The following is a 115343-nucleotide window of genomic DNA, read 5'->3' as shown; positions in this document are numbered from 1 at the left end:
ATACTGCAAATAGGGACGTTCACGACGTTTTTCTGGAGTAAATGTAAGCGGGATTACTTTCTCAATAGCTTCTACATTCTCTTTATATACTTCGCGCTTGATCTCAACATTCCTTTTAATTACAGGAGATGCAAAAGAGTGTAAACCAAAAGCTTCTGTAAGATAGTTTACCTCTTGTAAAGGTTCAAATTGTAATGTGTTTTCTACAGAAGTATAGAAAGAACCAATTTTCTCTAATTCTATACGTTGTCCGTTTGCCATCTTTTCATTAAGAGACAAAACATAACGTTGGATTTTGGCAACAGCATCTGTATATGAGATGTTTTCTGCAGATGAAATATAATTAGCTAACAAGCCGTCATTGTTTTTCAATTGACTATTAAAAGAAATTAATTTTTGAGGAGGATAAAATGCATTAGTACCATCTTGGATTGTAGCAGGTTGACGTCTGGTCAAAAATGCTCCAAAACCTGGTAAGATTATGCATTCATATCTATATAATAATTCGCTTATGTAGTTAGCTGTGTTATTCATTACCCCTTTTAAAATATGCTTTCTTTGTTAGTGAAAATTAATTATCCCAAAGGTATAAAAAAATGGAGGTCATTTAAACTCTAGCTGCTGAATTTATTAACAGTTTCGTTTTTTTTTGTTTCTTGCACTGACTTACAATTTATTACATGACCATCGAAAAACTTCTGGCTTTACTCACCCTTAAAAAAGTAACCAATCTTGGGGATAGTTCTATCAAAAAATTAATACGTGAAGTAGGTGATGCAGAAGCAGTACTTACCGAAAAAACAAATAATCTGCTCAAAATTGACGGAATAGGAAAAATGAAAATCAAAGATTTGCATAATCCTGAATATCGAAAAACTGCAGAAAACGAACTACGATTTGTACAGGAAAATAATATCAATTGCCTGGTGTATGATCAACAAGATTATCCAGAAAGGTTGAAACATTGTGTTGATAGTCCGGTGGTATTGTTTAGTTCGGGAAATATTGATCTTCGACACAAGAAAATCATAAGCATTGTAGGTACTCGTCAGGTGACTCGTTATGGAGTACAGTTTTGTGAAGAATTGATAGAAACACTGGCTCCTGTAAACCCAGTTATTGTATCTGGTTTTGCCTATGGTGTAGATATCACAGCACAACGCGCAGCGGTCAAGCATAATTTGCAAACTGTAGGTTGTCTGGCGCATGGTTTAAATCAAATTTATCCTAAAGCTCATAAGAAGTATGTTGCTCAGATCGAGGAAAATGGTGGGTTTTTCACAGATTTTTGGAGCACAGACACTTTTGATCGCAAAAATTTTCTTGGCCGTAATCGGATTATTGCAGGACTTAGTGAGGCAACTGTTGTTATCGAGAGTGCTGATAAAGGTGGCTCTTTAGTAACTGCAGATATTGCTAATTCCTATAATCGGGATGTATTTGCAGTACCAGGTAGAGCACATGATCCTTTAAGCAAGGGATGTAATATGTTGATAAAGACCCAGCGTGCCCATATGCTTACCAGTGCTGCTGATCTAATGTATATGCTTAATTGGAAACTTGATGAAAATGAACAACCTGCCGTACAGAAAAAACTATTTGTAGAGTTAGATGAGCAAGAAAAGAAAATCTATAATTTTTTAACCAATAACGGAAAAGAGCTGTTAGACGTCATAGCCTTACAATGCCAAATCCCTACATTTAAAACGGCTTCTGTCTTACTTAATATGGAGCTAAAAGGAGTTGTGAAACCTCTGCCAGGAAAATTATTTGAGGCAGTCTGATCAATCTATGGTATAACATCTAATAACTCTTTTATGATTTTTTCACTTGTGTTGGGAATGTAACCATGTTTTGTGACGAGAAATGATTATCAAATAAACGATTTGGAGTTATATCTTAAAATAATAAATATTAGTTTATAGGTATTCAGAAATATGGCTATATTTATTAGATAAAAAGTATATAGAATAATGCTCTGTACTCAATTCCCGGATCCAAATGCTAGTACAGGTTCTTTTTATAATAATTTGTGGGAGCAAAATATTTTATTACAAGCAAAAAGTAAATCTATTGCTTATATAGATAAAAAAGGACCACTATCTTTAAAAGCAACCTTAAAAGGATCAGAAAGATATATTATAGATAAAGTTCCAATAGAAGTTAATCCAGGATCAATTTTAATTATAAACGAAAACCATTCTTACTCTAGTATAATTGATTCTGATTGTGAAGTAGATTCTCTGTCCATATATTTTAAGAAAGATTTGGATAAACAAGTATTTGCGGGTTTAATTAAAGAAGAAAGTTTTCTCCTCTCTAATCCTGACTATACTCTGGTAAATATGAGTTTTTTTGAATTTAGGCAAAATAGAAGTAACCTACTTCTTCTTTTAAATCTGTAGAACTGCAATTTGTTAAAATCACCGCAAATAAAAATACACAAATAGCTTTAAAAAAAAATGATACATTTCTCATAATGTTATTTTTTTAGGGTTATAATATATGATGAATTCAATTTGTTAAATGTAACGTATTGATTTACAAGTAAAAATATAGATAAGTTTCTACAAACCGACTATGGGATTTCTGCTAATTTAGGTGTAATTTCGCCTCTTTTTTTCCTTAAAAATGGGCTTTTTCTCGATTTTTTAACAAAAAATTAAGAAGGGAAACGTCAGATTTGGATTTTATTTCAACAAATAATAACATAAAACACTATTAATCAATTATTTAAAATAGATAAAAACCACGTTTTTTATACGGTAAAACCATAATTTTACCAATTAGATAATTATCTACAAAATACTCTGGATATATTAAATTAATTAATGTGTAAATTTTGAAAAGATCTCAAGAAAAAAATAAAAAAAACACCTATAAGTAAAACAGGAATTATTCCACATACAGGCGAATTATTTCATCCCGTACAATCTCATTGCTATATATATTTGAGTTTCTACGGGATGAAATATTTTGCATTTCAACAATTTCCTTTTCTGAACCTTTCTGTCTCTTCTAGTTTTTATTTTTTCCATAAGGAGGTTATTTTGTCTGTTGGAAGGAAGTTTTTCTCTCTCGATTCAGAAAGAATGATAATAAAAACAACAACACCTTTATTGTTTTTGACAAATAATAAAGGTGCTAAAATTTTGATTTATTAGTTGAATTATCAGGTAAATTTTGATCCGTTTTTGTGCTTTAAAAGATTATTTAGCTGATTATCCGTATCAATTATTTTCTTTTCCAAAAATTCTATTCTCGTCAATTAAGTTATCTAATTGATAATTCAACAAATCAGTTTTTACTCCTCTGTTAATTTCAAATAATTACACCTGCTCTATATAGTCAAGAGGAGATATTTTTTTTGTAATAATACTCCTTTTAAATTACAAAGCTCTGCATCTTTGGTTTCATTAAATTTATCATTATAAGTACAACAAAATAATTATGAAAAATTCTTTAAAAGAAAAATATGGTTTCGAAACACGAATAGCTTCTGATAAAGAAATTGAAGAACTTGCGGAGTTTTTAGTGAAAAATGATAGTATTTCAAGCAGAGTAAAAAACAAAACACGAATTATTGGGTTAATTGAAAATACAGTTATAATACAGGATTATAAAAAATTTGATGTATCTATTTATCTATATAACTATATTAAACAATATAAGCGAAATGAAATTATGTCAATTCCTTTTAGGGTTTTAAAAACAAAATTCGGAATGGAATCACTAACACAGGATGATGTGATTTTTAAATTAAAAGAGCTTCAAAAAGAAAAATATAATAATCAAATAAAAACAAAAGGGAGACCGAAAAGACCTATGAATAAATCGATAGAAAAAACAATTCAGGTCAAAAAGTATTTAGAAAACCATCCTTTAGAAAATATAGAAGGAATCTGTAGTCAATTTGGATTTTCAAAAACAACATTTTACCGTGTGTGTAAATGGATTGACGCGCACAAACTAAAAGTTCAATAAAGCGGTTCATTTTCTAAGTTTACCAAATAACACTTAAATGAACTATTATGTTGTTTGGATATGCTCCCTTTAGCATTCCTTCTCAAAATTTAATATGCGAAAGGCAGATTACAAAAAACACATCAAGATTTAGACAAAGCGTATTGCAAAAAGTACAGAAAAACAGAAATGAAAAGCTAAGGGAGATTAAATAAAAATTTCTATCTTAGAACCAACGTAAAAAACTAATTACCCCCATACCTGGATCAGCTCCGGGTATGGGTTTTTTATTTTTTATAGAAATTAAAGCATAGAATGAAAATCCTACAAGCAATAAAAAGCATTCCTGTGGAAAACCGCAATAATTCTATAAATAGTTTGTAGATATTGTAGACTGAAAAATTCAGTAAAATATTATAAAAAAAGAGTAAAATTATGGCACTTAAACCAGGACCTAAAAGAAAAGCAATATCTACAGGAAAACCAGATAGACGACAAAGAGATAATAAAAATACTCCAGGAAACACACCAAGTTTAAAACCTTCAAAATCAACAAAAAAGTAGTCTAACGAAAAGTCTAATCAAATAATGATATAATCCTTATTTCATCTATAAAGTATATTATGATAAACTACTCACAACAATATTTTGGAAAATATCTAAACGATTTAGTTTATCAAGATATTGTTAACTTCTTCGTTCAAGAAAAAGAAGAATCTGATAAGATCGAATTTAAAGCATTCCATTCAACATTTGGGAACTTAAAAAAAAATCAGGAAGGAGTTATTCGTGGAATTTGTGCTTTTCTGAATTCTAATGGTGGAATTCTCATTTGGGGAGCTCCTCTTGGAAAAAAGGCAGATGATAGAACAATTTTTCAAGGAGCATTGTCACCTGTAACAGTATTAATTGAAAAGGATATATTAATTAGTAGAATTTCAGATTCTATTACACCTCTTCCTATTAATATAAATGTCCAAATAATTGAACATTCTGGTAGTTACTTATATATATTTGAGACACAAATTAGTAATTATAGCCCTCATCAATTTAAAAACACTTATTGGGCTCGTTTGGATGGTCAAACCAAACCAGCTCCTCACTATCTAGTTGAAGCTCTATTTAAAAAAATAAGCTACCCTAATATTGAAGGGTATATTAATTTAGATAGATTTGGTTTACTTCCTACAGGTCAAAGTTATTTGGATATATCAATCTACATGTTCAATTTTTCAGAATTGCAAAATGCACATAATTTAACCTACAGATTAATGTGTGGACAATCAATCTTTGCAGGAAGTTTAGACCAAGATACAAGTCAACATTACATTCTTGATGGACATATGTACGTTCATAAAGACTTCAATGATATTCTTCATTTTGGAGCTCCAGATAGAAACACACAAAGATTAATTTTCGATTTGGAACAACTAGGCGATAATCATAATTACGAAATGGATTTGATATTGACTTTTGGAGGAAAGAGGTCTCCATTAAAATTATCTGAATATAAATTAGACTTCAGTGGTCCAATAGCTTCTGTTAATCCTGTAGGGTTATTTAGTAGTCGAAAGGAAAATATTTTGATGTCGGACCATCAAAAAGAGATTGGTTCAACCAGAGAAAATCAATTAGATAGTATACTTAAAAGATGGATTTGAAAACTCTAAAAATAGGAGAACTTAATAAAATGGAAATTGATGCGCGAAAAGAATACCGCATGGCATTTAATAATCATCGACAGAACCCGACAGAAAAAAACAAAAGATTTATGGATGATTTGGAACAAAATCGTCAAAGGATTGTTAGAGAAATTGATGATAGAAAATTTGACGAAGAACAACCAGAATTTTATTAAAGTTTAATAAAACGATATAGATATATTAAAAATACTTATATGAATAAGTTTAGGGGGAATTAAAATATTTATTACTTATGAGAAAAATACTAATTTTTATAATTACTAATTTCATTGGCCTTTTTATTGCGTATGTTTTAGCTCCTAGCTGTGGTCAATGTAGAGGTGACGATTATTGTCCTCCTTGTATAGGAAATGAAGAAGGTATATTTCTCATTGCTTTACTCCTATTTGATATTTTCTATATCTATAAATATTTCATTAAACCAAAATTGGAGAGTAAGAGTAAATAAAAGAAATCTATAAACTTCTTTTTGATTAGGAACGCAATACAAAAATCTGTATAAGTTCAATTTAGAAAGCTATACAATTGAGGAAAACAATCTGTTTTTAATGCTACTATTTATGCTGTTGAGAATCTTTCTGTAAAACAACAACAGTTGATTAAATTAATTCCCCGGAAGTAATGTCATACCTCCAGGGAATTTTTATTTAAAAAAGCTATTCTCGATACAATTTTTCTTCGTTTCACTATGAAAAATTACTCGAATTGACGCTTTTTTATATTATTAGTTTTAAAATGCACAACGAGTTTTACAATAGTTATGGTTTCTATAAGTGAGTTAGGAATATTGAGAAATTAAAATTCCTCACCGCCACCGCCGCCATTCGAGCAATCTACAAACTCGACTTCGGTGCCAAACCATTCTGCAATACCACAAGAGTTCGTTCTTTTTACCTCAAAAAGATACCAGCCAGGAGTTGGAGTATAATTTAATGTTCCAGAATCTCCTGAGTAATTAGTTGATGGGCTGTATACAATAGATAAGTTAGGATATCTACGTAACCTTATTTGATGTGTTGTACCTGATAATCTTGGAAAAATACTATAGGTATTACCAGTGTGACTAGAACAATAATAACCGATCTCACCTATACCATTTTCGAATTCGATCATATCTACGACAGCTTCTCCTACCCAAATATTTCTACGTACCGTATGTGACGGTAAAGCGGCTTGAATAAATCCTGTCCCATTAAACGAACTATTTACAGGCCTTACCGTAATACTGCTATTTGATGAGGATAAGATTTGAAGATTTGATGAGGTTGTCCAGTTTATAGGAATAGTCGAACTACCCACATTATAAGTCACTGTAGAAGTGTTACATATTAGCGATGATCCGGCTAAAGTGAGAGGAGGGAATAAGTATTTTATTGCTAAAAAATCTCCAGCACTAAAGTTGTTAATTGAGCATGCTTTACCGCCGTTCATTACAGATTGAGCATCTGAACTTGGTGTGCCTGGGATCAGGATCGCCGAAGATTGATTGGTGTGCATGATACCTAAATTATGACCTAGTTCATGTTGTACGTTAGAAATTCTCATATTCTGTGTGATAGCCCCACTACATGCATTAAAATCTGGATTCACCCAGATTCTTACTCCAGGCAAACCGTTGGTTGTTGGAAATGTTCCTCTTCCAAAAACATTGGAAGCTAAATTAACACTTGGGTCTTGTGAGTCGTACATGATCTGGATATGAGCATTGGCAGTTGTTGTAGTTATATTAAGAAACAAACCTGAACTAACAGCATTCCACCGGCCAATTGCACTTATAGAAGCATTTCTCCAATTTAAATTCATATTGGGATTTATAAACACATTGATATTGTTAATCGACACAGAATTAGGATGTTCTCTTTGTTTGGTGTTGGATTTTTTAGGAGCATGGTATTTTTTATTTTTATAAAAAACCATATCTCCATCTACCAAATAATAGGTTCCTTTATCTTCGATTTGATCATCTGAAAACCCCCAGTTCTTCAAGGTTTTGAGCACAGAATCATTTTGTGATAAACTTTCGTTTTCTACCAGATAATCCTCTTCAGAGCATCCAATGAGAATAGTGAACAACAGACTTAAAATAAATAGTTTTTTCATTTTGTGTGAGTTTTAGTTTTTGCCTTACTTTGTTATGGAGTGTTCGGGTCAAATTTTTCTCCTTGTGATTAATAGCTCTAGGGGTAGTGAAGTGTTTTTTGTTATTGCGAAGCCTATTTTGTTCTTTAAATTTGGTTAAAGAAAATCAAGTTCTCTTTAGTAATATATGCTGTGTACCACCACTTGTAATAGGATCAATATATTTCCTCTTGTTTAATAGGGTATTTGAGCTTTTGGAGTACATAGCTAATGAGACTTAAGAGTCGTAAAATAGCTTGGATACCGACTAGAATTTGTTATCGCGAAATTGAGAATTGTATACTTACGGTGTGAGTAACAATAAGGTTCTCTGTGTGAGTGTTTTCATAATTTTCTGTTGGTTAATATTGATAATTGTTAAGTTTCACAAGGTTATTACTTTTACCGTGCTCACTTTGATACCTTAAATTTAGGGTTTTTTGTGTAAACCCTTCTGGTTTTACCTTAAAAATAGTTGGATCTAATTTAGGAGAAGACTAGTATAATAGAATGCTATGTTTTTATCTGTTTTTTCTTAATATATCAATCATTAGATCTACACGTTCTAAAATTTTTGATGGCTCAAAAACTCTATTAAAGATACGCTCTCCCTTTTTAAGTTCTTTTATGAGTCTGGAGTTATTAAAATAGTAGCGACCTTCGAATATGGTTTCTGGTGGCAAAGAAGTATCAAAAGACATCCATTCACCAGATTCGTCATAAACACTTTTAAACTTATTTTCTTGTTCATAGGCAAAAAACAGTTTGCCTTCCTTTAGGTAATACTCTGTTACTATGAATCCATGATGGAGACCAATCCATTCTGTACATTTTACCAATTGATCATTCTCAAAATACCCAGTAAGTTGAGCACCATCATCTCTCGTTTGAACCATAAATTCCAGATTGTACAGGTCTACTTTTTCGAGTTGATGATTTGAATTAATACGTTGAAATTCAGTTCTTATTTTTTGGATTAGCTCTTCTGTATTCTGAGAAATCCCTATAAAAGGAATGGTTAGTATTCCTATAAACAGTAAAATGATTCTCATAGTAATGGCGTATAAAAACTAGTATTTATGATAGTATAATTCTTTCTTTTTTGTTCTTCCCCCAAGCAATTACGTTTACTCCTTTTGAATATTGGATTTTGTCGGGCTTACCTTTGATTAGTTTATCAAATCTTGTGTAGTTTACCTTTAGGTTAGTAACCTCAATTTTTCGTATTGGCCACTCCAGGTGATGAATCTCAAATTCATTAATTGACTTCTCTGTATCTTGAAACAAAGCATACCTTTCTGTAAGCCATTTGTCGAGAGCGCTTTTATCTGTAATTTCTTCTCCAATAGAAAATTGGATATCTAGTTCATCTTTAAACTCTGGATTTGTGGATAGATATTGATTTTCGCTTCGTTTTATTTTTGAATACCGATATGGCAATTCAGAAATTTTCTTCGCTATTTTACAGGATAAATTTGTTCCTCCTTCTATACTTAGAAAATAAACTCCCGTTTTTGTATTAGACTTGACATATGTTCTGATGTTAATTTCATCAAAATTAGAGATTGGAGGAAATGCCGGCAGGTTTTTAGGTCTAATTTTTTCCATGGTAAAAGCTACCAAAGAAATCCAGGGTTTTCCTTCAAAAAGATCGATTTCAAGCTCTTTTGGAACAAATTTTTGTAATTCTGATAATTCGACTTGCCAATGAATAAATATTGTATTGTTCCATTCCTGGTAGAATTTCCAATCTTTATTTGGGATTTTCCAGGGTCGATGCTCGGTCGTATTTAGTAGTTCTTTGATTGACACAATTAATAAAATGATATGTTTATTTCTATAATTTGGTTACTACAATTTCAATTATAGTTGAGAATTTTTTCTTTTCCAGATCCCATTAGGATACATGATGGTTACTAGTACACAAATTAGTAAAAAATTATATTCTATTCCATTTCTTCCATCTCCTACCACATACCAGCCTTCTTGGAGATGAACTAAAAAAATACCGGCAATGAGTATTAAAATAGTTATTAATGAAGACCATTTCAGATATTTATTCAATATAAAAAGGACAGCACATACAACATGTGATAATTTGATAGTCCAGGCTATGTATACTCCAAAAGGAGAAAACCCAATCTCATTTAAAAACAAATTACCAAAGTTATTAATACCATTGTCGAACATGCCTGGTATACTATGTGTTAAAAGAATAATTGCTACTGCTAAACGAAGAATAAATGTGGGATTCATTGTTTTTGTTTAATATTCACTAATAAATAGTCCAAAGTAATATATGGTTTGCTAATCAATAATGATCGGCGTATACTTTCTATTAACAATAAATCACTAACTATCTAATGACTCCGCCACATACTTTTAATCGTAAGATTTTCTTTACCGACTGCATTACCTGTTTTTTATAGGCTGGATTGGTTTTCATTTCGGCCAAGATAGCATTTATTGTTTTTATTTCGTTTTGTGGCATCAGGATCAGGTCACAACCAGCTTTAGAAGCGAGTAGGGGAGCATTGTCTAAAATCGTAACGGCTTTCATGATATTAAGTGCATCAGATATAATAATACCTCTAAATCCCATTTTTTCTTTTAATAGCCCAGTAACAATTTTTCGAGAACAACTAGAGGGTAATCCATCAGTATCATACTCCTTATTATTTTTAATAGTGATGTGGGCAACCATGATAGAGAGCACACCATCTTCGATAATTTTTTTATAATTATCTACTTCCTGTAAAGGACCATCTATGTATACACTTTGTTTGTGGGTATCTCCTTTTACAAGACCATGACCTGGAAAATGTTTTGCTGTTGCTATGATCCCACTTTCTTGAGAACATTTTATAAACTGATTCGCGAGGCGAACTACATCTTCTTTATTATTTCCATAACTTCTGGATTTAATAGCTTCATTACTAGAACTTACATCCAGTACAGGAGCATAATTATGGTGTACACCAATATCTCTAAGTTCCTGATTGATAATGTTGACTACAGAGTCTGATTGCGCCTCATTTTTGATATCAATAGTTTTACCTACTTTACGGGCTCCTTTAATTCTACTAGAGAATAAACTAGGTTCGGCATCCATGCTAAACAGAAGCGGGATGGTCTTGTTTTTTGCAGTAATAGCATTAAGTGCAGCAATGTCTTCGGTATGTTTTTGCTTATGTCCTTTTAAATAAACTACACCTCCAATAGCATTTTGCATAGCTAATTTTCGAACTGTAGCTGCTGGCTTTCCTATTTCTCCACCAGAAGTGATGATCATTTGGGCGACCTTTTGTCGATCGCTTAATGTATTAAAAATAGAATCTACTGTATATTCTAATTCAGAAGTATAGGTATAAAAATCTTGTAAGCTAAATTTTGGTGCTTTTTGAGCATAACAATTAGCCGATAACAAAGCAATGCAAAAAATCAATCGAAAAAAACAATTCATATAATATAATTAAGCAGATATTTTAATTTGTATTTAACATTGAATAGGAACTCCATCCAACTGCCCCCATTCACTCCATGATCCATCATATACGGATACATTATGATATCCTGCCAGCTCTGCGGCAAGCATAATAATACATGCAGTAATGCCGGACCCACATGTAAAGATCAGTTTTTTGTCTTCAATATTAAAATACTGTAGAATTTTTTGCAATTCTGTCGTAGATCGCATTTTACCATCATCCAGTACTTCTGTATAATGTAAATTCATTGAATTTGGAATATGCCCTCCTTTAAGGCTTTCTCTGGGTTCGGGTTCTGATGCAGTAAATCTACCTGGTGAACGGGCATCCAGTATTAGAGAACTTTCAGAATTCATTTCTATACGTACCGTTTTAGCATTGGTAACCAATTGGGGAGTGTAATTGGCTTCAAAATTTCCACGGTTGTATTCTTGTGGGCTGGTATCCTCAGTTTCACAAGGTTGTTCAGCTTTTTGCCAGGCCGGGAAACCACCATCTAATATGGCAACGTTTTGGTGCCCCATGGTTTTAAACATCCATCGTACTCTTGGGCTAGAGTAGATTCCTAATGTATCATAGATTCCTATGGTATGATGAGAACTAATACCAAGTGCTTTGCAAGCTTCTGAGAAAGCTTCTGGAGAAGGAAGCATATTAGGAATATCGGTGGTTGCATCAGAAAAAACATTTTTAATATCAAAAAATCGAGCTCCTTTAATCTTTAGATTCGAATTTTTTGATTTGTCTTGAGAAGTTACTTTTTTAATTGTAGCATCCAGAATCACCAAATCTGGATGATCTAAATACTTAGAAAGCCAGTCTATTGATACAATGGGTTGTGTGATTTGTAATGTGTTCATATTAGGTTAAGGTATCAAAATCAAGAGGCCATAAATTTATCGAGCATTTTATTGGTTTGCAGTATTAGTTTTTTCTTAAAAAAACCAGTTCCACCAAGCAAAGCACCTTTCCATCCGATAGCTTGAGAAGCCCATCGATGCAAGTTAAAATCATCTGTGTGTTTTATGATTTTACCATCTTTAAATTCGAATTGAGCATCGATCTTATTATGAACTGATCTTCCTGTTTTACTAAAAGAATACCATGCTTCCCAATGAGCTGATCCCTTTTGATCATTAGCTTCAACTTGTGAAAATTCGACCTTAAAATTTCTTGCGTTTTTACATAGCATACGCCACATACCTTTTGCACGATTACCTTTTAGTTTTCCAAAACCGGGATCTTCAAAAACCACATCATCGTGATAACATGATATCATGGTTTCGGCATCGAGATTGCTTAATCCGGTATAAAACGTTTCGATAAGCTTCTTCATAAGATGTATAGTAAAAAATCAGAGGCATGAAGATAAGAATAATTAATCTAGCTTATCTGTTAGTTTCTTAAATACTTTTTTTGGATTTTTATTTTCATACAATACAGCATGTACTGCATCAATGATAGGCGTTCGAGCAGCTTTTGTAGCATCGAGTTCATATGCAGTCTTTGCAGCATAATATCCTTCGGCAATCATACTCATTTCCATCTGGGCACTTTTTACTGTGTATCCCTTACCGATCATATTACCAAACATTCGATTACGAGAGAAAATAGAATATCCGGTCACCAATAAATCACCCAAATAAGCAGAATCGTTAATGTTACGTTTCATTTTATGTACTTTTTTAATAAAACGTTTCATTTCACGAATTGCATTACTCATAAGAACACTCTGAAAATTATCACCATACCCAAGACCATGTGCAATACCTGCAGCTACAGAATAGATATTCTTGAGCACTGCAGCATATTCGGTACCAATAATATCATCACTGGTTTTACATTTAATATAATCGCTACTTAAATGATTAGCCATTATTTTGGCTTTTTCTTCATCATTAGAAGCTATAGTAAGATACGATAGTCGTTCTAGTGCAACCTCTTCTGCATGACATGGCCCGGTAATTACTCCAATATTATTAAAAGGGATGTCATACTGATCATGAAAATGCTCTCCTACAATAAGTCCTGTCTCTGGAACAATACCTTTTATAGCCGAAAAAATAATCTTGTCTTTTAAAGATGTTGTTAGTTTTTTGAGTTCGCTATTTAGAAAAGCAGAAGGAATAGCAAAAATCAGATAATCTGCATGCTCAACAGCTTCATTTATATCATTGGTAAGTTTAAGTTGTTTAACTTTAAATTCGACCGAACTTAAATAATTAGGATTGTGTTGTTGTCTTTTAATATGCTCTAAAGCATAGGTACTTCGCATATACCATCCAACTTCATTTAGGTTTTCGGTAAGCATTTTTACAATGGCAGTTGCCCAACTACCACCTCCTAGTACTGCAAATTTTGCATTTTTTTCCATAAAAAATATTGTGGGTTCAAAAATAGGAAAAATACAACTCAAAATAAAGACTTGATAATCAGTTTATTATAATTTTGGCACGTGTTTTGGTTCTCAGTTAATGAAATTGAAAACACACAGCATATGAAAACGCTAAAATTACTTTCGGTTATTTTTTTAAGTTCAATACTATTAACTTCTTGTGTAGCAGAGGTTGTTATCGAAGAAGATGTTTATGTAGAAGAACCAACAATTACTTTAAACGAATTATTAAATACCTATGAGATCTGGTATGTAGATATCGAACGCACAAAGGGTAATGGTGAGATTCCGTTTTTACAAAAAGCGTTTACAGTTTCTTTCCGAAACGGAACGTTTTATGCCAATAATAATTTAGTCGATATGGGAAGCAATGGAAATGGCTATGGATTAGATGTTGGTTTCTATAATACTTTTAGAATGGATCTGGATATCAGCCATGATATCGACGGTGCATATAAATTAGTAATCACTCAATTGTCAGATAATCAGATAGAAGTGTATGATCAGGTGACGAATACTAGTTATTTCTTGATTGGATATCAACGTAATAATTTTGATTATGATCAGGTATTTTATGATAATATTCATTATTTCTTGCAAGAGTATGAAACCTGGGAAAAAGTCTTTACTAGTGAGTTTGGAGTATTGAATGAATTTGATAACGAAAACTATTTGAAATTCTCATATTTCGGATCTGGAGAAAATTTTAAAAGCTCTCAGGATGAAAATGGAATTCATATTGACGATATCTTTTATGATTATACAGGACATTATGAGGTTAATGATATCGTTAACATTTTTGATAGGAAAACTTTAACACTTGATTACGATTATCTGGGCAATGAATTCTTTGAGTTGTCCGTTATAAATGATAGTAAAATAGAATTGTTTCATCCAACCTCTGAAACGGTGTACCAATTCGTAGGTAGAGGACATATACAATTTAAGAGTTCTGAGAAAGGAAAACCGACTCAGAATGAAAAGAAAAGAATAAAAAAAGCTGATTTTTTGAAGCTTTCAAAATAAAAGTAAGGTAGCACTTAACAATATTAACTTTTTGGTTGGTTATTTAGTTGGGAATCGCTCTACAAGAGAAATCTTGTTTGAGCGATTTCTTTTTTGACCTAGTTTTTAAGAACTAAAAAGAGATTCAAAATATCTTGAATATAAAAGCAATCCCGCTCTAGAGCGGGATTGACTTAATAATTTTTAACTTAGAGTTTAGTCTTTTTTCTAAGCCAACGGTAGATAATTAAATGTAAATTATCTTTTGAAAATTTTCTTCACAATAGTTTTTCCATCCATAGTAAGTCTCAAAAAGTAAATTCCTTTTTTTAGAGATTCTATATTTACTTGTTTTATGTGGCTCCCTTTATCATAAAGATTTTTATGATTCGAAATGAGTATGTTCCCTTCAAAATCTCGTATTGAAACAGAAACATCAGTATTTGATTTTGTTGCTGTAAAGCTAATGTTTAAGAATTTATTTGATGGGTTAGGAAATATAGATAATGAAATATCATCAGTAATTATATCTTGTCTTGGATTTTTCTTTTTATCCTGGTATACGATATCAAAACGTTCTCCTCCTATAACTCCTCTTTCATTCTTTTGGACTACATCAAATATGAAAGGTCTTCTAAAAGGTTTGTTATCATTTAACTTAAACTGCATCTGCATAGAAAAAGATTCTCCTGGTTTTAGATGAATTCCTTTCATAACTGCTTTAGAATCATAAATCTGTACGGTGTTTTTATCAATAATTTTAATTCCTTCTCCTTCTTTTTGCCATCTTTCGAATAGTTCTGGGTCCATAGTTGCAATTACGGTTCCATTTCTCAGGAAAGGATTTTCGGTTGAAGTACCATAATTTCCATCCATAAAATATAAGTCAATAACATCTTCTTTTTTCCTAAAAATATTTCTGATATAGACATTTGTATAGTTAATATTATTAGAAGGGTTTACATCATATACAGAGATGTTTTTCCAGGCGATATTATTATTGTTTTTGGTATTACTGTTAACCGAAGCTGTTTCTAGACCTATAGGATCTATCTGAGATTCTACTCTGGCAATTAAACAAAAATGGTGTATGTCGTAATCAAAATCATTTGGATTAGGAGGATACCAAGGAATTTCAATAATGGTTTCATCTCCAGGATTGAGTGTAGGGATGCTTAAAGGTATGTTGGTAATTTCATCTCCATGTAAGACATAGGAACCACTTGGTGTAAAATCGTAATAATTAGACCAATGTGTTGGCCAGGATAATCCTGTAGAAGCTTTAGAAAAATATACTCTTAATTTGCCATCAGAGATTGGAGCACATCCTCTGTTTTTAACCCGTACATATACTCCATTAGGACTTGTTGTTTTGTACTCCGGGTTTTCATGAGTTGTACCTCCATCCACATCTTGTCTTACCCAAATATCTCTACTTGTCCACATAGGTCCACTAAAAGTATTAGGCTCTATACCAGAATCGGTTACACTATGATAAGGAGCGCGATTGTCTTTAATATAAAGGTCACCTGTTCCGTTTAATGTGAGTTGATCTCCTAGGTTGATAGGCATTTCATTAAATTGCGGAGTTTCGGATTTAGTATCATTAGCTTCTGCATAATCAAATGCTTCACGTTTACTAATTACACTATCAGAGTTTGTATCGGGATTTACGACAGTACCAGAAGGCAACGCTTCATTCATTGCCGAGGTCCAATAGTAAACAAATTCATCGGTATTAATAGTTGGTCCTGCCCATGACAATTCATCATGTCTTGCGGCAGTTGCAATTACTCTATTTGGACCAGATAGATCATCAATAAACCCACCACTATTACATTGCTCCATAACGATAGAGATTTTACCGGCATTTACCTTATTTACTTCTATTGCAAATTGATCATCTGTAATTGTTTCTCCCCATAAATATAATAATGTATCCCATGCCGATGCTCCAGAACTATCTACGCCTCCGTGATCTGTAGTGAAAATAAATAATTCATCATCTTCATCTAAAATTCCTGAAAGCGTGTTAAAAACAGAAGTGATATTAGCTGTTGTTGCAGAAAACTGAATATCATTGTCCCCATCACCATCTAGGTCAGGATTAGAATTTGTTCCATTAGAAATATCAACTGCAGCGTTGGTTCCGTCGGACATTAATGTATAAATATTTGCTTCATCATATCCATACTTGTTGATTAAAGTACTATATACAAAAGAACAATCATTCCAATACCGAATATGATTATTTCCTTGATTCCATCCTCCACTAATAATAACTGCATATTTGTTATTCGATGTTCCACAGGCTATAGTATTTGTTTTTGCAAAATCTAAAAAACGCTCTCTGGTTTCGATGTACTTTTTAAAAATCTTCATCTCATGAATTATATCAGGAGGTGTGGTTGCTCTTTTGATCTCAAACTCACCAGAGCGGATATCAAAAAATATGTATTTTGCTGGATGCTCCCAGTTTGCATAAGGATCCTCATCAATAAAAAACAACCACGATTCAAATTTCGAAGATATTATGGTTTTATTGAAACTTCGGATTTTGTAATTAGGAGGAATAGGTTTTTGTAGTCCATATACCCATTGGTTTCGTCCTTCGGGAATAATTTGTTTTTCTACTAGAATTTTGTAGGCTTCTTCTTGCGAAATCTGGGACCAAGCCAGAGTTGAGCTTAAGAAAATAAAGGTTAAAAGAAATAATTTTTTCATGATGTTATATTTAAAAGTTAGTAGCTATAAAATTTAGATTTTAACATATAAAATGTAAGAGGTATTTAACGGTAAAATCATAGGTTATCACCTATAAAGAAGTGTGGTAATACCGCAGGATGAGGAAACGAGAAAATCAATTATTTCTTTTTTGAAAACTAAAAGGGAAAATTTGATTAAATTTAGTCTCATAAATAAAAAAATAACTAAAAATAGTAGTGTCGGAAGAGTAAATAATATTTTCATTATAAAAACACAGTATCTTTACGTTTTCAAAAAGTAACTTATACATGGCAACAGCAATATTAGATTTCGGAATTGAGGAAGCACTACAGCAACTGGGGGTTTCTGAACACAATAAAGGGACTTCTACTGGAGCAAACTGGCTCTCTTCAAAAGAAATGATTTCGTCTTATTCACCTGTAGATGGAGAATTGATAGGTAAAGTAGAAATCACTACAGCAGAAGATTATGAAAAAGTAATACAAACTGCAACTAAGGCATTCAAAACCTGGAAAATAATGCCGGCTCCACAACGTGGAGAAATTGTAAGACAGTTCGGAGAAGCATTACGTGAATTAAAAGAGCCTTTAGGAAAATTAGTTTCTTATGAGATGGGAAAATCCTATCAAGAAGGTTTAGGAGAAGTGCAGGAGATGATCGATATCTGTGATTTTGCAGTAGGGCTATCTAGACAGTTACATGGTTTAACAATGCATTCTGAGCGTCCTGGTCATAGAATGTACGAGCAGTATCATCCGCTTGGGATTGTAGGAATTATCTCTGCATTTAATTTTCCTGTAGCAGTATGGGCTTGGAACACTGCATTAGCATGGATTTCTGGAGACGTATGTGTATGGAAACCTAGTGAAAAAACACCACTTTGCGGAATAGCATGTCAAAATATTATTGCCAAAGTTTTAAAAGATAATAGCCTACCAGAAGGGATTTCTTGCTTGATTAATGGAGATTATAAAGTAGGAGAGATGATGACAACAGATAAAAGAGTTCCTTTAATTTCTGCTACAGGTTCTACCAGAATGGGTAAAATTGTAGGAGCAACTGTGGGACAGCGTTTGGGAAAATCACTTTTAGAACTGGGAGGAAACAATGCAATTATTGTTACACCTGATGCAGATATTAAAATGACTGTGATTGGAGCTGTGTTTGGTGCAGTAGGAACTGCAGGTCAACGTTGTACCTCGACACGCCGATTGATTATACACGAATCTATTTATGATAAAGTAAAAAATGCAGTAGTAGCCGCTTATGGACAGTTGAGAATCGGTAACCCTCTTGATGAAAATAATCATGTGGGACCATTAATAGATACTGATGCAGTGAAAGGTTACCAAAATGCGTTACAGAAAGTAGTAGAAGAAGGAGGAAATATTGTGGTAGATGGAGCTGTGCTTTCTGGAGAAGGTTATGAAAGCGGATGTTATGTAAAACCTGCTATCGCAGAAGCTGATAATTCGTTTGAAATTGTACAACACGAAACATTTGCACCAGTATTATATCTATTAAAGTATAGTGGTGATGTAGAAAATGCTATCGAAACTCAAAATGGAGTAGCACAAGGGTTATCCTCTGCTATTATGACAAATAATTTACGCGAAGCAGAACGTTTTCTATCACATGCAGGATCAGATTGTGGGATTGCCAATGTAAATATAGGAACCTCTGGTGCCGAGATTGGTGGTGCTTTTGGTGGTGAAAAAGAAACCGGTGGTGGTCGTGAATCAGGATCAGATGCTTGGAAAATTTACATGCGACGTCAAACCAATACAATAAATTATACTACAGAATTGCCATTGGCTCAAGGAATTAAATTCGATTTATAGCCAGATAATTTTGTGATAAATAATAAAAAATGCATCCCACATGGGATGCATTTTTTATTAAATGTTGTACTAATATGTAACTTTTGTGGTTTATGTATGTAATAAATACTGTATAGAGCATGTTAAAAAAACGCAACCATAGCTTTTTAAAAGCATCTTATGTACAAGTAATAACTTATAAAGTTAAAATAAATGAAAAAAGTTTTTTTACTTTTATTAATACTCTGTGTAGCTTGTAATGATGACGATAGGACAGAAGATCCTGTTTTATGTACCCTAGAGGCTAGACCAGGTTTAGAAGTAACAATTAAAGATACTATGGATGCCACGTTTTTGGTAGATGGTATTACAGTAGTAGCTATAGATAGTGAATATAAAGAAACCCTAGAGAATATATCGGGAACTAATATTTTTGTTGGAGCCCATGAACGAACTGGTAATTACGTAGTTATGGTGAGTAAAACGGGGTATACAACAATTACCAGTGATCCTATTATTGTAGCAGAAGATATATGCCATGTAATTACCGAGAGTTTAGAGATTTTATTAGAGAAAAAGTAAAAAAATCGTAAAATTCCCTAGGATTTAAGAAAAAAATTCAAAAATTTAAGCTAGTTTTGAAGAATCACTCACAAATCAGCTTAAAAATGAAAACATTATTATTCTACCTCAAACGTTCCGTTTGGGCGGTTTCTCTTGTGGGAACCATTACTTCAGTAAACGCACAACAGCTTAAAACACAGGCAGATCAACAAGAGAAACCTGGAGGTCATTCACTTTACAAACAATCTAAAATTTACGATAGTAAATATGGATCTAAATCGGATGTAAAAAAAGTTGGTGATAAAGCGTTAGAAAGAATGAAGTGGGAATTTGAAAGACTCAAAGACCCGAACACTAATGAAATCCCTTTTGGAATTAGAGACAAAGAAGTAAATTTCTCTAGTAAGATTTCTGAAGGAAATGATTCAAAACAATCAATTAGCAATGCTGCGAAATCTTCAAAAGCAGGTCGTTTTTCATATTGGAAAAACAGAGGCCCTTACAATGTAGGAGGAAGAACAAGAGCACTCGCTATTGATCGTACAAACGAGAATGTAATTCTTGCCGGAGGAGTTTCGGGAGGATTATGGCGCTCTACCAATGGTGGGGAGTCCTGGAGAAAGGTAACATCTCGTAGACAATCACCAAGTATTACTTGTATTGTACAAGATCCTAGACCTGGTAAACATAATACTTGGTATTATGGATCAGGAGAACGTTTTGGTAATTCTGCTGGAGCAGGAGGAGCCTTTTTTCAAGGAACCGGAGTTTATAAATCTACCAATGGTGGAAGAACCTGGAGACTTCTTGAAGCTACCAATGATAATGACGTAAGAACATTTTCTCCTTTTGATTTGATTAACTCTATTGTGGTTAACCCAGCTAACGGAGATATTTTTGTAGGTACTTTTAATGGTGTACACAAATCTAAAGATGGAGGAAAGTCATTTGAAGAAGTATTAGCAGGTGATTTTGACAATACTGCAGAAGTTGCAGTTACAAGTACAGGTCAGATTTATGCAACTATCGATTCTGGAGGAAATCCTAATAATGGTTATTTCACATCTACAAACGGAGATGTTGATACATGGACAGAAATATCACCAGAGCTTTTACCAGCAAGTTACGGAAGAACTGTTATGGGGATAGATCCTTCTAATGAAAACATTGTATATTTCTTTACTCAAAATCTAGGTGATGGTGGACCAGCATTTTTATTTAAGTACGATGCTACTGCAGCTACACCAGAAGAAACCTGGACAGATCTAAGTGCTAATCTACCTATCGGAATTGGAGGATCAGTAGGAAACTTAAATCTTCAGGGTGGATATAATATGATCGTTAAGGTTAGTCCGGCAGATCCTAATCTAATGTTTGTAGGAGGAACTAATATATACAGATCTACAACTGGATTTACTACTTCTGCAGGGCAAGAAAGCTGGATTGCAGGATATTCTCCTTTAAACAATATAAGTGTATATCCTGATCAACATCCTGATCAGCATGCATTACTTTTTTATCCATCTAACCCTAATAAAGTGTTATCTGGTAATGATGGAGGTGTATTTGTAACCGAAGATGTTACTACTTCTACATCTGCAGCAGAACCTGTAGATTGGATTTCTTTAAATAATGGATATGTAACTACACAGCCATATCATGTATCTTTTGATCCAGAACCAAATAGTGATGATTTACTAGCTGGTTTTCAGGATAACGGTACTTGGTTTACATCTTCTGCGAGTTCTATAGAACCATGGATAGAAGATTTTGGAGGTGACGGAGCTTATAGTGCAATTGCAGATAACGGAAGAACAAGATATGTGTCTTCACAAAGAGGAAATGTATATAGATTTAATTTTGATGAAGCTGGAGAATTTCAATCATTCACCAGAGTAAGACCTGCAGGAGCTAATAATCTTGCTTTTATTACGCCATTTATTCTGGATTCAAATAATGATAACATTATGTATTTACCTGCGGGTAATAGAATTTGGAGAAATAATAATCTGGATGAAATCCCTCTTTTCTCAAATGCATTCGCAACAGTAAACTGGGTAGATCTTCCAAATACAGACACTCCAGCAGGAACTTCAATATCTTCTTTAGATGTTTCTAAGTATCCAGTTGCAAATAGACTATATTATGGTACTAATACAGGAGGTATCTATAGAATGGATAATGCTAATCTTGATGATCAAGAAGTAGTAGATATTTTTACAGGAAAAGGATTACCAGAAGGTTTTGTAAACGATATCAATGTAGATCCATCTAATTCTGATAGAGTTATTGCTACATTCTCTAATTATAGAGTAATAAGTGTATTCTTAACGACAGATGGAGGAGATACCTGGACAAATATTAGTGGTAATTTAGAAGAAAATGCTGATGGATCAGGAAATGGGCCATCTGTAAGAAGTACTGCATTCTTAGGAAGCAGCCAAGGATTCTTTGGTTCTAGATTACAAAAAGTATATGCAGCAACAAGTACTGGATTATACTATACAAATAGATTAAATGGAGAAAGAACCCGTTGGATCAAAGAACCTTTTGCTATTGGTAATGCCGTAACAGATGAGGTAAAAACTCGTAAAGATGGATTTATCGCTGTAGCTGCACATGGTAGTGGAGTGTATAGTGCAAAATTCCCAGTATTTAATGAATTACCAGAATCTTCATTAAGTGTAGCTTACCTATTAGATGATCTTCTTGTAGCAGAAAATAGCGAGGATGTAGAAGTAGACGTAACAGACTTATTTGTTCACTCTAACGGAAATGCAATAGATATAGAATTTACTAATTCTAATCCAGAATTAGTAACAGCAACATTAGAAGGAAATACAATCACTCTTTCTTTTGCACCTGATAGCTTAGGTAAGGCAACAATTGGTCTTATAGCTACTTCTGGAGATGAGCAAGTTGCAGAAGGATTCACAGTATCTGTAACCGAGCTTGCAATTTATGAGCAAATAGAAGGAGCTACATCATCATTAGCATCTCAATTCTTTGTTGATTTTGGTGGTCTGGCACAATCTGCAGATGATTTCATTATTCCTGCAGGAAATACATGGACGTTAGAGAGAATTGTAGCTTTTGGAGGAGCTAATAACTCACCAGCATTAACCAATGCAACTGTTGTAATATATAGTGATAATGCAGGGGTCCCTGGTGATGAGGTTTATAATAGTGGAGAGATTACTCCAATCTCTAATCCAACAGATACAAACTTAAATCTAGTGCTTCCAGCAACGGTAACATTAGAAAGTGGCAACTATTGGTTATCGGTTTATGCTAACTTAGCTTTTGGTGCTGGGCAAGAACAATGGTTCTGGTCTTCACAAAATGGAGGAATTGGTCAGGAACCACATTTTAAAGATAATTTAAACTTATTTGGTACTGGAGCGACAGATTGGACACCAGCTTCAGTTGCATTTGGTAGAGATCCTCTTGATCAGGTATTCCAGATTTATGGAATGGTAGATGATGGTGATGCAGGTGAGCCTAAACCTTCTGTAGATCCTTTGGCTGTAATAGAAGTGTCAAAAAACACTACAGCTTCACCAAATCCATCGAATGGGATGTTCTCATTTAATTTTAAAGACACAGCATTAAAATCTAATGGAAATACTTCTAGATCTATCGAGATCTTTGATTCTATGGGTAATAAGTTGTATTCAAATAGTAATGTTAGTGATAATACGATCTGGGATGCTTCAAATGCAAGATCTGGATTGTATTTTGCAAGAATTACTGAAGATGGAAATCAAAGTACTCTAAAACTTATTAAGAAATAAGTTGCAATAATGATAAACTTAAAAGGAGTTGAAAATTTCAACTCCTTTTTTTATTTTTATAGAATGGATAAAATACTGTATATATTAATAGTAGTTGGTTTATTTTCTTGCAAATCAAATAGTATTGCACAGGAAAAGGAAGCCGAAAAAACTAAACCTAAAGTGGAAAAACCAAAGTTTAGTGATCTTCAGAATAATACGATTGATCCTAATACAGTGCATTTGATTGCTGTAATACAAGGTGTAACTAAGAATATATCTATCTGTGAAAAGAGCTTTAAAACGGCTACTACAGTAAAAGTAAAACAAATTATAAATTCTGGATCGGGTATTACAAATATGATTTCTCCCGGACAAGAGATTACTTTTGGTTTTATGAACTCACCAGCAAATGATTTTGATACTCTAAAACAACGTATGCCTAAGGATAAGGAAGTTTCTTTTAAAATAAGAGAAAATCTATGTCCCGATATGAGTAAGACAGTGTATGAGGTTATTGGATTTAAAACTAAGGATTAGAAGCTTGAGCTTTGCAGTAGCATTATTTTAGAAAAAAAATACTAAAAAAGATACTGGTTTTTGATCAGTATCTTTTTTTTATGAATTAAATTTTGTGACTGCCAATTACCTTTCACGGGTAAAATTATTTCTCAGCAAACCAGACAATTATTGCAATAATAATGAGTATAAACAATACAAAGAAGAATATTTTCCAGAAGGAATAAGGTCTGCTTCCAGAAATAGCTCCTGTTTGGCCATTGATAAAGAAATTATACTTTTTACTACTAAAGCGATATGCACTAATATATACCGGAAGCAGAATATGCTTAAAGGTCTCTTCACTTAAACTCATATCTATATGGTGTACTCTTTGAGTATCTCCTCCTATATCACGTCTGGCCCAGGATGTTGCAATACGTTCTGCTTCTTTGGTAGATGATAGGTGACCATCCTTTAATGGAATCGTATATTTTTCGGTAACAAACCCTGCCAAAAAATTGGTGTTAAATGGTGAAAGAGCATCCAGATTCCAATTTGATATCTTCCTTGGTACTGGATTTTTATTTTGGTGTGATGCTTTAATTAAAGTATCATCGACAAAACCACTTACATTTCCGCTTGCGGGAGACCATCTTGTTCTACGTTCTTGTCGGGTTCTGGTAACAGATTTACCATTTACCGTTGTTGTATACGGAACACTAACATAATAATAATCTCCACGTTGTCCTGTATAATTTGCATACAATTGAGCATCAAAGGTCCAGTATGGTAAGTAGAGGCCTTTGGTATTTTGAGGATCTAATGCTGCTTTTTTAAGATTATTAGGGGCGAACCATAATCCTTTTACCCATTTTGAAAATATCTGATGTGATTTTTTCTGATCAAATTGAAAAGGAAGAACTGCTCCGGGTAATATCCAATCCTCTTTATATGCATCTTCTATAATCAAAGGCATAGTGCAATACACGCAATGCAAAGATTTATAGTTTTCTTCGATATGTTGATTTGCGCCACAATTTTTGCAATGCAGCATCATGATTTCTTCAGAATGCGATTGAGAACCCATTTCTTCGAGATAGAGTTTAAGTTCTAATTCCTGAAACCCATTTTGATCATTTATAATCGTTTCATGATGCCCACAATATTCGCAAGTAATCTCAGTTGTTCCAGGTTTATATTTTAATTCTGCACCACAATTAGTACAGGATTTTTTACGTTCTGAAACTGCTTTTTTTTCTTCTTCCATTTAGGAACTAATAATACTGGATGTTATATAGAATAGCCCCTTCTCCCATAGGAGAGAAGGTTAAGTTTCGCCCCAAAATTAATTTTAGGACGAGTTTTTATTTTTTAATTCCCAGGTAATGGAGGAGGAGTGCTTCCACCTAGAAATGATTTTAGCTCTTCTACATCTTTTAGTGCAACCCAGCTATCCATTCCTTGTTTCCATACCAAAGAATCTTTATTTATGGTTCTATTGGCAAATAGTGCTTTTAATTGTTCAAAGGATGCAGGCCCTGCCTGTTGTCCGTTTTGAGCATAAAAATACTGTACTTGCACTGGCATTGGTGGTGGAGCTACCGGAGCGGTTTGTTGAGGTTGTATTTGTTGTTGTCCTCCCATTGGATTCATCATGCCTCCCATTTGTTGAGCCAGAACAAATCCCATTCCCATTCCCATTCCAGCTCCTGCTGTACCTCCCTCATTGGCCGCTGCAGCTTCAATAGCTTTTGCAGTCTTAAATTTGGTTAATTTGTCCAGATCAAGCTTATCAATTCTACTATATTCAAAGATCTCTTTTTTCAACTCCTCTGGCATAGAAACATTCTCGATAAAGAATTTTTCCAGAGAAATACCCACAGAGTTAAATTCGGGTTGCATTACATCAAGACAAGTCTCAGATAATTCTGTAGTATTAGCGGCATATAGCTCGATAGGTAGATTAGCTTCGCCAACAGTATCGGTAAATCGTGTAGAGATTAAGCTTTTAAGATGTTCATTGATCTCGAAATTAGTGAAATTAGCATCTGTTCCTACAATGTCAATTATAAATTTACCGGCATCATTAATCTTAAACGCATAGGTTCCAAAAGCACGAATTTCTACTAGCCCAAAACGATCATCGTTTAAGGTAATTGGATTTTTGGTTCCCCATTTTTCATCAGTAAATAAATGTGTATTTACAAAATATACTTCGGCTTTAAAAGGACTATTAAATCCATATTTCCAGCCTTTTAGCGTCGTTAAAATAGGTAGATTTTGTGTATTTAAGGTGTATGTTCCGGGAGTGAATACATCTGCCAGTTGTCCTTCATTAATAAAAACTGCGGTTTGTCCTTCTCTTACGATAAGCTTCGCTTCATTTTTAATTTCATTTTGATATCGTTCAAACCGATGCACAATAGTATCATCGGTATAGTCTAACCATTCTATGATATCTATAAATTCGTGGCTAAGTTTTTTCTTTATTTCGTCAAAAATTCCCATTGATGAGTTGATTTTAAATTTGTGTTCTAAAGCTACAAAATTGAACGGTTGATGAAAAATTAATTTTGGATAAATGAAGAGAAAGTAAAGGATGAAAAAATAAGCTTCAAAGAAAATACATCCTTTTGAAGCTTATTGACTTCACAAATTTTAACATAATTTATGTATGCTAGTATCTGGTATATAACAAGTATCCGCCAAATCGATGATTGTTTAAATTTCCTGATGAAGAAATTGAAGTACGTCGATATCTTTTTGATAGAAACGTTTTTCTATACGTCGAAGATGTATGTGGAGCGACATTAATAGTTTTCTTTATTTTATAATTTCCAAATATTTTATAGTAAGTTCTCACCTTTAGAGAATTGTTGGCATTACAATTCGTTATTTCCAATTCTAATCTTTTGCATTTACTTGCCCCTTGTTTTCCTGAACTATAAAAAGTGGTTCCTGCTGCACCGGCATTATAGTTATTATATATACGATAATATTTTCCAGATTGATCGTATGTGTTATAGTTGGAAGATCCAACACAATAACTCCCTTCAAATTTTTGGAGTATTTGAGAATCTTTTGCGACAAGTATTTTATTATGTTTTTCAGTGATACTTCTTTTTTGAGCCTTGGTTTTAACTTTTTGATTTTCTTCGATAAGCAGAAGATCACTTGGTACTTCTACATCATTATCGGTTAATGCAAGAAAGATTTCTAATGAGCTTAATGTTTTTAGATCTCCCAAACCATTATAATTATCTGTGCTTCCTTTAGCTTCCAGAACTACACCATCAGATTCACTTCTAAATACTAAATCCACATTGTTGGATAATTTAATAGTGGCTAGTGTTTTTGGTACTAGAATTATTTCTTCATTTGTATTCTCTAATTCAGGTGCTGATATAGATTCTTCTTCTTTATTACAGGAATAAAGGAAAAACAAGGCAATGACTAACATGAATATAGAAGTGTCTGTTATCCTGTGCGTTGATATGATTTTATTTTTCATGATTCTGTTTTATTATGTTTTTTATAGATTAATAATCTGTAAATAGTAAATATCCTCCAAATCGATGTCCCGCTTGACCAGTTGCCGCTACAGACGTTTTTCTATATCTACGAGACAAATAGGTTTTAGACCAAAACTTGGCAGTGTTTGGAGAAATATTAACTGTATTACGAAGCTTATAATTTCCAAATATATTTTTGTAATATGTTCGAGCCTTTAAAGTTTTACTTGTACTACAATTTGAAAGCCATAATTTTACATCTTTACACTTATTACCATTATTTTTCCAAGAGCTATAAATTATTGTTCCAGCACCTCCGGCCAGATAATTTTTATAAGAACGGGAAAACTTACCAAAAGCATCGGTGTCGTAATATCCTGGTGTTCCAGAACAATGATTAGAATTTGCAGGACCCTTGGTATACAACAATGTAAGTTGAGAATCTAATTTGGCTGCATGTTGTTTAATGGTACCTCTCTTTAAAGCTTCGTTTTTTAATTCTTGATTTTCTTCTGTTTCTATCAAATCTTCAGGAACAGGAACGTTTTCTTTGGTTAATACCAAAAAGCGATTCAATATACTTTTATTCTCTAATGCTCCTAATCCGTCAAAATTGCTAACATTTCCTGTGGCTTCAAATACAACTCCATCCTCTTCAGTTTTAAAAATTACTTCTACATTATTGGTGAGCTGTATTGTTGCTAAAGTTTTGGGTGTTAATGCGATTTCTTCTGTATCTAATCCAACTTCATTTTCTGGTTCGATTTCTTCTTCTACATTACATGAAAAGAATGTGATAAATGTAAATAACATAACTGCTTTTATGTTGACTTTTAATTTCAATAAATTTTTCATTTGTTTTAGTTTTTTAATGTTAATTAGTCTATTGTTTTAATTTGTGATTGGGACAAATATAGACTGGGTATCTATTTGAAAACAAATTGATTATATCGAAATTCCTGAAATCAATATCGAAATTCCACGAATTTCGATATTGATTTTTTTAGATATTTTTTTCAGAGTTTCACAGATATATCTTCAATTAATAAATGGCAAAATGTAAGTTTTTTCTGACGCTGATTAGGGGTTTTTAAGAAGTAAATGTTTTGATCAAAAGATTATATTTACTATAAGATTTTATAAAGTAAATAAGTGCTCTTGATACCAAAAAAAATAAACTACGTTTTTGACTCATGTAGTCTAATAAGGCTTTTAATTTGGATAATTCTTGGCGTGCAGATGGCATTAGGACAAGAACAAACAGATGCTTCTTCAGATTCGTTACGAAAACTTAGTTATAATCGTTTATATGCTTCCTATCGAAATGTTAGTCGTGATACTATAAAATCCAAATTATATCTATTGGCATATTTGGATAAAGCAATTGCAGAAAAGGATACTATAAAAATGGCTAAAGCTTACAGTCATTTATCATATTATGAGGTAATGGAATCTAAAAAAATTGCATTATTAGACCTGGCTATAAATATAAGTAAGAAACAGAATCATGATAAATATCCCGTTAAAGCGTACTCTTTTAAGGGAGGGTATTACTTTATGAAAGGTGATTATCAACTTGCTCTAGATAATTATATACAAGCACTATCACTCGCAGAAAAGGTTAATAACAAAGAATATATGCAATATACAAATCATAATATTGCATGCATTAAAACAAAGATTGATAAGCATCAGGAAGCTTTGTTGCTTTTTAAAGAAAATTTTATTTATGAAAGGAACAGGGATGAGTTAAATATGGTTTCTTATTTACAGTCGTTAATTCCCATGGCAGAATCTTTTCGCTATAATAGACAAATCGATTCGGCATCTTTTTATAATGATATAGGGATATCGAGATCTCTGAAAACAGAAAAACTAAAGCGTAAGTTTTATGGTAAATTGGTTTTGAATGAAGGGGTCAATCTGTTTTTTGAAAAACAATATAATCAAGCATATGATAGTATTGTTAAAGGGATTGCTTTGCTAAACAAGTATAATTCAAAAGATAAGGAAAGTTATGTGCTGGGATCTTTCTATTTAGGCCAACTTCATCTCAAAAGAAAAGATACCGTAAAAACTGAAAAAGAGTTTTTAAGTATGGATTCTATTGTTCAAAAAGAAAGAATTACCCTTTCTGAAACGAGAAAAGGATATGAGTTTTTAATCGGCTTATACAAATCCAGAGCAGAAAAAGAGAAACAATTGGTGTACATTAATAAGTTACTTCAGTTTGATAGTATTGTAAATAGTCAGAGAACATCTGTCTCTACAAAATTGTTTAAAGAATTCGACACTCCACTACTCCTTAAAGAAAAGAAAGTATTAATCGAGAAATTAGAAAAAAATACCAACACACTAAGTTTTTGGGTAGGATTTCTGATTGTATTGTTTTTAATGGCTATTACTTTTATGTATTATCAATATATAAAAAGAAAGAAGTATGAGCGCAAATTCAAAGAATTACTTGATAAAGGTAAGAGGACTAAAGAATTACCTAAAAAGTCATTAGGGGATATCGGTATTGCTGACGATATAGTTAGTGATATTCTTGAAAAACTAACTCTTTTTGAGGAGAGGCATGAATTCTTGAAAAAAAATATAAGTATTTCTTCTTTGGCTAAAGAAATTAATACAAATACCAAGTATTTATCGAAGATAATTAATCACCATAAACATAAGAGTTTTACAAATTATGTAAATGAGTTAAGAGTACAATATAGTGTTGATCAATTAAAAGAAAACAGTTCTCTTAAAAATTATACGATTCAGGGTATAGCAGAGGAAATGGGTTTTAATAGTGCTGAATCTTTTTCATCAGCCTTTAAAAGAAATACAGGGATGAAACCTTCATATTTTATGAGAAAACTAACTGCTTTAAGTATAGAATAATTTCTCGAAATTCATGAAATCCTTGAAATGAGGCTGCACTATAGGATTTATTTTAAAATGCTTATTCTAGATTTGAAGAAAATTACACAAACATTTATAAAGTAAGGAACATGAAAAAACAGAAAACAAAAAAATTGGAGCTTAAAAAATTTGAAATTGCAAAATTTGATCGTTTGGAAACCGTGAGAGGAGGAGGTATTATCTCTATCTCATTTATAAAAAGTTATGATCCCGATGATTGCGCAAACACAACGGGGTGTCCTTCTTATGGTTGTATTGGACCAACTGTTATTCGAAATTAGCAGAATATCAAAATGAAAAGAGACCGTCTAGAAAGTATTCTGGGCGGTTTTTTTTATGTTTATGAAATAAGAGAGCCCTTAACCACGAATTCGTGATTAAGGAGAACTCCAACCCTTACTTAACTCAACTTAAATAACAAAAGTTGTAAATGTAAATCTGCACTGCAGAATTGTATGAAAATACTATAAATAACACTCTCTAACTCTTGATCGAATTAGAGAGTGAGGGGGTATTCAGTAACCCAGGCAGGGAATTAGAAGATTGGAAAACATTTAAAACGGCATAGTGATATTGAATTCAAAAAATATACTATACAAACTACTTCTGGGTTACTTATAAAACTCTAAATTATCAATCATAATCGCACCAGTTTCATGACCTGGAACATCAAATACCAGAAATACTTCTTTTATATTTGAAAGGTTAATATTGTTACCAAATGCACTTAATGGGATTAGTGTACTGGTCATGGCACTTTTTGTAAGTTTAGAAATGGGTGTTTGTAAGGGGAGTATGGTACTACCGCTGTGTTTTATTGGATAGGGTATTATACCAAAATCACTGATCTTCACTTTTTTTGAGTATATGCCTTGTTTATCCTTGAGTCTAATGTAGAAATCCTGCTCTTTATCTGTGGTGTTATAAATGTTCTTATAAATTTGGGATGCTCTAATACTTAGAAATGAATATGACGACAAATTACGAGATGACGGGTATTTAAATTTCACAAACGAACTTCCTACATTTCTTTTGGTCCACGTTATCCTCATTGCCTTAGTATGATGAGGTGAGTAAGAATGAAGTTTCCAACTGTTTCCTACCTTCATTGTAATAATCCCACTAGAAGATTTAACGATATCTCCTCCAGCATAATTTTGGGTAGACGAATTGTTTTCGAAGTTGGCAAGTACACTTTTTTTGGCATCTGTATGTTGTTGATAAAACTCAGATACATCATTTTGGGGCATATTAGAAGGCCTTCTCTGGTATTTAAAAAATTGGTTGTATTCTGGGTGATTTTGAAGATATAATTTCAGATGTGCCAATATGTAGGCATTGATTACTTTATTTTGATTAACACCACTGTATTGATAATTAAGAGGTTGCTGAGCCCTATCGGTATACATAGTATGACGTCCATCTTTAAAAAAGATCATATCTTTTGCAGGAAATAGGTTGCTAAAAGTTGATCCTTCAGCAGAGCACTCATCATAAAATTTAAAACCGCTTTGCTCTCTTCCGTCAAAACTTTTTGCCCCATATCTATCCTCATCGTTTCCAGAGTATATGATCAGTAGCCCTTTTATGGTACTAATAAGGTTATGTTTAACATTCATATCATGTTGAAGTGCGGGAGCAAGCGATACTACAGATTTTACATTTTTACCTGTTGTGGTTTCCAGATCATCGGCAAATCTTACTACTGCTCCGCCTCCCATACTATGGCCTATAAGTGCTATCGAATTAATTAATTGTGGATATTGATTAAATAACCAGTTAATATGCTTTGTCATTTCTGTATTTACACTCAGATCATGTTTGCCAGAATCCCATTGTATACTAGCACTGGCAATACCGTGTTTGGCAAGATGTTTTTGTAAAATATCATATTCGTTGTATGCAAATCCATTTCCGTGCATGATTAATGCTAAAGGGTAATTAGAAAAGCCACCGACAGGCATGTAATATTTACCTTTATGCTCTTCTTGGTTTTGTGTAAAAAAAGAATAATTTTTAGCTTTATAGTTGTAAGGGCCATCAGATATAATCGGAGGAAGTGGAGCTTCAAAAACTAACTCTTTATTTTCGACTAAGGTTTCATTTTCTAATACCATATCCTCTTCGTAGCTACACGAATAGAATAAGAAAATAGCGAATACTACTATAGCTTTTGCTAAACTTGATTTGATTAGGTGTTTCATGTTGATTTTAAGATTGATTAGTTTTTTTAACCCCTAACCATGAGTTTATGACTAGGAGTTAATTGCTTATGGGGCATAAAAAACTTATTTTTTAGTGTCTATAATTAGAGCAATAGCAATCTCCATTATGAAGAGCTCCTGTGTCATGTCCATTACTTCTACAGTACTGGCAACACGATCCGCAATAGTTAGAAAAGACTCCTCCTGCAATTCCTTTTTGCTGTTTTTTCTCAATTTTTTTGACGTTTTCTAAGTTTAAAATGTTGTTTAACATGATGTGAAATATTAAGATTTTTTAAATAACTATACTGATTTATATCAGAGATTTAAGCGTTATGCTTTAATTCTGTATATCACCATTTTGGTAAATTTAGAGTAGTTAATTAAGAGTGGTAAGAAGCAATTGACAAGAGGTGTGTTTCAATTGATAGATGTATGTTTTCAATAGATGAGCATAGCTTTTTAATTGATCATCGAACAAATTGGTTGTTGTTAAAACATGAAGAACTCCCTAATCACGAATTCGTGATTAGGGAGAACTCTCTCCTTACTTAATTCAACATTTACTAACAAACATTATAGATGCTAAGGGGTTTTGTTGGGGTGAATTTTTATAAAAGACAGGTTTTGATATTTTATTAAAGTCCTAGCCCTCCTACTGAACTATTTTTGTATTTAGAGAAAATTACATATCCAACAAATCGTTTATTTTGCGCACCAGCAATTTGTACCTCCTTTTTTGAACTTGTAAAATATGTTTTAGAATAGTATTTATGTTTTCGTTTTGGAATATTAACCAATGAATAAAGTTTTTTTGGGCCTGTTTTGGGATAATTATAATAAGAGACGTATAAGGAATTAGTATACGAGCAATTACTTACAGAATATTGAACTTTTCTGCATTTGCCATTATAACCCGATTTGCCTAAACTGCTGGTAGTAACTATGGTATTGTAATTTATGTACGTTTGTTTATAATGATCATTTCCTGTAAAATTATTATTTACTTTTGGATCACCACAATGGTCTAACCAATCTTTTCTGGCATTATTTAAAAAAGATTTGGCAACAGATAGATTTACACTGTGTTTTTCTATTGTAGCTCTTTGCAATGCTTTTTCTTTGATTTTTTGATCTTCTTCTAATTTGATAAGATCTGTAGGTACGGCAATACTTTCGTCGGTTAAGGTTAAAAAACGATCTAACAGACTTAAATCATCTAACCCATCTAATTCGCCAAAGTTATCAGAGTCTCCAGAAGCTTCAAAGACAATACCGTCGGTTTCTGTTTTAAAAGTAATCGTAGTGTTACTAGGCAATTCTATAGTTACCAAAGTTTTAGGTGTTAGAACGGGTATTTCTATCGATTCTTCATTTTTATGGATAGTATCTTCTTCAGAACTACAAGAATAGCATAAGAAAAGAGTGAAAATTACAATGATCCTCACTAAATTAAATTTGATTTTGTTTTTCATGGTTTTAAGTTTTAAAATTAAGTTCAAACTTAAATACACCTGAAAACAATGATGGGTAGAAATTAATAACCATATGGTTTCAATTGATAGATATAGCTTATCAATTGATAAGACAACACATTAATCGAGATATGGATTCATTTTGGATATGTAAATGACAAGAATACGGTTTGTTGTATTATTATTGCAGATGACTCATAGAAACAAGAAACTTCTCTTTTTTGTTTTTTGAGATATTTATACTGTCGTTATTGTTCATTATAATATAACCTCCATCTGACTTCACAAATTTTTTCACTTCTTTTAAATTGATCAAAAAACTATTATGTATTCTCATAAATTGTTGTTCGATCAATAAGTTTTCATATTCTTTAAGATGTTTGCTTACTAATAGAGATATATTATCTTTAAGAATAAATGAAGTATAGGCACCATTAGCCTTGCAGTATATAATATCCTCTACATTAATAAACTCTACACTATCTGCTGTAGAGAGACATATTTTATTAAACTTTGGCTGTTGTAGATTATCTATTAAGGTTTCTAATTGTTTTTTATAAATCTCTTGATCTTTCTTTTTCTTTGCTTTTTCTATGGCATTTTTGAGTTCTTCGATACTTAAAGGTTTAAGTAAATAATCTAAAGATGAAAATTTTATGGCTTGTATAGCATATTGCTCGTAAGCAGTGGTAAAAATCACTTCAAAATTTATGGTGTCGATTTGGGTTAGTATATCAAAACCTATTCCTGATTGTAGTTCGATATCCAAAAAGACAACATCAGGGTTATAGTTTTTAATTTTATCGACAGCTTCTGTTACAGAATTTGCAGTGGTCAAAACAGTTGTTTCCAGGCAAAACTCTTCTATCAATTTTGTTAAGGTTTCTCTACTGTGTTTTTCATCATCTACAATTATTGCTGTTAAGCTCATAATTAGAAAATTTTATTCTGTTTGAATTTTGATAATCACCCTTGTTCCTATAGACATACCATGGTTATCTATTTTGTCTATAATTTCTATATTTTTTTCTTCAGATTTATGAAATCTTTGTAATCTTTTTTCAGTTAATTCTAAACCTCTGGATTTTGTGGTTTTTTTAAGAGACGAATTTATGTTTTTAGCTGCATTTCTTCCTATACCATTATCATCTATTTTACAGATAATTTGATTTTTTTCTTTTCTGAAACTAATATTCAACTTTTTGCTATCTCCTTTTTTATTCAATAAACCGTACAGGATTGCATTTTCGACAAATGGTTGAATGATCAACATAGGTACTTCTTCGGCATCTGCATCTAGAGTATCATCTACATGAATAGTGTACTCAAAAGAGGTGTCAAAACGTAAAGCTTCTAATTCTAGATATTGCCGTAGTAAGTTGATTTCATCAGATAATACGATATTTGTTTCTATAGAGTTTTCAAGAAGGGTTCGTGTTAAATGACTAAACTTAACCAGATATTTTAAAGCAGCTTCTTTTTTTTCGAGTACAATTAAATGTTGAATTGACCCTAAAGAATTAAAAATAAAATGAGGGTTTATCTGAGCTCTTAGCGCTTTACAATTGTTAATAAATGATTCTTTTTCGAAGAGGAGTTTTTCTTTATGCTCCTGATGTATTTTATAGGCTAAGCCTAATGCAAAAATTATGATTTCGAGAGTTGCTCCAACCATCATATAATCGCATGCCTTGGTAAAAAAGAAACCCAGGGTGCCTATCATGAATAAGAATGATCCAGCAACTATAAAATAAGCTAAACGGTTTTTGGCAGTTAGAAGTAAATAAATCATCCCGCCAATACCAAAAAAAGTCATTATTAAACGTTGAATATTCATAGTATAAATAGCTCCTTCAAAATAGTTAAAATACAAAAAGAAACTGTCTGCAATTATGATAATACCAAGTGTGTAGATGATGTATTTTATGGTACGATTAAGTGCAGGATAGTCCTTTTTTGTGACTAAATAAAGCGAAACAAAATAAACATAACATAAATTAATTAATACTTGTATGATCTGAAAAAACCAGTAAATGATGATGTTATAGTTATCAAAAATGATGTTGTTTGCTATAAGTAAAGGACCACTTAGATAAATAGATAACGATAAAATATATAAAGAGTAAAATAAGAATTCAAAATTTCTTGAAGTAATAAAGAACGCAAGAGTAAGAATAAACATAACCAGACAGACTCCTGTAAAAATGTATTTGCGTACTGGAGTTTTAATATTTTTTTGGAGGTAATAATTTTGTGATGAATGGTTTATGGTTTGTGAAGCATAATGAAATTTCCAATTAGTAACGCGATCCGAAAATCTTAAACGTCTTATTTTTAAATATATAAATTGATTTTTGATAAGTGAGCTGTATTTAAGAGGTATTCTATTAATATTGGATATAGAATTCATTTTTTCTGAACCATCAAATAAACCAAATTTCTTTTCTACCAGTGTATTGTTCTCAAGACAAAACATAGATGCGTGTGCATAATTACTGGATTTTAGAAACCAAAGACTATCAGTTTTTAATTCTTTATTGAGGTCGATTTTTATCCAGTAAATATCTTTAGGCCTGGTTTTTTTGGTAAAATATTTAGACGATCGAAAAAGAGTGTCAGATTTTATAATATCATGTATCGATATGGTACCATTGGTAGTTTTATATACTTCAAAAGGAATTTGAGTTGTATTTCTATCTTGGTTGTTTTGAGCATTAAGACTACAATAATATACACTTGATAAAATAAGAACAGAAATTACATATAGTAAATTTTTTGACATGCGTCCTTTTGCTATTTTTCGTTGAGAATGAGTTTATAATATAACGTTTATAGAAGACAAGACCCCAGTCCTTCATATGGATCTTGTCTGAAATATTTTCCGTTTTTAGATTAGTACTTATTCTGTAATGGTAAAATAGAATGTTACCTCCTATGTTGATTTGTTATTCTTTAAGTCATGCGCTGATCTGTTTTTTGATCATTGAATATATTTTTTAAGAAAAGAAGAAATTAAAAAATAAATCAATTGATTTTGAAATGCTCTAATAGAACAACCCCTACTCATCAAGAAATTGGGTAAGGGTTGCTTATCATTTATTATATAGTCAATTTTTTCTTTAAATACTCATGTTTGACTACTACATGTTGAAGTTAATCTGTTAGATTATAAAATGACTGTACTTCTAGATAGTTCTCAAAATTAATACCGCTGGCATCATTGCCTTCTATCAACACAAACCGAAGTCTAAGATTAGATTGAGTAAAAGTAGCACGTAATGTGGCTTTTCCAACCTCAATCTTATCGATCTCTAGGATGATTTGCTGGCCTAGACTAAGTGGTAAAGTTTCCCAATAGGTATTACCCGTGACCGTAACATAGGCATAAACAATACCGGTGTCAAATATTTCCTGTGTTAATTCGGGAATGTCAAAAACATTATCTCCGTTAGATATCGTTTGGTTTTCGAATAAAACAGAGACTACATTAGCGTTCCCATCTTGTCCATTTGTTCCATCAGCTCCTGCTGGTCCCTGTGGTCCTATTTGACCATCGACCCCATCTTCTGTAGAGCAAGAACCTAAAAATAAGATTAGTACCAAAATACCATACTTAAATTTTTTCATTATTGTTTCCATACTTTTCATGTTATTAATTATTAATTGTGTGAATATTCAATTGTTTATTTGCGAAGTGTTTTAATAATAGATCCCACAATTACAACTACATGCTACAAAGATGCAACGAGCTTAAAAAGTTATCAAGAGGCTAAAACCTTAATTTATATAGGGTAAAACCATATGTCTATAAGGGGTTATTTCCCGAATTTGTATTGTTTTAAACTCATGTTTAAAAAACACTATCAATTCTGTAGTCTATTTCATTTTGAAGAATAGAACAAAAAAATGAGTTGTAATTGAATCTAATATCTATCTAGCTAGGTTCTGCTTTGAGGATTGATTTTTCTATTAGATTGATCTTTTCCTTTATAATTATAAAAATTAAAGAAAAAGCTATTAGTAAGTATGCTAAAAATTTTATCGTTGTTTTCATGATATGTGATTTTTTATCATTTACAACCTTAGATCAATAACTTTAAATTTTTGTTACCCTTGGGTAGTAATTTTTACTATAAATTTTTAGTTTCTACCATTCTCATGTGGGTATAATTGGTATACGGGATCACTTTGCCAAAATTCCTTGGTATTAATATCCATTATAGTAAGTGGTCCTTTAAATGCAGCTCCTGTATCCATATTCCATACACAAATAGCTTGTGTTGGGGTGGTTTGATTGATTCGTGTAACGGGAGTATGGCCAATATAAACCTCATCAAAAAGCAATAGTCGTTTAGGGTATTTTAGATCTGTTTTTTTTAGATTGGGATCCGTTGCCAATGCAGTTTCCCATAAAGTCCTGTCCCAATAAAATGATTCACTAAAATATTCTCGATGAGGTCCGCGAAGATTAGTGAACCCAGCATGAAGAAACAAACGATTATGAGTATCTATGTGATAATTATTGAGGGTTTCATAAAAATGGAGATGAGTATTAATTTCTTTTGGTGATAATTTTGCATAGGAATCTATAGTCGCTTGACCACCATGTTGTATCCATTCAGAATTGTGGGTATGTTGTGTGAGCCAGGTATAACAAAGATCATCATGATTTCCTTTAATAAAAATGCAATTATGTGATGTTTTGAGGGTAATCAGGAACGAAACTAATTCGGCACTATGACTCCATCCATCTACATAATCTCCCAAAAATATAAGAGTGTCATCTTTAGTTACTTTTGCTCTTTCAAGTATTTGTTCTAATGCGATTAGCGCACCGTGAATATCTCCAATTACTAAAATTCTTCCCATAGTTGATTAACCGTTGATCTTTTTTGTCCCATTAACTATATCTAACTTTTCTCAAAATTCGAATACTTTCTTTACAGAGAGAATATATAGTATCGTTATAGAGTTTTAAATATGGTTTTGCTTCTTCTAATTTTTCTTTTGCTTCACTAAGATCATTAAAATAACATATCAAATAAGTAGCAGGAAGATTTATAATATCTTTTTCTTCGTTTTTTGATAGAGGAATTTTGTTTTTTAATTTCTCGATTAATGCATTGTTACTATTATATAAATGATATAATGTTTTAAGGTCAAATTTTGGTGGATCAAAAAGAAGTTTACTTTCGATATCATAACTGGCATTATCCTTAAAGGTGATCACCACTTCTTCTAAAGGATAATAACTAAAAGTATCCTTTAAACCTAACTGTACATATTCTATAATCTTAAATTGGTCATCGGTTAAGGATATACTTACTTCATCTAATTCTGAGTAAAATAACTTTACATGCTCATTGATTAATTCAATATCTACTCGGGAGTAATATATTTCTCCATTTTGCCGTTTTTCTTTGGCTGCCCAGCAAACCACAAAATATTCTTTAAAAACCTTATATGTAGGATTGTAATCGATTCTAGAATTCATAAAATCAAACACTCCATCCAAAGTAAGTTCAATATTATTCTGGGCATGACTTTCGATAGCGTCTACAATTTCTGAATTGACATCTTTGATTTCGATATCAAAAACTTTAGGCATACTCATGCTACCATCCCTAAAAAAGACACTACCTCCATAATATTTCCAGATATTTTTACGAAGAGAGCAGAGTTGTCCCCCTTGAGGTCGGATTGTTACTAAACCTACTACTTTATCCGATGATAGATGAGGAAAAGGAATATTTTCATAAGACACGATAGGAGGGTTGTCTAAATATGCATTCACCAGATTTTGGATTTTACTATCGTCAAAAAAATCAACCCCTATAATTTGATTGTCTTCATCCTCAACTCCTATTACAATATATGAATTGTTTTTGGGGTTAGAATTGGCCAAGGCACAAATATGCTTTAAGAATTTGGCTTTTCCTTCTTTCTCTCCAATATTAAGTTTACGCTTCTTATCATAAAAACTATTTTCGTCATTATGTGCCAGTAAGTTCTTAATAAGGAGGCGTTTGTTAATCATTCCGTTTACAAATAGCAATTGAAACTTTTCCCAATATAAACTTAGCCATTTTTATTGGGTCAACAATGCGATAAGAATAAAGAAATTATAAACTTTTATTAACTATTGTACTGTCTGCTTGTGCAGTTGGGAATACAATAAGATCTGCAATATTAACATGATATGGTCGTGTAACCACAAAAGCTATAATATCTGCAATATCTCCTGGAGTTAATGGGTCAAAACCTTTATACACAGTATCTGCCTTTTGATCATCGCCTTTAAACCTAACATTGCTAAACTCGGTTTCTACTAGTCCCGGATGAATAGCACCTACTCTAATACCGTATGAGTTAAGATCCATACGCATTCCCTTATTGATTGCATCTACAGCGTGTTTACTTGCACAATAGATGTTTCCGTTTGGATAGACTTCTTTTCCTGCAATTGAGCCAATATTGATAATATGACCAGATTGTCGTGTAATCATTTTTGGTATAACTGCTTTAGAGACATACAGTAATCCTTTAACATTAATATCTATCATAGCATCCCAATCATCAAGATTTCCGGTTTGAATAGGGTCAAGTCCATGGGCATTTCCTGCATTATTGATAAGAATATCAATTGTACTAAATCCCGAAGGAAGATTATCAATAGAAGAAAAAACCTTGTCTTTATCTCTAACATCAAAACAAAGTGTGTGTACTTGCACTTTTTTACTTAGTTCATCTTGTAGTGTATCTAATCGATCTTGTCTTCTCCCACAAAGAATAAGGTTTATATTATGTTTTGCTAATTCTATAGCGGTAGATTTTCCAATTCCACTAGTGGCCCCTGTGATTAATGCTGTCTTCATAAGTAAGTTTAGTATGTAAAAAATGCAACACCTTTACATCAGATCCGTCTTTTGATAAGATCATCGTAAAAACGATGAAAATCTTTATGTCCAATTTTTTGTAAAAGTGGTTTAAATATACTGTAAAATTTGTGCCTAAAACAGGTTTTGCAGTGCACATTTAACCAAGAATTAACAAGAGCATGAAAATTAATTCGACAATTTGCAATGTTGGATTATGAGTGTTAAATTCACGCCTTAAAAAAAATAAAATAGATGGAAGAGAATAATGCTATTGATATTGCTTCAATCAATCAGAAAATAGAGAAAGAATCTGCATTTGTAGATTTACTAACTCTAGAAATAAACAAAGTAATTGTAGGTCAAAAACATATGGTCGAACGATTGCTCATCGGGTTATTGGGTCAAGGTCATATTTTGCTGGAAGGAGTTCCTGGTTTGGCAAAAACATTAGCGATTAATACGTTGTCTAAAGCTGTTCATGGTAGTTTTAGCCGTATTCAATTTACACCAGATTTATTACCAGCCGATGTAGTGGGAACTCTTATTTTTAATATGAAAGAGAATGATTTTTCGATTAAAAAAGGCCCAATTTTTGCCAATTTTGTTTTAGCAGATGAGATTAACCGTGCTCCGGCAAAAGTGCAAAGTGCATTACTAGAAGCAATGCAGGAGAAACAAGTAACTATTGGTGATGAGACTTTTATATTGGATAAGCCATTTTTGGTAATGGCAACGCAGAACCCGGTTGAGCAAGAAGGAACATATCCTTTACCAGAAGCTCAAGTTGACCGTTTTATGCTTAAAACAGTAATTGATTATCCAAAATTAGACGAAGAACAACTTATTGTTCGTGCTAATCTCAAAGGATCCTTTGAGCAGGTAAATCCTGTTGTTTCGGTAGAGCAGATTATTAATGCTCAGAAAGCGGTTAGAGAAGTATATATGGATGAAAAAATCGAAAAGTATATCCTTGATATCATTTTTGCAACACGTTATCCAGAAAAATATGGTTTAGAAGAACTTAAACCTTTAATCAATTTTGGAGCATCGCCTCGTGGAAGTATCAATTTGGCTACTGCAGCAAAATGTTATGCCTTTATTAAACGAAGAGGATATGTGATTCCAGAAGATGTTCGAGCAGTAATTCTTGATGTGCTTCGCCATCGTATAGGGATTACCTATGAGGCCGAAGCAGAGAATGTAACTTCAGAGGATATCATCAATAAGATTGTAAACGAAATTGAAGTACCATAGTAGTTTATTGTTTTGAAGTTGTTTGGTTTCAAGTTTAAAACATTGAAGCCTGAAAGATTCACAAAGTGAATAAACCTGAAGCAAAATTATGGATACTAAAGAGTTACTGAAAAAAGTTCGAAAAATTGAAATCAAGACACGTCGCTTAAGCGACCACATCTTTGGAGGAGAGTATCACTCTACTTTTAAAGGACGTGGTATGACGTTTAGCGAAGTGAGACAATATCAATTTGGTGATGATGTGCGTAATATAGATTGGAATGTAACAGCTCGGTATAATGAACCTTATATAAAAGTATTTGAAGAAGAGCGAGAACTTACTATGATGCTGATGGTAGATGTTTCGGGATCACAACTTTTTGGTACTCAAGAACAATTTAAAAAAGGGATCATTACTGAAATTGCAGCAACTTTAGCATTTTCGGCAACCCAAAATAATGACAAGATCGGATTGATTTTATTTACCGATGGAATAGAGTTATATATTCCGCCAAAAAAAGGAAGATCCCATGTGCTAAGAATTATACGAGAATTATTAGAGTTCGAGCCTAAAAGTAAGAAAACTAATATTACAGAAGCATTGAAGTTTTTATCCAATGTAATGAAAAAGAAAGCTATAGTTTTTATACTTTCTGATTTTATTGCAGATGATTATCAACATACATTAAAAATTGTAGGAGGAAAACACGATGTTACCGGGATAAGAGTTTATGATAGAAGAGAAGAAGAAATTCCTAATCTGGGAATGGTGCAAATGGAAGATGAGGAGACAGGAGAACTTTTACTGGTGAATACTGGTTCTAAAAAAACACGAACCAATTACAGTGCATATTATCATGAAAGAGTAGATTACTTTAAAGATAGTTTTACTCGAAGTGGAGCAGGCTCTTTAAGTAGTAGAATTGATGAGAGCTATGTGAAGAAATTATTAGGCTATTTTAAAAGAAGAGGATAAGGAAGATTTAAGAATGACGAATTACAAATTACGATTTGAAAAAAGAACTATACAACCAGGAGCTCTTAAGCTTTTTATCTGGATGATATTCTTTGCCTTTAGTGGATTTGGCGCTTTTGCACAGGTTTCAGGAACAATCGACTCGACTACAATAGAAATAGGCAATGAGATTCGATATAAAATGCAAGTCGAAGCAGATTCGACCCAAATTGTTGTTTTCCCAGAAGGACAAACGTTTACTCCCTTAGAAGTAATCGAATCACAAAAAATAGATACCTCTAGAAACGGAAAACGTTTTAACCTTATCAAAGAATATGCATTAACACAGTTTGATTCTGGTCATTATACGATACCAAGACAAAAAATAATGATCGGCGACAAGATCTTTTTTACAGATTCTCTTAAAGTTGAGGTTAGAGATATTTTGGTAGATACTACCAAACAAAAGATGTATGAGATCAAACCTCTGGTTGATGTAGATGCAAAATTTGCTTTTAACTGGAAGAAATGGTTCTTATGGATTGGTATTTCACTACTTATATTAGGATTGATCGCTTTTTTTATATTCAGAAGAAAAAAACGTAAAGCAAATAAAGAAGATGAGCTGCCTCCTTATGAAAGAGCAATACTAGCACTTCAGAAAATTGACGAATCTCATTTATTAGAAAAAGATTCGCATAAAGAATACTATTCGCAGTTAAGTGATACCGCTCGTAAATATATCGATGAAGAAGTGTATGATCATGCTATGGAAAGTACCACCGATGAGTTAATTACACGACTTGATGAAGAGATTAGATCAGGAAATCTTAATTTGGATAAGACCACTATTGAAGAACTTAAGAATGTATTGAAAACTGCAGATATGGCCAAGTTTGCCAAATCTAAACCAGATATCATAACAGCAAAATCAGATCGTAATGTTATCGAGCAGGTGATTCATAAGACAAAAAGCGCGATTCCAGAACCGACAGAAGAAGAACTGCTGGCAGATGAAGAATATAGAAAAACAGTAGCCGAGAAAAAACGCAGAAAGAAAATTATTTTAGGAAGTCTTGGAGCTGTGGCGGTAGTTGCTATTACATTACTCGTTTTTATTTTTGTTAAAGGGTATGATGTTGTAAAAGACACACTACTTGGTCATCCTACAAAAGAGCTCGCAGAAACCGAATGGATTACAAGCGCATATGGTTCTCCTCCTGTTACAGTTGCTACTCCCAGAGTATTGATTCGTAATGCATATCAAATGACAGAAGAACAAAAGCAAACTCTTAAAGGGAATGAAACTTTTGTATATGGAAGTCTGGCAGGAAATTTCTATGTAGTTGTAACCACAATACAATATAAACAGCCTACCGAAATAGAATTAAATAAAGTGGTAGAAGGTGTCGTAGGAAAATTTGAATCTATAGGAGCAAAGAATATTTCTGTAAAAGATGAAGAATATGAAACTTTGGGCGGAGCAAAAGGAATTAAAGTGTTTGGGAATTTAGAAATAGTGAATCCTGTAACCAAAAAGAAACAAAAAAATAGCTACCTAATGTTGAATTTTGCTGAAAATGGCGGGTTTCAACAAATCACTTTGGTATATGATATTGAAGATCGTTATGCGAAAGATGTTGCCGAGCGTATTATTAATTCTGTAGAACTTAAAAATACCAAATAACGATGTTTGAAAATTTTACATTTGAGAATCCACAGTTTTTTTGGTTGTTTTTACTACTTCCATTAGCAATAGGGTGGTATATATGGAAACGAAATAAGCAACAAGCAGCTTTAAAAATATCTAGCGTTAAAGGATTTAAAATTTCTGGGAGCTGGCTCACCAAATTAAAACCGTTGTTGTTTATTATACGTCTAATAGCATTATCTTTAATTATTACTGCATTAGCAAGACCTAGAACGGTAGATGTATCTACCAAAACTAAGACTACCAAAGGTATCGATATTGTAATGTCGATAGATGTATCTGCCAGTATGTTGGCAAAAGATCTTAAACCTAATAGATTAGAAGCATTAAAAGAAGTAGCTGCAGAATTTATTAAAGATCGACCCAATGATCGTATTGGTTTGGTCGTATATGCAGGAGAGAGTTTTACCAAAACTCCAATTACAAGTGATAAATCAATTGTGCTGGGTAGTTTAAAAGATGTGAAATATGATAACGTTTTAGAGAATGGTACGGCTATAGGAATGGGATTGGCAACGTCTGTAAATCGACTTAAAGACAGTAAAGCTAAGAGTAAAGTGATTATTTTACTTACAGATGGTTCTAATAATGCTGGTTTTATAGACCCTAAGATTGCTTCAGAATTAGCGGTAGAATATGGTATTAAAACCTATACAATTGGTATTGGCACAAACGGAATGGCTTTGGCTCCTGTTGCTATATTACCAAATGGATCTTTTCAATACGGTAGAGTACAGGTAGAAATCGATGAAGATTTATTAAAAGAAATAGCTAAGGTTACCGGAGGTAAATATTTTAGAGCAACAAACAATAAAAAATTACAACAGATTTATCAAGAAATTGATAAATTAGAAAGAACAGATATCGAAGAATTTAAATTCTATAATTACGAAGAAAAATTTAGATCACTGGTGCTGCTGGCAGGATTATTAATTTTTATAGAATTTTTGTTTAGATATACAATATTTAGAAGTTTTATTTAAAAAAAATAGAAATCTCGCAGGTATAAAAAACTAATGAGATTTAATGAATAAGGTAGAAAATGTACGTATTAGAAGAGAAAATATATTTCTGGTTATTATTGGGTGTTCCAGTACTAATTCTGCTGTTTTTAGGAGTGTTAGTTTGGCAAAAGACGGCTCAGAAGAAGTTTGCAGATGCAGCACTTCTTAAAAAATTGAGCCCTAATCGATCTATCTTTAAATCAATATTAAAGATTATAGTAATTAGTTTAGCTCTGGCTTGCTTGGTGATAGCACTGGTTAACCCTAAGGTAGGGACAAAACTTGAAACCGTAAAACGAGAAGGAGTAGATGTCGTTTTTGCAATAGATGTTTCTAAAAGTATGCTGGCAGAAGATATTGCACCTAATAGATTAGAAAAGTCAAAGCAATTAGTTACCCAAATTATCAATAACCTGGCGAGTGATCGCATTGGGATCATTGCATATGCAGGTAGTGCTTTTCCTCAATTACCAATTACTACAGACTATGCTTCGGGAAAGATGTTCCTGCAATCTATGAATACAGAAATGCTATCCTCTCAGGGAACTGCAATTTATGAAGCTATAGAATTGGCAAAAACATACTATAATGATGAAGAGCAAACCAATAGAGTTTTATTTATTGTAAGTGATGGAGAAGATCATGAAGGTAATGTAAAGGTCATTGCAGAAGAAGCTGCCAAAGAAGGAATTAAGATCTTTACTATCGGTGTAGGACTAGAAAAAGGAGCACCTATACCTATAAAACGAAACGGAATTATACAAAGTTATAAGAAAAATAGTCAGGGAGGTACTGTTATTACCAAATTAAACCCGACAACTTTACAGGAAATTGCTAATCAAGCAAATGGCACATACATTGATGGTAGAAATACAAGCGAAGTTGTAGAAGAAGTAACCACGGTACTGCAAAATATGGATAAGAAAGAATTCGAAGCCAAGCAGTTTGCAGATTTTAAAGATCAGTTTCAGTGGTTTCTGTTTGCCGGATTATTATTATTATTTTTAGATATTTTCTTATTAGAAAGAAAAACATCTTGGGTAAAAAAATTAAACCTGTTTAACGAACAATAGTGAAGTATGAAAAAGATTTTATGTATTATATTATGTTTTCAGATGGGGATTATATGTGCTCAGGAAGAGAATCGTGATGAAGTTATTAATGAAGCAAATCAGTTTATAGCTACAGGTAATAAGGTTCTGGTTAAAGACGGTAATTTTCCTAAAGCAGAAGGAGAATACAGAAAAGCGATTGCCAAAAACCCTGTAAATCCTACAGCAAAATATAATTTAGCTAATGCGTATTATAATTCTGAAAAATATGACGAAGCTACGCATCGTTATACAGAAGCAGCTAAGGTAGCTTCGGCTAAATCAGAAAAACATAAGGCATTTCATAATCAGGGAAATACCTATATGGAACAAAAAAAATATAAAGAAGCTGTTGAAGCTTATAAAAATGCACTTAGAAATAATCCTAAAGATGATGAAACCCGTTATAACCTGGCATTAGCAAAAAAAATGCTAGAGCAACAACAGGAGCAGAACGATCAGAATAAGGACAAAGATAAAGACAAAGATCAGAAGGAGGATAATAAGGATAAGAAAGAAGGAGACGATAAAGAAGATAAAAAGGGAGATGACGGAGATAAGGAAAAAGAAAAGGGAGAAGATCAAAAGGATAAAGAAGGAGATAAAGGAGAGGATAAAAAAGATGAAGGAGATAAAGAAAAAGATGACAAGGGCGAGCCTAAAGATGAGAAAAAGGATAAAGGAAAAGATCAAAAAGATCAGGAAGGCAAACCTAAAGACCAGCAACAGCAACAGGTTCAAGGTAAATTATCACCAGAACAAGTTAAAAGTTTACTCGAAGCTATGAACAATCAGGAAAAGAAAGTTCAGGATAAGATTAACGCCAAAAAAGCTCAAGGGTCAAAAGTTAAAACAGATAAAGACTGGTAATTTGATAAAAGACTTGTTAGGTTTTAAAAATCTAACGATCTAAATAGCATAAAAAATGAAACTAAAACTAATTTTTCTAACCTTATTTCTGACCACAATGCAGTTTGCATTGGGGCAAGTGAGGTTTGAGGCTAAAGTAAGCAAGAAAAAGTTAGGTGTAAATGAAAGATTACGAGTAGATTTTGAAATGAATAAAGATGGGGACAATTTTACACCTCCTTCCTTTTCGGGATTTACAGTTATAGGTGGACCTAATCAATCTATTAGTAATTCATGGGTTAATGGAAAACGATCATACGCCAAAACATTCAGTTATTTTCTTGAACCTACACGTAGAGGACAATTTACTATAAAACAAGCAACTATAGAGATTGATGGGCAGACGTATAAAACATTACCGATAAGAGTTGAAGTTACAGGCGCAGTAGATAAACCAAAAGATGGCAATGATACAGATTTTGTTGCCAGTGAAAACCTTCATCTTATAGCAGAAGTTTCTAAATCAGATCCCTATTTAAATGAGGCAATTACAGTTGTTTATAAACTATATGTTAGTCCGCGAATTAGTGTAAGCAACTGGCGAGAGCTAGACAGCCCAAAATACAGCGATTTTTGGAGTCAGGCAATCGATATGAAACAACTCAAAATTGAAAATGGGGAATATAAAGGAGAACCATATCGTTATGTAGTGCTTCGTAAAACAGTACTATATCCGCAAAAAACAGGTAAATTAAATATAGAGCCTCTCACTTTAACCGTTTCTGTAGATGTTCCCACAAAAAGAAGAGACATTTTTGGTGGTAGATTATACACAACGGTTAATAAGACTGTAGCTGCAGGTAATAGAATAATAGAGGCAAAACCTTTACCAATACAAGGAAAACCAGATGATTTTTCGGGCGCAGTGGGAGATTTTGATTTCAAAGTAACTACTAATAAAGCAGAGCTAGATGCTACAGAATCTTTAGATGCTAAGGTTTTGGTTACTGGTAATGGTAATTTAAAACTATTTGATTTACCAAAGCTTAATGTGCCTAATGGTTTAGAACAATATGAACCGCAGCATAATGAAAGAGTACGAACAAATCTTACGGGTATGGGAGGTAATATATCTGACACCTACACCTTAGTGCCACAATATAAAGGTAAATATCCAATACCATCAATTTCGTTTTCTTATTTTGATTTAAAAACAGAAACATATAAAAGAATTACATCAGATGAGATTGTAGTTAATGTGAAAAATGGCCCTGATGGGGGAGATACAGTCGTTACATCAGAATCTGGAGGGACAAATAAAAAATTAGTAACTCAAGTGGGAAATCAGTTTAGATTTTTAAAACTAAATGCAGGTCTTCAACCTATTAAAAAAGAGTACTTTTTTAAATCTACTGTGTACTGGTTGTCATTAACGGCACCTTTATTAGCGATTCCTCTATTCCTTTTCTTTGGTAAAAAAAGACAAGAACGACTAAGCGATGTAAGTGGTAACCGAGTTCGGAAAGCAGATAAATTGGCTCGTAAATATCTTTCTGAGGCTAAAAAGAATCTAGGAAACCAAAAAGAGTTCTATATAGCTATGGAACGAGCATTACATAATTATTTAAAAGCAAAACTACATATCCAAACAAGTGATATGAGTAAAGAACGTATCCAGCGATTACTAAAGGAACGTGATGTTGAAGATGCGATATCTATAGAATTTATTGCATTGTTAGAGAGCTGTGAGTTTGCAAGATATACTCCATCTTCTACTTCGGCAATGCAACAGGATTATGATAAAGCCTCTAGAGTAATTGCATCAATAGATAAACAACTATAAATGTATGAAAAGAATAGTTGAAGCACTTATTTTTTTAAGTATAACATTAGGTTTCTCTCAGGATAAAGAAGCATTTCAGAGAGGAAATTCGCTATATAATCAAGAAAATTACCAGGAAGCTATAGATGCGTATAAATCGATTTTGGATGCTGGTCAGGAATCAGCTTCGCTATACTATAATCTTGGCAATGCAAACTATAAATTAAGTAACATTGGACCTAGTATTTTTTATTATGAAAAAGCATTAGCATTATCACCTAATGATGAAGATATTAAAAACAATCTGGCTTTTGCACAGAAGGCTACAATAGACGCAATAGATGTAATCCCAGATGGTTTTATTTCGAGAACGTTTAAGAAGTTTACTAATATGCTGGCTTTTGATAGTTGGGCATGGTTTTCGGTGATCTGTATCATTATATTTGTTCTCCTGTTTATTCTGTATTATACAGCACATAGTTCTTTAAAAAAGAGAATATTCTTTGTGGGGTCGTGGGCGATACTAATTTTTGGATTATTTGGTGTATTCTTTGCTTTCTCACAATATAATTATATTAAAAATAACCAGTTTGCAATCATTTTTGCTCAGGAAACAACCATAAAAAGTGAACCAAACCTTAGAAGTGAAGAAGTTTTTGAACTTCATGAAGGAACTAAAGTGCTGGTGACAGAAACAGTAAATGATTGGAAAAAAATTAAACTTGCTGATGGTAAAATTGGCTGGATTCCTAAAACCGATTTAAGAGAGTTGTGATTGGTTAATAAAATTTGCAATACATTAACAACATTTGGAAGCAATACTGTTATTTTTGCTTTTTAAAATTGCTTTATAGTGATGATTAAACTTCAAATAACCAGATTATTGATAGTATTCGGATTTTTTCTGAATCTAGCCGATTATGGTATTGAGTTAATGCATTTATATGAAGGAAGTAAAAGTGAAATTGTATTTAATATTGAAGATACCGAAGAAAACTCTGATCCGGTAGAAAAAGAAAATTCTGAAAAAGAAGATTTTAAAGAGAACGATAAAATTTCTCAATACTTTATGGATGAGGTAACTTCTGTATCGAATCTGAGTATTAAACGTTACCCAGAATTTTATATTCAGAATTCTCCTGTATTTTTAGAATATACTACTCCACCACCTGAAATCGTATAAACAAGTAAACGATTAAGATACCTTTTAACCATTCTGAATAGGTATTATATATAGTAGGTGAAATAATAAACAAATTGGATATATAGTTTTTCAAAACCTAAAGACACATAGGTTATTGAATTCCTTTTAATGGATAGCCGCTAAATTCTATCTCTAATAGATACTGTGATAATGCAGATTTTTAAAAAAAAAATATGAAAACACAAACTAAAGAAACACAATCAGAAATGACACCGCAAATGTCATTAACATATCTAGAAGAAGGCAACCAACGCTTTTTGAAAAGCTTAAGAGCAGATAGAAATTTATTAGATCAAGTTAAGGATACTAAAGGAGGTCAATATCCTTTTGCAGCAGTTCTTAGTTGTATAGATTCAAGAGTTCCTGTAGAGATTGTTTTTGATCAAGGTATAGGTGATCTTTTTAGTGCACGAGTAGCAGGTAACTTTGTAAATGAAGATATTTTGGGAAGTATAGAGTATGCTTGTAAAGTAGCAGGATCTAAACTAGTGGTAGTTTTGGGTCATACAAGTTGCGGAGCAGTAAAAGGAGCTTGTGATGATGTCAAATTGGGTAATATTACAGGTTTATTAAGTAAAATCAAACCTGCTGTAGAAGCTGTGAAAGAACCAAAAGAGGAATCCCTTAGAAACTCTGGAAATATCGAATTTGTAAATAATGTTTCTAAACAAAATGTGATGTTAACCATAGAGAATATGAGAAATGGGAGTGAGGTTTTGAAAGAATTAGAGGCCAGTGGAGATATTCAGATCATAGGAGCTATGTACCATGTTGATTCTGGAAAGATTGAGTTTTACGGATAAGATAGAATTAATTTTTATCGATTAATAAAAGAAATATGAAGTTTAAAGATTTATTTAGTAATGTAAAAGGAGATGCATTCGGAGGATTAACGGCAGGTATTGTAGCACTTCCTCTGGCATTAGCATTTGGAGTATCTTCGGGATTAGGCCCAAGTGCGGGATTGTATGGAGCAATTTTTATTAGTTTTTTTGCAGCACTATTCGGAGGGACAAATACTCAGATTTCTGGCCCTACAGCACCAATGACAGCTGTAAGTATGCTGGTAATTGCAGGAATAATAGGTGCTAATGATGGAGATGTAGAAAAGGCTTTACCGGCTATTTTAACAGTATTCTTGCTTTCTGGTTTAATGCAGATTGGTTTGGGAGTTATAGGAATAGGAAAATATATCAGATATATTCCTTATCCCGTTGTATCCGGATTTATGACAGCAATTGGTGTGATGATTCTAATCACCCAGTTTTTACCGGCGCTGGGATATTATCCAAAAGAAGATACCGAATTTGTAAATACATTTAAACCTGAAGCAGAAGAAGTTATTTTGGATAAGATCTTGAAAGAAGAAGCAGGAGAGGGGATTTTGGTACTAGAGGATTTTAAGGAAACTATAAAAAGAGCAGAAACCATTTCTAATGAAGAAATAAATCTTGAAGCCGTTACTCTGGCAGGAAATGACGCTTCGGGTGTAATAGGAGCGATTAAAAGTTTACCAAATGCATTATCTAATATCAACTATTTAGAACTTATACTGTGTTTAATAACCATAATCATTATTTATGGTTTTAAAAGAATCACAACTGCCATCCCTAGTACATTAGTTGCTTTGGCTCTGGTCTCTGGAGTAGCCTATGGTTTTGGTTTAAACTATAGACCAATTGAAGAAATACCAAGCGGTTTTCCGGTACCGAATTTATCCATGTTTTCAAGCTTTAGTTTAGGCACAATAACCCCTTATATTTTTACGGCATTATCTTTGGCATTTTTAGGAGCTATTGATTCGCTGTTAACATCGGTTGTGGCAGATAATATGACCAAGACCAAACATAAACCTAATAAAGAATTAGTTGGGCAAGGGATAGGAAATAGTATTGCTGCAATATTTGGAGGTATTCCGGGAGCAGGAGCTACGATCAGAACCGTAGTTAATATTAATGCTGGTGGTAAAACTAGATTATCAGGAATGATTGCCGGAATTATGCTATTAATTATACTGTTAGCTCTAGGGCCTGTGGCTTCTCAGATTCCTGCAGCTGTTTTAGCAGGGATTTTAATTACCGTAGGTATAGGAGTAATGGATTATAAAGGATTAAAAGCGATACCTCATATACCTAAGATAGAAGTTGCAATCATGATTATTGTTTTGGTTTTATCTGTATTTTGGAATCTGGTATTTGCTGTTGGTATAGGTTTAGTAATTGCATCTCTGATTTTTATGAAGAAGATGGGAGATGTTACCGCAAGTGAATCCAAAGTAGAATCATTAGATGGATTAGAACGTAATAATAATGGAGAAAAACTCTGGAAAGATGAAATTAATTTTCCAAAAGAGCTTAAAGAAGAGATATTTATCAAACATCTTAATGGTCCAGTATTTTTCGGATTTACAAGCGAATTACAACAGCTAGCCAACCAAATACCCGAATCTGCCACTCATGTTATTTTGAGAATGGATAGAGTACCTTATATGGACCAGTCGGGATTATATACACTAGAAGAGATTATTTTGGGTCTTGAACAAAAAGGCGTTCATACGCATATAGTGGGTATCCAAAAACAACCTTTGTATCTGGCAAAGAATATTGATATTATTCCGGATTTAATACCAGAAAACTGTGTGTTTGAAGACTTTGATTCCTGTATCGCCTATTTGGGAGGTATTGTAGAAGATACTGTAAGCTCGTAATAATACATAAACAACAAAATCTGCTCTGTAAATTTAGAATATTTTGCAGAGCAGTAAATATCTATCGTTCACTAGGGTTTTCAATTTCATTACTATTTGCAGGATCTTTAATGAACGGGAAGATAAATTGTCTAATAAAACCTTTAGGGAATTTCACATCACCAAGTCCAGTGCTTTCTGGCCATGTTTTCCCCATTGGATAATATGTCCCAAAGATCATATCAATAAATGGGAAATGAATAGCAAAGTTCTTGTCATAGGCCTTGGGGTCATCAGAGTGATGCCAATGATGGTATTGAGGCGTTACAAAGACATAACGTAAAAAGCCAAAGTTAATTCGTGTATTTGAATGAGCGAGTACGGCTTGAATCGAAACAATTACAATATAGGTAGTGAAAACAGATATACTGAATCCAAAGACATAAATTGGTAAAAATGAAATGGCACGAACAACAATTAAATCAAGAAAATGAGTTCTAGAACCAGCTAACCAATCAATATCTTTTGTAGAATGATGTACTGCATGGAAACGCCATAGGAAGGGAAGTTTGTGAAAAAAATAATGTCCTGTCCATTGAAATAGATCAGAGACAAGCAATGCAAGGAATAATTGAGGTAAAAACCAAATTCCTTGAGTCCATTCGTGGAGCCCACTTAAACCAATGCCAGAGAAAGCAATAACAGAAGGTAGTTGTACAAGAACCCCAGTTACCTGAATAAGCAAATGACCAATAATAAAATAGACTAAATCTGTTTTCCATTCTTCATGAAATTTTGTCTGTTCAAGCCTTTTAGGTAAGAATAGTTCGATGGGAATAAAGATAAAAGCAGAGATAAGAATGTCTAATAGAAGCCAGTCCAATCCAATTGTAATCGACTTAGAATCAATTTCTTGATATTCTGGTATACCAGTACCTAGTAAAATTGTTGTGGCAATGATTAAAACAGCAAAGAAACCAAGTTTTGTTTTTTTGCTCAAAATAAAGCTTGTTAATGCAAATACAAACGATAACGCTAGAATTCCTAAAAGAGCCCATCTAACATAATTTGGTTTGTATAGAGCTCTAAAATCACTAGTGGTTAGGTATTCTGGAAAATAAGCACATATTGTTGTTCCAAAGCATACAATAGCCAAAAAAATAGATAGGTAGCCACTAATTTTCCCTTCTCCTATTGTAAGTCGTTTATTTCTAGTCATTTTTGTTCTGTTATATTTTTTAAATTTGGATATCCTTTTTAGAATCTTCTTCTTTTAGAATACTAGGCAATATCATTGGTGCTAACTTCCGAACAGGAGTATATAACACAGAAGAGTTAAGTGTTTCTTCCTTAAGAATAGTAATATTTCTATTTATAGCATCGACAAAAATAATAATGACACTGGCAATAAACGCCATTTTCAGCACTCCAAAAACACCACCTAAGATTTTATTTAAAATGCCTAGCGCAGCGTAATCCGCTATTTTGGTAAGAATTTTACCTGCCAAAGAAACAAGGATAACCACGACAATAAAAGTTACTGCAAAAGCTACCAATTTCATAGCTCCTTCTTCCCAATTTACATATTGTTCTAAATATCCTCCTGCAATATGAGAAAAATGAACAGCAATGTATATACCAACGATAAGAGCAACAAGAGAGGCTAGTGAGGAAAATAATCCCTTACTAAATCCTTTTATTAGCCCCCATAACAAAAGAATTCCTAAAATAATATCGATGTAATTCATTAATGAATAGTTATTGAATCTCAAATATAATTCTTTCTGTGTATAAGTACACTTTGTCATTTTAATTTTTATTATATATATTTAGCATATTATATATATAATATATAAAATGAGAAAAATAATAGATATTGATGATAAAATAATCCCTAAGCTTAAGTTAATAGCGGCAATAGAGGGTTCTAGCGTAAAAAAGACTATGGAAAAAGCTATTGTATGGTATATCAAACAAAAGCAAAAAGAACAGATGGCTGTAATGTCTTTAGAGCAAAAAGAGGATTTGGGATTATTACTTTTAATGCAACAAGCTAATGCCCAATCTACAGTAAGTGAAGAAGAATTATTTAAACCCTAGTAACATGGTGTTAAAAACCTCTTCTCAATTTTCTATAGACCTTAAAAAAGTTAAAGATCTTTCGTTACAGGATAAGGTGAAACATGTCCTGAAATCATTAAAAACAGCCAAAAATGTAAATGATGTACCTCATTTCAGAAAAATAAGTGGCAATAATAAGGCTTATAAAATGGGTATAGGGTTTTATTATTTGGTAGGAATCATAACATCAGAGCAGGAAATAACATTGATGCGATTATTACATCGGGATGAAGTGCTGCAAGCCATTAAAAACACTTAAAAATATAATCGTAAAACTACATTAGGAGTAATTCCCAATGATTCTTGCTGCAACTTATCTAATTCTATTTCTCCAGTAGTAGCATTATCATCAACCCTATAACTTATAGATATAGGTACTTGTCTATTATATATGTTTTGTATTGATGCACCTATTTGTCCTCTCCAGTTACCAGTTTTATTGAAATCAAATCGATAAATAGCAGAAATGTCTAATCTATGATATTCTGGTAAACGCTTTGCATTGGCAGCACCGTATTCGATCTCATCATTTACAAGATCAGCATCGGTAAAAGGAGCTCCTGATCGCCATAACCAACCTAAAGAAAATTCCCAATCATTGATTTCATATGTATTAGAAATTCTAAAATTATGAGTGATATCGTTATTCCCGCGGAAAGAAGCTTCTTGTATTTCAGGAAAAGTATATTTAATATCGTTAAAAGTATATCCCATCCAGGTTCTAAAATTTTTGAATTTCTTTTTTAATAATACATCTACTCCATAAATTATACTTTCACCAGTAGATAAATCATTATTGATTGTATTAAATCCATTGGTGACCGATGTTAATCCATTGATATTTTTATAATAGCCGTCAATCTCAAAATTCCATCCTTTTTTAGAGAATAATAACCCTGTAGAATACTGAGTGCTTTTTAATACAGGAACTTCTTCATTGGCATGTATCCATAAATTATTTTCTAGGCGAAGCTGGGTATCTTCAAATTCTATTAATTGACTTATTGGTTGATATCTAAGTTCTCCTGTTGCCTTTATTCTTAATAGATTAGTAATGGGATACTCAATATTTACTCTGGGTTCAATATACAATTGATTGACTATCGAATAATGAGATGTTCTTATTCCAAAATTGAAGAAACTCTTATTTTTTGGTAAAAATTTATAGTTTACATATATGGTATTTGCATTGTTTTTTACCTTGTCTGACTCGTTTATTGGCGTTTCAAATTCAGCTTCTCTTGTGATTGTGTAAAATACTTCACTATTAGAAAATTGGTATCCCAGCATGAACGAATTTTTGGTATCAAGATCATAAGTGATATTCAGATCTAATCCAACATCTTCTACGGTATTCTTTCTAATCGATTGTTTTTCTATTTGTAATTCTTGTCTTTCGGTGAACAAATAATCAGAATCATACTTAGAATAATATGCTTTTAAGCTATGATGAAAATGATCTAGTTTAGTGCCTTTCCAGGAAAAGCTAACTCCTTTATTTTGGATCTCAAGATCGTCGGTAATTAAATCTTCATCATCATTGATTTCGAAAGCAAGATCATTGTTGGTATAAATCGTACTCGCTAGAATTTTGTCATTTTCTGAAGCATCAATAATTAGTTTAGCACTGGCATCATAGAAGAAAAAATTATTTTCGGCAATGGCTTCTTCGCGCTCTTCGTCGTCGTCGTCATCCTCTTCTTCTTCACCTGTAACAGGTGTTTGATTGGGGTTCTCAACTATTTTGGTATTTTGAAACACTTTTTCAGAAAGAGCTTTATAGGTAGGAGTTTCAAAAATATCGGTATAAGATCGTCTTCCGGAAAGCACCAAACCTACAGTTTTTGCCACAGGAATTTTCGTAAAAACATCTGCATGAGTCCCATTGACTCCAACACCACCATTAAATTTTTTAGGCACTTTCTTATCACTAGAAATATCAATAACACCCGATACCCGATCTCCATACCTTGGATCAGCACCTCCTTTAAAAATTTTGGCACTTTTAACTACATTAGGATTAAAAGCAGAAAACATTCCAAAGAAATGACCAGTATTATACATTTTTATATCATCCCAAAGTACCAGGTTTTGATCTGGTGATCCTCCTCGAATCTGTATTCCCGTTGCAGTTTCATCGGGGCTGTTTATCCCGGGAATTAGTTGAATGCTTTGTAAAATATCTGGTTCGCTTTGACCTGGAAGAATACCAAGTTCTTCATTCGAAATTCGAAATGAGCCGTCAATGTTTTTGTCAATTCCGGTAGTGATATATTCTACAATAAGTACTTCTGCCAAAGAGGTGCTTTCGATAAAAAGCGGGATTCTGGGACAATTTGAGGCTTTAAAAGAAGATGCCTCCATCACTTTGTCTTTATAACCAACATACTGTATTGTGATTAATGTGTTCTTATCGACACTACCTAATTGAAAAAAACCATCATCATTGGCGATAGTTCCTGTTTTAGTACTTTCAATACTTATTGATGCGTAGGAGAGAGGTTCGTTGGTAGTTTCATCAAAAAGATACCCACAGACTTCAACTTTATTGTTGGGAGCACTAACAATCACCTGTCTATCTGATATTTTTTTAAAATTAAGATTAGTTAATGTTTTTAAAGTAGTCAAAATCTCGTCCAACGGAGTATTGTTAATAGCCAATGTAATGATCTTGTTTTTTACAGTTTCATTACTGAATGAAAAAATGAGATCATATGATTCTGATAGTTCGTTAAGTACCTGTTGTAAAGGCGTTTTTTGGTAGTCTTTAGTAATTTGTGCCTGTAAAGAGCATGTGCAAAAAAGTAACAGTAACAGAATTTTCTTCATTGTATATTTTGGTTTTAGAGGATTCTAAAACGTTAAGATTCTTAGATAATTAATGTGTTAATTTATTTGTAACTAGAGAGTAGAAAGCAAAACAGTAGTTCCATTAACCACATATTCTATCCCCATAGGTACTAAAACGGATTCTAGAGCAATATTTAAGTTATTATAATTAAATCCACCAGTGAATAACTGATTTTGATCAATTTTATCACGTTTAAAAGTGATATCATATTGTCTCTCTAATTCGTCTAATACATTTATTAATGGAATGCTATTAAAAATGCTTTCTCCCTTTTTCCATAAAGGTTCCTGATCTATAATGGTCTGGTCTATAAGTTTTTTATCTTTTAGTAAAACACCATTTCCTTTTTGTAATATCTTTTGTTGGTTATCTTCTATAGATACTCGCACTTTTCCTTCATAACAACCTACTCTAAATTCATTAGATCTACTCTTTACGTTAAACTGAGTTCCTAAGACTTCGATTTTCCCTAATTTGGTTGCTACCGTAAAATTAGTACCAGAAGTCACTTTAAAATATGCTTCTCCGTCTAAAGTGATTTTTCGATTTTGTGACCAGAAAAAACGTTGATGTGTTAAGGTAGATGCCGCATTAAGATCGACAGAACTTCCATCTGGTAAAACAACAGCCAATTGTTGTCCGGGATTAGTGGTATAACTCACCGTGTTAAAGAAAAGCCCAATAATTAATAGTATCGAAGCCGCTGCAGTTAAAGTATATACAATTGGTTTTAAATTGATCACTTTTGCTTTTTTAGGCCGATAAATCTTACCTAAAGTCTTAGCTAATGAGGGTTGTAGGTCAAAAGAAGGAGCCTTAAAATAGGCTAGTCCATCTACGATTTGTTTATAATCATCGTATTCTGGAAGCTTTTTTAGCTCTTCTAATTCTTCGGGGCTAAGGTCGTTATTCAACCACTTTGCCAGATATGTATTTTCCTTTTCGTCAAGCATAATTTCTACCTTGTATCAGGAGAATAACAGGTAAGGTGTAAAATACCCTACCGTCTTTCATATATTTTTTACCAATTTTCTTAATTGCTTTAATGCATTATGCATTCTTTTTTCTACAGCTTTTACTGAAATGTCAAGCATTTCGGCAATTTCATTATATGTTTTTTTATCAATTCTATTTAGTAGAAAAACTTCTCTTTGACCATCAGAAAGATCGGCAATCGCATTCTGAAGCTTATCCATAAATTCCTTTTCTTCCATCACATAATCCGGAGATTCAATATTTTTGGTGCTACGAGGTATTTTTGAATACTCTAGTCTAACCTTCTTGTGAGCAACTTGATTTAAAAATAAGTTGTTAGCAACGGTACACAAAAACCCTTTTGTTCTCTCAAAGATTACTTTTTTGCAATTATCCCAAAGTTTTATAAATGCTTCCTGCATCACATCTTCTGCTTGTTCCTTATCCCCACATTTGTAGTAAATAAAATTTCTTATATCCTCAGCATGTGTCTCGAATAGCTTAGTGAATACGGATTGTTCACAAACAGATTTTGAGGATTGGGTCATAAAAAAAGAATTTTTTTCGATTTGAGGTAGGGTGAAACGTCTCCTACCTGTTATTAATCCAAAAATAGCTGATTATGAATTCGAAAACAAATCTTAAAATTGCATTAACTTTAATTTCAATAATTGCCATAATCTCAATAGGGCTCAAAATAAAACCAATTCTTAATAATTATGATAATTTTAATCCTGAAAAAGTTTATAAAATAAACTATAAGTTCTTTTTTAAATCAGGAGATAAAAACACTTTATTAAGAACATACATCCCCAGTAGCAACCCCAGGCAAAGGATTTCTAAAGAAAAAATCACAAATGACAGCACCTTGTCTTTTACTAAGAAAGAAGAAATTGGCGAAAATTTAAAAGCAATTTGGAACACCAAGGAGAAAAACACATATCATTCTGTGGATTATGAATTTGTTTTCGAAGGAAAGGATAGAAATTTTAGAATACCAAAAGTCTTTAATGTTGCATCAGGCAAGTATAGAAAATACCTTAAACCTACTCAAAATATTCAATCTGATAACGAAATTATCAATGAATTAGCAACTCAACTCGGACAAAACACCAAAAATGATAAAGAAGTAATCAAAAATATTTTTGATTACGTATACGCTATTCCTTCGGCACCAATCATTACACTCACAGATGCCGTAACCACAATTGAACAGAATAGAGCTTCATGCAATGGTAAAAGTAGATTATTTGTGGCTTTAAGTAGAAATTTGGGATATCCCGCAAGAATAAGGGGTGGGATTATAGTAGAAAATACAGATAAAAGAACATCACATGCCTGGGTAGAAGTATTGATTAATGAAACATGGGTTCCTTTTGATGCATTAAATAATCATTTTGGGTATTTACCTGCTAATTACTTAGAGCTTTATCGAGGAGATAAATCTTTGATTACTCATACTGCAGGCATTCAGTTTGATTATACGTATAAGATGGATGAGGTAAATCATATTTCTTTCTTAAAAATGAATTCTGAAGAACTTCATGATCTACCTGGTTTTTCTCTTTGGCATCTTATCGATAAAAATGTAATACCATCAGGAGCTTTACATCTTTTATTATTATTACCTATTGGGGGATTTTTGGTTGCTTTTTTAAGAAATATTGTTGGATTAAAAACTTTTGGAGTATTCCTACCTGTATTGATTGCATTTTCTTTGTTGCATACAGGTTTCGTTTCTGGAATTGCAATTTTCGTGGGACTTATCACGTTTATTGGATTAATATCTTATCCTTTTGATAAACTAGGGTTGTTATATACACCAAAATTGGTAATCTCACTTACCACAATGGTATCTGTGATCCTGTTGGCAACACATTTTGGAATTAAGAATAACATAGAATGGCTTACAAAACTGACATTTTTCCCTATTATTATTCTTACGATTTCTGCAGAACGCTTCTCTCGCTCTACTCTGGAAGATGGTTATATAAAAGCCATAGATAAATTGTTTCAAACATTAATAGCGACATCAATTTCTTATCTCATACTATCCTGGTCATGGTTGCCATCTGTTCTGGTTTTATTCCCAGAGATATCTCTTTTAATCATAGCATCATCCACGTTATTAGGAAGATACATCGGTATACGATGGGTAGAATTGTTTAGGTTCAAGCCTCTTTTGAAAGCAGAAAAATAAAAAATCACCCTTTTAGGTAGGGTATATAAAGACTCACCTGTTTCTATAGCAAACAAGAAGATAATAGTAAAAGACACGAATATGTTCTCAATAATTTTCAATAAAAAATCAACAGCAGCATCTGGTGTAATTGGTTTAAATGAAAGAAATATAAGACTCATTTATCCTAATAATCCAAAGAAACATTACCCTCTGGCTGATGATAAAGTGCTCACCAAAGAAATTTTACATCAATATAATATCCCTTGTGCAGAAACCTATGCTGTGATCGAGTATAATAGTGATATTAAGGAAGCATGGAAATCATGTCAACGATATAATTCTGTTGCAATTAAGCCAGCTAATGGTAGTGGAGGTGGTGGGATCAAAATTCTTAAAAAAGATAAGAATGATAATTGGATTAGCAATGGAGAAATAATTACCGATCGCCAGGTTTTTCAACATATGGCATCTGTCATTATGGGATTCTTTTCATTAGGTTCTCACGATAGAGTACTTGTAGAAGAATGTATAGAACCACACCCTTTTTTTTGTGAGATATATCCTCAGGGAGTCCCGGATTTTAGAATCATAACGCTTAATAAAATACCCTTGATGGGGATGTTAAGAATGCCGACAGATAGGTCTGATGGCAAAGCCAACCTTCACCAAAATGGAGTAGGGATAGGTGTAGACATGAAAGAAGGAAGATTATTAGAAGTGTATGATGGTAAAGAATATAGCAATCATCACCCAGATAGTACATTTTTGGTTAATGGTACCCCCATACCATACTGGAAAGAAATTTTGGAAATATCTGTTGCAACAGCAAAGGCATTTCCATTAAACTATCTGGGGATTGATATTGTGATTGATAAAAATAAAGGTCCACAAATTATGGAAATTAATGTTCGACCAGGCCTTGGAATTCAACTAGTAAATAAAACGGGATTAAAAGAAGTAATAAAACGAGCTATTTAAATAACTCATTAAACAAAAGAAGAAAAATTGTAATGGAAAAAAGAAATATAATACTTACTGCGGTCATGTCATTTATATACTCTTTAAGTTTTTCACAAAGTAAAAACACTTTGGATATCGAAACACAGGGAGGATATGAATACAATTATTTTAAAAGCCCTAAAGAAGTAAGAGTGAATGATAGTATACTTACAAAAGAAGATTTGATATCTAGTAGTTTGTATCAAGACATCTCGATCGATTATAAATATCGCTATAAATGGAAAAAAAACAGAGTGAGATTATATTTAAATCCTTTTTCGAGAATATTCTATGAGAATTTTGATGACAGTTATTGGAGCTTAGGTACGAGAGTAAAATATGATCACAAATTTACAGAAAAAAGTAGTTTTTTGGCAGAAGTTAGATTTAAGCGAATGAATAGAGAAGGTTTGGGAGGAGATCAGGATGTGTTGATTAATCCATTAGGGTATACAAACTATGGTGCCACTGCAGGAGTAAAGTTTATACCTTTTTATGCTAATGAGATGACACTAGAAGGGTTTTATAATTTCAAAGACTTTGATGCTTTTGGAATAAGAGACTTACAATTTGATGAGTTTGGAGTTCAATTTTCAAGTGTTCAATCCTTTGAAGTAAATCGATTAGAACACAAAATTGGGATGGATACATATTTCAAAAAAAGAAAATATGACACCTTTAATGCCAGTGAAATTGATACAGATGGTGAAAGAGATTGGGATTATATAAGAGGAAGTTTGTTTTATGAATTACCGTTTAGCGAAAAATTTAAAATAAAGCCCAATTTTGTATACTACACAAGAATTGATAACTCTACCAGACGTTCTGGCTTTAATCAGTTTGGTCCCGGAATCAATATGATTTATAAAAGTGAAATAACCAAAGTGCGTACATCACTCTCTTATATTACAAGAAAATATAAAGAAATCGAAGCTAGAAATACCGAGATGTTAATAGGAGAAAACCTTAAATACCAATATGTGAATTTTCAGGTAAATGCCTCACACGAAATCGGAAATGGATTTTCATTAACAGCAACACTATATTCTAGGGTAAGGAGTACAAATTATACAGATATAGACGCCCGTTCTTTCAGAAATTATAGAAACCAATATGCAGGAATAGGCGTTCTATGGGAATTATAACAGATTCCCTATTATTTATTGTTAGTTTTTTTCGGTTAAGCGTTACTTTTGTAACGCTTAACTTTTTGATAAGATCCGGCTGGTAAAATTATGATTGGCAGTATTCGAACTATTAATCTAACTTATCCAGTTTAAAAGTGAACTCTTATTAAATATCCAAAGTACATTTGACAACTATAATTGAGTAATGACAATGGCAAGAGACGAAAAATTAAAAGAACGCTGGGAGGTCCTAGTAAAAAAACTATCAGATCAGTTTGCAGATGGAGAAGATTTAGATCTTGATGGAATTATATATCTAATTGGAGTACAAGAATTAGGTCAATTACATCGTAAATTTAAAAAAGAAGAAAAATTAGACTTAATGCATATTGCCATATGTCGCCTCTTAGAGCCTTATGGATATTATGAATTTGATTACTATGATGATGATGGTTGGCCACATTATATGGTTAAAGAACAATTGCCGGGTCTTAAAGCAGGTGAGCAATCTGTTTTGATGAAAGAAGCAATTGTAAGTTATTTTTTGGTAAGTCAATATATAGTTTAGACAGCCTCGTATGATTTTGACATTATATTTAGTTACCTGATTTCAATATGTAAAGAGAATCGATAACCAAACCAGATACCGACATCGAGATTTTGGGAAAATAAATTTTTCTCAAAGTAATATGCCAGCAATTTACACTGGTAAGACTACTGGTATTGCTTTAAAATATGTAGTAGAAGGAAAGGAGCATTATAAAACGAGTAGAAATCAATTAGATGTATATAAGAGTCAATTTATTATCCTGAGAGAAAATGTAGACTACCAGGTGTGTTCTAAACATATAAATACCAAAGGTTTCTGTTTAGATATAAATCCAGGATTATTAGGTGTCGAGATATCAGATTTTTTGAAAAATGATTTACTATTTAATCAACCATTTTCGGGAAGTTTATCTATAGGACTAGGCAAATCTTTATACGATTTTTCCAATACTATTTCAGGGTATGATTTTGCCCAAGAATCTATTGGGATTATTACTGGTTTTAAAGATGATTTACTTAGTTTTCAAAAAGAATTAGACATAATTGAGGATTCTTTGCAGAAGATAACAACAAGGATTCACACGCAAAAACTTCTTGTTTCAAAACTTTTTAAAGCAAGAGAATATATTCATTTACATTATTTTCATAAAATTTCACTTAACACTCTTGCCAGTATATCTGGAATCTCTAAGTATCATTTTGCCAGAGTTTTTAAAATTTGTTTTAAAATGACTCCATTACAAATGCAGGAACAGTTGCGAATGGAAAAAGCCAAAGAACTACTACATGGCGATGAGATTTCTTTAACCTCGATAGCTTATCAATTAGGGTATACAGATTTAGCCTCGTTTTCTAAAAGATTTAAAAAACATTACAAAATACCACCTTCTCAATATATAAAATAGCAAGATTGCACAAACTATAGTAGGATATCCATAGTATTATTGTATTAAAAACAGGTTTGAAAAATCAAATGAATATGGTAAATCGATATATAAGAATTATAGTACAGGTATTTGTATTCTTCCTATTTAGTTGCCAAAATAAAACGGAAAGCCAATCTATTGAATGGGAAACTATATCCAAAGAATTTATAAAGGATTATAAAAAACTAGATCTTCCGGGACTAGAACTTTCTTTTGTAGAAAATCTCAAAAACATTAGCGATAAGAAATCTGTTCAGAATCAGGAAGAAGTATTTATCTCCTTAGAAAATAATTTGCAGAAGATTAAGAAAAATCAATTGTCTGATCAGGATAGATTGGATTATGAAGTACTGCTTTATGAATGTGAGCTTAACCTAGAGAGGATTATTATCGAAAAAAAGTGGTTAAATACAATTAGGGACAGTATCCCAGCCACCAAAATATTTGATGTATCAAATGGAAAAGATTGGTATGCGTATTTCCTGAAAAAATGGGTGGATAAAGAAGCAACACCAGATCAGATATATGCATTGGGGATAGAAGAAATAGAAAAGGTAAGCTCAAAAATCAAAGAAATACAGGTCAAATCCGGGATGGATAGCCTAGATTTTAGTAGACATATTAAGGATTCGGTATTTTTTTATTATAATGTTAAAATGGTTCAAAAGGGTTTTTTTCAAATCAGAGAAACCGTAGCGGACAAATTACCAGAAATATTTCCGTTTTTGGATAGGATTCCAGAAGTAAAAATCAAACAAGGAACCAATAAAAATTTATCTCAGGTTCCTGGATTTTATATGAATGGTACTTTTTATTATAATTATTTCAATACATCCTTTAATAAGAGGCAAGTAGGTTGGTTGTATATTCATGAAGGAATGCCAGGGCATCATTATCAGGCAATGGTTGAAACTTTAGTACCCCGTTCTGATATTCAAAAGATGTTTAGATATAGAGGAGTCGCAGAAGGATGGGCTGCATATGTAGAAGAAATAGGAAAGGAAATAGGAGCATACCAAAATATATATGACGAATTAGGAAAATGGGAATGGGATATTATTCGCTCTGTACGAGTAGTATTGGATGTGGCTCTTAATTATTATGGTTGGAGTGATCAAAAAGCATTAAAATTTTGGCAACAACATATCAAAGAGCAAGATGATATTGCTTTTCGCGAAATCGCTAGGATGAAAAGGTGGCCGGTACAAGTTATAACCTATAAATACGGATCTAATAAGATACTTCAATGGAAATCAGAACTCGAAAAAAATCAAAACTTTAACCTTAAAGAATTTCACAAAAACATTTTAAAAAACGGATTATTACCATATTCAATTTTAGAAAAACAACTAGGGTTATAATTATTCCAAATTTATGAAATCATTATCGTATGATAATCGTGAAGATTATTATATTTAGACTGCTTATTTTGATAAGATAATCATGTCGAACAAATACAGGTAGATTTATAATATGGTGGTTAGAAGTTTAGAAAAAGTCGCGTTTAAATCGATAATAGATTGCTTTCTAATTTCATTTAAAAACTACTTCGTAGAAATGCCTTCGAATCTAGAGTATTATAGAGAAAGATGGGATAATGCCAAAGTTCGTTTTGATTTATCCTATGGTATGTTTGATGATGAAAAACTTGTTGGATTCATTATAAATGGAATTGATAAACGAAACGGAGATATCATTGCTTTTAATACGGGAACAGGAGTGATTCCTGAACATCGAGGAAAAAAAATAGTGAAATCTATCTACGAATATGCACTTAAAGATTTAAAACAAAATGGTATTACTAAATGTTCTTTAGAAGTCATAAAAGAGAATGTAATTGCCATTAAATCCTATGAAAGCATCGGTTTTAAGAAATGCAAAAATTATAAATGTTTTAAAGGCAAAATACATATTGAGGACAAGAGAAGTATTGAGTTAAATGAAATTGATTATACTATATTCGATATGATAAATTTACCCAATCAAGAATGCTATTCCTGGGACAATCACAAAAACTCAATTAAAGATGGAAATTACAGATATTTTGAAGTTTTAAAAGATCAAATTCCCGAATCCTATTTTGTTATAAATCCAGTAAATGGATATTTGGCTCAATTTGATCTCTTAAATCAAAATGAATCAGGTTGGTGTCATTTGTTTTTAGGAATCCAAAGTATTTGTAAAACCGTAAAAATTAATAATGTAGACGAAACACTTCTCGATAAATTAAACTACCTAAATTCGATTGATCTTAATAACATAGTTGATCAGTATGAAATGGAGCTAAAAATATAAGAGCTTTTTTCCCTTTTTAAAAGAATTAATGATCAATATGGTATACCCGATTTTTATCAGATATAATATTTGAATCAAAATACTTTAATGTACTATTCCATTAACCTAAAATGCGTAAATTTGCCGTTCTATTAAGAAAATAGTGATGATTGATAAGATTAAAGAGTATATAGAAGAAGTTGATAGTTTTAAAGCCAGAACTAAAGAAGATGTCGAGGCATTTCGAATTAAGTTTTCGGGTAAAAAAGGATTGATTAATGAGTTCTTTGCAGAGTTCAGAAATGTAGCTAATGACCAGAAAAAAGAATTTGGACAAGCTATTAATGCTCTTAAAATAGCGGCAGAAGGAAAGGTAAAATCCTTAAAAGATGAATTAGAATCTAAAAACGAAGAAAAGGGACTCTATGGTGATCTTACAAGACCCGCAGAACCTATTGCTGTGGGATCTAGGCATCCTATTTCTTTGGTGAAAAATCAAATCATCGATATTTTCTCTCGTATAGGATTCAATGTTAGTGAAGGCCCGGAGATAGAAGATGACTGGCATAACTTTACAGCACTTAATTTACCAGAATATCATCCGGCACGAGATATGCAGGATACATTTTTTATTCAAACAGATCCTGATATTTTGTTGCGTACTCACACCTCATCGGTTCAAGTACGATATATGGAAAATAATGAGCCGCCAATTCGTACAATTTCTCCAGGAAGAGTATATCGTAATGAAGCGATTTCTGCACGATCACATTGCTTTTTTCATCAGGTAGAAGGATTATATATTGATAAAGATGTGTCGTTTGCAGATCTAAAACAGACACTTCAATACTTCACTACAGAGATGTTTGGTAAATCAAGAATTAGATTGCGCCCATCATATTTTCCGTTTACAGAACCTAGTGCAGAAGTAGATGTGTACTGGGGATTAGAGACAGAGACCGATTATAAAATGACCAAAGGAACAGGTTGGTTAGAAATTATGGGCTGTGGAATGGTAGATCCAAATGTGCTTAAAAATTGTAATATAGATCCTCAGGAATATAGTGGTTTTGCATTTGGGATGGGAATCGATCGTATAGCACTCTTATTATATGGAGTGTCTGATATTCGAATGCTTAGTGAAAATGATGTACGTTTTTTAGAACAATTTAAGTCTTCACTATAGGGTAAACAAGCATGAAGAAAGATATAGAAATACCTATTGTAGAAGGTGTTTATATTGCAGTGATCAAAGAATGGGATGAAGAATTTCTTGCCCAGCATTGGAACTCCTATATTATTAATGATCGCGATACTGCTATAGAAATGGTTTTGGTGGTGACCAAAGGATATGAAGGAGATCGAAAAACCTCGTTACTACGTCATGGTATAGGAACTATGGAAGCAAAATCCTCTGCCAAAATCGAAATGCTTCAGGAAGAATTACTTGGGATGAATAATGAATTTGTTGTCACTTTCTTTGCAGACAGTAAATTATACGATAAAAAATACCTGTTTAGAAAACATACTATAAACGAAAATGCTTTTCAGGACCTACCGGTAATGGATCAACGTGGGATTTTGGTGAAGTAATAATAATATTGTACTAATTAAAAACACCTTGCTATGATGTTCAATAGCAAGGTGTTTTTGTAATAGGATACTTAAAAGGTCTCTTTATTGTATATTATCATACGCTAGAGTTCCTCTGTATGTGATTAGTTTCTATCTCGTGGAGGTCTAGGTCCGCCTGGATTACTATTACCAATGAAATAACTTTGTGTATTTGTTTGGGTGATGCAACCATTTAAAGATACGCTAAGAGTCACTGTTGAACGCCCCAAAGGCATTCTAATAACAGTCTTATTAGAATGGTGAGTTGTTCGACCATAATTTACAACTTTCCAGGAGTAGGTATATTCGGGAACATAACTTCCGGCATTCATGTATCTTATATCTGATTTATACATAGAGGTATTGCTTTCATTAGGACATGGAACTGAAGATCCGTTAGGGACAAAATCATCAAACTCCATCAGGTATCCATCTAGACTGCCATTGATAAACTGAATTGTACCTTTATTTTGGTTGATTCTTTTAACACGTGCTTTTCTTTTAGTGCTTTCTATTATTTTAAAACCTCCTGTGGCTATCCATGCTCCATCACAAGATGTTTCAGTAGTATTTATAATAGTGTTTACATAAGGATATTCTTTTCTTCCTGCTCTAAAATCAAACCATACAGGACCTTCGTAGCTTTCAATACTCCAATAAACACAATTATTCGTTGCTACTTTTGTAGATGATTCTTCAGCAGGGGAGGTTTGTTTAAGGTCTAACGATTCTTCTGTGATAGCATCCAAACCGCTATTATCATTTTCGCAGTTACTAATAAAAATAGTCAGCATTAGTACAGCAATTGTTTTTAAAACTTTTTTTGTCATGATTTGATTTTTAATAATTTAAATTTTGATGTAAAGAGTTGTGAGATAGTAGTATACCACTATTAAGGAGTGGATTAATAATAGACTAAGATAGATGTAATACAAGGTGTATACTACCCGGTTTTCAGTGATAGTCCTTATTTAAGAAGTTTTTTTGATTCTGTCTCTTATAAATAACCATTTAATTCTGACTTTAATTGTAAGCTATGATTAATAAATGAGACTAAGAAGCATCGATAAAATGCTATTATAATCGATAAAATACACATTTTAACGTTAAATGTTTGTTAATAAGAAGTATTTTTCTGATTTTTGTAGCTGTAATTGGAAATACAACATATGAAGAGACTTTTACCAGCTTATGCTACGTTTTTGGTCTTGATACTTTTTGGAATGTCTTCTTGCGGAAAGAGTGATTCTAATGCTTCTAATATTATGATAGTTGGCATATGGCAATTGAAGCAAGAGTTCAGTAATGAAGAAGAGAATGCGTCATTGGAAGAATTCCCGCTTTCCTCTTGTGAAAAAATGACAACTCTAGAAGTGTTAAAGAATGGTAGATTTATTGAGAAAAATTATTATGATGATTTTGGAACGGGAGGAGAATGTATAAAGGATACAGAAGATACCCATGGGAGTTGGAAAAAAGAATCAGATGGTATTTTTTATTTTATGTATGATAAAAGTGAAATTTTATTATTTAATAAATCTTATGTGACGGTCAAAAATGGAGACCTAATAATTACCATTGAATATGATGATCCCGATTTGGGATATGAAACTACCATTAAATTCATCTATTCAAAAAAGCATCAAGAAGTTAGCCACTTACCAAAATAAAAGAACCCGTATGTAATATACGGGCTCTTTGTAGGCTAAAATTTCTGATGAGATTCGCGGGGAGCATTGTTTTTTTGTAATGTTTCTAGTGCCCATAAATAATGTTGCTGTGTTTCCTGGGTAATACCATACTTACTTTTGTGAAGCATAAGACGCTCATAAAGTTTTTTCTCTGTCATAAACATTGATTTTTGTTAAAAACTATATTGATAGTAATATCTTTTATTCATCCATAGAAATGTTGCACATGCTTACGAACTTGAAAGCTCTGATGATGTTGTATCAGTGCTACCAGGCTTAAGTGCTTCTAGTAAAGCAATAAAATTGCTTTGATCCTTTTCACAAAACTGATGCTCCTGTTGATAGGCTAACATATATTGATATAACTCTTCTTGGGTCATGCATAATCATCTGATGTAACAAATGTAATAAAAAATTACCGATCGGTAATTGAAAATGTGTTTTATTAAGCTGAATTTTCCATTGTGGAAGAATATGACAAAAAAGAGCTACTTAATATATTAGCTAAACGTGTAAAAGAATTGAGGTCAAAAAAAGATGTGACCCAAGAAGACGCGCTTAATGATACCGGAATTCACTTCGGAAGAATTGAACAAGGTAAACGAGATATTTCATTTTCAACACTTTTTAAAATCTGTCAATATTTTGAAATATCTCCAAAAGATTTCTTTACCAAAGACTTTGACTAAGTTTTTATACCTTAAATTTTCTTAATTTTTTTGAACATTAATACATATTCATGTATTAATATCACATATGATTTGAATACAGTAGTTTGTATTCTTACATAAAATTTGCTCTTTAGAAAGCAGAAGATCAATCTGGCCTGTCTTATTTTATCTTCATTAATTATTAAATACAAAACCTTTATTAAACGATATCGTTTAATAAAGGTTTTATTGTATATTTGTTTTTTTAAACGAAACCGTCTAATAATGCCAAAAGTAATAGCACAAAAAAATGATTGGATAAAATTGGGATACAAACTCTTTTCTGAGCAAGGAATTTCTGGTATTGTCATTGAAAAGATTGCCAAAAAGCTAGAATGTAACAAATCAAGCTTTTATTGGCATTTTAAATCCAAGAAAAACTTCATCAGTGAGCTTATAAATTTTTGGATTACTTCAGAGACAGATCAAATTATAGAGCAGACTGAAAAAACAAAATCTTCAGAAGAAAAAATCGAACAATTTTTGAAAATCACCTTTAAGAATGATCCTTATTTAGAATTCATATTTTTCTTAAAACGCTATGCTATAAAGAATAAAGAAGTTCAATCAATCATAGACGAAATTGACAATAGAAGATTGGAATTTACCACTGAGTTGTTTCAGGAAATTGGGTATTCTAAGAAAGATGCGGTAATAAAAGCAAGTATTTTTTATAAATACTTAATAGGATATCATGAAATGCTAAAAAACAAAAAACAATCTAAAGATTACCTCATAGAAGTAAAGAAAGAATTAAAACACTTTATAACTATATGAAAATAATAAACGGAAAAATATTAATATTCTTTGGGGTTATTCACTCACTATTAGGAGTTTCATCATGGGCGTTTTGGAAACAGTTTTCAGGATTTGCAGACAATTTTTTTTTTAAAATAAGCGAAGGTCTTTTCGAATTTCCTTTACTCGATGGACAAATGAATTATGAAAATTTCGCAGCATTTTGGTTTTTCTATTTCGGACTTTTACTTATCCCTATTGGTGTTCTGGTAAACCATGCAGAGAAAACGAATGGACAAATTCCCAAAAACTTCATGTGGACATATTTGATAATCGTGCTTATTGGGGTGTATATGATTCCTTTTTCAGGCATGACTTTCTTAATGCTACCCCATGCAATTTATATGCTCTACAATAGTAATAAAATACATAACACATCAAATAAACAACATAATGAAGAAAAATAAATACTGGATAATTGCTGGAGTAATTAATATTTTTACTGCAATCCTGCACCTAATTGGAGGTCAATTAGATTTGATTAATCCTTTCATGGAAAGCAACATTGACCTACAAATAAAAACTGAATTATTGGGGGTTTGGCATATGGTTACTAGTATTTTATTTGCTTCTTCAATACTCTATTTTAAATATGGCTTTAACACAACAAAGAAAGCGAACATAGAGTTAGTTTCTTTCATAAGTTATTTATACATCGCTTTTTCATTCGCTTTTATCTTTTCAAGTGTATATAAATCAATACTAGCACCTCAATGGGGCTTACTATTGCCTATAGGAATATTAGGAATTATTGGAATTAAAAAATCAAAGACTAATGCTTAAAATAGGTGGATACATAAATATAATAATTGGGATAGGTCATTTAATCGGACTCATTTGGCCCGAACAAATGTTTGAAAAAACTGGTGTACTAGAAGAGATGAAAGCACTTGCTCAAATTCATTTTTCTCTTCCGTACTTGCTAACAATTTTTGTTGCATTAATCTTTTTAATTTTTGGGTTTTATGGACTCTCTGCAAGCGAAAAAATCAAAAAACTTCCTTTCTTAAAATTTGGCATCTATACAATTGCTTCTATATATCTTTTTCGTGGGATTGCAGAACAGTTGTATAATATAAGTCAACAGACAACTACAATACCCGAAACTATTCAATCTGTTGTAGCAGTAATTATTGGTTTACTATTTCTAATTGGTGGTTTAAAAAAATGGAAATTTAAAATAGAATAAAAAGGGAGAATGACATATCATTCATAGAATTCGTATTTATTTCTTAGAGTTTTTAGGTTTTAATGATTTTGCGTAGGTAAAACTATCATTAAGATAGGAGGAAAGTAGTTCAAAATCTTGCATCAATTTTTCGGGAACTAATACATACTCTTTCATCACAGCACCATAGGATTTGAAAATGGTAGTTTGATGTTCTTGCATGAATTGGGTTCCTTGTTCTTTAGAAAGTCGAAGACCAATTTCACCCGCTTTATTTAATTGCGAAAACATATGACCATTAACAGATGTATAAGGCATTGTTTTTCCTTTTCTTTCGAAACTTGGATTGGTATCTATAAGCTTGTCATAAAATGCTAACCGTTCTGTCCACATATCACTTCATTTTAAGAGTTGCAAAATGTTATCTATGTAAAAATACTAAAGAAAATCCTATTTTTACGTTAGAGCTTTTTTCAGTTTAATCAGCTAATTGAATTCTAATTAAGGGACTACTAAGCAAACTATAAGCTACCTTTATGTTGATGTGAAAAGCCGAAGCTATAGAAGATGTGAAGTCCTTTAATTCTTGTATTTTTTTATTGTTGTAATATATACCATCGAGAAGTACACCATGTATAGATTGAGTATATGATATATCTTCTAGTGGATTTTTATTAAGGAGCACTAGGTCTGCTGTTTTTCCAATATCGATAGTTCCATACTTATTGTCCAATTTACTGTATTCGGCCGGAATTATAGTAGCAGCTTGTAAAGCTTCAAGATTAGATAATCCACTTTCTACTAAATCTTTTAATTCTGTATGTAAACTAAATCCGGCAAAAACATAAGCATCAGTAACATCAGTTCCCGCCATAATTGGAACTCCTCTTTTATGTGCCATACCAACTTGTCTTTGTGATGCTCTATAAAAATCAAGATTCAAATCTTTTTCTTTTAAAGAACGATTTTTTTCAGCTGCTTTATTGATCCCTGGATTCCACCATAATTTTCGTTTTATTGCTGGGATATATTTTCTATTTGGATTATTTATAAATGCTGGAGTGTGAGCAAAAGCATCAGACTTAAGCGTTTGAAGAGTTGGTGTCCAATAGGTATTATTTTTTCGCATTAGATCCATGAGTTGTATCGCTTTCTTTTTATCAAAATCCATAACCATAGACCTCTTTGAAGCTGCGTAATTTTTTTTCCAATTATTAGAATTTTTTAAACTGTCTGCTTTTGGAAAACATTCGTACATAAAAATTCTACCATGTTCAAAACTACGTTGCCCTAGTTGTATAGCTTCTTCAAGACTAATAAATATAGGTTTGTGCCCTGCAAGATGAATTCCATATTTTGGAGCTTCTAAGGCTAGTTTTCGATATGATTTGGGAGGGATTTGCATATAGATTTTTATGAAGTCAACATCCTCATTTTTATAAAAATCTAGGAATGGCGCTATATCTTCTTCTTTTTGAAGTTTAAAGAATTCTGGAAAACTATTTGGGACAGAATATTTTCCGTCAATTTGATAACTACTTTGTAAAACATATCTTGGGGTAATTCTTATATGTTGCGCCAAATCTTGATTCCACTGTAAGCGTTCTTTACTACCAGCCCAATAAGTGTCTTTTTTATTAAGTTGCCCAGACATATCTCTTACTCCTGTGACTCCATTAGCAATATAAAGAGGATGATGAAGCCACTCTGATTGTTGAGTAGAATGTGTATGCATATTCCATAACCCAGGAATTATATATTTATTTTTACCATTAATAATAAAATGAGATGATGAATTGATTACACTATCGATGGCCTTAATAGTATTTCCTTCGACAAGAATATCTTGATTATGTAAAATCGCACCAGACTCTACATCGATAATATTGATAGATTTTATAAGTATGCTATTATGCGCCTTCGGGACCTCTAGTTGAGGTAGTGGCCATAGAATACATCCAGCTAAAAATAATATTACCAAGAATAGAGTGGTAGCAACTATCTTAAGTGTTTTTTTCATTAGGGATTGTATTTAAAAAAATAGGTATAATATTTTTTACTAATCAAGTGCCTGATAAATTAACTTTCTGAAGTTTTTTCTAATTCTTAAAGTTTCTCGACCAGACATTTGAGTCATAAATACGGCTGTGAAATGTTCTTTTGGATCTATTATAAAAGATGTACTGTACGCTCCTTCCCAAAAATAAGATCCTTCAGAATAAAATTCATTACTACTTCCTGATTCCGTTATTATATTTACACCAAGACCAAAAGTGTTATTCTTTCCCAAAATAGGATTAAAACCCTTAGGGTAAAGAACGCCTTTTAATTGATCTGTCTGCATAAGTTCAACTGATTTTCTAGATAAAACTTTTTTACCTTTATATACACCATTATTTAATAGCATTTGTGTAAATTTTAAGTAGTCACTAGTAGTAGAAACAAGGCCGCTACCTCCCATATAAACTCTGTTTTTTTTGCCTTTGTCAAAAGAGGTAGTGTTTTTTGAAAGTATTAATATATTATCCTTTATAATATAGGTATCTACTAATTTATCACTATTTTTTTGATAAATATTAAACCCTGTATTTTTCATCTCAAGAGGATTAAATATGTGCTCCTCAAAATAGGTTTCGAGAGTTGTGTTGCTTACTTTTTCAATTAGATATCCTAGAATATCGGTAGATGGACCATAAGTAAATTGTTCTCCTGGTTGACTTACTAATGGGATTGAACTCATTTTTTTGATAAACTCTTCTAGATTTGATTCTTTTGGATTAGAGAAATCGATTTGATTTTCTTTATAAATTTTAGAAATCCTTTTACCTCCATAAGCATAACCAGAAGTATGATTTAGTAATAGCCGAATTGTAACAGGTTTTTTTGCATCGATATACTCTAATTTCTCTGGATTAGGATTTAGCACCTTAGTATTATTTAATTCTGGAAGATAATTTGATATTGGATCATCCAGGTCAAATACTCCTTTTTCATACAGTTGCAGTATGGCAACAGTAGTAATGACTTTTGTCATCGATGCAATTTTAAAGAAATCATCGATTTTAAGTGATCTATTGCTCTCAATGTTTGATTTTCCATTAGCAAAAGAATAGATGATATTATTTTTATCAGCAATCATTACAATTGCTCCTTGCATTTTTTTGTTAATTACATCAGAGCTAATCCACTCTTCTATTCGTTTTAATCTATTGGTATCAAAAGTAGCATTTTGTCCTAATAAAAATGTTGGAGAGATGCTTATAAGCAACAGGGAAAGTAGTATTTTTTTCATCATTTAATCTTAATAGTTTATTTTTTCTGATTTTTATAGAAACTATGATGCTAATTAACTATGAATAGTATTAAAAGCCTCTTTAAATGATAAAGTTGTCTGACAGTATTATAATTCCATCAGTTTGAAGAGTTTTGATTTCGAAAAGTAGATGGTGTAATTCCCTCAAGTTTTTTAAAAGCATAATTAAAAGAAGAAAGACTATTGAAACCAGTTTCATAAGCTATTAGAAATAGTGAGTTTACCGTTCTTTTGTCTAAAAAAGTCGTTTTATATATTTAACTCTGTAATGATTAATAAAATCATTAATTTTTTTGACTCTACTGATTAATTAATGCAGAAGCCTTATGAATATTCAACCCTAAAAGTTTATCTACTTTTTCTAAGGAGAGATCTGGATTGAGATCAAGGTTTTGTTTTTAAATAATATTTAAGCCATTTTAGATAAATAACCTTTGTGCATTTTTTAATCTTTACAGAGTAAGTTCAAAATTGTATTTTTCAAACTCATTTCCATTAATAATGATGGATAATTGATGTAATCCTGTATGAAATTTTCTGGTCGTAATTATTTTAAAAGACTGCTTTCTATTAATAACAGTTATTGATTTCTTTGGATATATTTTTTCACTTATTTTAAAAACTTTTTTAGATAAGCTTCCATTAGCTTTCTGATAATAAAGCCCGTATTCTAATCGTAGCTTAGATGCAGAATTGCCGGTGTTATTAAGTTGAAAAGTAAATTCTAACCTACCTCCAATCTTAATTTTTGGTGTAAGGATCTGTAGTTTGTCAATTTTGATATGTTGGATATCACCAAAACCAAATAAGTTCATGATTTCTGCATTTCCCTGTTTCAAAAGGGTTCTACACCCATGTTTCACTAACCAATCAGTTTCTTTTGATTTTTTGTACCATTCTTTTGCAAGGTGAATAACAATATCGGGATTGTCCTTTGCAATATCATTTAGATTATTAGCCACACTTCTTCGTACAGATTCTGATTCATCATTTTTTAGATTTTCGAGAATAGGAAGGATAGCTGTTGGATCGATTTTTAAGAATGGAAGCGCCATAGCCCAGGGTAAACGTGGCCTACAACCTTCAGATGATAACCTTCTTACCATAGAGTGTTTATGCTGTGACCATTTCTTCATTTGTTGTATTCCTTTTTTAGGATACTTTATCAGAAGAGGCCGTATAGCAAATTCACAACTTGTGAATTGGGTAATTTTTTCGATTGCTAGTATAGAAGCATCATAATGATCCATCCCATAGTGTTCTACAAAATCCGGAAGAAACATATACTCTAAACTATTTTCATTAACGCCTTCCTTTTGAAGCTGTATAATAGCTTTTAATAAAACATCTATGTTTTTGATATAATCGAGAGATAAATGGTGTTGCAATACGATAGTAATATGACGCATACGCTGCTTCAATTCTCTGTTTTTCCATTCGGAATCAAAAATTTGTTTAAAAAAAGATGAGGTATCAAAATCCGGAACAATTTTTTGAAGAGCCACTGTAAATTCTTCAAAAAACTCATGAGTGTAAATATGTTTCAATAATTCTGCCATTATAAATAGTGGGTTAATTCGAAACAAAAATAAAATAGGGTAGTGACAACTGTATGTCAGCTGTTGATATGCTTTTTAATAGATTTTTTATTTTTTGATAGTAGTTTTTGCTTTGTTATTTTCAAGAATATCTTGTAAACCAGTACTCAAAACAATACTCCAACATTCTTTGCCATTAAATTTCCCTTTCCCTTCATACACTCCGGAATTTGAAAAAACGATAATAATCTCACCATTAGTATAGCTACGAATATAAACATCATGTAAACCATCTTCTAAACCCCCATGTCTTATTTGTGTTAACTCACCATTTTTATATTCAACTCGCCATCCATAGGCATAGGAAACACCATTGGTAATATCACCTTTCAGATTTTTATGAGGTTTAAATAGTTGTTGTATACTTTTTGGATTCAGAAAATCACTATATCTAATGGTATTTATCCATTTATATAGATCTTGAGATGTGCTAAAAATTCCAGTCCCTCCTTTGTAGCCGTAGTTTGCGATACTAACACCTTTACGATAAACTTTTCGGGATAATGATTTTACTGTTTTAGGATTATTAAATGAGGCTATATTCGTGAGATTACTACCTTCATACCCCCAAAAACCAGTATGATTTAGATTTGATGGAGCTAGTAAGTTTTGTGATATGTAGTTTTCATAAGTCTCGCCAGAAACCAGTTCAATTATAATAGCTAAAAGATTATACCCTTCTGCCGAATAGCCATATTTTTCACCGATGTTATATTCTAAACGAGAGGATAAAATCGCATTGATTGCCTCTTCTCTGTTTTTAATACCATCTGTAACATAATTGTTTGCGAGACCAGAAGTATGAGTGAGAAGATGATGAATGGTGATTTCTTTTTTATCTAAAGGAACTTCGTTAATAAATTTGGCTATTGGATCATTAATTGATAGTTTACTTTGTTCCTGAAGTTTAAGAATAGCTGTTGCTGTAAACTGTTTGGTTACCGAAGCAATATAAAAAGCAGAATTAGTTGTTAGATTTGAATCACCTATAGCTTTGTTTAAGATAATTTCATTATTCTTGGCAACTAACACCGTTCCTTTAAATCCTTTGCTTTTCTGTTCCTTTACATAAGAATCAATTTTGTCAATTAGTAAAGGGTATTTATAAATAGATGAATCTGTTTTAGATTGCGAATAACTCGAAAAAAAAATTAACCCAAATAAACTAATGATGATTGATGAACCTTTTATTGCCATGATGTATTTAATTATACATTGTTTCACACTATAGTATTTCTATAGCATTAATTAAGAAATGATCATACAAATAAAAGGAAGGGTTATTTTAAAAAATAGAACAGAATTTGCTTTAAGCTAAACTTTGGAATATTCTTTTGGTAGATAGCCAGAAATAGATTTAAAAACCCGAGTAAAATGACTTTGGTCAGAAAAACCACATATGTATGCTATTTCGGTAAGTGAGTATTGTTTAGATTTTAACAGATCAAGTGATCGATCTATTTTTAATTTACGAGAATATTCGCCTAATGTGCATTGAAAGTAAGTTCTAAAATTTTTAGAAATTGTAGTAGGGTGTACATTAACCTTGTCGGCAATTTCTTTTAAAGAAATATTCTCATCCCATCTATCATTTAAAAGATCCCTAACAGATAACATCCATTTTGGAAATAATATTTCATCCTTAAAGTTAAGAGAGTTTTCTATAAAAGCGACAAATAACATCTCTATAGCGTTATAAGATTGCAAATCATTAATTTCTGCTTCATTCATTAATTTTATGAAAGTGAAACGAGCATTATAATTTTTTGCCACAGCTAGCTCAAGTGATCCTTCTGTAAAGTCATATTTTTTTAAAAAAGTATCATCTATTTCCAAATTGATATGTTTAGAAGGAAAGGTAGTGTAGACATTTCTATGTAATTCATATGAATTATAGTAATTTATAGATCCACCAACTCTTTCTACTTCCTTGCCTTTACGGTATTCTGTATTTGTTCCATAAAGTACTAGACTGATAACTGGTTTTTCATGAGAATGCCAAACACCGGTTTCAATTGGGTTTTGATAATTACTGGTGCCGATCAAAAAATCATTAAAATCATATGTTTGATAAATCGGCGCCAAAGAATGACCTCTTTTCAGAATCATAATAGTGTAATTTTCTTTATTTGGATTGACTAATATATCGAATTACTTTGTAGCTAAAAAAACCAAAACACCCATTTTTGTTTGATGCATGTTTCGGCATAGTATAATATACAGAGATGTTTCTAGAAAATAATTATTTACTTTCAGGTCTCAAACAAGTCTAATGAAAAATCCGTTTCATATTATATACTAGTACTTTTTATAGCAGGACTAACTCTGTTACTACTTATGATTTTGTTTAAACAACTTTGATTTAAACCCCTTCTTTCTGGTTATTACCATTCACTGTAAGTTGCCTTTGCTTAAGTAGTTCTACAGCCCATTTGTAATGCTGTAACATTTCCTGGGTTACACCATATTTGCTTTTGTAACGCATTAACCGTTCGTATAATTTTTTCTCTGTCATGACTATTGATTTTTAATTTATATTTTCATGTTTTCTCTTCTTTTGGGTTACTATCAGGTTTTAAGGTTTTTAATATTGCAATAGAATTGCTTTGTTTGGGTCAACATTTTAAGATCAAATGATTAACTAAATAAAGATACCTGCTGTTTTTTGCTAACAGGAGATTAGTCATTTTTGAAGATGGCTAAAGATGATAAATTCAAATACTAGCTTATAGGATATACGAATAGATATATCTCATGTTTGTAGCACTAAAAATTGTTAAAAAACCTAACCTATATGTATACTTTATTCTAGGTATAGGTATTGATCCCGCAATTAAGAAACTGTTTAAAAAGTGTACTTTCTGAAAACTAGTAATTTTCGATTCACATGATTTTTAAACATGTCCTTAAGAATTTTCCCTGATCTTAAATTACGACGAAAATTCTTACATTTCTTACGGGAACCCGTATGAGATGTATTAATTTTTTTTATATGAGTTATGTATTTTGACCATCATTCATTCAAAATAATGATTAAAACTAGTTTTAACCCCTTTAAAAATAGGGGGTAAATCCCCCTTTATTTCGATGTTACATATTTTTTAGGATTCGTTACATCTATGATATTATCAAAATATATTGCTTTATAACTTTACTATATTCAATCAATTGATCTTAAAATGTTGGGCCAAACAAAGTAATAACTCTTATTAAAACCGTATTGATCATGAAAAAAGTAGTATTAAATATTGTTGCTGTATTGCTTATCACCCTATGTGCCTGTGAGCAAGAAAACAGTATAGAAGAACAAACCGCAGAAGATGTAAAAGAAAACACCTCTAAAAAAGCCGGAGCCTCCCAAAGAGGGCTTTGTATATATAGCTTAACACTTGATAAACAAATTTGCGATGATAGAGATATGACATGTAGATGTGATCCAAGTGGGTCTGTAATTGGGGTATGTGCACAGATACAGTGTTTGCCAAATGTCTTTAACCCGATTACGCCAGAGCCTGTTTATTTAAATCTTTGTAAAATAATTAGATGTGACTGGGTGTACAATGATCCATGGAGTGTATATGATAATGTAGATCCGAGAGTATTTAATTCTATTAAAGATGTATTGAAATTGACGATCAAATCAGATACAAAAGCAATACCATTTGCTATGAACAAAAATATTTTAGGACTACAGTTTTATAAGCCTAATAACATGATGTATAGAGATTCTAAAACTCTAGAAGCAGAACCCAGTATGTTTCATCTTAAAAACACAGTGATTTTAGACAAAGTATATTTAAAAAAAACTAGGACTTAAGGGCAATGTTATCAAGCCAGGAAAATACCCTGTTATTTTTAATAAAAGAAACAAAACATATAATGTAATCCTAAAGGTAAAATGATGAACTTATTTTAACCCATTACAAAATCCCCATTATGTGATTGTCAAGTCAGGTTTATCGAAGTTAGTACTCCCAACGCTTCTTTGATAGATCTGGTTGGCAAATTGATTTTTGTTAGCTAAAAGGCTTTATAACATTGCTTCTTCTATACTTTGTAACGAATTATAAACTATAATCAACTTACATCTAATACCCAACGTTTTCTCTAACTCTTGCTAATACAGTATCGGCAATAGAAGTAGCTTTTTTGGCTCCTATAGCCAAGGCCTCGTCTACTTCATTAAGGTTGGCCATATAATAGGCATAACGTTCGCGTTCGGTAGCAAATTTTTCGATCAGTAATTCATAAAAAGCCTGCTTTGCATGTCCATATCCATAGTTTCCACCTTGATAATTCTTACGCATTTCCTCTTGTTGTTCTGTAGTAGCGATAAGCTTATATAAGGCAAATAAATTACAAGTATCTGGATCTTTTGGTTCTTCTAGCGGAGTGCTATCAGTCGCAATAGACATAATCTGTTTACGTAGTTTCTTATCTGGCAAAAACAGATTAATGATATTTCCTTTTGATTTACTCATCTTGCCACCATCAGTTCCTGGTACATACATGGTTTCTTTTTGCACCTGGGCTTCGGGTATTACAAACATTTCACCTACTTGATTGTGCATTCGTGAAGCTACATCACGAGTCATTTCAAGATGTTGTAATTGATCTTTTCCTACAGGAATAATTTCTGCATCATAAAGCAGAATATCAGCCGCCATTAGCATAGGATATGTAAATAATCCAGCATTTACATCCTCGAGACGATCTGCTTTATCCTTAAACGAATGTGCAAGCGTTAATCTCTGATATGGAAAAAAACAACTTAGATACCAAGATAATTCTGTTACCTGTGGGATATCACTCTGTCGATAAAAAACAGTCTTTTCTATATCTAGTCCACAAGCTAACCAGGCAGCAGCAGTAGAGTAGGTGTTCTCTCGTAATGTATTGGCATCCTTGATTTGTGTAAGTGAATGCATATTGGCAATAAATAAAAACGATTCGTTTTCTGGCTCATTGGCCATTTGGATTGCCGGAATGATAGCACCTAATAGGTTTCCTAAATGCGGAGTGCCTGTACTCTGTATTCCTGTTAGAATTCTGGACATAGTGATATATTGATCTGTGTTATGGTTTAAGCCTTAAGTTTTGGTTAGGTACCGTTTAATTTATAAAAATTAGCTCTGTATTTAATTCTCTGTACACAGTTTGCAGATTATAATATCATAAGTTGCCTTCTGTTTACTTTATACTTTAGGTATATAACCATACTATTTTCGGCAAAGGTAATTTTTTTGTTCACATAGCTCAAACCAATTGTGTATTTTTGGGGAGATGCATATACTAAGAAACATACTTATCCTACTATGGCGTATTTGGTTTTATATCGTTATGGGTATTCCTATACTTGTTATGTTTCCTTTATTATTGGTGTTTTCGTCAAGAGAAGAATGGTACCCGCAGTTTTTTGTGGTTGCTAGGTTTTGGGCAAAAATCGTATTGTATGGATCAGGTTTTTTACCAAAGATTACCAAAGAAGCAGAACCAGATCGTAAAAAAAGTTACATGTTTGTTGCTAATCATACCTCGATGACCGATATCATGCTAATGCTATATGCTATAAAAAATCCTTTTGTATTTGTAGGGAAAAAGGAGCTGGCTAAAATCCCGGTTTTTGGATTTTTCTATAAACGTACTTGTATATTGGTAGATCGTAATAGCCAGCGAAGCAGAAAAGAAGTATTTGATCGTGCACAAGCAAGATTACATGGCGGTACAAGTATTTGTATTTTTCCTGAAGGAGGTGTCCCCGATGATGAATCTGTTATTTTGGATGAATTTAAAGACGGAGCTTTCAGATTGGCGATAGATCACCAAATCCCTATAGTATCATTAGCATTTCTAGATAATAAAAAACGATTTTCGTATACTTTTTTTAGCGGAAGCCCAGGAATTATGAGGGGTCGCGTTCTTAAAGAAATCCCTACAGAAGGGTTAACGCATGAGGATAAAAAAGAGTTGAAAGAACGAACGAGAGTTTTGATTTTAAAGACATTAGAATCTGGTCTTACCTTATAAAAATAAAGCCGTTTCTCCCCAGAAACGGCTTTGTTCATCATTGCTTTAAATTGCAATAACTACCTAACCAACTAAAAAATCTTTATATTTCTTAAAATTTGATACTTACTCCAGTATATACCCCAAAATAGTAGGGTTTAAAATTATTGGCATTATCATTAAATGCATTAAACTGATATTTAAAAATAGGCTCAAGATTAATCTCAAATTGATCCGATATTTTATAATCGACACCCAACCCTATATTACCACTAAAACTCACATCATTAAGATTACTGGCTTCACCAATAGGAGTTTCAAAATCACCAGCCTCTATAGAGATTTCATTATCTTGTAAGAATAATGTGCTTATACCTCCAATCATATTTACGCCAATTTTTTTATTAACCAAGGCATATTTCATTTCCAACGGAACCTCTAAATAGGCAATACTTTGATTAAGTAACCCTACATTTTGTTTTTGATCTATCGCATTTCTGTTAATATCTGAAAATTCAGACCCAATATCGGTGCTTCTTACGTTTCCGATGTCAGAGATTAAAATTGCTCCAGCGGAAGAGTTATAGTTTACATTTTCCAGGTTTTGACCTACTGCCGAAGGAGAAAAACCAACACCTTCGGTATTATAACTAAGATCTACCTTGTTTACTCCAGAACGCACACTAAATCTTTTATTTATAGCATAAGAAACATGTACACCATAACTCATATTTACTTGCCCGTTTTTGTTATTATCTGAAAATTGGGCATCGATCGAAGATCCGCTTCCGATAGAACTATAATATACGGGAGCGACATTAGGTGCAACATTCCATTTTTTGGTCGATGTGGATTCTTCAACTATTTCTTCTTCCTCTTCTTGATTAATAACGTCAAAAATGGATTTCTTACCATTATCATCTAGGCTTTCAACTTGTTCTTCTTCTTCTTCTTCTTCTGGAGTTTTATTCTTTATATCATTATCACTATTCTTTTCTGCTAAACCTTGAGTATTCGTATTACTTCTCTCATTGGGTGTTTTAAAAAGAGGATGTTCTTTTTCTGGAGTAGATCTTTTATTCTGTTGATTAGCAATAGTGGTTTTCTCAATTGTATTCTCCTTAGTAACAATAGGGTCTTCTTTTTGTTTAGAAGAGGTTTGTGCTGTTCTGTTATTATTTGTTGTGGCATGATCTGCGATTCGATTTTTAGTTGCAGACTGCGAGGTAGGATCTAATTGATCACTATTTTTGGATTGCGAAGGTACTTGTTCCAAAGTTTTAGCAATCGCATTTTCTTTTGTTACAGAGGGTTCAAAATAATTATGTTGACCAGCATCATTGTCTTGATCTTGATTATTGGTTTTTATTTTTTTGTCAACAGAATTGGTTTCTTTTTCTTCTGAAGTTACTATAACATTTTCTGTAGGAGGCTTAACCTGATTATCAGGTGTTGTTTTGGTTTGTTCAATTGTATTTTGAGTATCAGAATCAGTGATCGTATTATTTTGTTGTAGCTCATTATTTAAAGGTAAAGAGCTTATACCAAATATAAGTGCGATTAATGCTGCAACACCTGCAACTCTATACCAAAATGGAATCAGAAAAATTCTTTTTTTGTTTTTGTTTTGACGTGCCTTTATTTTTTCCCATACTATTTCATCGGGAATGACTTCAAAATCTTTGAATTTTTCCTGAAATAAACGATCTATATTTTTTTTATCATTCATCTTCGTTCTTCAATTGGTCGAACATATAGTTCTTGGTTGGTTTGTAATTTTTCTTTTAAAATATTTCTTGCTCTCGCAAGATTCGATTTAGAGGTTCCTATAGATATCTGTAGCATCTCTGCAACCTCTTTATGAGAATAACCGTCTAACACATAAAGATTAAATACTAATCGATATCGATCAGGGAGTTGTTGTATAATTTCTAAAAGATAATCTAGAGAAATCTCTTCTTCATCGACTTCAACTTCAACTTCTTCAATCTGTTCTTCATTAATGATATCAAAAACTTTTTGTTTTCGATATTTCTGTAATGCTGTATTAATAGTTACTCGTTTTATCCACCCTTCAAAAGAACCTTGGTTTTTATATTGACCGATTTTATCAAAAATGGTTATAAAAGCATCTTGCAAGGTATCTTCTGCACTCGAAGCATCGTTAGAATATTTTAAGCAAATCGAAAATAGCTTACTACTGTATAGTCTATACAATTGTTCCTGTGCCTGAGCATTTTTTTTCTTACATCTTTTTATGAGTTGGTCTAAACCCACTAACAACTATTTTTAGTTTACCCATTTTCTAATATATAAAAACGGGTTTAATTTATAATACGGGTACTTCTACGGTTAAAAATTGATTATCTCCATTTTCGTCTCTTCCTTGCCAAAATCTAAAGATGTAAGAATCTTCATTTCCTACAAGAAAATCAAAAGAGACCTCGACTAGATCTGTCGTTTCTAAGTCTTTACAATTACCTTGGTTAACTACCAAATTGACAACAGATACAGTTCGTTCATTTCCTAGTCTGTCATAATCAAATCCTGCAAAAGAGTGACAGTCTGTTGGCCTAAAATAAGACACAGTAATTGTATAGGTTTCTTCTCGATTAAACTGATCGGGTAGCGAAGCTTCCTGTACAGTAGCTAATTCATAAAAGAAACTTGTTCCATCGTCGTCATCAGAACATCCAGTTAAGATAACTACTAGTAAAAATGTTAAAACTATTTTTATCCTTCTCATTTTCTTGGGGTTTTGAGAGATCATATAACTCATCCATTAGGTAGATGCTCTAATGTAGATAAGGTTGCTTTTAAGGTATAAAAAAATCCCGAAGCTTCGGGATTTTAGTATTTTTATTAAGAAAGTTTTATTCTTTTGCAATTTTTATGGCTTCCTTGATTTTTTGTTCAAGCTCTTCCATAAGTTCTGGATTATCATTAAGTAAAGATTTCACTGCATCTCGTCCTTGTCCTAATTTGGTGTCTTGATAGCTAAACCAGGAACCACTTTTCTTGATAATCTCGTAGTCTACACCAATATCAATAATTTCTCCATTTTTAGAAATACCTTCTCCATACATGATATCAAATTCGGCAGTTCTAAAAGGCGGTGCTACCTTGTTTTTTACTACTTTAACTCGTGTTTTGTTCCCTTGTACTTCGCTATTACTGTTTTTGATTTGTGTAGAACGACGAATATCTAAACGTACCGAAGCATAAAATTTTAAAGCATTACCACCAGTAGTCGTTTCAGGATTTCCAAACATTACCCCGATTTTTTCACGAAGCTGATTAATAAATATTACAGTACAATTGGTTTTACTAATTGAACTGGTTAATTTTCGAAGTGCCTGAGACATTAATCGCGCATGAAGACCCATTTTAGAATCTCCCATTTCGCCTTCGATTTCACTTTTAGGAGTAAGTGCTGCCACAGAATCAATAACAATAATATCAATAGCCCCAGATCTGATCAGGTTATCAGTAATTTCTAAGGCCTGCTCACCGTGATCTGGTTGAGAAATAATCAAATTGTCTATATCTACACCTAGTTTTTCTGCATAAAAACGATCAAAAGCATGTTCTGCGTCAATAAATGCTGCAATACCACCGGCTTTTTGTGCCTGGGCGATAGCATGCAAAGTAAGTGTTGTTTTACCAGAAGATTCTGGGCCATAAATTTCAACAACTCTTCCTCTGGGATACCCACCAACACCTAATGCAAGGTCTAAACCAAGAGAGCCTGTAGAGATTACATCTACTTCTTGTACAGAACTGTCACTCATTTTCATTACAGTTCCTTTTCCGTAGGCTTTATCTAATTTATCAAGGGTAAGTTTTAATGCTTTTAATTTTGCGTCTTTCTCTGTACTCATTTGTTGTTCAAATATATCGGGATTTGACATTGATAATAAACTTTTTGCTAAAGTACTATTTCTTTTTGTAGTTGAGATGTGGATTCTAAAATCGTTATTAACAACGGATGCCTATATTTTATCTTAAGATTTAGAGTTTTTAAGTTGGTGCTAGATGTCGATTAAATATTTTTTTATAAGTATAGCGCAACCCTTTTGTTTTTATAGCATCTACATAAAAAGCAAACATGAACAAAGGCAGAAGGAAGGAGAGAAATGAAATTTCTTAAAAAGGTCGTAAGACATAATCTTGATGGCTGCACAATTACTAAAATTAGTAATTGTATAGTAGAAGGTGGCTAGCTTCGTTATTATATTTTTTAATCGTTAAATTATTTAATAACGAATTAGCCCAAAAAATGCCTTGAAATAAGTTTCAAGGCATTTTTTATATTCAGAAATTAGAATTTATTGATTTGCATTATCTGAATTATCTGTGTCTCTAGGTTTGCATAATGGAATTGCAGAATAATCATCACAATTACCGCTTCCGGTAATATATCCACCATTAATGATTTGTTGTTGTCTTTTGTCAAGCACTTTTGCGCCCATTAGATTTTTTAAGCTTTTCATTATAATTTCTTTTAAAGAATTTATGTTCCTTGAACATTTAATGACACTCAAGGTTTGTGTCTATCTTTCGCGAAAAGATGAATTACTTCAGATAAAAGTATAGGTTGCGAGTTTCATTTTTCAGGACTGAGATTTTTTTAACAAAAAAATAGGATTAGAGATGATAACGAAATTTTTGACCATACTAAAACTCAAATAACATTCTTTGGATATTACTTTATGATTTGTATTTTTGCAAAAAAATAAATAGTTTCTTTTTAACTTAAAACGTAAGTATAGCATGCAACTGTACAACAAATTAAGTGCAAAAGAGAGAGCAGCTCTTATCGATGAGGCCGGGACCGACCGACTTACGCTATCTTTCTATGCATATGCACATATTGGTAATCCACAAATTTTTAGAAATCACCTTTTTATTCATTGGAACGAACTCGAGGTTTTGGGGCGTATTTATGTAGCCAAAGAAGGTATAAACGGGCAATTATCTGTTCCGGCACCAAATTTTGAAGCTTTTAAAAAACACCTGGATAGTATTTCTTTTCTTGAAAATGTACGTCTCAATATTGCACGAGAGCAAGACGCAAAATCTTTTTTAAAGCTAAAAGTAAAAATTCGTAAAAAAATTGTGGCAGACGGATTAAATGATAACACATTTGATGTAACCAACAAAGGAGTTCATGTTGATGCTTCTGTATTTAATGAACTTATCGAAGATCCAGATACTGTACTGGTTGATATGCGTAATCATTATGAAAGTGAAATAGGTCATTTTAAAGGAGCTGTTACACCAGATGTAGATACTTTTAGAGACTCTTTGGATATTATCGAAGAAGATCTTAAAGATCATAAAGAGGATAAAAAACTAGTAATGTATTGTACCGGGGGTATACGTTGTGAGAAAGCTAGTGCATATTATAAGCATAAAGGATTTAAAAATGTATTTCAATTAGAAGGTGGTATTATAGAATATGCAAGACAAGTAGAAGCTCAAGGTTTAGAAAATAAATTCCTGGGTAAAAATTTTGTTTTTGATCATAGAAGAGCAGAGCGTATTTCTGGTGATATAATAGCTAATTGTCATCAATGCGGTACCCCATGTGATACCCATGTAAATTGCGAAAATGAAGCGTGCCATCTATTGTTTATACAATGTGAGAATTGCGCAACAGAACTGGAAAACTGTTGTTCAACAGAATGTATGGAGGTTAATAAGCTATCATTTGAAGAACAAAAGGCATTACGAAAAGGTAAAGGAAATAGTAATAAAATCTTTAAAAAAGGTCGTTCGGAAGCATTAAAATACAAGAAGTAAAGCCCGAAAAGGTAAAGATACTGTAGCAGATAGTTTTTTTTATCCCCATTTCATAGTATCTTTAACGATTGATATGTTAGAAATGATATATTTCTAACTTTAGTAAGAACCATATTTGTTGCGATTATGATCGCAGACAAATTTCAATATAGATAAAAAATATGGGGTGTAACAGTTGTTCCTCCGCAAAAGACGGGCAGCCGAAAGGTTGTAAGAATAATGGTACCTGTGGTACAGATGGTTGCAATAAATTAACGGTTTTCGATTGGTTATCCAACATGTCACTTCCTAGCGGATCACTACCTTTTTCTTATGTTGAAATACGATTTAAGAATGGCAGAAAAAACTTCTTTAAAAATACAGAAAATCTTTCTTTAAGCATTGGAGATATTGTAGCGACAGAGTCTTCTCCTGGTCATGATGTAGGAATTGTTACTCTTACCGGAGAGTTAGTTCGCATCCAGATGAAAAAAAAGAAAGTTGAACTTGATAGTGAAGAAATAAAAAAAGTCTACCGAAAAGCATCTCAAAAAGATATCGATATCTGGCAGAAAGCTCGTGATAGAGAAGAAAAGATGAAGGTTCGTGCTCGTGAAATTGCAATTAGATTAGAGCTACAAATGAAAATTTCTGATATCGAGTTTCAAGGAGATGGATCAAAAGCTACTTTTTATTACACGGCAGAAGAACGAGTAGATTTTAGACAGTTGATAAAGGAATTTGCACACGAATTTAGTACACGTATTGAAATGCGACAAGTAGGTTTTAGGCAAGAAGCTGCACGATTAGGAGGTATAGGCTCCTGTGGTCGGGAGCTATGTTGTTCTACTTGGCTTACCGATTTTAGGTCGGTAAATACTAGCGCAGCTAGGTATCAGCAATTATCTTTAAATCCGCAAAAGCTAGCTGGTCAATGCGGAAAACTAAAATGTTGTCTAAATTATGAATTAGATGCATATATCGACGCACTTAATAGTTTCCCTAAGACAGATATAAAGCTTCAAACAGAAAAAGGAACAGCTGTATGTCAAAAAATAGATATTTTTAAAGGATTGTTGTGGTATGCCTATGAAGGTGAATGGATGAATTGGCATAGAATATCTACCGAAGATGTTAATGAAATTATTACAGCAAACAAGAACAATGAAAAAGTAACAAGCTTAGAAGATTTTGCTTTAGAATTAATAGAAGATACTAAAACAGATTTTGAGAACGTTGTAGGACAAGATAGCTTAACGCGATTTGATCAGCCTAAACGTAGTAAAAGAAGAAATCGTAATAAAAGGAAAAATAAAAGTAAAGGATCTTCAGAAAAGCAGACGGCAGTTTCAAAAAAATCAAAAGAAGGGAATTCTGATAACACAAATAAGTCAAATAATCGGGGTAACAAAAAACGTAGGTCTCGTAATAGGAATAATGATAAAGCTTAGGTTTTTTTTAGTAATATGCATTGTAATTGGTGTTATCTCCTGTGATGATAAACAGGTTTTCGATACATATCATACAGTAGATAATACATGGGAAATAGATGAAGAAGTGAGTTTTACGCTTCCAGAACTCGATACAACACAATCCTATAATTTATTTATAAATGTTCGTAACAATAATGAATACAAATACAGTAATTTGTTTTTAATTAGTGAAATGAAATTTCCAAATGGTAAAGTACTTACTGATACATTAGAATATCGCCTTGCAGCCCCTGATGGAAAATGGTTGGGAACAGGTTTTTCTGATCTTAAAGAAAATAAATTGTGGTATAAAGAAAATGTAAGTTTTAAAGAAAAAGGAAATTACACGATAACTATAGAACATGCCATGCGAAAGAATGGGGAAGTAAATGGGATATCTTCATTAGATGGAATTACAGATATTGGATTTAGGATAGAAAATACTCAAAACCCTTAATAAAGTATAAAAATAGAATCTATCTACCGATAGATACAAAAAATATATTGTTAAAACGTTTTTAGAGAAAGACCAGAAGGTGATGTCGATAAAAGGAAAAATTCTTCTGACCTTTAAAAAAAGATTTAAATAGCTGAGATATGGCAAAGGCAAAACCCAAATCAACAAAAAAAAGAGCAAAGACTCCAGCGAGTAATACTATAAAATATATAAAAGCATTTTGGATACTATTTGGATCGGGAGTGTTTTTAATAGCGTTACTATTTCTTCTGGCTAGTTGGGGCGTTTATGGAGAAATGCCGAAATTCGAAGAGCTAGAAAACCCGCAAAATGATCTGGCAACCCAGATTATCTCTTCAGATGGGGTACAGATAGGAACCTTTTTTAAAGAAAATCGTACTCCTGTAAGCTATGAAGATCTACCACAGCATTTGGTCGATGCTTTGGTGGCAACAGAAGATGCGAGATATTATGATCACTCGGGGATAGATGCCAGAGGAACATTAAGAGCATTTGTTTTTTTAGGAACCAAAGGAGGAGCAAGTACGATATCACAACAGCTGGCAAAGCAATTGTTTACTGGGGGATCAAAAAATAAAATCGAGCGGTATTTGCAGAAAATACAAGAATGGGTGATTGCAACCCGTTTAGAAAGACAATATACTAAGAAAGAAATCGTAACGATGTATCTTAATAAATATGACTTTCTTAACCAGGCAATCGGGATAAGTTCTGCATCAAGAATTTACTTCGGAAAAAACCCAAAAGATCTTAATGTAGAAGAAGCAGCTGTATTAGTAGGAATGTTAAAAAATTCATCATTATATAATCCACTTCGTAGACCAGAAATGGTAAAAACCAGAAGGGATGTGGTTCTTAATCAGATGGAGAAATACGAGTACATCACAGAAAAACAAAGAGATAGTTTAAAACAATTGCCACTTAAACTAGATTACTCCCCAGAAGGTCATAATGATGGAACTGCAACTTATTTTAGAGAATATGTAAGAAGCTGGATGTCAAAATGGGTAAAAGAGAACCCTAAAGGAGAAAATGCAGAAGGCGAACCCGAATATTTTGATATCTATAGAGATGGGTTACGAATTAATGTAACCATAGATTCTCGTATGCAAAGATATGCCGAAGAAGCAGTACAAGAGCATATGGCTAACCTTCAGAAAGAATTTGATAAGCAAGAAAAAGATAATAAAACCTCTCCATTTAGAGATTTAAAAGAAGCCGAAGTGGAAAGAATACTTAATCGAAGTATTAAGTCGTCTGCCAGGTGGAAAAAGATGCTTAGTCAGGGTAAAAGTGAAAAAGAAATAAGAAAATCTTTTGATGAAAAGACAGAGATGAGCATATTTAGCTGGAAAGGAGATATTGATACAATAATGACTCCTAAAGATTCTATCTTATATTATAAAAAGTTTTTGCGTTCGGGATTAATGTCTATGGAGCCGCAAACTGGTCATGTTAGAGCCTGGGTTGGAGGGGTAAACTATAAGCATTTTCAGTATGATCATGTATATCAGGGAGCACGCCAGGTAGGATCTACATTTAAACCTTTTGTATATGCTACAGCAATCGACCAACTTAAACTCTCACCTTGTGATACCATACCAAAATCTCAAATAACAATTTCTGCAGGTTCTCATGGTGTGATTGACAATGACTGGACACCAAAAAATAGTGATGCAGACTATACCGGATATATGAGTCTTAAAGAAGCATTAGCCAAATCTGTGAATACTATTTCTGCGCGTTTAATGGATAGAATAGGGCCAGAGCCTATTGTTCGCCTTGCAAAGAAAATGGGAGTAGAGTCAGATATTCTTGAAGTAGCTTCTATAGCATTAGGATCGGTAGATTTGAAATTATCAGAAATGGTAGGAGCCTATAGTACATTTGCTAATCAGGGGATATATACCAAACCAGTAACTATTACTAGTATTGAAGATAAAAATGGAACTGTTCTATATCAATTTGTTCCCGAAACACGTGATGTAATTAGTAAAGAAGCTGCTTATGTTACTATTAATTTAATGGAGGGAGTTACGCAATCAGGTTCTGGAGTACGTTTACGTACAGGTCCTTCATCGAGATATGATATAAAAAATGTAGTTACTGGCCACCCATATAAGTTTACAAACCCTATAGCTGGTAAAACAGGAACAACACAAAATCAAAGTGATGGTTGGTTTATGGGTATTGTTCCTAACCTTTGTACAGGAGTTTGGGTTGGCGGAGATGATAGAGCTACACATTTTAGAACGACTACCTTTGGGCAGGGAGCTACAATGGCATTACCCGTTTGGGGACTATTTATGAAAAAATGCTATGCAGATGAAACATTAAAAATTTCTACAAAAGCTTTTCCTAAGCCAGAAAATTTAACTATCGAAGTAGATTGTAATGCCTTTAAGAGAAATAGTACCCAGGATGAAAACATAGATGAGTTCAGCCTTTAAAAGAGCATTGTTTAAGGATTAAAATATTCTTAAAACTATCTAATTTCAAAAGATGAGATACTGTTTTTTTTAGTACTTTTAGTCTGCTAAAATTAGAACACTATGATTCGTAAAACGGTACCCAATGTTACCGAAGCTTTAGTTGGTATCAAAAATGATATGACCTTCATGCTTGGAGGGTTTGGCCTATGTGGTATTCCCGAAAACACTATAACAGAGCTAGTAAAGTCTAATGTCAAAGGTCTTACTTGTATATCCAATAATGCAGGAGTTGATGATTTTGGATTAGGGCTTCTACTTCAAAAAAAGCAAATCAAAAAAATGGTCTCTTCTTATGTAGGAGAAAATGATGAATTCGAACGTCAAATGCTTAGTGGTGAGTTGGATGTAGAACTTATCCCGCAGGGAACTTTGGCAGAAAGATGTCGTGCTGCCCAGGGAGGTTTTCCTGCAATTTATACTCCGGCAGGTTACGGTACCGAAGTAGCTGAAGGAAAAGAAACTCGAGAATTTAATGGCAAAATGTATGTGTTAGAACATGCGTTTGAAGCTGACTTTGCATTTGTAAAAGCCTGGAAAGGTGATGAAGCTGGGAATTTGATATTTAAAGGAACAGCAAGAAACTTTAACCCTTGTATGTGTGGTGCTGCAAAAATAACAGTAGCAGAGGTAGAAGAATTAGTTCCCGCAGGAACCTTAAATCCAGACCATATACATATTCCTGGGATATTTGTTCAACGAATTTTTCAAGGACAAGATTATGAAAAAAGAATCGAGCAACGTACGGTTCGTAAAAAAGAATCGGTTTAAACTTTTTGATTGAAGCAAAATAATGAACGTTTTGTATTCAATGGAAAAAAGTTTATATCACTTCAAATAATAATATTCGTTTAAAACCTAAAACACACATAAATCATGGCTGCATTACGATTAGGAGATGAAGCACCAAACTTCATTGCACAAACTACAGAAGGAGAAATAGATTTTCATAATTGGTTGGGAGAAGACTGGGGTATTCTGTTTTCACATCCAGCAGATTATACTCCTGTTTGTACTACAGAATTAGGTACAGTATCAAAATACACTAATGAGTTTAGTAAACGCAATGTAAAAGTTGCTGCATTAAGTGTAGATGGTTTAGAATCTCATCATGGGTGGATTAAAGATATTAATGAAACACAAAACACAACGGTTAATTTTCCAATCATCGCCGATGAAGATAGAAAAGTATCAGAATTATATGATATGATTCATCCTAATGCAGATAGCCAATTAACAGTACGTTCCGTTTTTGTGATCGCACCAGACAAAAAGATCAAACTTACAATAACGTATCCAGCTTCTACAGGAAGAAATTTTGATGAGTTATTGCGGGTTATTGATTCGCTTCAGTTAACAGCATATCATAAAGTAGCCACACCGGCAAATTGGAATCCTGGAGAAGATTGTGTTATTGTACCTTCTGTGTCCAATGAAGAAATAGCCGAGTTATTTCCAAAAGGGCATAAAGAGATAAAACCTTATTTAAGGATGACGCCTCAACCAAATTTAAATTAATAAGTATGAAATTAGAGTTTACATGCTCTCAATGTAAGATTCAAAATAAATTTAAACCAGTAACAGCAACCAGAGGTGAATTACAAATGAAAGTTGGAGATGAAGTACAGGTTACATGTAATTATTGTAGTAAAGAAGATAAAAAACATATCAATAGAATAGATGCCGTTGTTGATAATAGAAAAATACTTTTTGCTCTTATAATAAGTGCGGTAGTTGCTGTTATTCTTTTAAGTTTTTATGGTCTTATAGCTTTGGCTGTGATCTCAATACCATTATTAATATGGATTCAGGAAGGTAAGTCAACCAATCATTTTAATTCATATAAGATTAGAAGAAAATAATTATGTTAGATAAAAACGGAATTGCAAAGCGTATTGCTAAAGAACTACAGGACGGATATTTTGTTAATCTGGGAATTGGTATACCCACATTGGTTGCCAATTATATCCCTCAAGGTATAGAAGTAGAGTTTCAAAGCGAAAACGGTGTCTTAGGAATGGGGCCTTTTCCTTATGAAGGAGAAGAAGATGCTGATATTATAAATGCAGGGAAACAAACTATTACTACAATGCCGGGCGCATCATTTTTTGACTCTGCACTAAGTTTTGGTATGATTCGAGGGCAACACGTTGATTTAACAATTTTGGGAGCAATGGAAGTTTCTGAAGAAGGAGATATAGCAAACTGGAAAATCCCGGGTAAAATGGTAAAAGGAATGGGGGGAGCAATGGATCTTGTAGCTAGTGCAGAGAATATTATTGTGGCGATGATGCATACGAATAAGGCAGGAGCGTCTAAATTACTTAAAAAATGCTCGCTTCCGCTTACAGGAGTTGGTTGTGTGAAAAAGATAGTTACAAATCTGGCTTTTCTGGAAGTTACAGATAAAGGCTTTAAACTTTTAGAAAGAGCTCCTGGAGTATCTGTAGAAGAAATTAAGAATGCTACTGAAGGAAATCTTATAATTGAAGGGGATATTCCTGAAATGATATTGGGTTAATTTAAATCTAATTCTATGAATATGGTAACGAATAATAATTAAACCTCTACGAATAATAAATTAGCAAAAGAGTCGTTTAGTAATGACAGGATCTGATTATCTTGTTTTTGAAAGAAAAATACTACACTTTCAACAGTATCTCTATACCCTTAAACCTTTACTTTAACCTTTAAAAATCAACAATATGCATTTAAATGTTAAAATTTTGCGTATTTCGTCGATTTTTTTGTGTATTTAAACGTTATTGTTGAAAATATTTTGCATATTAGTGTCCCGATAAAAAATAGTGTCCCCTATATATATTATTTTTTATAAGGATTAAAAAAAATTATTAACCCACACAAGTTTCCCCTATTATGAAAAAACGTATAAATCGTCTACAGAAATCGATCAAACCTACAATAGAATTGATTTCAAACTGTGTTTATGTGGCGAAAAAAGTATTTTTGTTGATGTGATTTTTTGTTGTTAATTAATCGCAACCTCCCCAAGTCGCGATGAATGAAACCTGTTAGACTGTTTAAGCTTAACAGGTTTTTTTTATTTGTAATATGCTTGGTTGTGTCTATTAGATTATTATGGCGCTTGAAAATTTAATAAATTTTAGTCTAAAAAAACTAAATCAAAAAACCAATACATCAGCTTATATTTATCCTATAAATAAAAAACGAGTTTTTAGACCAACTAACATTAATAATAATTTGAGCATAATTAATTTTTTCAAAGATTGAATACTATACTATTAGGTTTTGCAATTCTTGTCAGTGGAAGTATAGGATATTTTATAAGTATCTCATTAGTCACTATTTCTTTTTATAAGAATCGTGCCAATAACTATCTATCTCTATCACTATTCTTGTTGACAAGTTTGACCTTATTAGGGTGGTTTGACATAGAAGATACGGTTTTAGAATTTTTAAACAATCCTGTATTGGAGTACCTATTTGGAGTTACTCTATTTACCTATTTTCTAATTCAAATTCAGCATAAGTACCTTAAAGAAGGTTGGTATAAATGGCTTTATCTTCCCTTCATTAGCTCTTTGATTATAGAAACTATTCTTTATTTAGATACTATTTTTAACTTCTATAATTCAGAATTTGTTGATCTGCAATTTCATATTATGGATAATGCATCATTTGTCTATAATGTGTTTTTAATCTTTTGGGGAAGGAAATTAATAAAAGGTTCTCATACTATTTCAGAAGATAAAAAGCGTTGGCTATTAAGATTAAACCTTTTTGTGATATGCATTATTATATGCTGGCTTTTATCTACTATAGAGTTCTATGTATTCAATTCAGAATATGCTACAAGTTTTCTATGGATACTGCTTTCCTTTTTATTGTGGTGGGTATTGTATTACGGAGTTTTCAGACTACAGCTAGTAGTTCAAAAAGATGAAATACACGAATATTTAGCTTCAAAAAGGACAAATGGAACTCAGTTAAAAAAGAAAATAAACGAAACTACAGTTTCCAAAATTATTAGTCAATTATACGAGGTGATGGATGAAGAAGAACTGTATAAAAACCCTCTTTTAAGCAGATTGGATCTGGCAAATCGACTGGAAACTAGCGAAAGATATTTATCGCAAATCATAAATCAGGAGCTTAACAAAAGTGTGATTCAATTTGTAAATGAATATCGAATTGAAGCAGCTAAAAATCTATTGCATAATCCAGTATTTAATAAATATTCTGTTGAGGCCATTGGTATGGAAGCTGGTTTTAAATCCAAAAGTGTTTTTTATAGTACTTTCAAAACCAGTGAAGGAATATCGCCTGGTGCTCACAGGAAACTTCAAAAACAGTCCTAATTTATGTAGTTATCCCGTATTAGGACTTCTACAATTCTAAAATTGCATTTTTATTTTTTTGATGCTCATACTTTTAACAAAGTAAATCAAAAAACATAAAAATGACTAAAGTATTTTTTGCCTCTCTTTTAGTAATGAGTTCTTATTTTGGGTTTTCTCAAAATGAAAAAGACATATCAGTAGAAAAATCAGTTTTTGGGATTCAAATTGGATTATTAGGTATATGGGCTCACAATGAATTAAAATTATCAAATCAAGTTGCTTTACGAAGTGAAGTTGGGTTAGGAGGTCTTAATACAGCAAACATTAGACCTGTTTTAGCATTAGAACCTCGTTGGTACTACAATCTAAAAAAGCGTGCTGATAAGAATAAAAGAATAGATGGTAATAGTGGTAATTACATGTCAATCAGAGCTCGTTATCATTTTCATAGTACTGAAGAAGCTGAAAAATCTAATCTATACCATCTATTGACTGTTGCTACTTGGGGAATTAGAAGAAACATTGGCAAACATTTTAATTACGAAGCTGGAGTTGGTGTAGGGCTTGGTTTTGAGAAAGGGAATGACAGAGAGGTTAATTTCTTGGTGCCTTATGCTACCTTCAGTATTGGATATCGTTTTTAATGACTTTCATAACCTTTCATAACATAGAATGCTGTTTTCTTTCACTCAAGTGGTTTTTTGATGAAAGAATTAAGCTTTACATTTTTTTTACCTGTAAGAATAATTTCAAAAATAAAACTATGAGGAATTCATATATCAACATAAAAACAGAAATAATAAAGCATTTTAAAAAGTATTTTCTAATCTTGATTTTATTAATTTTTACTGCCTGTCAATCTGATGATGATACTCCTCCAGCAGCAGATCCAATAAATGGCTTTTGGTCAATAGCGGACAAAGGTTGGATTTTTGAATTTACTGACGATAAAGATGTATTCTATAATGTAAATGCTGCTGGATGTTCAATTCAAAACGATGATTTTGTTCTTCAAGATTTCTTTGGATTTAACTTTGATGTAATTGGTGAAAATGAACTCATAGCCTCTTCAGAATTATCTGATTCTGAAATAAAATTTGTTCGATTGCCAGATCAAAATCCGAATTGCCTACCTGATCAGATTTCTGCTACAGAAGATCCAAAGGTAAATTTTGACCACTTCTGGAATATTTTTAATGATTACTATGCTTTTTTTGAAACAAGAAATATTAACTGGTCTCAGTACGAGAATTTAAGAGATCAAGTTACAACTGATAATTTATATGATATTATAGAAGAGTTAGCTTATTTATTAGACGATGGACATGTAAGTATATCCGATGAAGAGAATGGTATTGAAATTGAATCAGGAGATCCAACATTATTGGAAAAACTGAATGCTAACTTAAGTGGAGATCTCATCATAGAGAATGTAGATGATTATTTTGATCTTGTCGATCAAAAAGCGACAACAATAGTAACAGAATATTTAGGAGGAGATTTTGAAATAGATGAAAGAGAGAATATCATATGGGGATTGATCAATGATGATATTGGGTACATTCTTATTGCAACAATGGAAGGATATGGGACAAATTTTAGTGATGAGTTGTCAACATTAAACGCTGTATTAAATAGGATGATGAACGATCTTTCAGTATCAGGGATTTCTAAACTGATTATCGACATACGTTTTAACGATGGAGGATATGATACGGTAGCTTTAAATATGGTATCCCGTTTTATGAATCAAGAACGAGTTTCATATTTTAAAAAAGCAAGATTAGGTGACGGTTTTACAGAGAATACATCCTTTTCTGTAGCCCCAGCAGGAGATTTTCAATTTACAGAGGATATTATTTTGCTTACAAGTCCATATACTGTAAGCGCAGCAGAACTTTTTACGTTATGTATGAAAGATTTACCGTATGTAACCATTGTAGGAGAGAACACAAATGGTGCTTTTTCTACTATTCTTACGCATATATTACCTAATGGAGCAGAAGTAGGATTATCTAATGAAATATATAGTGATGCACAAGGAGTCGTGTATGAAGTTGTTGGAATTGGTCCTGAAAATCAAGAAAATCGAGTACCATTTTTGTCTTCTTTAGATTTTCAAGTAGAAAAAGATAGCGGAATAGAACGCGCTTTGGAATTACTAAATAATTAGACGGTATCTAAGCCATGTTAAACAAGGCCATCTCAGAAGGTGGACTTGTTTACTTGGAGTGGTACTATACCATGTAACGTAGCTAAAATTATGAGAAAAAAATGTTTTCATATCCTTCCATTGTTTCAACAGTCTGTCTGCTCAACAAAAGAATGTAATCCATTAGATTATTATGTTGTTGCCTGCGAATTTATTTACCTGCTTTTAGGAATTGCCTGTATTAACTTCTTAGTATATTCTTTTTGTGGATTTTCATAAATCAAATCCGCATCTCCTTGTTCCTCTATTTTACCTTTATTCATAACCAATAATTGATCAGACATATATTTTACTACAGCCAGATCGTGTGATATGAAGATGTAGGTAAAACCAAAATTACTTTTTAACTCATTTAGTAAGTTAAGTACCTGTGCTTGTACAGAGATATCTAACGCACTTACAGATTCATCGCAGATAATAAGTTTTGGTTGTAATGCTATAGTACGAGCAATACCTATTCGTTGTCGTTGTCCACCACTAAACTCATGTGGGTAACGGTTAAAATGTTCTTCGGTTAGGCTTACTCGCTCTAGTAATTCTATTACCTTTTGCTTTCGTTCTTTGTCATTGTTGTATAAATTATGTGCCTGCATAGGTTCCATAATTGCTTTTCCAACAGCTAATCTTGGATTTAGTGATGCAAAAGGATCCTGAAATATCAACTGAATTTCTTTTCGAAGACTTCGTATCTCAGAAGATGATAACTGTGTGATATCTTGCCCTTTGTATATAACCTGACCTCTATTGGCTTTATCCAATTGTAAAATGGTATTTCCTAAAGTGGATTTACCGCAACCAGATTCTCCTACGAGTCCCAAAGTCTCACCTTCGTATAGTTTAAAACTCACATCATCTACAGCTTTAAATTCTGCTTTTCCAAATAAACCAACCTTAGAAAAATAACTTTTTTCTACATTTATAACTTCTAGTAATGGTGGTTGACTATATAAATCCTGATGATGTTGTTCTCGCTGTTCTTTAGTAATGATTTTCTTTTTTTGATCTGTATCCTCGAAAAAATCCGCAATAGTTGGTAGTTTTTGATATCTAATATTCATCGGAGGCCTCGCATTGATTAATGCTTTGGTGTATTCTTTTTGAGGAGTGTGAAAAATAGTGTTGGTTGTTCCATATTCTATCATTTTTCCTTGATACATAACCAAAACATGATCTGCAACTTCTGAAACTAGTGAGAGATCATGAGAAATAAATAAAATACTCATTTTATATTCTTCCTGCAGGCTTTTTAACAAACCGATAATCTCTTTTTGTACCGTTACATCAAGTGCGGTTGTAGGCTCATCTGCAATAAGAAGTTTTGGCTTACATGCTATTGCCATAGCAATCATGATGCGTTGTTTTTGACCTCCACTTAATTGATGAGGATATGATTTGTATGCTCGATCAGGTTCTGGGAGTTTTACTTTTTCGAATAAAGAAAGTACTTCAGTTTTTATTTCAGTTTTAGAGAGTGATGTATGCTGAAATAAGATTTCTGCGACTTGTCTTCCGCATTTCATAGAAGGATTTAAAGAACTCATAGGTTCCTGAAAAATCATGGCTATCTCATTACCACGAATCGCTCTATACTCTTTTTCATTAAAATTTGATAAAGAGACACCATCATAGATAATATCTCCTTTTGTGATTCTAGAAATTTTGTTAGGCAGTAATCCCAGGATGGCTAACGAAGCTACAGATTTTCCACTCCCTGATTCCCCTACAACTCCTAATATTTCATTTTTATGAATATCAAAAGAGATGTCATAAAGTACCTGATTTTCTTTTTCTTCTGATAAAAAAGAGACACAAAGATTTTGTACAGAAAGCAGTGTAGTAGTATTCATAACTTAAACGTTAGGTAAATTTAGGAAATTCAACGCGTTCACAGATTTCTTTTTACAACTATTTTGGTGTGATATTTGTTATCTTTATCCGTCAAAGTATATTATGAGGCTACTAAAACTTTCTCTTCGTACACGAATTTTTATCTCTATGACCATATTGGTATTGTTGGCCTCTATTTTGATTGCAGCCGTTACGATCTATCAGTATAAGGAGGAAGCAGAAGAATATCATCAAGGCCGATTAGAACGAAAAGAAGAAAGAATTCAAATCACAATTAATAATGTATTAAAAAGGACAACTTACCCTGTAAATGAGGAAAATATAGCGTTAATTTTTAGAGAGAAACAACGAATCTTTCAAATCTCTGAAGAACACTCCATGCCGATTAATATTTATGGGCTTTCGGGAGAATTACTGGTTAAATCAGAAGGCCTATTTGCCAAAGATACTACCGACATCCAAATTGATCCTGTTATTTTAGACACATTGGAATCTCTTTTTAATAAAAAATATTTGGTGAAATCTGAAAAAAATGGAGAGCGATTTTTAACATCCTATACCTATATTACAGATGTTAGGTCAAAACCTTTAGGGATTCTACATTTACCATATCTCGAAGATGATGATTTGATTACAAGAGAATTGTTGCAATTTTTACAACGTCTGGGGCAGGTATATTTGTTAATGCTTTTGGTGGCAGTAGTCTTGGCTTATTTTTTATCAAAGTACATTACCAGATCCTTAAAAACAATTTCTGAAACCATAGATCAAACTAGATTAGATAAGAGAAATAAACGAATAGATATTGGTGATGCCAGTGAAGAAATTTATTCATTGGTTAATGCTTATAATAGTATGATTGATGAGTTAGAAGAAAGCGCCGCAATGCTAGCAAAGAGTGAGCGAGAGGCAGCGTGGAGAGAAATGGCGAAGCAAGTAGCTCACGAAATTAAAAATCCATTAACACCAATGCGATTAACAGTGCAGAGTTTTCAGCGAAAATTTGACCCCAAAGATCCTAATATTCGACAAAAAGTTCAGGAATATAGTGATACCTTGATTCAGCAGATTGACACCATGAGTTCTATTGCGTCTGCGTTTTCGAATTTTGCACAGATGCCGGCACAAAAAAGCGAAACTCTGGATGTGGTAAAGATTATAGGATTAGCATTAGATATTTTTAACGAAGATTACATCATTTTTCCTTCAGAAAAAGAAAAAATCATCGCTAAATTTGATAGAACACAACTTATCCGAGTAGTCACTAATTTAGTGAAAAACGGCATACAAGCAATTCCCGAGGATCGTATCCCCAAAATTATTGTGGATGTGTTTTCAGAAAATGGAGAAGTTCTTATTACAGTATCTGATAATGGGATTGGGATAACCGAAGAAAATACAAAGAAGGTTTTCGAACCTAAATTCACAACCAAAACCAGTGGTATGGGACTTGGATTAGGAATGGTGAAAAATATTGTAGAAACCTATAATGGAAGTATTACCTTTACATCAAAAGAAGGAAAAGGCACTGTTTTTAAAGTTAGATTCCCAAAAGAATAGTAACCTTACTTCAATTATTATCCAATACTATAATAATACTAAGAAAGAGATTTAAAACAATAAAGAAGACATAAACAAACAATATAATTTATAATGTATACCAACATTTTAACATCCCAAAACAACGGAGTTACAACGATAACTATCAACCGTCCATCAAAATTAAATGCACTCAATAAGGAAACTATTCAGGAATTGCATGCTGCTTTTAGAGTTGCAAATCTTGATACGGATACTAAAGTGATTATCATTACCGGAAGCGGCGAAAAAGCGTTTGTTGCAGGTGCAGATATTAGTGAATTTGCTGATTTTTCGGTATCGGAAGGAGGCAATCTGGCCACAAAAGGGCAGGAGTTACTTTTTGATTTTGTAGCTAACCTTTCTACACCAGTAATTGCTGCTGTAAATGGATTTGCTCTGGGAGGTGGATTAGAATTAGCAATGGCAGCGCATTTTAGAATTGCTAGCGATAATGCAAAAATGGGACTTCCAGAAGTTTCTTTAGGTGTAATACCTGGATATGGTGGCACACAGCGTTTACCACAGTTAGTTGGTAAAGGTAGAGCTATGGAAATGATTATGACTGCAGGAATGATTGATGCAAATCAGGCATTGCAATATGGGTTGGTAAATCATGTAACTGCTCAGGATGAACTAATACCATTGGCAGAAAAGCTAGCAGGGAAAATTATGAGAAATTCTTCTGTAGCAATTGGAGCGGCTATCAAAGCTATAAATTCTGGTTATGAAGATGGTGTAAATGGATATAAAGCAGAGATCCAACAGTTTGGTAATTGCTTTGGAACCGAAGACTTTAAAGAAGGAACTACGGCATTTTTAGAGAAACGTAGAGCTGATTTCCCAGGAAAGTAAATCGAATTATAATAGAAGAAAATAAAAGCCTCATAGATGATAAACTCTATGAGGCTTTTATTTATATATAATGTAATGCATTCCTCTACCTATAGAAATTCATTTCATCAATATATTCCCATACAACTTTAGGAAGTAAAGGTCTTACATTTTTATTAGCCGCAATCGCCTTGCGAATGAATGTAGAAGAAATCTCCATAATAGGAGCATCAATTCGGTGCATTTTGGGATGATCTGTAAATTGAGTTTCTACAATTCCTGCAGCAATTCTCGGATATACATAGATGTTATGATTCTCGAGAATAACCTCATAGTTTTTCCATTTATGAAAGCTCTTTAGGTTATCTTCTCCCATAATAAGATGAAATTGATCTTCAGGATATTTTTCTTGCAAGTGCGCAAGTGTATGTACGGTATAATTAGGTTGTGGTAGTTTAAATTCTACATCACTAGGTTTTAGCTTAGGATAAGACTGTGTTGCGCGATATACCATTTCATAGCGATGATGATTATCTAGTAACGAACTTTTCTTTTTATGAGGATTATGAGGGGTTACTACCATCCAGAGCTCATCGAGATCAGAGAACTCGGCCATATGATTGGCAATTGCCAAATGACCGATATGAATAGGATTAAACGTCCCAAAATACAATCCGATTTTTTTCATAGAAAACAATCATTTTTTATTTCTGTAAAACAAGAATCCCAATGTCTGAGAACCTATTTAAAAAGAAACTTTTTAACCAACTGATATACTTCGTTTTTAGCTTTTTCGAGATCATCATTCGTTATGATGGCATCAAACTGTGGGGCAGTAGCCATTTCGGTAGAGGCTTTGGCAACCCTCATATTGATTTTATCCTCGGATTCGGTTTTACGTTTCTTCAAACGAATCTTTAGCTCTTCAATACTAGGCGGTTTTACAAAAATTGCCAATGTACGATCTGGATATATTCTTTTAATATCTAAACCACCTACAACATCGATATCAAAAATCACATGTTTACCGTTGTCCCAAAGTCGTTGTATTTCTGTTTTTAATGTTCCATAAAAATTATCTCGATATACTTCTTCCCATTCGAGGAATTCTTCGGCTTTAATCTTGTCTTTAAACTCTCTTAAAGATAAAAAGTAATAATCTTTTCCATGAACTTCTCCTCCACGAGGCTCTCGAGAGGCTGCAGAAATAGAAAACCCAAGATTTAATTCTTCTTGATTAAGTAAGTATTTAACTAAAGTAGTTTTTCCACTTCCAGAAGGTGCCGAAAGTACAATAAGTTTACCTTGGCTCATTTACAACACGTTTAGTAATTGTTCTTTAATTTTTTCGAGTTCATCTTTCATCTGAACTACTAGTTGTTGCATAGAGGCATAATTAGATTTACTACCAATAGTATTAATTTCACGACCTATTTCCTGAGTGATAAAACCAAGTTTCTTTCCGTTAGAATCCGAAGAGTTTAAAGTAGTAGTAAAATATTCCAAATGATTTGCTAATCGAACTTTTTCTTCAGTAATATCGAACTTCTCAAGATAGTAAATCAACTCCTGTTCAAAACGATTTTGGTCTACTTCTTCCTTTAGATCAGACACTGCTTTATGTAGTCGTTCTCTAACCGCTTCCATACGTTCGGGGTCTATTTGTATAACTTTATCCAGAAGCTCGCTTATATTTTTAACACGAATATTGAAGTCTTTTTCTAATGCTTTTCCTTCGTCGATTCTATAGTCCTCTATTGCTGTTAAAGCTTTGGTAAGCTCATTTTTTATAGCATTAAATTCTTGCTCATCAATTTGTTCACGTTCTGTTTTTAAAGCATCAGGCATACGAACTGCCATTTTTAGTAACTCTATCGTGTCACCTTCGTGTACATTCGATAGCTGCCTCATATATTCTTTTACAATAGCTTCATTAACTTTGTTTGATGTTTCTTCACCAGTTGCTTCAACATATAATCCGAAATCAACTTTACCTCTTGCTAGTTTTTTTGCAATAGTATTTCGCATTTCAAGCTCCTTTTCACGGTATTGTGAAGGGATCCTTGCATTGAGATCTAGATTTTTACTATTAAGTGATTTAACCTCAATTGTTATTTTTTTTGTAGGTAGCTGAAGGATAGACTTCCCGAAGCCTGTCATAGATTTGATCATAGAATTATGCTAAAAGTTGCACGAAGATAATGAAAAGTCTTAACAACGACAGCCTAACTTATAAAACCAAATTTTATAATCCTTGACCGTTTTCATTATTTTTTGATCAACAGAGAATAAAGTGTCTGAATTCGTACAAATAACCCAAAAATGTTAAATATGTAACAATTTATTTGCTTTATGGTTAGTGTTTTAATAGTTTTAGAGTTCAACTTAAATATACTCATTATGAAAACTATTAAATTAGCTATGCTGGTAGTTATTGCTATCGGTATAACAAGATGTTCCACTGATGTTGAAAATGATATTCAACAAGACAGTACAATTACGCAACAGGATATATCTCCCGAAATTTTATCAAAATTACAGAATATGGGGTTTGACACGGATAAAACATCCGTTACATCTACTAAGGGAGGGTATATTGTGGATGGTGATATTTTTATCACCGAAGAAACATTGAAAGAAAATAACTTTCAAAAACAGGCTTTTATTACCATTGTTGACTGTAACAGGGCGGGTAATATTCGTATTCAGAATGCTTTAGGTAATAATGCCGCCGGAAGAGGGTTTCAAAGAGGTATTGACTTATGGAATAGGGTTAACAGAACAACTTTACGTTTGATACCTGTAAATAACAATCCTGATATTTTGGTTCGTTTGGCAAATCCTGGTGAAATAGGAGGCTGGGGTCTTGGAGAATTTCCTACTAATGGAGTAGAAGGAGGTTTGATTATATTAAACCTTAATGAGCCTAGTATTGATGGAGACCCGGTAACAGCTAGAGAGTGGGGGAACATATTAACTCACGAAATTGGACATAATATTGGGTTTCTTCATTCAGAACAAGGGTTTTTTGGCACACAAGTACCAGGAACACCTAATGTAGATCCTAATTCAATTATGACTTCTGGTTCAAACCCGAATGTGGTATTTAATGCTAATAATGTTTCTAATTTTGATATAAGAGCTGTAAGACGAATGTATAGCAATAGAAATAACAGATTGTGTAACTAATCGAATACACTAATAAATTAAGAGACTGTCTGAAAAAAATATTTGGGCAGTCTTTTATTTTTGTGTTACTATCAAACTTTGAGAAAAAGTAACCTCAAAGATTAATAATCATTGTGATTTTATCTATATATTTTTCCTCTTCAAGAAAAAAATTCTCAATGTTTCCAGATTCCTTGAATCCTATTTTTTTATATAAACTAATGCCAGGAAGATTCGTGGCATAAACTTCTAACCATAGTACTTTTAATACTTTATTTTCTTTTGACCACTCTAGCACATTTTGAATCAAAAGAGTACCGATGCCCTGGTTTTGCCATTTGGTATGAATCCCCATTCCTATCATGGCTGTATGTTGCATCTTTTTACGCCAACTACCAGTAAGGTCAATGTTTCCTATAATATCTCCTTCACTTTCGGCAACCAATAATAGACTATTGGGCTGTTGATGAAGGTTTTGAATAAGTTCTCCTTCTTCTTTTATAGTATTAGAGTATTCATAATCAAATAAAGGAATGGTGTTGGTGTCTTTAAGATATTCCAGTTTTAATGCTAATAATTGCTTAGCATCTGCCAGAGTTGCCTCTCTAATTAAAAGAGACTTCCCTAATTTGGTTTGATATGTTTTTGTAAGAAAACTCAATGATATTATGCATTAGGGTTTTTGTTTCTGATTCTTTTGTAAAATTTAATTCCCATCATAAGTATGATTGCTAGTGATATGATCCCTATAACTCCATAAATCCAATTTACTGCATCACGTACGATGACCAAGAAGATTACCGAAAAAAGAATAATTGTCGAACCCTCATTCCACATTCGCATTTGGCCAGAAGACCACTTTATGATATCGCATTGAAGTTGGTTATAGATGTGATGACATTTTAGATGATATATGATAAGTAAGACTATAAATCCTAGTTTAACATGCATCCATGATTGTTGTAACCAACCCGGCATCAAAACAAGTAACCAAATAGCAAATAAAGTGGCTAATATAGCAGAAGGCCAGGTAATAATAAACCAAAGGCGTTTGGCCATTAATTTAAGTTGCTGGCCTAATATATCTCGATCGGGTAGAGGCTTTTGGGAAGCTTCTATTTGGTAGATAAATAACCGGGGAATATAAAATAATCCGGCAAACCATGTGATCACAAAGATCAGGTGTAGGGATTTTATGTAATTATAATATTCTAGCATTTATTTTTCTACAAAAAGATAATTAAGCTGCAAGGTATTGAACTCTGTATTAAAACGTTTAATTTCTTCAGTAATTAATTTCTCAAAATTTGCTAATTGATCATTGATTTTTTTAGTAAGTTCATTTTTGACAGCAATATCTTGTTCTGTAGGACCAAAATCTCCCATACCTACCAGAGAGTTTAAATGCCCCAATTTATTAGTAAGTTTAATAGGGAAGTTTAAAGGATCCTGGTTGCTTTTATTCTTGGTTTGGTATAATGCCTTTTCGATTTCACCAAATTGTTTTTGCAAGTCTGAAGCTTTTTTAACTAGATCTTTAGTTGCTGAGTTGTCTTTGTACTGTGTTGAAAATGCTTTAAGCTGAGCATTAATTTTTCTGATTTTCTTTATGGATTTATGCGCTCTGTCGACTGTTTTATTAATACTGGTAATAAAATCAAATTGTGATTGCATTTGTTGTGGTGATGCTTCTGTTCTTGGATCAGCTACAATTGTAAAAGGTTGTTTGGATACCTCTTTTCCATTTACTGCAAGACTTATTTTATAATTACCGGGCACAGCTTTTGGACCATTAAGATTTGCCCACCAAAGGATCATGCCATCCAATTTTTCTGCTCCTTTTCCTCTCATATTCCAAGCAAACATTTGAGCTCCTTTTTTCTCTATTTTCAATTGATCCTTTTTCTCTTTTGCTTTTGTGCTAAATGATTTTAGGGTATCATTTTTAGTATTAAAATAGGTTAAAGAAACAGTGTCTTTTGCTACATCATAATCTTTGAGATAGAAATAAGTCATGACTCCGGCGGGATGATTAGTTCCTTTTGTTTTAGAACCTTTAACGCTTCCTCCCCCCATACGATAAGAATTCTTAGGTTTAAATAAAATATGATTTTGAGTTTTCATCGCATTGTTTAATTGATGTAAGACTGTTAAATCATCAATTATCCAGAGGCTTCTTCCTTGTGTAGCAACAATCAAATTGTTGTCCTTAATTGTTAAATCGGTTATAGGAACAATAGGTAAATTTAACTGCAAAGGTTCCCAGGCAGCTCCATCATTAAAAGAGATATACATACCTGTTTCGGTACCGGCATATAATAATCCTTTTTGTTTAGGATCCTCACGAAGAACGCGAGTAAAATGCTCGTTTTTGATTCCATTCGTAATTTTTGTCCATGATTTACCATAATCAGTGGTTTTGTAGAGATATGGAGCAAAATCTCCAGACTTATACTTGGTTCCGGCAATATAACAAGTGCCCTCTGCAAAAACACTGGGTTCGATACTATTGATCATCATCCATTCTGGCATTCCTTTAGGAGTTACATTATTCCAGGACTTTCCTCCGTCCTGACTTACATGCACAAGTCCGTCATCACTTCCTACCCATAGTAATCCTTCTTTGACTGGGCTTTCTGCGGCGGCAAAAATGGTACAATAATATTCTACGGATGTATTATCCTGTGTGATAGGACCTCCAGAAGATTTTTGTTTATCAGGATCATTTCTGGTTAAATCAGGACTGATCACTTTCCAGCTTTGTCCTTCATTTTCGGTAACATGAACACGATTAGAGAATGTGTATAATCTGTTTGGATTATGTTTGGAGAATAGTATTGGGAAATTCCATTGAAAACGATATTTCATATCCTCTGCTCCATGTCCCATAGGATTGTCTGGCCATACGCTAATAGAACGTACGGTTTCTGTTTTATGATTTACTCTGGTAAGAAAGCCATCATAACTTCCTCCGTAAACAATATCATTATCTTTAGGGTCTACAGCAATATGAGCTGATTCCCCTCCGGCAGTACTTTCCCAATCATCTTCAGAAATACTCCATCCTGTACTTCTATGATTGATGCGTATAGTAGAATTATCCTGTTGAGCAGCATAAATTCGATATGGAAAACTATTATCGGTAGTCACTCTATAAAATTGTGAAGTGGGCTGATTATGATATGTACTCCAGGTTTCACCACCATCATAGGTGATTTGTGCACCTCCGTCATCCCCAATTACCATACGTTTCGGATTTTCTGGAGCAATCCACAGATCATGGTGATCTCCATGTGGAGCACGATAACTGCTAAAGTTTTTACCTCCGTCTTTACTTTTATGATAGGATACATTAACGACATAAACAACATCTATGTCTTGTGGGTCAGCATAAATTCGACTATAATACCATGCCCGTTGACGCAAACTTCTACTGCTATTTAGTTGGCTCCAGGTATCACCTCCATCATCACTGCGATATACTCCACCTTTTTTTTTATTCTCTACTATAGCCCAAACTCGCTCACTATTTACAGGAGAAACGGTTACTCCCATTATTCCTAAAGTATCTTTAGCAAATCCTTTATTTTTTGAAATCTCATTCCATGTTTTTCCACTATCTGTACTTTTCCAAAGGGCAGAACCATTTCCTCCAGAACTAAGGCTATAAGGTGTTCTTCTTGCATTCCATGTCGAGGCATACAAAATTCGAGGATTATTAGGGTCTAAAGTTAAATCTACCGCTCCAGAATCCTCATTTGCAAACAACACTTTGCTCCAGGTTTTACCCCCGTCGATACTTTTATATACACCCCGATCTTGAGTAGACTTATATATATTCCCTAATGCTGCAGCGTATACAATATCAGGATTAGTTGGATGAATGGTTATTCTTGGGATATGCCTACTTTTAGAAAGGCCAGCTTGCACCCAAGTTTTACCTGCATCTACACTTTTCCATACACCATAACCCGAAGATACATTACCACGTAATGTTTTTTCTCCGCCTCCAACATAAATTACATTAGGATCACTTTTTGATATTGCAATAGCACCTATTGATCCCCCAAAAAAGCCATCAGAGATATTTTTCCAGGTACGTCCACCGTCTGTAGTTTTCCAAACTCCACCACCGGTAGCTCCAAAATAAAATAGATTAGGTTTTCCCGGTACTCCGGTTACTGCGGCACTTCGACCGCCACGAAACGGTCCAATAAGTCTATACTCCAGAGCGTCATAAAGTTCCTGATTATATGTTTGAGCGTTGGATGTGAAAATAGTTGAGAAAGCAAAAAGGAGTATAAGAATTACTCTACCGAATTGTGAATGCATAGTTAGTTGAGATTTAATTTAAAAGCCTTGCGTTTTCAGAGAAATTACAGATAAAATAGATTTGATGGGATACTAAAGTCAGGAATTAAAAATTATTCCAAAAGATTTTCACGTAATTTTAACCTTAGCTATTGAGATGATTTCTAATTTTGAAGCATGGTTATAGAAGGTTTTATACTTGTCTTAAGTTGTTTGGGAGTTATCCAGGCTCTTTTCTTATGTTTTTATCTTTTTACTCTTAAAAAAGGAAATAGAAAAGCAAATGCGTTTTTGGCTTTGGTATTGTTAGGATTAACAATACGAATAGGGAAATCTGTTTTTCATAATTATATAGAAGTCGATCCCAGGTTAAGAAACTTGGCGATTTCTAGTATATTGACTGTAGGTCCTTTTCTTTGGTTTTATGGTAAAGCTCTTTTTGAGAAACAACAAATGTTTTCAAACCGAAACTATATTCATTTAATACCTTTTGTATTATTTGTTTTATGTAGCCCTATTATTCCTAATAGGGGAGATTTATTTTCATCTATTACGTATTCTTTGGTTCTCCTTCACTTTGGTATCTATCTATCCATTTGCTGGAGGGATATTTTAAAAATCACAAATGATGCAAATCCAAAACTTTTAAAATGGTATAGAAATATTGTGATTGGAATTAGCTTGATTTGGGTACTGTATCTAGGTATTTTTGTTGGGTTTATTCCATTTTATATTCTAGGAGCTATTTCTTTTTCATTTTTAATATATATGTTTTCTTATCTTCTTTTAAAAAGACATGTTTTTGCTTTAGAAAAATATAGTAATTCTAGAATTGATCGAGAAGCTTCCATAAAAATACTTAATCGTGTAAAAGAACTATTTGAAAATGAAAAAATTTATTTAGATAGTAGTATTTCGTTACAGATTATATCACAAAAATTATCGGTTTCCTCTAGAGAATTATCTCAGGTGATTAATGAGAATGAACAAAAGAATTTTTCTGAATTTGTAAATCATTTTCGAATAACAAAAGCCAAAAAGTTACTTGTGGATTCTGAGTATGCTTTAGAAAAAATTGCAACTGTAGCCTATGATTGCGGTTTTGGTAATGTTACATCTTTTAACCTCGCTTTTAAAGCAGAAACTCAGCTTACACCTTCGCAATATAGAACTCAATTTAGTGCTGCTTAATTGATTTTTCGTTTTAAAGATCATGTTTTTTAAAGGATTTTGATGTATTCTTTTGGATTTTGCACTCATAAAATTTCAAAATAATATCAATGAATAAATCAATATTCTTACTGCTTTTGATTGTGGTGGCTTGTGCCAAAATTGAAAAATCTTCAGAAGTTTCAAAAAAGAAAATGCACCCAACCAAAGAGATTCTGATAGATAGCCTTAAACATCCTTGGAGTATGGCTTTCTTGTCAGAGGATGAAGTTCTGGTATCAGAGAAGGATGGAAATTTGGTTAAAGTAAATCTCATTTCAAAAGAAAAAGGAATTATAAAAGGTTTCCCTGGTGATCTAACTGATAGTATTCGAATGATTACAGGAGGAGATAATTCGGGTATTTTTGAAGTATTGTTGGATCCGGATTTTAGCAACAATAAACACGTATATCTTTCGTATGCTGCAAAAAGGAAAGGAGAAGGAAATGCCACAAAAGTAGTACGTGCTGTACTAAAAAATGATTCCTTAACTAGTATAAAAACATTGCTCGAAGCTGGTCCGTATACAAGAGAATATTTTCATTACGGAGGAGGGATGACTTTTGGGGTTGATGGTAAATTATACATCACTATGGGAGAACGACTGTTTAAGGAAATTGATGAGCCTGAAATACCTATTGCTCAGGACTTGAAAGATAAACGAGGTAAAATATATCGAATAAATCCTGATGGAAGTATTCCTAACGATAATCCTGATTTTGGAACAACTGCTGTTCCCGGGGTTTATGCCATTGGGATTAGGGCTGCACAAGGGATAACAGTAGATACTACGACGGGGCATATATGGTTTAGTGAGCATGGCACCCGACAAGGAGATGAGATCAATATGTTGAAACTAGGAGCTAATTATGGCTGGCCAATTATTACGACCGGAAGCTACCGAAGTAAAGAATATTATCCTCCCAAACTTGAAGGAGCTGTATATACCGATCCTATTTGGTATTGGCAGCATACTGTAGCACCTACCGGACTCATGTTTTATAAAGGTGATGAATTTCCCGAATGGAAAAATGATCTACTCGTTCCCGGATTAAGTAGAGGAAGTTTTTGGAGATTTAGAATTGAAAACACGACTATAAAAAGTGTAGAAGAATTATTTGTTAATGATAGAGTAAGGTCCAGA

111 protein-coding genes (2 of these 111 cut by a window edge) are annotated in these 115343 nt (G+C 32.6%); 59 read left to right on the top strand and 52 right to left on the bottom strand.

All coding sequences use genetic code 11. The features are described 5' to 3' along the window. Positions 1–534, bottom strand: partial view of an HU domain-containing protein gene (locus Z054_RS0109095; protein ID WP_024769763.1) — the 5' portion only. It extends 462 nt beyond the left edge of the window; 534 of the gene's 996 nt are visible here — the first part of the coding sequence; it begins with the start codon at positions 532–534; the stop codon falls past the left edge of the window. 146 nt (positions 535–680) lie between these two features. Between Z054_RS0109095 and dprA the strand changes: the two genes are divergently transcribed. The 6 genes from dprA to Z054_RS0109060 all read left to right on the top strand — a co-directional run bounded on the left by dprA (position 681) and on the right by Z054_RS0109060 (position 5821). Beyond that, complete coding sequence (gene dprA, locus Z054_RS0109090; protein WP_024769762.1) at positions 681–1784, top strand: DNA-processing protein DprA; 1104 nt, start codon at positions 681–683, stop codon at positions 1782–1784. 189 nt (positions 1785–1973) lie between these two features. Continuing rightward, positions 1974–2405, top strand: coding sequence for a hypothetical protein (locus tag Z054_RS0109085; RefSeq protein WP_024769761.1), 432 nt, complete (start codon positions 1974–1976; stop codon positions 2403–2405). 1045 nt (positions 2406–3450) lie between these two features. Continuing rightward, entirely contained in the window at positions 3451–3984 is a 534-nt protein-coding gene (locus Z054_RS0109075) for a hypothetical protein (RefSeq protein ID WP_024769759.1), read from the top strand. Positions 3985–4398: 414 nt separating this feature from the next. Next, on the top strand, positions 4399–4527 hold the full coding sequence (locus Z054_RS32575; protein WP_262482426.1) for a hypothetical protein: 129 nt from the start codon (positions 4399–4401) through the stop codon (positions 4525–4527). A gap of 59 nt (positions 4528–4586) precedes the next feature. Continuing rightward, the gene (locus Z054_RS0109065) at positions 4587–5624 is read left to right on the top strand and encodes an ATP-binding protein (RefSeq protein ID WP_024769758.1); all 1038 of its coding nucleotides are present in this window, start codon (positions 4587–4589) and stop codon (positions 5622–5624) included. Next, positions 5621–5821 carry a hypothetical protein gene (locus tag Z054_RS0109060; protein ID WP_161635266.1) on the top strand — a complete coding sequence of 67 codons (201 nt, stop codon included), beginning with the start codon at positions 5621–5623 and terminating at the stop codon, positions 5819–5821. The genes Z054_RS0109065 and Z054_RS0109060 overlap by 4 nt, the downstream gene beginning before the upstream one ends. A 640-nt stretch (positions 5822–6461) precedes the next feature. Here the strand turns inward: Z054_RS0109060 and Z054_RS30055 are convergent. The 8 genes from Z054_RS30055 to Z054_RS0109015 all read right to left on the bottom strand — a co-directional run bounded on the left by Z054_RS30055 (position 6462) and on the right by Z054_RS0109015 (position 13646). Next, positions 6462–7766, bottom strand: coding sequence for a matrixin family metalloprotease (locus Z054_RS30055; protein ID WP_024769755.1), 1305 nt, complete (start codon positions 7764–7766; stop codon positions 6462–6464). 539 nt (positions 7767–8305) lie between these two features. Then, positions 8306–8836: a hypothetical protein gene (locus tag Z054_RS0109045; RefSeq protein ID WP_024769754.1), complete on the bottom strand. Its 531-nt coding sequence runs from the start codon at positions 8834–8836 to the stop codon at positions 8306–8308. 25 nt (positions 8837–8861) lie between these two features. Next, the gene (locus Z054_RS0109040; RefSeq protein WP_024769753.1) at positions 8862–9596 is read right to left on the bottom strand and encodes a YqjF family protein; all 735 of its coding nucleotides are present in this window, start codon (positions 9594–9596) and stop codon (positions 8862–8864) included. 51 nt (positions 9597–9647) lie between these two features. Continuing rightward, on the bottom strand, positions 9648–10040 hold the full coding sequence (locus Z054_RS0109035; RefSeq protein ID WP_024769752.1) for a DoxX family membrane protein: 393 nt from the start codon (positions 10038–10040) through the stop codon (positions 9648–9650). Between the two features lie 100 nt (positions 10041–10140). After that, on the bottom strand, positions 10141–11247 hold the full coding sequence (locus tag Z054_RS0109030) for a glycoside hydrolase family 3 N-terminal domain-containing protein (protein ID WP_084050216.1): 1107 nt from the start codon (positions 11245–11247) through the stop codon (positions 10141–10143). Between the two features lie 33 nt (positions 11248–11280). Further along, positions 11281–12132, bottom strand: coding sequence for a sulfurtransferase (locus Z054_RS0109025; protein WP_035091153.1), 852 nt, complete (start codon positions 12130–12132; stop codon positions 11281–11283). Between the two features lie 20 nt (positions 12133–12152). Then, positions 12153–12608 carry a nuclear transport factor 2 family protein gene (locus Z054_RS0109020; RefSeq protein WP_024769749.1) on the bottom strand — a complete coding sequence of 152 codons (456 nt, stop codon included), beginning with the start codon at positions 12606–12608 and terminating at the stop codon, positions 12153–12155. Between the two features lie 42 nt (positions 12609–12650). Continuing rightward, positions 12651–13646: an NAD(P)H-dependent glycerol-3-phosphate dehydrogenase gene (locus Z054_RS0109015; protein WP_024769748.1), complete on the bottom strand. Its 996-nt coding sequence runs from the start codon at positions 13644–13646 to the stop codon at positions 12651–12653. A gap of 123 nt (positions 13647–13769) precedes the next feature. On the opposite strand from Z054_RS0109015, the gene Z054_RS0109010 reads away from it, so the two are divergent. Further along, positions 13770–14693, top strand: coding sequence for a hypothetical protein (locus tag Z054_RS0109010; RefSeq protein ID WP_024769747.1), 924 nt, complete (start codon positions 13770–13772; stop codon positions 14691–14693). A gap of 237 nt (positions 14694–14930) precedes the next feature. Here Z054_RS0109010 and Z054_RS30050 read toward each other — a convergent pair whose 3' ends face one another. Further along, on the bottom strand, positions 14931–17396 hold the full coding sequence (locus tag Z054_RS30050) for a T9SS type A sorting domain-containing protein (RefSeq protein ID WP_024769746.1): 2466 nt from the start codon (positions 17394–17396) through the stop codon (positions 14931–14933). Positions 17397–17686: 290 nt separating this feature from the next. Between Z054_RS30050 and amaB the strand changes: the two genes are divergently transcribed. From amaB to Z054_RS0108985, 4 genes are all read left to right on the top strand, one after another. After that, positions 17687–19240: an L-piperidine-6-carboxylate dehydrogenase gene (gene amaB / locus Z054_RS0109000; protein ID WP_024769745.1), complete on the top strand. Its 1554-nt coding sequence runs from the start codon at positions 17687–17689 to the stop codon at positions 19238–19240. Positions 19241–19432: 192 nt separating this feature from the next. Next, on the top strand, positions 19433–19801 hold the full coding sequence (locus tag Z054_RS0108995; RefSeq protein WP_024769744.1) for a hypothetical protein: 369 nt from the start codon (positions 19433–19435) through the stop codon (positions 19799–19801). Between the two features lie 86 nt (positions 19802–19887). Continuing rightward, positions 19888–23577, top strand: a complete 3690-nt coding sequence (locus Z054_RS30045; protein WP_024769743.1) for a T9SS type A sorting domain-containing protein — start codon at positions 19888–19890, stop codon at positions 23575–23577. Positions 23578–23640: 63 nt separating this feature from the next. After that, positions 23641–24096, top strand: coding sequence for a hypothetical protein (locus Z054_RS0108985; RefSeq protein ID WP_024769742.1), 456 nt, complete (start codon positions 23641–23643; stop codon positions 24094–24096). Positions 24097–24220: 124 nt separating this feature from the next. On the opposite strand, the gene Z054_RS0108980 is transcribed toward Z054_RS0108985, so the two are convergent. The 4 genes from Z054_RS0108980 to Z054_RS0108965 form a co-directional block, all read right to left on the bottom strand. Then, on the bottom strand, positions 24221–25324 hold the full coding sequence (locus Z054_RS0108980; RefSeq protein WP_024769741.1) for a DNA helicase PriA: 1104 nt from the start codon (positions 25322–25324) through the stop codon (positions 24221–24223). A 104-nt stretch (positions 25325–25428) separates the two neighbouring features. Continuing rightward, positions 25429–26565 carry an SPFH domain-containing protein gene (locus Z054_RS0108975; RefSeq protein ID WP_024769740.1) on the bottom strand — a complete coding sequence of 379 codons (1137 nt, stop codon included), beginning with the start codon at positions 26563–26565 and terminating at the stop codon, positions 25429–25431. Between the two features lie 169 nt (positions 26566–26734). Further along, the gene (locus Z054_RS0108970; protein WP_152538510.1) at positions 26735–27568 is read right to left on the bottom strand and encodes a hypothetical protein; all 834 of its coding nucleotides are present in this window, start codon (positions 27566–27568) and stop codon (positions 26735–26737) included. Between the two features lie 28 nt (positions 27569–27596). Further along, on the bottom strand, positions 27597–28424 hold the full coding sequence (locus Z054_RS0108965; protein WP_024769738.1) for a hypothetical protein: 828 nt from the start codon (positions 28422–28424) through the stop codon (positions 27597–27599). A 384-nt stretch (positions 28425–28808) separates the two neighbouring features. On the opposite strand from Z054_RS0108965, the gene Z054_RS0108960 reads away from it, so the two are divergent. Further along, a complete protein-coding gene (locus Z054_RS0108960; protein ID WP_024769737.1) occupies positions 28809–30458 on the top strand; it encodes an AraC family transcriptional regulator in 1650 nt (549 codons plus the stop codon). Positions 30459–30568: 110 nt separating this feature from the next. After that, on the top strand, positions 30569–30760 hold the full coding sequence (locus tag Z054_RS0108955; RefSeq protein WP_024769736.1) for a hypothetical protein: 192 nt from the start codon (positions 30569–30571) through the stop codon (positions 30758–30760). Positions 30761–31090: 330 nt separating this feature from the next. On the opposite strand, the gene Z054_RS0108950 is transcribed toward Z054_RS0108955, so the two are convergent. From Z054_RS0108950 to Z054_RS0108910, 9 genes are all read right to left on the bottom strand, one after another. Continuing rightward, complete coding sequence (locus Z054_RS0108950; RefSeq protein WP_152538509.1) at positions 31091–32683, bottom strand: alpha/beta hydrolase; 1593 nt, start codon at positions 32681–32683, stop codon at positions 31091–31093. Between the two features lie 84 nt (positions 32684–32767). After that, complete coding sequence (locus tag Z054_RS31660) at positions 32768–32917, bottom strand: hypothetical protein (RefSeq protein WP_161635265.1); 150 nt, start codon at positions 32915–32917, stop codon at positions 32768–32770. Between the two features lie 404 nt (positions 32918–33321). Next, positions 33322–34158 (bottom strand): hypothetical protein, encoded by an 837-nt coding sequence (locus Z054_RS0108940; protein ID WP_024769734.1) that lies wholly within the window; start codon positions 34156–34158, stop codon positions 33322–33324. Positions 34159–34339: 181 nt separating this feature from the next. Then, positions 34340–35089, bottom strand: coding sequence for a LytR/AlgR family response regulator transcription factor (locus tag Z054_RS0108935; RefSeq protein ID WP_024769733.1), 750 nt, complete (start codon positions 35087–35089; stop codon positions 34340–34342). Between the two features lie 12 nt (positions 35090–35101). Next, on the bottom strand, positions 35102–36940 hold the full coding sequence (locus Z054_RS30040) for a sensor histidine kinase (protein WP_024769732.1): 1839 nt from the start codon (positions 36938–36940) through the stop codon (positions 35102–35104). 371 nt (positions 36941–37311) lie between these two features. Then, on the bottom strand, positions 37312–37797 hold the full coding sequence (locus Z054_RS0108925) for a hypothetical protein (RefSeq protein ID WP_152538508.1): 486 nt from the start codon (positions 37795–37797) through the stop codon (positions 37312–37314). Positions 37798–38298: 501 nt separating this feature from the next. After that, positions 38299–39027: a metallophosphoesterase gene (locus Z054_RS0108920; RefSeq protein ID WP_024769730.1), complete on the bottom strand. Its 729-nt coding sequence runs from the start codon at positions 39025–39027 to the stop codon at positions 38299–38301. 31 nt (positions 39028–39058) lie between these two features. Then, the gene (locus tag Z054_RS0108915) at positions 39059–40195 is read right to left on the bottom strand and encodes an ATP-binding protein (RefSeq protein ID WP_024769729.1); all 1137 of its coding nucleotides are present in this window, start codon (positions 40193–40195) and stop codon (positions 39059–39061) included. A gap of 85 nt (positions 40196–40280) precedes the next feature. Beyond that, positions 40281–41033: an SDR family NAD(P)-dependent oxidoreductase gene (locus Z054_RS0108910; protein ID WP_024769728.1), complete on the bottom strand. Its 753-nt coding sequence runs from the start codon at positions 41031–41033 to the stop codon at positions 40281–40283. A gap of 255 nt (positions 41034–41288) precedes the next feature. Here Z054_RS0108910 and Z054_RS0108905 point away from each other — a divergent pair, with 255 nt between their 5' ends. The 11 genes from Z054_RS0108905 (at position 41289) to Z054_RS0108855 (ending at position 53612) form a co-directional block, all read left to right on the top strand. Beyond that, positions 41289–42290: an AAA family ATPase gene (locus Z054_RS0108905; RefSeq protein WP_024769727.1), complete on the top strand. Its 1002-nt coding sequence runs from the start codon at positions 41289–41291 to the stop codon at positions 42288–42290. An 88-nt stretch (positions 42291–42378) separates the two neighbouring features. Next, positions 42379–43245, top strand: coding sequence for a DUF58 domain-containing protein (locus Z054_RS0108900; protein WP_024769726.1), 867 nt, complete (start codon positions 42379–42381; stop codon positions 43243–43245). Between the two features lie 13 nt (positions 43246–43258). Further along, a complete protein-coding gene (locus Z054_RS0108895; protein ID WP_024769725.1) occupies positions 43259–44911 on the top strand; it encodes an LPXTG cell wall anchor domain-containing protein in 1653 nt (550 codons plus the stop codon). Positions 44912–44913: 2 nt separating this feature from the next. Further along, complete coding sequence (locus Z054_RS0108890) at positions 44914–45918, top strand: vWA domain-containing protein (protein WP_024769724.1); 1005 nt, start codon at positions 44914–44916, stop codon at positions 45916–45918. 59 nt (positions 45919–45977) lie between these two features. Continuing rightward, positions 45978–47012, top strand: a complete 1035-nt coding sequence (locus Z054_RS0108885) for a vWA domain-containing protein (RefSeq protein WP_024769723.1) — start codon at positions 45978–45980, stop codon at positions 47010–47012. A gap of 6 nt (positions 47013–47018) precedes the next feature. Continuing rightward, a complete protein-coding gene (locus Z054_RS0108880; protein ID WP_024769722.1) occupies positions 47019–47900 on the top strand; it encodes a tetratricopeptide repeat protein in 882 nt (293 codons plus the stop codon). 55 nt (positions 47901–47955) lie between these two features. Then, a complete protein-coding gene (locus Z054_RS0108875) occupies positions 47956–49722 on the top strand; it encodes a BatD family protein (protein ID WP_024769721.1) in 1767 nt (588 codons plus the stop codon). A gap of 4 nt (positions 49723–49726) precedes the next feature. Then, positions 49727–50476: a tetratricopeptide repeat protein gene (locus tag Z054_RS0108870; RefSeq protein WP_024769720.1), complete on the top strand. Its 750-nt coding sequence runs from the start codon at positions 49727–49729 to the stop codon at positions 50474–50476. 81 nt (positions 50477–50557) lie between these two features. Next, positions 50558–50884 carry a hypothetical protein gene (locus tag Z054_RS0108865; RefSeq protein WP_024769719.1) on the top strand — a complete coding sequence of 109 codons (327 nt, stop codon included), beginning with the start codon at positions 50558–50560 and terminating at the stop codon, positions 50882–50884. 194 nt (positions 50885–51078) lie between these two features. Next, positions 51079–51708 (top strand): carbonic anhydrase family protein, encoded by a 630-nt coding sequence (locus tag Z054_RS0108860; protein WP_024769718.1) that lies wholly within the window; start codon positions 51079–51081, stop codon positions 51706–51708. A gap of 35 nt (positions 51709–51743) precedes the next feature. Continuing rightward, positions 51744–53612 carry a SulP family inorganic anion transporter gene (locus tag Z054_RS0108855; protein ID WP_024769717.1) on the top strand — a complete coding sequence of 623 codons (1869 nt, stop codon included), beginning with the start codon at positions 51744–51746 and terminating at the stop codon, positions 53610–53612. A gap of 61 nt (positions 53613–53673) precedes the next feature. Here the strand turns inward: Z054_RS0108855 and Z054_RS0108850 are convergent, their stop codons facing one another. Next, positions 53674–54810 (bottom strand): sterol desaturase family protein, encoded by a 1137-nt coding sequence (locus Z054_RS0108850; protein ID WP_035091149.1) that lies wholly within the window; start codon positions 54808–54810, stop codon positions 53674–53676. Positions 54811–54829: 19 nt separating this feature from the next. Further along, entirely contained in the window at positions 54830–55339 is a 510-nt protein-coding gene (locus Z054_RS0108845; RefSeq protein WP_024769715.1) for a CvpA family protein, read from the bottom strand. Between the two features lie 109 nt (positions 55340–55448). Between Z054_RS0108845 and Z054_RS0108840 the strand changes: the two genes are divergently transcribed. Further along, on the top strand, positions 55449–55691 hold the full coding sequence (locus Z054_RS0108840) for a hypothetical protein (protein ID WP_024769714.1): 243 nt from the start codon (positions 55449–55451) through the stop codon (positions 55689–55691). A gap of 4 nt (positions 55692–55695) precedes the next feature. Next, positions 55696–55971 (top strand): hypothetical protein, encoded by a 276-nt coding sequence (locus tag Z054_RS0108835; RefSeq protein ID WP_024769713.1) that lies wholly within the window; start codon positions 55696–55698, stop codon positions 55969–55971. On the opposite strand, the gene Z054_RS0108830 is transcribed toward Z054_RS0108835, so the two are convergent. The 3 genes from Z054_RS0108830 to Z054_RS0108820 all read right to left on the bottom strand — a co-directional run bounded on the left by Z054_RS0108830 (position 55968) and on the right by Z054_RS0108820 (position 60086). Next, complete coding sequence (locus tag Z054_RS0108830; protein ID WP_024769712.1) at positions 55968–58541, bottom strand: TonB-dependent receptor; 2574 nt, start codon at positions 58539–58541, stop codon at positions 55968–55970. The genes Z054_RS0108835 and Z054_RS0108830 overlap by 4 nt on opposite strands. Positions 58542–58613: 72 nt before the next feature. Then, positions 58614–59516 carry a FecR family protein gene (locus Z054_RS0108825; RefSeq protein WP_024769711.1) on the bottom strand — a complete coding sequence of 301 codons (903 nt, stop codon included), beginning with the start codon at positions 59514–59516 and terminating at the stop codon, positions 58614–58616. Between the two features lie 57 nt (positions 59517–59573). Beyond that, the gene (locus Z054_RS0108820; protein ID WP_024769710.1) at positions 59574–60086 is read right to left on the bottom strand and encodes an RNA polymerase sigma factor; all 513 of its coding nucleotides are present in this window, start codon (positions 60084–60086) and stop codon (positions 59574–59576) included. A gap of 74 nt (positions 60087–60160) precedes the next feature. Between Z054_RS0108820 and Z054_RS0108815 the strand changes: the two genes are divergently transcribed. The 9 genes from Z054_RS0108815 (at position 60161) to Z054_RS0108775 (ending at position 69188) form a co-directional block, all read left to right on the top strand. After that, entirely contained in the window at positions 60161–61738 is a 1578-nt protein-coding gene (locus tag Z054_RS0108815; protein WP_024769709.1) for a 7TM domain-containing protein, read from the top strand. A gap of 81 nt (positions 61739–61819) precedes the next feature. Beyond that, positions 61820–62698, top strand: a complete 879-nt coding sequence (locus Z054_RS0108810; RefSeq protein ID WP_024769708.1) for a sugar-transfer associated ATP-grasp domain-containing protein — start codon at positions 61820–61822, stop codon at positions 62696–62698. A gap of 32 nt (positions 62699–62730) precedes the next feature. Then, positions 62731–63864 (top strand): hypothetical protein, encoded by a 1134-nt coding sequence (locus Z054_RS0108805; protein WP_024769707.1) that lies wholly within the window; start codon positions 62731–62733, stop codon positions 63862–63864. 193 nt (positions 63865–64057) lie between these two features. Further along, entirely contained in the window at positions 64058–64414 is a 357-nt protein-coding gene (locus Z054_RS0108800; RefSeq protein ID WP_024769706.1) for a hypothetical protein, read from the top strand. A 121-nt stretch (positions 64415–64535) separates the two neighbouring features. Next, positions 64536–65300 carry a helix-turn-helix domain-containing protein gene (locus tag Z054_RS0108795; RefSeq protein ID WP_024769705.1) on the top strand — a complete coding sequence of 255 codons (765 nt, stop codon included), beginning with the start codon at positions 64536–64538 and terminating at the stop codon, positions 65298–65300. A 74-nt stretch (positions 65301–65374) separates the two neighbouring features. Then, positions 65375–66682: a DUF885 domain-containing protein gene (locus Z054_RS0108790; protein ID WP_161635264.1), complete on the top strand. Its 1308-nt coding sequence runs from the start codon at positions 65375–65377 to the stop codon at positions 66680–66682. A gap of 196 nt (positions 66683–66878) precedes the next feature. After that, on the top strand, positions 66879–67616 hold the full coding sequence (locus Z054_RS0108785; protein ID WP_241461402.1) for a GNAT family N-acetyltransferase: 738 nt from the start codon (positions 66879–66881) through the stop codon (positions 67614–67616). 145 nt (positions 67617–67761) lie between these two features. Then, complete coding sequence (locus tag Z054_RS0108780; RefSeq protein WP_024769702.1) at positions 67762–68781, top strand: phenylalanine--tRNA ligase subunit alpha; 1020 nt, start codon at positions 67762–67764, stop codon at positions 68779–68781. Positions 68782–68792: 11 nt separating this feature from the next. After that, the gene (locus Z054_RS0108775) at positions 68793–69188 is read left to right on the top strand and encodes a hypothetical protein (RefSeq protein WP_024769701.1); all 396 of its coding nucleotides are present in this window, start codon (positions 68793–68795) and stop codon (positions 69186–69188) included. Between the two features lie 125 nt (positions 69189–69313). Here the strand turns inward: Z054_RS0108775 and Z054_RS0108770 are convergent, their stop codons facing one another. Further along, entirely contained in the window at positions 69314–70039 is a 726-nt protein-coding gene (locus tag Z054_RS0108770; RefSeq protein WP_024769700.1) for a hypothetical protein, read from the bottom strand. A gap of 339 nt (positions 70040–70378) precedes the next feature. Here Z054_RS0108770 and Z054_RS0108765 point away from each other — a divergent pair, with 339 nt between their 5' ends. Beyond that, on the top strand, positions 70379–70879 hold the full coding sequence (locus Z054_RS0108765; protein WP_024769699.1) for a hypothetical protein: 501 nt from the start codon (positions 70379–70381) through the stop codon (positions 70877–70879). A 35-nt stretch (positions 70880–70914) separates the two neighbouring features. Here the strand turns inward: Z054_RS0108765 and Z054_RS31655 are convergent, their stop codons facing one another. Then, on the bottom strand, positions 70915–71058 hold the full coding sequence (locus tag Z054_RS31655; RefSeq protein WP_161635263.1) for a hypothetical protein: 144 nt from the start codon (positions 71056–71058) through the stop codon (positions 70915–70917). A 72-nt stretch (positions 71059–71130) separates the two neighbouring features. Further along, positions 71131–71280, bottom strand: coding sequence for a hypothetical protein (locus tag Z054_RS31650; RefSeq protein WP_161635262.1), 150 nt, complete (start codon positions 71278–71280; stop codon positions 71131–71133). Positions 71281–71364: 84 nt separating this feature from the next. Between Z054_RS31650 and Z054_RS0108750 the strand changes: the two genes are divergently transcribed. From Z054_RS0108750 to Z054_RS0108730, 5 genes are all read left to right on the top strand, one after another. Then, positions 71365–71589, top strand: coding sequence for a helix-turn-helix domain-containing protein (locus Z054_RS0108750; protein ID WP_024769698.1), 225 nt, complete (start codon positions 71365–71367; stop codon positions 71587–71589). Positions 71590–71835: 246 nt separating this feature from the next. After that, on the top strand, positions 71836–72387 hold the full coding sequence (locus tag Z054_RS0108745; RefSeq protein WP_024769697.1) for a TetR/AcrR family transcriptional regulator: 552 nt from the start codon (positions 71836–71838) through the stop codon (positions 72385–72387). Next, positions 72384–72815: a DUF6463 family protein gene (locus Z054_RS0108740; RefSeq protein ID WP_024769696.1), complete on the top strand. Its 432-nt coding sequence runs from the start codon at positions 72384–72386 to the stop codon at positions 72813–72815. Before Z054_RS0108745 ends, Z054_RS0108740 begins: the two co-directional genes overlap by 4 nt. Continuing rightward, on the top strand, positions 72802–73191 hold the full coding sequence (locus tag Z054_RS30035) for a hypothetical protein (protein ID WP_024769695.1): 390 nt from the start codon (positions 72802–72804) through the stop codon (positions 73189–73191). Before Z054_RS0108740 ends, Z054_RS30035 begins: the two co-directional genes overlap by 14 nt. Next, positions 73184–73597, top strand: a complete 414-nt coding sequence (locus tag Z054_RS0108730) for a hypothetical protein (protein WP_024769694.1) — start codon at positions 73184–73186, stop codon at positions 73595–73597. The genes Z054_RS30035 and Z054_RS0108730 overlap by 8 nt, the downstream gene beginning before the upstream one ends. Positions 73598–73633: 36 nt before the next feature. Here the strand turns inward: Z054_RS0108730 and Z054_RS0108725 are convergent, their stop codons facing one another. From Z054_RS0108725 to Z054_RS31645, 8 genes are all read right to left on the bottom strand, one after another. Beyond that, positions 73634–73969: a hypothetical protein gene (locus tag Z054_RS0108725; RefSeq protein ID WP_024769693.1), complete on the bottom strand. Its 336-nt coding sequence runs from the start codon at positions 73967–73969 to the stop codon at positions 73634–73636. Between the two features lie 85 nt (positions 73970–74054). After that, positions 74055–75596, bottom strand: a complete 1542-nt coding sequence (locus Z054_RS0108720; protein ID WP_024769692.1) for an amidohydrolase family protein — start codon at positions 75594–75596, stop codon at positions 74055–74057. 39 nt (positions 75597–75635) lie between these two features. Then, positions 75636–76871 carry a serine hydrolase domain-containing protein gene (locus Z054_RS0108715; protein WP_084050212.1) on the bottom strand — a complete coding sequence of 412 codons (1236 nt, stop codon included), beginning with the start codon at positions 76869–76871 and terminating at the stop codon, positions 75636–75638. Positions 76872–76987: 116 nt separating this feature from the next. Beyond that, positions 76988–77146, bottom strand: coding sequence for a helix-turn-helix domain-containing protein (locus tag Z054_RS32685; RefSeq protein WP_084050226.1), 159 nt, complete (start codon positions 77144–77146; stop codon positions 76988–76990). A 195-nt stretch (positions 77147–77341) separates the two neighbouring features. After that, complete coding sequence (locus Z054_RS0108710; RefSeq protein WP_024769690.1) at positions 77342–78448, bottom strand: DNA alkylation repair protein; 1107 nt, start codon at positions 78446–78448, stop codon at positions 77342–77344. A gap of 87 nt (positions 78449–78535) precedes the next feature. Next, the gene (locus tag Z054_RS0108705) at positions 78536–79684 is read right to left on the bottom strand and encodes a serine hydrolase domain-containing protein (protein ID WP_024769689.1); all 1149 of its coding nucleotides are present in this window, start codon (positions 79682–79684) and stop codon (positions 78536–78538) included. Positions 79685–79801: 117 nt separating this feature from the next. After that, entirely contained in the window at positions 79802–80596 is a 795-nt protein-coding gene (locus Z054_RS0108700) for a helix-turn-helix domain-containing protein (RefSeq protein WP_024769688.1), read from the bottom strand. A gap of 253 nt (positions 80597–80849) precedes the next feature. After that, positions 80850–81002 (bottom strand): hypothetical protein, encoded by a 153-nt coding sequence (locus Z054_RS31645; RefSeq protein WP_159025479.1) that lies wholly within the window; start codon positions 81000–81002, stop codon positions 80850–80852. 711 nt (positions 81003–81713) lie between these two features. Here Z054_RS31645 and Z054_RS0108690 point away from each other — a divergent pair. Further along, the gene (locus tag Z054_RS0108690) at positions 81714–82304 is read left to right on the top strand and encodes a hypothetical protein (protein ID WP_024769687.1); all 591 of its coding nucleotides are present in this window, start codon (positions 81714–81716) and stop codon (positions 82302–82304) included. A 271-nt stretch (positions 82305–82575) separates the two neighbouring features. Here Z054_RS0108690 and trpS read toward each other — a convergent pair whose 3' ends face one another. Further along, the gene (gene trpS, locus Z054_RS0108685) at positions 82576–83544 is read right to left on the bottom strand and encodes a tryptophan--tRNA ligase (RefSeq protein ID WP_024769686.1); all 969 of its coding nucleotides are present in this window, start codon (positions 83542–83544) and stop codon (positions 82576–82578) included. A gap of 226 nt (positions 83545–83770) precedes the next feature. Between trpS and Z054_RS0108680 the strand changes: the two genes are divergently transcribed. Next, positions 83771–84514: a lysophospholipid acyltransferase family protein gene (locus tag Z054_RS0108680; RefSeq protein WP_024769685.1), complete on the top strand. Its 744-nt coding sequence runs from the start codon at positions 83771–83773 to the stop codon at positions 84512–84514. Positions 84515–84605: 91 nt separating this feature from the next. On the opposite strand, the gene Z054_RS30030 is transcribed toward Z054_RS0108680, so the two are convergent. The 5 genes from Z054_RS30030 to Z054_RS31640 all read right to left on the bottom strand — a co-directional run bounded on the left by Z054_RS30030 (position 84606) and on the right by Z054_RS31640 (position 88986). Then, positions 84606–86222 carry an outer membrane beta-barrel protein gene (locus Z054_RS30030; RefSeq protein WP_024769684.1) on the bottom strand — a complete coding sequence of 539 codons (1617 nt, stop codon included), beginning with the start codon at positions 86220–86222 and terminating at the stop codon, positions 84606–84608. After that, positions 86219–86770 (bottom strand): RNA polymerase sigma factor, encoded by a 552-nt coding sequence (locus Z054_RS0108670; protein WP_024769683.1) that lies wholly within the window; start codon positions 86768–86770, stop codon positions 86219–86221. Before Z054_RS0108670 ends, Z054_RS30030 begins: the two co-directional genes overlap by 4 nt. A 52-nt stretch (positions 86771–86822) precedes the next feature. Further along, positions 86823–87239, bottom strand: coding sequence for a lipoprotein (locus Z054_RS0108665; protein ID WP_152538506.1), 417 nt, complete (start codon positions 87237–87239; stop codon positions 86823–86825). A 127-nt stretch (positions 87240–87366) separates the two neighbouring features. Next, positions 87367–88374, bottom strand: a complete 1008-nt coding sequence (gene recA / locus Z054_RS0108660) for a recombinase RecA (RefSeq protein WP_024769681.1) — start codon at positions 88372–88374, stop codon at positions 87367–87369. 447 nt (positions 88375–88821) lie between these two features. Continuing rightward, complete coding sequence (locus Z054_RS31640; protein ID WP_161635261.1) at positions 88822–88986, bottom strand: hypothetical protein; 165 nt, start codon at positions 88984–88986, stop codon at positions 88822–88824. Positions 88987–89266: 280 nt separating this feature from the next. On the opposite strand from Z054_RS31640, the gene trhO reads away from it, so the two are divergent. From trhO to Z054_RS0108595, 11 genes are all read left to right on the top strand, one after another. Further along, positions 89267–90298 carry an oxygen-dependent tRNA uridine(34) hydroxylase TrhO gene (trhO, locus tag Z054_RS0108650; protein WP_024769680.1) on the top strand — a complete coding sequence of 344 codons (1032 nt, stop codon included), beginning with the start codon at positions 89267–89269 and terminating at the stop codon, positions 90296–90298. A 161-nt stretch (positions 90299–90459) separates the two neighbouring features. After that, positions 90460–91728, top strand: coding sequence for a PSP1 domain-containing protein (locus Z054_RS0108645; protein WP_024769679.1), 1269 nt, complete (start codon positions 90460–90462; stop codon positions 91726–91728). Continuing rightward, entirely contained in the window at positions 91715–92206 is a 492-nt protein-coding gene (locus Z054_RS0108640) for a gliding motility lipoprotein GldH (RefSeq protein ID WP_024769678.1), read from the top strand. Before Z054_RS0108645 ends, Z054_RS0108640 begins: the two co-directional genes overlap by 14 nt. 140 nt (positions 92207–92346) lie before the next feature. Further along, positions 92347–94677 carry a penicillin-binding protein 1A gene (locus tag Z054_RS0108635; RefSeq protein WP_024769677.1) on the top strand — a complete coding sequence of 777 codons (2331 nt, stop codon included), beginning with the start codon at positions 92347–92349 and terminating at the stop codon, positions 94675–94677. Between the two features lie 102 nt (positions 94678–94779). Further along, entirely contained in the window at positions 94780–95487 is a 708-nt protein-coding gene (locus Z054_RS0108630) for a CoA transferase subunit A (protein ID WP_024769676.1), read from the top strand. Positions 95488–95592: 105 nt separating this feature from the next. Next, complete coding sequence (locus Z054_RS0108625; protein WP_024769675.1) at positions 95593–96234, top strand: peroxiredoxin; 642 nt, start codon at positions 95593–95595, stop codon at positions 96232–96234. A gap of 5 nt (positions 96235–96239) precedes the next feature. Next, the gene (locus Z054_RS0108620; protein ID WP_024769674.1) at positions 96240–96578 is read left to right on the top strand and encodes a hypothetical protein; all 339 of its coding nucleotides are present in this window, start codon (positions 96240–96242) and stop codon (positions 96576–96578) included. 2 nt (positions 96579–96580) lie between these two features. After that, positions 96581–97237 (top strand): CoA transferase subunit B, encoded by a 657-nt coding sequence (locus tag Z054_RS0108615; RefSeq protein ID WP_024769673.1) that lies wholly within the window; start codon positions 96581–96583, stop codon positions 97235–97237. Between the two features lie 727 nt (positions 97238–97964). Next, positions 97965–99056, top strand: coding sequence for a helix-turn-helix domain-containing protein (locus Z054_RS0108605; RefSeq protein ID WP_024769672.1), 1092 nt, complete (start codon positions 97965–97967; stop codon positions 99054–99056). 101 nt (positions 99057–99157) lie between these two features. Further along, positions 99158–99682 (top strand): hypothetical protein, encoded by a 525-nt coding sequence (locus Z054_RS0108600; protein WP_024769671.1) that lies wholly within the window; start codon positions 99158–99160, stop codon positions 99680–99682. A 119-nt stretch (positions 99683–99801) separates the two neighbouring features. After that, a complete protein-coding gene (locus Z054_RS0108595) occupies positions 99802–101211 on the top strand; it encodes a S41 family peptidase (RefSeq protein ID WP_024769670.1) in 1410 nt (469 codons plus the stop codon). 194 nt (positions 101212–101405) lie between these two features. Here the strand turns inward: Z054_RS0108595 and Z054_RS0108590 are convergent, their stop codons facing one another. Next, a complete protein-coding gene (locus tag Z054_RS0108590) occupies positions 101406–103097 on the bottom strand; it encodes an ABC transporter ATP-binding protein (protein ID WP_024769669.1) in 1692 nt (563 codons plus the stop codon). A 103-nt stretch (positions 103098–103200) separates the two neighbouring features. Between Z054_RS0108590 and Z054_RS0108585 the strand changes: the two genes are divergently transcribed. Together Z054_RS0108585 and Z054_RS0108580 are read left to right on the top strand one after the other, a co-directional pair. Next, positions 103201–104658, top strand: a complete 1458-nt coding sequence (locus Z054_RS0108585; protein ID WP_024769668.1) for a sensor histidine kinase — start codon at positions 103201–103203, stop codon at positions 104656–104658. A 90-nt stretch (positions 104659–104748) separates the two neighbouring features. Next, on the top strand, positions 104749–105531 hold the full coding sequence (locus Z054_RS0108580; protein ID WP_024769667.1) for an enoyl-CoA hydratase/isomerase family protein: 783 nt from the start codon (positions 104749–104751) through the stop codon (positions 105529–105531). Between the two features lie 85 nt (positions 105532–105616). On the opposite strand, the gene nadD is transcribed toward Z054_RS0108580, so the two are convergent. The 3 genes from nadD to Z054_RS0108565 are packed head-to-tail and all read right to left on the bottom strand — an operon-like array spanning position 105617 to position 107682. After that, a complete protein-coding gene (gene nadD, locus Z054_RS0108575; protein ID WP_024769666.1) occupies positions 105617–106198 on the bottom strand; it encodes a nicotinate (nicotinamide) nucleotide adenylyltransferase in 582 nt (193 codons plus the stop codon). A 53-nt stretch (positions 106199–106251) separates the two neighbouring features. Further along, on the bottom strand, positions 106252–106824 hold the full coding sequence (gene gmk / locus Z054_RS0108570) for a guanylate kinase (RefSeq protein WP_024769665.1): 573 nt from the start codon (positions 106822–106824) through the stop codon (positions 106252–106254). Then, a complete protein-coding gene (locus Z054_RS0108565; RefSeq protein ID WP_024769664.1) occupies positions 106825–107682 on the bottom strand; it encodes a YicC/YloC family endoribonuclease in 858 nt (285 codons plus the stop codon). A gap of 228 nt (positions 107683–107910) precedes the next feature. Here Z054_RS0108565 and Z054_RS0108560 point away from each other — a divergent pair, with 228 nt between their 5' ends. Further along, positions 107911–108699, top strand: coding sequence for a zinc metalloprotease (locus tag Z054_RS0108560; RefSeq protein ID WP_024769663.1), 789 nt, complete (start codon positions 107911–107913; stop codon positions 108697–108699). 94 nt (positions 108700–108793) lie between these two features. Here Z054_RS0108560 and Z054_RS0108555 read toward each other — a convergent pair whose 3' ends face one another. From Z054_RS0108555 to Z054_RS0108545, 3 genes are read right to left on the bottom strand one after another with little or no spacing between them, the layout of a single operon-like run. Continuing rightward, the gene (locus tag Z054_RS0108555; RefSeq protein WP_024769662.1) at positions 108794–109339 is read right to left on the bottom strand and encodes a GNAT family N-acetyltransferase; all 546 of its coding nucleotides are present in this window, start codon (positions 109337–109339) and stop codon (positions 108794–108796) included. A gap of 5 nt (positions 109340–109344) precedes the next feature. Continuing rightward, positions 109345–109896 (bottom strand): CopD family protein, encoded by a 552-nt coding sequence (locus Z054_RS0108550; protein ID WP_024769661.1) that lies wholly within the window; start codon positions 109894–109896, stop codon positions 109345–109347. Then, positions 109897–113010: a WD40/YVTN/BNR-like repeat-containing protein gene (locus tag Z054_RS0108545; RefSeq protein WP_024769660.1), complete on the bottom strand. Its 3114-nt coding sequence runs from the start codon at positions 113008–113010 to the stop codon at positions 109897–109899. A gap of 156 nt (positions 113011–113166) precedes the next feature. Between Z054_RS0108545 and Z054_RS0108540 the strand changes: the two genes are divergently transcribed. Next, positions 113167–114180, top strand: coding sequence for a helix-turn-helix domain-containing protein (locus Z054_RS0108540; RefSeq protein WP_024769659.1), 1014 nt, complete (start codon positions 113167–113169; stop codon positions 114178–114180). Positions 114181–114269: 89 nt separating this feature from the next. Continuing rightward, a protein-coding gene (locus tag Z054_RS0108535; RefSeq protein ID WP_024769658.1) for a PQQ-dependent sugar dehydrogenase crosses the window boundary here: on the top strand, positions 114270–115343 show its 5' portion. 87 nt of this gene lie beyond the right edge of the window; the window shows 1074 of its 1161 coding nt (coding positions 1–1074); it begins with the start codon at positions 114270–114272; its stop codon lies beyond the right edge, outside the window.

Origin of the sequence: Aquimarina macrocephali JAMB N27, from assembly GCF_000520995.1 — a bacterium.
GTDB classification, from domain to species: Bacteria; Bacteroidota; Bacteroidia; order Flavobacteriales; family Flavobacteriaceae; genus Aquimarina; species Aquimarina macrocephali.
Note: the sequence above shows the minus strand (reverse complement) of the source record. Positions and strands in the feature narration are given on the sequence as shown.

Coding starts and splice junctions, on each gene's coding strand:
- Z054_RS0108815 (WP_024769709.1), top strand. CDS start 60,161: ATGAATTCGAAAACAAATCTTAAAATTGCATTAACTTTAATTTCAATA.
- Z054_RS0109045 (WP_024769754.1), bottom strand. CDS start 8,836: ATGAGAATCATTTTACTGTTTATAGGAATACTAACCATTCCTTTTATA.
- Z054_RS0108540 (WP_024769659.1), top strand. CDS start 113,167: ATGGTTATAGAAGGTTTTATACTTGTCTTAAGTTGTTTGGGAGTTATC.
- gmk (WP_024769665.1), bottom strand. CDS start 106,824: ATGAGCCAAGGTAAACTTATTGTACTTTCGGCACCTTCTGGAAGTGGA.
- trhO (WP_024769680.1), top strand. CDS start 89,267: ATGCAACTGTACAACAAATTAAGTGCAAAAGAGAGAGCAGCTCTTATC.
- Z054_RS0108960 (WP_024769737.1), top strand. CDS start 28,809: ATGGCATTAGGACAAGAACAAACAGATGCTTCTTCAGATTCGTTACGA.
- Z054_RS0108925 (WP_152538508.1), bottom strand. CDS start 37,797: ATGGAAACAATAATGAAAAAATTTAAGTATGGTATTTTGGTACTAATC.
- Z054_RS0108640 (WP_024769678.1), top strand. CDS start 91,715: ATGATAAAGCTTAGGTTTTTTTTAGTAATATGCATTGTAATTGGTGTT.
- Z054_RS0108895 (WP_024769725.1), top strand. CDS start 43,259: ATGACGAATTACAAATTACGATTTGAAAAAAGAACTATACAACCAGGA.
- Z054_RS0109075 (WP_024769759.1), top strand. CDS start 3,451: ATGAAAAATTCTTTAAAAGAAAAATATGGTTTCGAAACACGAATAGCT.
- Z054_RS30035 (WP_024769695.1), top strand. CDS start 72,802: ATGAAGAAAAATAAATACTGGATAATTGCTGGAGTAATTAATATTTTT.
- Z054_RS0108885 (WP_024769723.1), top strand. CDS start 45,978: ATGTACGTATTAGAAGAGAAAATATATTTCTGGTTATTATTGGGTGTT.
- Z054_RS0108875 (WP_024769721.1), top strand. CDS start 47,956: ATGAAACTAAAACTAATTTTTCTAACCTTATTTCTGACCACAATGCAG.
- Z054_RS0108980 (WP_024769741.1), bottom strand. CDS start 25,324: ATGGAAGAAGAAAAAAAAGCAGTTTCAGAACGTAAAAAATCCTGTACT.
- Z054_RS0108860 (WP_024769718.1), top strand. CDS start 51,079: ATGAAAACACAAACTAAAGAAACACAATCAGAAATGACACCGCAAATG.
- Z054_RS0108820 (WP_024769710.1), bottom strand. CDS start 60,086: ATGACCCAATCCTCAAAATCTGTTTGTGAACAATCCGTATTCACTAAG.
- Z054_RS0108935 (WP_024769733.1), bottom strand. CDS start 35,089: ATGAGCTTAACAGCAATAATTGTAGATGATGAAAAACACAGTAGAGAA.
- Z054_RS0108765 (WP_024769699.1), top strand. CDS start 70,379: ATGAAGAGACTTTTACCAGCTTATGCTACGTTTTTGGTCTTGATACTT.
- Z054_RS31640 (WP_161635261.1), bottom strand. CDS start 88,986: ATGAAAAGCTTAAAAAATCTAATGGGCGCAAAAGTGCTTGACAAAAGA.
- Z054_RS0108855 (WP_024769717.1), top strand. CDS start 51,744: ATGAAGTTTAAAGATTTATTTAGTAATGTAAAAGGAGATGCATTCGGA.
- Z054_RS0108620 (WP_024769674.1), top strand. CDS start 96,240: ATGAAATTAGAGTTTACATGCTCTCAATGTAAGATTCAAAATAAATTT.
- Z054_RS0108905 (WP_024769727.1), top strand. CDS start 41,289: ATGGAAGAGAATAATGCTATTGATATTGCTTCAATCAATCAGAAAATA.
- Z054_RS0108865 (WP_024769719.1), top strand. CDS start 50,558: ATGATTAAACTTCAAATAACCAGATTATTGATAGTATTCGGATTTTTT.
- nadD (WP_024769666.1), bottom strand. CDS start 106,198: ATGAAAAAAATCGGATTGTATTTTGGGACGTTTAATCCTATTCATATC.
- Z054_RS30050 (WP_024769746.1), bottom strand. CDS start 17,396: ATGAAAAAATTATTTCTTTTAACCTTTATTTTCTTAAGCTCAACTCTG.
- amaB (WP_024769745.1), top strand. CDS start 17,687: ATGGCAACAGCAATATTAGATTTCGGAATTGAGGAAGCACTACAGCAA.
- Z054_RS0108680 (WP_024769685.1), top strand. CDS start 83,771: ATGCATATACTAAGAAACATACTTATCCTACTATGGCGTATTTGGTTT.
- Z054_RS0108740 (WP_024769696.1), top strand. CDS start 72,384: ATGAAAATAATAAACGGAAAAATATTAATATTCTTTGGGGTTATTCAC.
- Z054_RS0108950 (WP_152538509.1), bottom strand. CDS start 32,683: ATGAAACACCTAATCAAATCAAGTTTAGCAAAAGCTATAGTAGTATTC.
- Z054_RS0108790 (WP_161635264.1), top strand. CDS start 65,375: ATGGTAAATCGATATATAAGAATTATAGTACAGGTATTTGTATTCTTC.
- dprA (WP_024769762.1), top strand. CDS start 681: ATGACCATCGAAAAACTTCTGGCTTTACTCACCCTTAAAAAAGTAACC.
- Z054_RS0108795 (WP_024769705.1), top strand. CDS start 64,536: ATGCCAGCAATTTACACTGGTAAGACTACTGGTATTGCTTTAAAATAT.
- Z054_RS0108615 (WP_024769673.1), top strand. CDS start 96,581: ATGTTAGATAAAAACGGAATTGCAAAGCGTATTGCTAAAGAACTACAG.
- Z054_RS0108645 (WP_024769679.1), top strand. CDS start 90,460: ATGGGGTGTAACAGTTGTTCCTCCGCAAAAGACGGGCAGCCGAAAGGT.
- Z054_RS0108545 (WP_024769660.1), bottom strand. CDS start 113,010: ATGCATTCACAATTCGGTAGAGTAATTCTTATACTCCTTTTTGCTTTC.
- Z054_RS30055 (WP_024769755.1), bottom strand. CDS start 7,766: ATGAAAAAACTATTTATTTTAAGTCTGTTGTTCACTATTCTCATTGGA.
- Z054_RS0108845 (WP_024769715.1), bottom strand. CDS start 55,339: ATGAATTACATCGATATTATTTTAGGAATTCTTTTGTTATGGGGGCTA.
- Z054_RS0108890 (WP_024769724.1), top strand. CDS start 44,914: ATGTTTGAAAATTTTACATTTGAGAATCCACAGTTTTTTTGGTTGTTT.
- Z054_RS0108705 (WP_024769689.1), bottom strand. CDS start 79,684: ATGGCAATAAAAGGTTCATCAATCATCATTAGTTTATTTGGGTTAATT.
- Z054_RS0109010 (WP_024769747.1), top strand. CDS start 13,770: ATGAAAACGCTAAAATTACTTTCGGTTATTTTTTTAAGTTCAATACTA.
- Z054_RS0109025 (WP_035091153.1), bottom strand. CDS start 12,132: ATGAACACATTACAAATCACACAACCCATTGTATCAATAGACTGGCTT.
- trpS (WP_024769686.1), bottom strand. CDS start 83,544: ATGTCCAGAATTCTAACAGGAATACAGAGTACAGGCACTCCGCATTTA.
- Z054_RS0108785 (WP_241461402.1), top strand. CDS start 66,879: ATGCCTTCGAATCTAGAGTATTATAGAGAAAGATGGGATAATGCCAAA.
- Z054_RS0108995 (WP_024769744.1), top strand. CDS start 19,433: ATGAAAAAAGTTTTTTTACTTTTATTAATACTCTGTGTAGCTTGTAAT.
- Z054_RS0108955 (WP_024769736.1), top strand. CDS start 30,569: ATGAAAAAACAGAAAACAAAAAAATTGGAGCTTAAAAAATTTGAAATT.
- Z054_RS0108985 (WP_024769742.1), top strand. CDS start 23,641: ATGGATAAAATACTGTATATATTAATAGTAGTTGGTTTATTTTCTTGC.
- Z054_RS0108975 (WP_024769740.1), bottom strand. CDS start 26,565: ATGGGAATTTTTGACGAAATAAAGAAAAAACTTAGCCACGAATTTATA.
- Z054_RS0108585 (WP_024769668.1), top strand. CDS start 103,201: ATGAGGCTACTAAAACTTTCTCTTCGTACACGAATTTTTATCTCTATG.
- Z054_RS0108805 (WP_024769707.1), top strand. CDS start 62,731: ATGGAAAAAAGAAATATAATACTTACTGCGGTCATGTCATTTATATAC.
- Z054_RS0108690 (WP_024769687.1), top strand. CDS start 81,714: ATGAAAAAAGTAGTATTAAATATTGTTGCTGTATTGCTTATCACCCTA.
- Z054_RS0108560 (WP_024769663.1), top strand. CDS start 107,911: ATGAAAACTATTAAATTAGCTATGCTGGTAGTTATTGCTATCGGTATA.
- Z054_RS0108800 (WP_024769706.1), top strand. CDS start 64,058: ATGGCAAGAGACGAAAAATTAAAAGAACGCTGGGAGGTCCTAGTAAAA.
- Z054_RS0108920 (WP_024769730.1), bottom strand. CDS start 39,027: ATGGGAAGAATTTTAGTAATTGGAGATATTCACGGTGCGCTAATCGCA.
- Z054_RS30030 (WP_024769684.1), bottom strand. CDS start 86,222: ATGAATGATAAAAAAAATATAGATCGTTTATTTCAGGAAAAATTCAAA.
- Z054_RS0108900 (WP_024769726.1), top strand. CDS start 42,379: ATGGATACTAAAGAGTTACTGAAAAAAGTTCGAAAAATTGAAATCAAG.
- Z054_RS0108835 (WP_024769713.1), top strand. CDS start 55,696: ATGGTGTTAAAAACCTCTTCTCAATTTTCTATAGACCTTAAAAAAGTT.
- Z054_RS0108625 (WP_024769675.1), top strand. CDS start 95,593: ATGGCTGCATTACGATTAGGAGATGAAGCACCAAACTTCATTGCACAA.
- Z054_RS0108915 (WP_024769729.1), bottom strand. CDS start 40,195: ATGATTAACAAACGCCTCCTTATTAAGAACTTACTGGCACATAATGAC.
- Z054_RS0108830 (WP_024769712.1), bottom strand. CDS start 58,541: ATGAAGAAAATTCTGTTACTGTTACTTTTTTGCACATGCTCTTTACAG.
- Z054_RS0108725 (WP_024769693.1), bottom strand. CDS start 73,969: ATGTGGACAGAACGGTTAGCATTTTATGACAAGCTTATAGATACCAAT.
- Z054_RS0108630 (WP_024769676.1), top strand. CDS start 94,780: ATGATTCGTAAAACGGTACCCAATGTTACCGAAGCTTTAGTTGGTATC.
- Z054_RS0108770 (WP_024769700.1), bottom strand. CDS start 70,039: ATGACAAAAAAAGTTTTAAAAACAATTGCTGTACTAATGCTGACTATT.
- Z054_RS0108595 (WP_024769670.1), top strand. CDS start 99,802: ATGAGGAATTCATATATCAACATAAAAACAGAAATAATAAAGCATTTT.
- Z054_RS0108840 (WP_024769714.1), top strand. CDS start 55,449: ATGAGAAAAATAATAGATATTGATGATAAAATAATCCCTAAGCTTAAG.
- Z054_RS0108710 (WP_024769690.1), bottom strand. CDS start 78,448: ATGGCAGAATTATTGAAACATATTTACACTCATGAGTTTTTTGAAGAA.
- Z054_RS0109020 (WP_024769749.1), bottom strand. CDS start 12,608: ATGAAGAAGCTTATCGAAACGTTTTATACCGGATTAAGCAATCTCGAT.
- Z054_RS31650 (WP_161635262.1), bottom strand. CDS start 71,280: ATGACCCAAGAAGAGTTATATCAATATATGTTAGCCTATCAACAGGAG.
- Z054_RS0108730 (WP_024769694.1), top strand. CDS start 73,184: ATGCTTAAAATAGGTGGATACATAAATATAATAATTGGGATAGGTCAT.
- Z054_RS31655 (WP_161635263.1), bottom strand. CDS start 71,058: ATGACAGAGAAAAAACTTTATGAGCGTCTTATGCTTCACAAAAGTAAG.
- Z054_RS0108810 (WP_024769708.1), top strand. CDS start 61,820: ATGTTCTCAATAATTTTCAATAAAAAATCAACAGCAGCATCTGGTGTA.
- Z054_RS30040 (WP_024769732.1), bottom strand. CDS start 36,940: ATGTCAAAAAATTTACTATATGTAATTTCTGTTCTTATTTTATCAAGT.
- recA (WP_024769681.1), bottom strand. CDS start 88,374: ATGAGTACAGAGAAAGACGCAAAATTAAAAGCATTAAAACTTACCCTT.
- Z054_RS0108550 (WP_024769661.1), bottom strand. CDS start 109,896: ATGCTAGAATATTATAATTACATAAAATCCCTACACCTGATCTTTGTG.
- Z054_RS0109065 (WP_024769758.1), top strand. CDS start 4,587: ATGATAAACTACTCACAACAATATTTTGGAAAATATCTAAACGATTTA.
- Z054_RS0108745 (WP_024769697.1), top strand. CDS start 71,836: ATGCCAAAAGTAATAGCACAAAAAAATGATTGGATAAAATTGGGATAC.
- Z054_RS0109085 (WP_024769761.1), top strand. CDS start 1,974: ATGCTCTGTACTCAATTCCCGGATCCAAATGCTAGTACAGGTTCTTTT.
- Z054_RS0108720 (WP_024769692.1), bottom strand. CDS start 75,596: ATGAAAAAAACACTTAAGATAGTTGCTACCACTCTATTCTTGGTAATA.
- Z054_RS0108715 (WP_084050212.1), bottom strand. CDS start 76,871: ATGATGAAAAAAATACTACTTTCCCTGTTGCTTATAAGCATCTCTCCA.
- Z054_RS0108780 (WP_024769702.1), top strand. CDS start 67,762: ATGATTGATAAGATTAAAGAGTATATAGAAGAAGTTGATAGTTTTAAA.
- Z054_RS0108850 (WP_035091149.1), bottom strand. CDS start 54,810: ATGACTAGAAATAAACGACTTACAATAGGAGAAGGGAAAATTAGTGGC.
- Z054_RS0109035 (WP_024769752.1), bottom strand. CDS start 10,040: ATGAATCCCACATTTATTCTTCGTTTAGCAGTAGCAATTATTCTTTTA.
- Z054_RS0108910 (WP_024769728.1), bottom strand. CDS start 41,033: ATGAAGACAGCATTAATCACAGGGGCCACTAGTGGAATTGGAAAATCT.
- Z054_RS0108775 (WP_024769701.1), top strand. CDS start 68,793: ATGAAGAAAGATATAGAAATACCTATTGTAGAAGGTGTTTATATTGCA.
- Z054_RS0108970 (WP_152538510.1), bottom strand. CDS start 27,568: ATGAAAAATAAAATCATATCAACGCACAGGATAACAGACACTTCTATA.
- Z054_RS0108940 (WP_024769734.1), bottom strand. CDS start 34,158: ATGAAAAACAAAATCAAATTTAATTTAGTGAGGATCATTGTAATTTTC.
- Z054_RS0108565 (WP_024769664.1), bottom strand. CDS start 107,682: ATGATCAAATCTATGACAGGCTTCGGGAAGTCTATCCTTCAGCTACCT.
- Z054_RS0108870 (WP_024769720.1), top strand. CDS start 49,727: ATGAAAAGAATAGTTGAAGCACTTATTTTTTTAAGTATAACATTAGGT.
- Z054_RS0108600 (WP_024769671.1), top strand. CDS start 99,158: ATGACTAAAGTATTTTTTGCCTCTCTTTTAGTAATGAGTTCTTATTTT.
- Z054_RS0108590 (WP_024769669.1), bottom strand. CDS start 103,097: ATGAATACTACTACACTGCTTTCTGTACAAAATCTTTGTGTCTCTTTT.
- Z054_RS0108825 (WP_024769711.1), bottom strand. CDS start 59,516: ATGCTTGACGAAAAGGAAAATACATATCTGGCAAAGTGGTTGAATAAC.
- Z054_RS0108880 (WP_024769722.1), top strand. CDS start 47,019: ATGAAAAAGATTTTATGTATTATATTATGTTTTCAGATGGGGATTATA.
- Z054_RS0108700 (WP_024769688.1), bottom strand. CDS start 80,596: ATGATTCTGAAAAGAGGTCATTCTTTGGCGCCGATTTATCAAACATAT.
- Z054_RS0109030 (WP_084050216.1), bottom strand. CDS start 11,247: ATGAATTGTTTTTTTCGATTGATTTTTTGCATTGCTTTGTTATCGGCT.
- Z054_RS31645 (WP_159025479.1), bottom strand. CDS start 81,002: ATGACAGAGAAAAAATTATACGAACGGTTAATGCGTTACAAAAGCAAA.
- Z054_RS0108665 (WP_152538506.1), bottom strand. CDS start 87,239: ATGAGAAGGATAAAAATAGTTTTAACATTTTTACTAGTAGTTATCTTA.
- Z054_RS0108635 (WP_024769677.1), top strand. CDS start 92,347: ATGGCAAAGGCAAAACCCAAATCAACAAAAAAAAGAGCAAAGACTCCA.
- Z054_RS0109015 (WP_024769748.1), bottom strand. CDS start 13,646: ATGGAAAAAAATGCAAAATTTGCAGTACTAGGAGGTGGTAGTTGGGCA.
- Z054_RS0108965 (WP_024769738.1), bottom strand. CDS start 28,424: ATGAAAAATTTATTGAAATTAAAAGTCAACATAAAAGCAGTTATGTTA.
- Z054_RS32575 (WP_262482426.1), top strand. CDS start 4,399: ATGGCACTTAAACCAGGACCTAAAAGAAAAGCAATATCTACAGGAAAA.
- Z054_RS30045 (WP_024769743.1), top strand. CDS start 19,888: ATGAAAACATTATTATTCTACCTCAAACGTTCCGTTTGGGCGGTTTCT.